At 69.4% G+C, this 114,906-nt stretch carries 103 protein-coding genes (1 of these 103 running past the window's edge); 75 read left to right on the forward strand and 28 right to left on the reverse strand.

From position 1 onward, the window contains the following. The first annotated feature begins 746 nt into the window (after positions 1–746). The 6 genes from MK786_RS08815 (at position 747) to MK786_RS08840 (ending at position 6,200) form a co-directional block, all read left to right on the forward strand. Positions 747–1,202, forward strand: a complete 456-nt coding sequence (locus tag MK786_RS08815) for a DUF4440 domain-containing protein (protein WP_241111852.1) — start codon at positions 747–749, stop codon at positions 1,200–1,202. Positions 1,203–1,232: 30 nt separating this feature from the next. Next, complete coding sequence (locus tag MK786_RS08820; protein WP_241111853.1) at positions 1,233–2,441, forward strand: M24 family metallopeptidase; 1,209 nt, start codon at positions 1,233–1,235, stop codon at positions 2,439–2,441. A 221-nt stretch (positions 2,442–2,662) separates the two neighbouring features. Continuing rightward, the gene (locus MK786_RS08825; RefSeq protein ID WP_241111854.1) at positions 2,663–3,601 is read left to right on the forward strand and encodes a transporter substrate-binding domain-containing protein; all 939 of its coding nucleotides are present in this window, start codon (positions 2,663–2,665) and stop codon (positions 3,599–3,601) included. Between the two features lie 22 nt (positions 3,602–3,623). After that, complete coding sequence (locus MK786_RS08830) at positions 3,624–4,418, forward strand: SDR family NAD(P)-dependent oxidoreductase (protein ID WP_241111855.1); 795 nt, start codon at positions 3,624–3,626, stop codon at positions 4,416–4,418. Further along, positions 4,399–5,406 carry an amino acid ABC transporter permease gene (locus tag MK786_RS08835; RefSeq protein WP_241111856.1) on the forward strand — a complete coding sequence of 336 codons (1,008 nt, stop codon included), beginning with the start codon at positions 4,399–4,401 and terminating at the stop codon, positions 5,404–5,406. Before MK786_RS08830 ends, MK786_RS08835 begins: the two co-directional genes overlap by 20 nt. Further along, positions 5,403–6,200: an amino acid ABC transporter ATP-binding protein gene (locus MK786_RS08840; protein WP_277397421.1), complete on the forward strand. Its 798-nt coding sequence runs from the start codon at positions 5,403–5,405 to the stop codon at positions 6,198–6,200. The genes MK786_RS08835 and MK786_RS08840 overlap by 4 nt, the downstream gene beginning before the upstream one ends. 186 nt (positions 6,201–6,386) lie before the next feature. Here MK786_RS08840 and MK786_RS08845 read toward each other — a convergent pair whose 3' ends face one another. Then, positions 6,387–7,184 carry an IclR family transcriptional regulator C-terminal domain-containing protein gene (locus MK786_RS08845; RefSeq protein WP_241111857.1) on the reverse strand — a complete coding sequence of 266 codons (798 nt, stop codon included), beginning with the start codon at positions 7,182–7,184 and terminating at the stop codon, positions 6,387–6,389. An 84-nt stretch (positions 7,185–7,268) separates the two neighbouring features. Beyond that, positions 7,269–8,075: an SDR family NAD(P)-dependent oxidoreductase gene (locus MK786_RS08850; protein WP_241111858.1), complete on the reverse strand. Its 807-nt coding sequence runs from the start codon at positions 8,073–8,075 to the stop codon at positions 7,269–7,271. Positions 8,076–8,188: 113 nt separating this feature from the next. Between MK786_RS08850 and MK786_RS08855 the strand changes: the two genes are divergently transcribed. Further along, positions 8,189–9,901, forward strand: a complete 1,713-nt coding sequence (locus MK786_RS08855) for an FAD-dependent oxidoreductase (RefSeq protein ID WP_241111859.1) — start codon at positions 8,189–8,191, stop codon at positions 9,899–9,901. A gap of 9 nt (positions 9,902–9,910) precedes the next feature. On the opposite strand, the gene MK786_RS08860 is transcribed toward MK786_RS08855, so the two are convergent. Further along, positions 9,911–11,068: an FAD-binding oxidoreductase gene (locus MK786_RS08860; RefSeq protein ID WP_241111860.1), complete on the reverse strand. Its 1,158-nt coding sequence runs from the start codon at positions 11,066–11,068 to the stop codon at positions 9,911–9,913. A 56-nt stretch (positions 11,069–11,124) separates the two neighbouring features. Here MK786_RS08860 and MK786_RS08865 point away from each other — a divergent pair, with 56 nt between their 5' ends. The 24 genes from MK786_RS08865 to MK786_RS08980 all read left to right on the forward strand — a co-directional run bounded on the left by MK786_RS08865 (position 11,125) and on the right by MK786_RS08980 (position 40,492). Then, on the forward strand, positions 11,125–12,057 hold the full coding sequence (locus tag MK786_RS08865; protein WP_241111861.1) for a dihydrodipicolinate synthase family protein: 933 nt from the start codon (positions 11,125–11,127) through the stop codon (positions 12,055–12,057). A 154-nt stretch (positions 12,058–12,211) separates the two neighbouring features. Beyond that, a complete protein-coding gene (locus MK786_RS08870; RefSeq protein WP_241111862.1) occupies positions 12,212–12,619 on the forward strand; it encodes a DUF4440 domain-containing protein in 408 nt (135 codons plus the stop codon). Between the two features lie 56 nt (positions 12,620–12,675). Then, positions 12,676–14,262, forward strand: coding sequence for an ABC transporter substrate-binding protein (locus MK786_RS08875; RefSeq protein WP_241111863.1), 1,587 nt, complete (start codon positions 12,676–12,678; stop codon positions 14,260–14,262). Between the two features lie 94 nt (positions 14,263–14,356). After that, positions 14,357–15,370 (forward strand): ABC transporter permease, encoded by a 1,014-nt coding sequence (locus MK786_RS08880; protein ID WP_241111864.1) that lies wholly within the window; start codon positions 14,357–14,359, stop codon positions 15,368–15,370. Then, entirely contained in the window at positions 15,367–16,281 is a 915-nt protein-coding gene (locus MK786_RS08885) for an ABC transporter permease (protein ID WP_241111865.1), read from the forward strand. Before MK786_RS08880 ends, MK786_RS08885 begins: the two co-directional genes overlap by 4 nt. After that, on the forward strand, positions 16,281–17,063 hold the full coding sequence (locus MK786_RS08890) for an ABC transporter ATP-binding protein (protein WP_241111866.1): 783 nt from the start codon (positions 16,281–16,283) through the stop codon (positions 17,061–17,063). The genes MK786_RS08885 and MK786_RS08890 overlap by 1 nt, the downstream gene beginning before the upstream one ends. Continuing rightward, positions 17,060–17,932, forward strand: coding sequence for an ATP-binding cassette domain-containing protein (locus MK786_RS08895; RefSeq protein WP_241111867.1), 873 nt, complete (start codon positions 17,060–17,062; stop codon positions 17,930–17,932). The genes MK786_RS08890 and MK786_RS08895 overlap by 4 nt, the downstream gene beginning before the upstream one ends. A gap of 33 nt (positions 17,933–17,965) precedes the next feature. Next, positions 17,966–19,213 carry an amidohydrolase family protein gene (locus tag MK786_RS08900; RefSeq protein WP_241111868.1) on the forward strand — a complete coding sequence of 416 codons (1,248 nt, stop codon included), beginning with the start codon at positions 17,966–17,968 and terminating at the stop codon, positions 19,211–19,213. Then, on the forward strand, positions 19,210–19,536 hold the full coding sequence (locus MK786_RS08905) for a TIGR04076 family protein (protein ID WP_241111869.1): 327 nt from the start codon (positions 19,210–19,212) through the stop codon (positions 19,534–19,536). Before MK786_RS08900 ends, MK786_RS08905 begins: the two co-directional genes overlap by 4 nt. Next, on the forward strand, positions 19,533–20,558 hold the full coding sequence (locus MK786_RS08910; RefSeq protein WP_241111870.1) for an LLM class flavin-dependent oxidoreductase: 1,026 nt from the start codon (positions 19,533–19,535) through the stop codon (positions 20,556–20,558). The genes MK786_RS08905 and MK786_RS08910 overlap by 4 nt, the downstream gene beginning before the upstream one ends. Before the next feature lie 26 nt (positions 20,559–20,584). After that, the gene (locus MK786_RS08915; RefSeq protein ID WP_241111871.1) at positions 20,585–22,585 is read left to right on the forward strand and encodes a S9 family peptidase; all 2,001 of its coding nucleotides are present in this window, start codon (positions 20,585–20,587) and stop codon (positions 22,583–22,585) included. A 102-nt stretch (positions 22,586–22,687) separates the two neighbouring features. After that, positions 22,688–23,293 carry an Lrp/AsnC family transcriptional regulator gene (locus MK786_RS08920; RefSeq protein WP_241111872.1) on the forward strand — a complete coding sequence of 202 codons (606 nt, stop codon included), beginning with the start codon at positions 22,688–22,690 and terminating at the stop codon, positions 23,291–23,293. A gap of 175 nt (positions 23,294–23,468) precedes the next feature. Continuing rightward, positions 23,469–24,647, forward strand: coding sequence for a pyridoxal phosphate-dependent aminotransferase (locus MK786_RS08925; RefSeq protein WP_241111873.1), 1,179 nt, complete (start codon positions 23,469–23,471; stop codon positions 24,645–24,647). Then, positions 24,644–25,648, forward strand: coding sequence for an LLM class flavin-dependent oxidoreductase (locus MK786_RS08930; RefSeq protein WP_241111874.1), 1,005 nt, complete (start codon positions 24,644–24,646; stop codon positions 25,646–25,648). Before MK786_RS08925 ends, MK786_RS08930 begins: the two co-directional genes overlap by 4 nt. Further along, positions 25,645–27,291, forward strand: a complete 1,647-nt coding sequence (locus MK786_RS08935; protein ID WP_241111875.1) for a DUF885 family protein — start codon at positions 25,645–25,647, stop codon at positions 27,289–27,291. Before MK786_RS08930 ends, MK786_RS08935 begins: the two co-directional genes overlap by 4 nt. Positions 27,292–27,539: 248 nt before the next feature. Next, complete coding sequence (locus tag MK786_RS08940; protein ID WP_241111876.1) at positions 27,540–29,324, forward strand: ABC transporter substrate-binding protein; 1,785 nt, start codon at positions 27,540–27,542, stop codon at positions 29,322–29,324. Positions 29,325–29,393: 69 nt separating this feature from the next. Continuing rightward, positions 29,394–31,214: an ABC transporter ATP-binding protein gene (locus MK786_RS08945; RefSeq protein ID WP_241111965.1), complete on the forward strand. Its 1,821-nt coding sequence runs from the start codon at positions 29,394–29,396 to the stop codon at positions 31,212–31,214. After that, entirely contained in the window at positions 31,211–32,266 is a 1,056-nt protein-coding gene (locus tag MK786_RS08950) for an ABC transporter permease (RefSeq protein ID WP_241111877.1), read from the forward strand. The genes MK786_RS08945 and MK786_RS08950 overlap by 4 nt, the downstream gene beginning before the upstream one ends. Continuing rightward, positions 32,263–33,222 (forward strand): ABC transporter permease, encoded by a 960-nt coding sequence (locus MK786_RS08955; RefSeq protein ID WP_191765402.1) that lies wholly within the window; start codon positions 32,263–32,265, stop codon positions 33,220–33,222. Before MK786_RS08950 ends, MK786_RS08955 begins: the two co-directional genes overlap by 4 nt. A 38-nt stretch (positions 33,223–33,260) precedes the next feature. Next, on the forward strand, positions 33,261–33,656 hold the full coding sequence (locus MK786_RS08960) for a PPOX class F420-dependent oxidoreductase (RefSeq protein ID WP_241111878.1): 396 nt from the start codon (positions 33,261–33,263) through the stop codon (positions 33,654–33,656). After that, positions 33,653–36,826 carry a hypothetical protein gene (locus MK786_RS08965; RefSeq protein ID WP_241111879.1) on the forward strand — a complete coding sequence of 1,058 codons (3,174 nt, stop codon included), beginning with the start codon at positions 33,653–33,655 and terminating at the stop codon, positions 36,824–36,826. Before MK786_RS08960 ends, MK786_RS08965 begins: the two co-directional genes overlap by 4 nt. Before the next feature lie 12 nt (positions 36,827–36,838). Continuing rightward, positions 36,839–37,882 carry an extracellular solute-binding protein gene (locus tag MK786_RS08970; protein ID WP_241111880.1) on the forward strand — a complete coding sequence of 348 codons (1,044 nt, stop codon included), beginning with the start codon at positions 36,839–36,841 and terminating at the stop codon, positions 37,880–37,882. 25 nt (positions 37,883–37,907) lie between these two features. After that, positions 37,908–39,473: an iron ABC transporter permease gene (locus MK786_RS08975; protein ID WP_241111881.1), complete on the forward strand. Its 1,566-nt coding sequence runs from the start codon at positions 37,908–37,910 to the stop codon at positions 39,471–39,473. Further along, positions 39,470–40,492 (forward strand): ABC transporter ATP-binding protein, encoded by a 1,023-nt coding sequence (locus MK786_RS08980; protein ID WP_241111882.1) that lies wholly within the window; start codon positions 39,470–39,472, stop codon positions 40,490–40,492. The genes MK786_RS08975 and MK786_RS08980 overlap by 4 nt, the downstream gene beginning before the upstream one ends. 171 nt (positions 40,493–40,663) lie before the next feature. On the opposite strand, the gene MK786_RS08985 is transcribed toward MK786_RS08980, so the two are convergent. The 5 genes from MK786_RS08985 to MK786_RS09005 all read right to left on the reverse strand — a co-directional run bounded on the left by MK786_RS08985 (position 40,664) and on the right by MK786_RS09005 (position 45,949). Beyond that, complete coding sequence (locus tag MK786_RS08985) at positions 40,664–42,337, reverse strand: DUF885 domain-containing protein (RefSeq protein ID WP_241111883.1); 1,674 nt, start codon at positions 42,335–42,337, stop codon at positions 40,664–40,666. Beyond that, positions 42,334–43,095 (reverse strand): HpcH/HpaI aldolase/citrate lyase family protein, encoded by a 762-nt coding sequence (locus MK786_RS08990; RefSeq protein WP_241111884.1) that lies wholly within the window; start codon positions 43,093–43,095, stop codon positions 42,334–42,336. Before MK786_RS08990 ends, MK786_RS08985 begins: the two co-directional genes overlap by 4 nt. A gap of 221 nt (positions 43,096–43,316) precedes the next feature. Next, positions 43,317–44,333 carry a 3-hydroxyacyl-CoA dehydrogenase gene (locus MK786_RS08995; protein WP_241111885.1) on the reverse strand — a complete coding sequence of 339 codons (1,017 nt, stop codon included), beginning with the start codon at positions 44,331–44,333 and terminating at the stop codon, positions 43,317–43,319. 48 nt (positions 44,334–44,381) lie between these two features. Continuing rightward, positions 44,382–45,140: an SDR family NAD(P)-dependent oxidoreductase gene (locus MK786_RS09000; RefSeq protein ID WP_241111886.1), complete on the reverse strand. Its 759-nt coding sequence runs from the start codon at positions 45,138–45,140 to the stop codon at positions 44,382–44,384. Between the two features lie 11 nt (positions 45,141–45,151). Next, entirely contained in the window at positions 45,152–45,949 is a 798-nt protein-coding gene (locus tag MK786_RS09005; RefSeq protein ID WP_241111887.1) for an SDR family NAD(P)-dependent oxidoreductase, read from the reverse strand. Positions 45,950–46,127: 178 nt separating this feature from the next. On the opposite strand from MK786_RS09005, the gene MK786_RS09010 reads away from it, so the two are divergent. From MK786_RS09010 to MK786_RS09050, 9 genes are all read left to right on the forward strand, one after another. After that, complete coding sequence (locus tag MK786_RS09010) at positions 46,128–47,090, forward strand: VOC family protein (protein WP_241111888.1); 963 nt, start codon at positions 46,128–46,130, stop codon at positions 47,088–47,090. Then, a complete protein-coding gene (locus tag MK786_RS09015) occupies positions 47,087–47,887 on the forward strand; it encodes an amino acid ABC transporter ATP-binding protein (protein ID WP_277397422.1) in 801 nt (266 codons plus the stop codon). The genes MK786_RS09010 and MK786_RS09015 overlap by 4 nt, the downstream gene beginning before the upstream one ends. After that, positions 47,887–48,663, forward strand: coding sequence for an amino acid ABC transporter permease (locus MK786_RS09020; protein WP_241111889.1), 777 nt, complete (start codon positions 47,887–47,889; stop codon positions 48,661–48,663). The genes MK786_RS09015 and MK786_RS09020 overlap by 1 nt, the downstream gene beginning before the upstream one ends. An 81-nt stretch (positions 48,664–48,744) precedes the next feature. Next, positions 48,745–49,587, forward strand: a complete 843-nt coding sequence (locus MK786_RS09025) for a transporter substrate-binding domain-containing protein (protein ID WP_241111890.1) — start codon at positions 48,745–48,747, stop codon at positions 49,585–49,587. A gap of 3 nt (positions 49,588–49,590) precedes the next feature. After that, positions 49,591–52,287: an FAD-dependent oxidoreductase gene (locus tag MK786_RS09030; protein WP_241111891.1), complete on the forward strand. Its 2,697-nt coding sequence runs from the start codon at positions 49,591–49,593 to the stop codon at positions 52,285–52,287. Positions 52,288–52,336: 49 nt separating this feature from the next. Then, a complete protein-coding gene (locus MK786_RS09035) occupies positions 52,337–53,281 on the forward strand; it encodes a dihydrodipicolinate synthase family protein (RefSeq protein ID WP_241111892.1) in 945 nt (314 codons plus the stop codon). Further along, a complete protein-coding gene (locus MK786_RS09040; RefSeq protein ID WP_241111893.1) occupies positions 53,278–53,604 on the forward strand; it encodes a (2Fe-2S)-binding protein in 327 nt (108 codons plus the stop codon). Before MK786_RS09035 ends, MK786_RS09040 begins: the two co-directional genes overlap by 4 nt. Before the next feature lie 494 nt (positions 53,605–54,098). Continuing rightward, the gene (locus MK786_RS09045; RefSeq protein ID WP_241111894.1) at positions 54,099–54,404 is read left to right on the forward strand and encodes a hypothetical protein; all 306 of its coding nucleotides are present in this window, start codon (positions 54,099–54,101) and stop codon (positions 54,402–54,404) included. Positions 54,405–54,601: 197 nt separating this feature from the next. Next, positions 54,602–55,174, forward strand: coding sequence for a YdeI family protein (locus MK786_RS09050; protein ID WP_241111895.1), 573 nt, complete (start codon positions 54,602–54,604; stop codon positions 55,172–55,174). A gap of 384 nt (positions 55,175–55,558) precedes the next feature. Here MK786_RS09050 and MK786_RS09055 read toward each other — a convergent pair whose 3' ends face one another. The 3 genes from MK786_RS09055 to MK786_RS09065 are packed head-to-tail and all read right to left on the reverse strand — an operon-like array spanning position 55,559 to position 59,008. Next, positions 55,559–56,641 carry an NADH:flavin oxidoreductase/NADH oxidase gene (locus MK786_RS09055; protein ID WP_241111896.1) on the reverse strand — a complete coding sequence of 361 codons (1,083 nt, stop codon included), beginning with the start codon at positions 56,639–56,641 and terminating at the stop codon, positions 55,559–55,561. Between the two features lie 52 nt (positions 56,642–56,693). Further along, a complete protein-coding gene (locus MK786_RS09060) occupies positions 56,694–57,497 on the reverse strand; it encodes an IclR family transcriptional regulator C-terminal domain-containing protein (RefSeq protein WP_241111897.1) in 804 nt (267 codons plus the stop codon). A gap of 41 nt (positions 57,498–57,538) precedes the next feature. Then, positions 57,539–59,008, reverse strand: coding sequence for an NAD-dependent succinate-semialdehyde dehydrogenase (locus tag MK786_RS09065; protein WP_241111898.1), 1,470 nt, complete (start codon positions 59,006–59,008; stop codon positions 57,539–57,541). Positions 59,009–59,127: 119 nt separating this feature from the next. Between MK786_RS09065 and MK786_RS09070 the strand changes: the two genes are divergently transcribed. Genes MK786_RS09070 through MK786_RS09090 form a run of 5 tightly spaced genes read left to right on the forward strand, consistent with a single transcriptional unit; the run spans position 59,128 to position 65,039 of the window. Next, positions 59,128–60,498: an aminotransferase gene (locus MK786_RS09070; protein WP_241111899.1), complete on the forward strand. Its 1,371-nt coding sequence runs from the start codon at positions 59,128–59,130 to the stop codon at positions 60,496–60,498. Between the two features lie 28 nt (positions 60,499–60,526). After that, positions 60,527–61,621, forward strand: coding sequence for an ATP-NAD kinase family protein (locus MK786_RS09075; protein ID WP_241111900.1), 1,095 nt, complete (start codon positions 60,527–60,529; stop codon positions 61,619–61,621). 34 nt (positions 61,622–61,655) lie between these two features. Continuing rightward, positions 61,656–63,053 (forward strand): aminomethyl-transferring glycine dehydrogenase subunit GcvPA, encoded by a 1,398-nt coding sequence (gene gcvPA, locus MK786_RS09080; protein ID WP_241111901.1) that lies wholly within the window; start codon positions 61,656–61,658, stop codon positions 63,051–63,053. Beyond that, entirely contained in the window at positions 63,050–64,576 is a 1,527-nt protein-coding gene (gene gcvPB, locus MK786_RS09085) for an aminomethyl-transferring glycine dehydrogenase subunit GcvPB (RefSeq protein WP_241111902.1), read from the forward strand. Before gcvPA ends, gcvPB begins: the two co-directional genes overlap by 4 nt. A 7-nt stretch (positions 64,577–64,583) precedes the next feature. Next, complete coding sequence (locus MK786_RS09090) at positions 64,584–65,039, forward strand: nuclear transport factor 2 family protein (RefSeq protein ID WP_241111903.1); 456 nt, start codon at positions 64,584–64,586, stop codon at positions 65,037–65,039. Positions 65,040–65,096: 57 nt separating this feature from the next. Here MK786_RS09090 and MK786_RS09095 read toward each other — a convergent pair whose 3' ends face one another. The 4 genes from MK786_RS09095 to MK786_RS09110 form a co-directional block, all read right to left on the reverse strand. Continuing rightward, positions 65,097–66,272, reverse strand: a complete 1,176-nt coding sequence (locus MK786_RS09095; protein WP_241111904.1) for a thiolase family protein — start codon at positions 66,270–66,272, stop codon at positions 65,097–65,099. A 1-nt stretch (position 66,273) separates the two neighbouring features. After that, the gene (locus tag MK786_RS09100) at positions 66,274–66,930 is read right to left on the reverse strand and encodes a 3-oxoacid CoA-transferase subunit B (RefSeq protein ID WP_308220035.1); all 657 of its coding nucleotides are present in this window, start codon (positions 66,928–66,930) and stop codon (positions 66,274–66,276) included. After that, positions 66,927–67,694, reverse strand: coding sequence for a 3-oxoacid CoA-transferase subunit A (locus tag MK786_RS09105; RefSeq protein ID WP_241111905.1), 768 nt, complete (start codon positions 67,692–67,694; stop codon positions 66,927–66,929). Before MK786_RS09105 ends, MK786_RS09100 begins: the two co-directional genes overlap by 4 nt. A 66-nt stretch (positions 67,695–67,760) precedes the next feature. Further along, positions 67,761–68,231, reverse strand: coding sequence for an Lrp/AsnC family transcriptional regulator (locus tag MK786_RS09110; protein ID WP_241111906.1), 471 nt, complete (start codon positions 68,229–68,231; stop codon positions 67,761–67,763). A 175-nt stretch (positions 68,232–68,406) separates the two neighbouring features. Here MK786_RS09110 and ald point away from each other — a divergent pair, with 175 nt between their 5' ends. Together ald and MK786_RS09120 are read left to right on the forward strand one after the other, a co-directional pair. Next, a complete protein-coding gene (gene ald / locus MK786_RS09115) occupies positions 68,407–69,489 on the forward strand; it encodes an alanine dehydrogenase (protein ID WP_241111907.1) in 1,083 nt (360 codons plus the stop codon). 35 nt (positions 69,490–69,524) lie between these two features. After that, positions 69,525–69,845 (forward strand): LysR family transcriptional regulator, encoded by a 321-nt coding sequence (locus tag MK786_RS09120; RefSeq protein ID WP_241111908.1) that lies wholly within the window; start codon positions 69,525–69,527, stop codon positions 69,843–69,845. Between the two features lie 141 nt (positions 69,846–69,986). Here MK786_RS09120 and MK786_RS09125 read toward each other — a convergent pair whose 3' ends face one another. From MK786_RS09125 to MK786_RS09140, 4 genes are all read right to left on the reverse strand, one after another. Continuing rightward, positions 69,987–71,291 (reverse strand): ABC transporter permease, encoded by a 1,305-nt coding sequence (locus tag MK786_RS09125; protein ID WP_241111909.1) that lies wholly within the window; start codon positions 71,289–71,291, stop codon positions 69,987–69,989. Further along, the gene (locus tag MK786_RS09130; RefSeq protein WP_241111910.1) at positions 71,288–71,986 is read right to left on the reverse strand and encodes an ABC transporter ATP-binding protein; all 699 of its coding nucleotides are present in this window, start codon (positions 71,984–71,986) and stop codon (positions 71,288–71,290) included. Before MK786_RS09130 ends, MK786_RS09125 begins: the two co-directional genes overlap by 4 nt. Positions 71,987–72,097: 111 nt before the next feature. Continuing rightward, entirely contained in the window at positions 72,098–73,285 is a 1,188-nt protein-coding gene (locus tag MK786_RS09135) for a 4-hydroxybenzoate 3-monooxygenase (RefSeq protein WP_241111911.1), read from the reverse strand. Between the two features lie 85 nt (positions 73,286–73,370). Then, a complete protein-coding gene (locus tag MK786_RS09140; protein WP_241111912.1) occupies positions 73,371–74,123 on the reverse strand; it encodes an IclR family transcriptional regulator in 753 nt (250 codons plus the stop codon). A 115-nt stretch (positions 74,124–74,238) separates the two neighbouring features. Between MK786_RS09140 and pcaH the strand changes: the two genes are divergently transcribed. Genes pcaH through MK786_RS09180 form a run of 8 tightly spaced genes read left to right on the forward strand, consistent with a single transcriptional unit; the run spans position 74,239 to position 80,726 of the window. Beyond that, a complete protein-coding gene (pcaH, locus tag MK786_RS09145; protein ID WP_241111913.1) occupies positions 74,239–75,048 on the forward strand; it encodes a protocatechuate 3,4-dioxygenase subunit beta in 810 nt (269 codons plus the stop codon). A gap of 5 nt (positions 75,049–75,053) precedes the next feature. Continuing rightward, positions 75,054–75,614: a protocatechuate 3,4-dioxygenase subunit alpha gene (gene pcaG, locus MK786_RS09150; RefSeq protein WP_241111968.1), complete on the forward strand. Its 561-nt coding sequence runs from the start codon at positions 75,054–75,056 to the stop codon at positions 75,612–75,614. Then, positions 75,604–76,956 carry a lyase family protein gene (locus tag MK786_RS09155; protein WP_241111914.1) on the forward strand — a complete coding sequence of 451 codons (1,353 nt, stop codon included), beginning with the start codon at positions 75,604–75,606 and terminating at the stop codon, positions 76,954–76,956. The genes pcaG and MK786_RS09155 overlap by 11 nt, the downstream gene beginning before the upstream one ends. Continuing rightward, positions 76,953–77,747: an alpha/beta fold hydrolase gene (locus MK786_RS09160; RefSeq protein WP_241111915.1), complete on the forward strand. Its 795-nt coding sequence runs from the start codon at positions 76,953–76,955 to the stop codon at positions 77,745–77,747. The genes MK786_RS09155 and MK786_RS09160 overlap by 4 nt, the downstream gene beginning before the upstream one ends. Continuing rightward, the gene (gene pcaC, locus MK786_RS09165; protein WP_241111916.1) at positions 77,728–78,132 is read left to right on the forward strand and encodes a 4-carboxymuconolactone decarboxylase; all 405 of its coding nucleotides are present in this window, start codon (positions 77,728–77,730) and stop codon (positions 78,130–78,132) included. The genes MK786_RS09160 and pcaC overlap by 20 nt, the downstream gene beginning before the upstream one ends. Then, a complete protein-coding gene (locus tag MK786_RS09170; RefSeq protein ID WP_241111917.1) occupies positions 78,129–78,887 on the forward strand; it encodes a 3-oxoacid CoA-transferase subunit A in 759 nt (252 codons plus the stop codon). Before pcaC ends, MK786_RS09170 begins: the two co-directional genes overlap by 4 nt. Beyond that, positions 78,884–79,555, forward strand: a complete 672-nt coding sequence (locus tag MK786_RS09175) for a 3-oxoacid CoA-transferase subunit B (RefSeq protein WP_241111918.1) — start codon at positions 78,884–78,886, stop codon at positions 79,553–79,555. Before MK786_RS09170 ends, MK786_RS09175 begins: the two co-directional genes overlap by 4 nt. A 1-nt stretch (position 79,556) precedes the next feature. Further along, entirely contained in the window at positions 79,557–80,726 is a 1,170-nt protein-coding gene (locus tag MK786_RS09180) for a thiolase family protein (protein ID WP_241111919.1), read from the forward strand. Here MK786_RS09180 and MK786_RS09185 read toward each other — a convergent pair. Together MK786_RS09185 and MK786_RS09190 are read right to left on the reverse strand one after the other, a co-directional pair. Next, the gene (locus tag MK786_RS09185) at positions 80,696–81,508 is read right to left on the reverse strand and encodes an SDR family NAD(P)-dependent oxidoreductase (protein WP_241111920.1); all 813 of its coding nucleotides are present in this window, start codon (positions 81,506–81,508) and stop codon (positions 80,696–80,698) included. The genes MK786_RS09180 and MK786_RS09185 overlap by 31 nt on opposite strands. Then, positions 81,505–82,458 (reverse strand): LysR family transcriptional regulator, encoded by a 954-nt coding sequence (locus MK786_RS09190; RefSeq protein ID WP_241111921.1) that lies wholly within the window; start codon positions 82,456–82,458, stop codon positions 81,505–81,507. The genes MK786_RS09185 and MK786_RS09190 overlap by 4 nt, the downstream gene beginning before the upstream one ends. 188 nt (positions 82,459–82,646) lie before the next feature. On the opposite strand from MK786_RS09190, the gene MK786_RS09195 reads away from it, so the two are divergent. From MK786_RS09195 to MK786_RS09210, 4 genes are all read left to right on the forward strand, one after another. Beyond that, positions 82,647–83,951, forward strand: a complete 1,305-nt coding sequence (locus tag MK786_RS09195) for a DUF6379 domain-containing protein (RefSeq protein WP_241111922.1) — start codon at positions 82,647–82,649, stop codon at positions 83,949–83,951. A gap of 35 nt (positions 83,952–83,986) precedes the next feature. Further along, positions 83,987–85,513, forward strand: a complete 1,527-nt coding sequence (locus tag MK786_RS09200; RefSeq protein ID WP_241111923.1) for a DUF6379 domain-containing protein — start codon at positions 83,987–83,989, stop codon at positions 85,511–85,513. A 72-nt stretch (positions 85,514–85,585) separates the two neighbouring features. Continuing rightward, entirely contained in the window at positions 85,586–86,773 is a 1,188-nt protein-coding gene (locus tag MK786_RS09205; protein WP_241111924.1) for a GDSL-type esterase/lipase family protein, read from the forward strand. Then, the gene (locus MK786_RS09210; RefSeq protein WP_241111925.1) at positions 86,770–88,242 is read left to right on the forward strand and encodes a family 43 glycosylhydrolase; all 1,473 of its coding nucleotides are present in this window, start codon (positions 86,770–86,772) and stop codon (positions 88,240–88,242) included. Before MK786_RS09205 ends, MK786_RS09210 begins: the two co-directional genes overlap by 4 nt. Here the strand turns inward: MK786_RS09210 and MK786_RS09215 are convergent. From MK786_RS09215 to MK786_RS09225, 3 genes are all read right to left on the reverse strand, one after another. After that, complete coding sequence (locus tag MK786_RS09215) at positions 88,235–90,400, reverse strand: glycoside hydrolase family 3 N-terminal domain-containing protein (protein WP_241111926.1); 2,166 nt, start codon at positions 90,398–90,400, stop codon at positions 88,235–88,237. The two genes, MK786_RS09210 and MK786_RS09215, sit on opposite strands and share 8 nt — an antisense overlap. Positions 90,401–90,490: 90 nt before the next feature. Continuing rightward, positions 90,491–91,792 carry an ABC transporter substrate-binding protein gene (locus MK786_RS09220; RefSeq protein ID WP_241111927.1) on the reverse strand — a complete coding sequence of 434 codons (1,302 nt, stop codon included), beginning with the start codon at positions 91,790–91,792 and terminating at the stop codon, positions 90,491–90,493. A gap of 149 nt (positions 91,793–91,941) precedes the next feature. Continuing rightward, positions 91,942–95,163 carry a glycosyl hydrolase gene (locus MK786_RS09225; RefSeq protein WP_241111928.1) on the reverse strand — a complete coding sequence of 1,074 codons (3,222 nt, stop codon included), beginning with the start codon at positions 95,161–95,163 and terminating at the stop codon, positions 91,942–91,944. A gap of 147 nt (positions 95,164–95,310) precedes the next feature. Here MK786_RS09225 and MK786_RS09230 point away from each other — a divergent pair, with 147 nt between their 5' ends. The 12 genes from MK786_RS09230 (at position 95,311) to MK786_RS09285 (ending at position 106,547) form a co-directional block, all read left to right on the forward strand. Further along, positions 95,311–96,273, forward strand: coding sequence for a carbohydrate ABC transporter permease (locus MK786_RS09230; RefSeq protein WP_241111929.1), 963 nt, complete (start codon positions 95,311–95,313; stop codon positions 96,271–96,273). Position 96,274: 1 nt separating this feature from the next. Continuing rightward, the gene (locus MK786_RS09235; RefSeq protein WP_241111930.1) at positions 96,275–97,111 is read left to right on the forward strand and encodes a carbohydrate ABC transporter permease; all 837 of its coding nucleotides are present in this window, start codon (positions 96,275–96,277) and stop codon (positions 97,109–97,111) included. Positions 97,112–97,211: 100 nt separating this feature from the next. Then, entirely contained in the window at positions 97,212–98,006 is a 795-nt protein-coding gene (locus MK786_RS09240) for a TIM barrel protein (RefSeq protein WP_241111969.1), read from the forward strand. Continuing rightward, complete coding sequence (locus MK786_RS09245; protein ID WP_241111931.1) at positions 98,003–99,529, forward strand: GMC oxidoreductase; 1,527 nt, start codon at positions 98,003–98,005, stop codon at positions 99,527–99,529. The genes MK786_RS09240 and MK786_RS09245 overlap by 4 nt, the downstream gene beginning before the upstream one ends. Positions 99,530–99,597: 68 nt before the next feature. Then, positions 99,598–100,002, forward strand: a complete 405-nt coding sequence (locus tag MK786_RS09250; protein WP_241111932.1) for a DUF6379 domain-containing protein — start codon at positions 99,598–99,600, stop codon at positions 100,000–100,002. Beyond that, a complete protein-coding gene (locus MK786_RS09255; protein ID WP_241111933.1) occupies positions 99,999–101,105 on the forward strand; it encodes a sugar phosphate isomerase/epimerase in 1,107 nt (368 codons plus the stop codon). Before MK786_RS09250 ends, MK786_RS09255 begins: the two co-directional genes overlap by 4 nt. Continuing rightward, positions 101,102–102,151 carry a sugar phosphate isomerase/epimerase gene (locus tag MK786_RS09260; protein ID WP_241111934.1) on the forward strand — a complete coding sequence of 350 codons (1,050 nt, stop codon included), beginning with the start codon at positions 101,102–101,104 and terminating at the stop codon, positions 102,149–102,151. The genes MK786_RS09255 and MK786_RS09260 overlap by 4 nt, the downstream gene beginning before the upstream one ends. After that, positions 102,144–102,926 carry a nuclear transport factor 2 family protein gene (locus MK786_RS09265; RefSeq protein WP_241111935.1) on the forward strand — a complete coding sequence of 261 codons (783 nt, stop codon included), beginning with the start codon at positions 102,144–102,146 and terminating at the stop codon, positions 102,924–102,926. Before MK786_RS09260 ends, MK786_RS09265 begins: the two co-directional genes overlap by 8 nt. Before the next feature lie 9 nt (positions 102,927–102,935). After that, a complete protein-coding gene (locus MK786_RS09270; protein ID WP_241111936.1) occupies positions 102,936–103,352 on the forward strand; it encodes a DUF6379 domain-containing protein in 417 nt (138 codons plus the stop codon). Continuing rightward, positions 103,349–104,530 carry a Gfo/Idh/MocA family protein gene (locus MK786_RS09275; protein ID WP_241111937.1) on the forward strand — a complete coding sequence of 394 codons (1,182 nt, stop codon included), beginning with the start codon at positions 103,349–103,351 and terminating at the stop codon, positions 104,528–104,530. Before MK786_RS09270 ends, MK786_RS09275 begins: the two co-directional genes overlap by 4 nt. A gap of 23 nt (positions 104,531–104,553) precedes the next feature. Beyond that, positions 104,554–105,558, forward strand: a complete 1,005-nt coding sequence (locus MK786_RS09280) for a sugar phosphate isomerase/epimerase (protein ID WP_241111938.1) — start codon at positions 104,554–104,556, stop codon at positions 105,556–105,558. Next, positions 105,558–106,547 carry a Gfo/Idh/MocA family protein gene (locus MK786_RS09285; RefSeq protein ID WP_241111939.1) on the forward strand — a complete coding sequence of 330 codons (990 nt, stop codon included), beginning with the start codon at positions 105,558–105,560 and terminating at the stop codon, positions 106,545–106,547. Before MK786_RS09280 ends, MK786_RS09285 begins: the two co-directional genes overlap by 1 nt. A gap of 71 nt (positions 106,548–106,618) precedes the next feature. On the opposite strand, the gene MK786_RS09290 is transcribed toward MK786_RS09285, so the two are convergent. The 4 genes from MK786_RS09290 to MK786_RS09305 all read right to left on the reverse strand — a co-directional run bounded on the left by MK786_RS09290 (position 106,619) and on the right by MK786_RS09305 (position 111,740). Beyond that, positions 106,619–107,956 carry an HNH endonuclease signature motif containing protein gene (locus MK786_RS09290; RefSeq protein WP_241111940.1) on the reverse strand — a complete coding sequence of 446 codons (1,338 nt, stop codon included), beginning with the start codon at positions 107,954–107,956 and terminating at the stop codon, positions 106,619–106,621. Between the two features lie 115 nt (positions 107,957–108,071). Beyond that, positions 108,072–108,944 carry a ThuA domain-containing protein gene (locus tag MK786_RS09295; RefSeq protein ID WP_241111941.1) on the reverse strand — a complete coding sequence of 291 codons (873 nt, stop codon included), beginning with the start codon at positions 108,942–108,944 and terminating at the stop codon, positions 108,072–108,074. After that, positions 108,941–110,401, reverse strand: a complete 1,461-nt coding sequence (locus tag MK786_RS09300) for a sugar phosphate isomerase/epimerase (protein ID WP_241111942.1) — start codon at positions 110,399–110,401, stop codon at positions 108,941–108,943. Before MK786_RS09300 ends, MK786_RS09295 begins: the two co-directional genes overlap by 4 nt. Before the next feature lie 70 nt (positions 110,402–110,471). Next, positions 110,472–111,740 (reverse strand): ROK family protein, encoded by a 1,269-nt coding sequence (locus tag MK786_RS09305; RefSeq protein ID WP_241111943.1) that lies wholly within the window; start codon positions 111,738–111,740, stop codon positions 110,472–110,474. Positions 111,741–111,843: 103 nt separating this feature from the next. Here MK786_RS09305 and MK786_RS09310 point away from each other — a divergent pair, with 103 nt between their 5' ends. From MK786_RS09310 to MK786_RS09325, 4 genes are all read left to right on the forward strand, one after another. Continuing rightward, entirely contained in the window at positions 111,844–112,875 is a 1,032-nt protein-coding gene (locus MK786_RS09310) for a Gfo/Idh/MocA family protein (protein WP_241111944.1), read from the forward strand. Next, the gene (locus MK786_RS09315) at positions 112,872–113,636 is read left to right on the forward strand and encodes a hypothetical protein (protein WP_241111945.1); all 765 of its coding nucleotides are present in this window, start codon (positions 112,872–112,874) and stop codon (positions 113,634–113,636) included. Before MK786_RS09310 ends, MK786_RS09315 begins: the two co-directional genes overlap by 4 nt. Before the next feature lie 106 nt (positions 113,637–113,742). Continuing rightward, complete coding sequence (locus MK786_RS09320) at positions 113,743–114,762, forward strand: VOC family protein (protein WP_241111946.1); 1,020 nt, start codon at positions 113,743–113,745, stop codon at positions 114,760–114,762. Positions 114,763–114,847: 85 nt separating this feature from the next. Next, a protein-coding gene (locus MK786_RS09325; protein WP_374200457.1) for a fumarylacetoacetate hydrolase family protein crosses the window boundary here: on the forward strand, positions 114,848–114,906 show its beginning. It continues 904 nt past the right edge of the window; only the first 59 of its 963 coding nucleotides appear in the window; the start codon lies at positions 114,848–114,850; its stop codon lies off the right edge, out of view.

Consider the following 114,906-nt stretch of genomic DNA (forward strand, 5'->3'; position numbering starts at 1 on the left):
GCGTCGGGCCCCCAGGCTTGCAGGGCGGCAGGTCCGGCGGCGACGCGCGATCGCATGCCCGGGACTATACGTGCGCGACTTGTAGTACTTCTTGGGCGGAGGAGACGGACCGGCTGATGGATCCAGCTGGCTCCCGAAGCCGCCACCCATCCACTCGACGGCGAGCCGCGTTGTGCGACGGGATTCGTTCCCGGTCGAGGTGAGAACACTCGTGGGAACAATCTGTCGGCATTTGATGAGCATTCTGGATGCCTCTGAGAACTCGGACGGCCGTATTTCCGCGGTTCCGTCACTCAAGGATGGTCCTGTGATCTCCGCTCGATGGGTTCAAATCCCACCGTCACCGCCACGAAAGGGACCTCGAGATCCGCAATTTTCTGCGGAGAATCGAGGTCCTTCTCATTTGGCGGGGTCACGCTGCCAACGAGGTGCTGACACTCCGGGCTGCGCGAGCGTGATCGAGCGCCTCGGCAACGGCGTCTGGATCGTCACCGAAGAGATCGCCGAAGACTCGAGCGTCATCGCGGCGGACGCATGCCCGAGTATCCGTTGGGCCGCCTTCGGTCATGAGTTCCCGTCGGCTCGACGTCGCTGGCCTCGAGCGGAGTGAGTGAGCCGCGCCACCCGGGCGAGCGGGCGGGGCCAGGACATCATCGTGCACCACGGAATCCGAATTGCGAACAATCGTGCGACATGCGAACCTGGCTGTGAGCGGGGCATCGGAAGCCCATGAACAGGAGGCCTGCGTGGTCCAACCGGCGTTCCAGGTGATCGATGAATCGGACACCTCATCCTTCGGCGCCGATCAGCGTGCCATTTGGCACGAGCAGAAGGCCATCTACACGGCCTTCCTCGCCGGCGACCGGGCGCGCATCGATCGTCACATCCACCCCGACGCCACCATCTGGGACGCCGTCACCGAGCGCATCGCGCGAGGGCTCGGCGAACTCGATGCGATCCGCGCCACCCGCCCCGCCGGCGACGCGCAGCCGGTCACGACCCGAGTCGAGGTCGACGACCCGATCATCGACGTCTCGGGCGACCTCGCCGTCGGGCGGCATCTGCTGCGCGTCGAGGAGCACGGCCCCGAAGGCGGCGTGCGTCAGCTCATGCGCGTCAGCCAGGGCTGGCGCCGCATCGACGGCGTCTGGCACATCATCCACTCCCACGAAGACCTGTTCTCGGTCGAGCCGCTCGCCTGAGCGGCCGGCCCCCTCTAGAAAGGACCCCCCTTGGCCATCGACTACGTCTCGCGCCGCGCTCGTCTCGATGAGCGGCTGGATGCCGCGGGCATCGACGTGCTGTTCCTCCCGGCATCCCAGACCGACCTCGAGTACTTCACCGGTCTCGAGCGCGGCGTGCCGTCCTTCGGCAACATCGGCTACACGAACCACTGGATCTCGGGCGCGTTCTTCTCGCCCGGCAAGGAGCCGCTGTTCGTGCTCACCCGCCACCACCAGGAGTTCCACCTTCCGGGCGGTGTCGCGGGCGACATCGTCACGGCGACCGAGTCCGACGACGGCGCCGAGGTCTTCCGCCGCGCCTTCGACGCGTTCAAAGCCCGCCCGCGCCACGTCGCGGTCGCCGGTGCGCCGAGCGACGAGTCATGTGTGCACGAGTCGGGCGCGAAGGAGCGCATCGCGGTCAGCGGACGCACCTGGGCCGAGACGACCCTCCAGCTGCGTGAGCACCGCCCCGATGCCGAGTTCAGCGTGGCCGACGGTATCCTCAACGGCATCCGTCGCATCAAGGACGCCCACGAGATCGAGCTCATGACCGAGGCCTCGCGCATGGTCGACCAGGTGATGGCTGCGGTGAGCGACAAAGTGGTCGCGGGCATCACCGAACTCGAGCTGGCGTCCGAGATCGACCTGCGCATCCGTCAGCTGGGCTCGCCCTCCTCGTCGTTCGATACCGCGGTGTGGGCTATGGGCAAGGGGATCGAGCGCGACGCGAGCGAGCGGCTGTCGCGCAAGGCGCTGCCCGATCGTGCGGGCGTGAACTTCGACTTCGGTGCGATCGTCGAGGGGTACTGCTCGGACTTCGGGCGCACCGTGCACATCGGGCAGCCTGATGAGGAGTACGAGCGCGTGTACGACATCGTCATGGCGGCGCAGGAGGCCGGTCGCAAGGCGGCCGTTCCGGGCGCGACCGGCGGAGACGTCCACCGCGCCACGCGCGCCGTGATCGAGGAGGCGGGTTACGGGGACTGGTTCCGCCACCGCACGGGTCACAACATCGGCAAGGACGTGCACGAGCTGCCCTACATCTCAGAGGAGGACGAGACGCCTCTCGAGCCGGGGATGATGTTCACGATCGAGCCGAGCGTGTTCTGGCCGGGTCGCGTCGGAGTTCGAGTCGAGGATGTCTTCCTGCTGACCGACAGCGGCGAGACGGTGAAGATCAACGAGCTCGACAACGACATGCGGGTGAACGACTGACCGCAGCATCCGGCTGTTCGGCCTGGCCCCCTTCGCACGAGCGAGGGGGCCAGGTCTCGTTTGGGACTCGACTGGTGTTCGGGCGCGAGAAATGGTTGACAACGTTCGGACGCATAGTGAACACTCGTGCGTAGAACGAACACAGCAGGCGTGAAGAAGCGCGGGGGATGCCGCCCCCGAGGTCCCCTGATCACGCCCATCGACCCGAAGGAGCAGTCCCGATGAAAACCACTGCATCGAGCCGGATTCTCGTCGGCCTCGCGGCCTGCACTGCACTGGGCCTCGCGCTCGCCGGCTGCGCGGGCGACTCCGGAGGCGGCGACGACGCCGGCTCCGGTGGCAGCGTCGAAGTCGCCGGCGTCACCATCCAGAAGAACGACGAACTCGCCGCGATGGTTCCCGACGACGTCGCCGAGCGCGGCACGCTGACGGCCATCCAGTTCGACAACGCCCCCGCCGACACCTTCGTGGGCGAGGACGACCAGATCACCGGGTGGGGCCCCGACCTCGGCCGCGCCGTCGCCGGCCTCCTCGGACTCGAGTACACCGCGGAGGTCTCGGGCGCATTCGACACGTTCATCCCCGGCATCGAGAACGGCCGCTTCGACAGCTCGTGGGCATCGATCATCGTCACGCAGGAGCGCCTCGACGTCGTCGACATCGTCGCGGTCCACGAGAGCACCACCGGCGTCATCACCAAGGAGGACGCGGGGCTCGACATCAGCACCCCCGAAGACCTCTGCGGCCTCCGGGTCGGAGCGCTCGCGGGCTCGGCGTTCCTCATCCAGCTCGACGAGATCATCGCCACCTGCGAAGACGCCGGTGAGGATGCCCCGACCGTCGACTCGTTCCCCCAGCAGGGTGCTGCACTGCTCGCGGTGAGCTCCGACCGCATCGACGCCTTCATGACCGCGAAGGGTCAGCTCTCGTGGCTCGTCCGTGAGGACAGCAGCGCCGAGGGGCTCGAGATCCAGCCGCTCGACTACCAGCCCAACCTCGAGGGCGTCGCCGTCGGCAAGGACTCGGGTCTGACCGAGGTGATCGCCGCCGCCATGAACCAGCTCATCGAAGACGGCTCATACGAGCAGATCATGGGCTACTGGGACATCGACTTCGGTCTGCTCGACGAAGCCGTCGTGAACCCCGACGTCGCCCAGTGACCGTCCGATCCTGAACGGCGACATGCACACCGCACGCCCCGTACGGGCACGCAGCATCTGCCTCGACGGCCGCACCGCGCTCGTCCTGGGCGCGGTCGGGGAACTGGGCCGCGCCGCGGCGACGGCACTCGCGTCCCTCGGCGCCCGTGTGGTCGTCGCGGACGACGACCACACGGCGCTCGAGGGCGAATACGGCGGGGATGAGCGCTTCGATGTTCCCTCGGCGACCACCTCCTCCGCCGGGGGACTCGAAGCCCTCGCCGCCGAGCTCCCCGAGATCGACGTGCTTATCCATCGTCCGCTCGACGCTCACGGCGCATCGGAGACCGGGCAGGCGGAGTCCGGGTTGGAAGCGATCCGGCACTTCGTGCCCGCAATGACGAGGCGCCGGCGCGGATCGATCATCACCCTGACGTGCTCGACCACGACACGTCCGGCGGGTGCCCGCGGGCTCACGGCCTCGCCGGCGGGACGCGACCTCCACCAGGTGGTGCGCGGACTCGCGAGCGAGCTGCGGCCCTTCGGCGTGCGTGTGAACGCGGTCGAACCTCACGGGATCGAACCCACGGCGGCCGTCGCATTCCTGGCCTCGGACTCGTCCGCCCACGTCACCGGCGCGGTCCTGGCCGTGGAGAGCGGGTGGTCGGCGCTGAACAACCTCGACGAGCGGCGCGCCACCACCGCGTCGCTGCATCCGCTGGGCGCTCGGCTCGCCGTCGACGCGCGAGCACGGGGCGCGCGGCTGGCTGCTCTGCCGCTGCCGGAGTACGACACCGACACGATGAATGAGGAAGCCTATGAGCGACGGCGCGCCTGAGGATCGCCCGGGCCGCGGTCCGCTGACCACGACGCTGCAGATCGGCCGCGAACCAACGGGGCCGCGCGTGCGTCACAACAGCGGACGGCGTCTCGCGGCGAAGATCGGCGGCTGGGTCCTGCGGATCCTGGTCGTGCTTATCGTGCTCGAGATCGTCTCGAAGTTCCTCACCGCCGACGCGATGCGGTGGGATGTCGTCGCCGAGTACCTGTTCAGCCCCAAGGTGCTGCAGGGTGTCGGCCTGACGCTCATCCTCACCGTTGTCGCGATGATCCTCGGCTGCCTGATCGGCCTGGTGCTCGCCCTGATGAAGATCTCGAACAGCCTGCTGTTCAACGTCGCCGCCGATGGCTACATCTGGATCTTCCGCGGCACCCCGCTGCTGGTCCAGCTGCTCTTCTGGTACAACCTCGCGAGCTTCCTTCCCAAGCTGACCCTCGGCATCCCGTTCGGCCCGCAGTGGCTCGAGTTCGACACCAACACGGTGATCACGTCGCTCGTCGCGGCACTGCTCGGACTGGGCCTCAACGAGGGCGCCTACATGTCCGAGATCATCCGTGCCGGCATCCAGTCGGTCGATCAGGGGCAGAGCGAAGCGGCCGCCGCGCTCGGGATGTCGCGCCGCCGCGCGATGCGCCGGATCGTGCTGCCGCAGGCCATGCGCGTCATCGTGCCGCCGACCGGCAACCAGGTGATCTCGATGCTCAAGGGCACGAGCCTCGTCAGCATCGTCGCGATCAGCGAGCTCCTCTATACGGTGCAGGTGATCTACGCGCGCACGTTCGAGACGATCCCGCTGCTCGTGGTCGCCTGCATCTGGTATCTCGTCCTCACCACCGTGCTGTCGATCGGCCAGCACTACATCGAGCGCTATTACGCACGCGGTGCGACCCGGAGCGCACCTGACACGTACGCCACGAAGCTGCGCAAGCTGATGGGGCGCACCACGCCGATCACCTTCGAGGCGAAAGAGCAGGATCGCGTATGACCACGCTTGCCGAGCCCATCGTCCGCATCCAGTCGGTGAGCAAGAACTTCGGCCCGCTGGAGGTGCTCCACGGTGTCGACCTCGAGGTGTTCCGCGGCGAGGTCGTGTGCGTCATCGGCCCCTCGGGGTCGGGCAAGTCGACGCTCCTGCGCTGCATAAACCACCTCGAGGCCCCCAGTGCCGGCGTCGTCTGGCTGGACGGCGAGACCATCGGCGTGCGCGAGAGTCGTGGGCAGCTGGTCGAGGTGCCCCCGGCGGAACTCGCCCGGCAGCGCACCGAGATCGGGATGGTGTTCCAGAGCTTCAACCTGTTCGGTCACATGACGGTGCTGGAGAACATCATCGAGGCGCCCACCCAGGTGCTGGGCACGCCCAGGGCGGAGGCCGAGACCCACGCGAGGCAGCTGCTGGAGTGGGTGCGGCTCGAAGGCAAAGAGTCGACCTACCCCCGCCAGTTGTCGGGCGGTCAGCAGCAGCGAGCGGCGATCGCACGCGCGCTCGCGATGCGACCGCGGGTGATGCTGTTCGACGAGCCCACATCGGCCCTCGATCCCGAGACGGTGGGCGAGGTGCTCTCGGTCATGCGACGTCTCGCGTCCGAGGGGCTGACGATGATCGTCGTGACGCACGAGATCGAGTTCGCCCGCGAGGTCGCCGACCGTGTGGTGTTCATGGACGACGGCCGCATCGTCGAGATGGGCACGCCGGAACAGGTTCTCGACTCGCCGCGCGAGGATCGCACGCAGAGATTCCTCTCGCGCATCCTCAACACACGCGCCGACGTCGATGAGTGACCGGGCCGCCGCTCTGACCAGTCCTGTGCTCTGATCAGAGCGGCGCGCCCTTCTTCCGCCCACGCAGCGCGTCACGAGCGGAGAGCCGGTGCCGAGCGGAGGGCCAGAGCGGGCGAAAGGATCCTCCCCCCGCGAATCATCCTCCGCCCGTCACGCGGGGCGACGTCGGCAGACCCGTGCCGCGAGTCATCGCTGCGCGCTGAGAAGCGCGATGTCGGAGCTGATCTGCGCGGTGGTCTCGAGGAGCGGCGGCAGGCAGTTCTCGATGAGCTCCTCGACGCTGACTCGCGATGTCGAGACGGTGACGTTGACGGCGCTGATGTAGGCGCCGGTGCGGGTGTCGACGACAGGCGCGGCGATCGACCGGGCGCCGAGGTCGAGCTCCTGGTTGTTCAGCGCCCAACCCTGCTCGCGCACCTGAGCGATGCGTTCACGCAGCTCCTGCTCGTCGGTGACGGTCTGCGGGGTGAACTTCTCGCGCGGGTACTTGGCGAAGAATGCGTCGAGCTCGTCGGGGCTCATCGCCGACAGCAGCACGCGGCCCGTCGAGGTGCAGAAGGCGGGGATGCGGCGGCCGATGCTCACCCGCAGGGGCATGACGGACTCGGCGGCGGCGCGGGCGACGTAGACGATGTCGCCGTCGTCGTACTCGCATGCCGAGCACGACTCGCCCAGGCGGGTGGACAGTCTGCGCAGGTGGTCCTGGGTGGTGTCGACGCTCGATGACGACGAGAGGAACGCGTAGCCGAGATCGAGCACGCGCGGCCGCAGGTAGAAGCGGTTCTGCTGCATGCCGACGTAGCCGAGAGCCTCGAGGGTCAGCAGCGACCGCCGCGCCGAGGCGCGGCTGAGCCCGGCGATGCGCGCGACGTCGGCGAGGGTGAGCATGGTGCGCTCGTCGGAGAAAGCCCGGATGACCGCGAGTCCTCGCGAAAGCGACTGAACGAATTCGCCCGAGGGTTGCCGGGGTTCGTCGGCATTCATGTCGTGCTCCCTCGGCGAAGATGCGGCGTTGCGGGTCGTCTCACCTTACTGATGGGCGCGCGCAGGTCCACACATCGACACAGGTCAGCGGATGTAGGACGCCCCGTTCACGTCGATCGTCGCACCGGTGAGGTGCCGCGTCCGGCCGCTCGCGAGCAGGGCGACGAGCTCGGCGATCTCGCTCGGGGGAACCATCTCGCGCATGGTGAGCGTGTCGAGGAATGCCTGGCGCCCGCCGCGGTCCTCGCCCGCCGACGCCGACATCTGGGTGTCGACGACGCCCGGGGCGATGAGGTAGGCGAGCACGCCCTGGGTCGCGAAGGACCGGGCGACGGTCTTGATCGCGGCCGCGGTGGCCGCCTTCGACGCCGAGTAGCCGACGAGGTTGGCGTTGCCGGCGCCGCGCTGTGCGGCCCAGCTGCTGAGCCCGACGATCGATCCGCCGCCGTGATCGACGAAGTGCGCGACCGCACGGCGGATGAGGGTGAGCTGACTGCGCGTGTTCACCTGCAGGGCGAGGTCGAGCGCGGCATCCCATTCCTCGTCGGACGCGTCGAAGTCGACCTTGGGCATGACCGCGGCATTGAGCACCGCGACATCGATGCGCCCCGCCCAGGCCGTGGCGTCGGACCAGAGCGTCGATGCGCCGTCCGCCTGCGAGAGGTCGGCCCGCACAAGGTGGGCCGTGCCCTCGGGGTAGCTCGAGATCGCGGCGCGGGCGCCGTCGGCGTTCGAGTTGTGGTGAGCGACGACCCGTGCTCCCGTGTTCGCGAGGCGTTCGACGATGGCGCGGCCGATGCCGGCGGACGCTCCGGTCACGAGCACCGTCCGGCCCGAGAGCTCGCCTGACGAGGCAGCCGCTCCTGTGAGCGAGGCGGGTGCAGAATCCATGTGAGACCTCCGTCGGTCGTGGCGCGACAAAGCTGCGCGACGGTGACCAGCATACGGGGTAGTGTTCGTCATGCGACAAAAAGTTCGTACCGCGAACGCTTCGAGGAGTTTGCATGAGGGTGTCGTCCCCGGGTGTCGGATCGCCCGAAGAGTCCGGATCGCTGAACTACGAGGGTCGGGAGGTGCCGGTCGCGGCATCCGACACCATCGCCTCGGCGATGGTCGCCGCCGGCGAGCTCGGCAACCGCCGCGACGACCGCGGAGACCTGCGCGGCGTCTGGTGCGGCATGGGCGTATGCCATGAGTGCGCAGTCACCGCCGACCACCACGAGGGCACCCTCGCGTGCGTGACGCCCGCGCGCGCGGGCCAGGTCATCGAGACCCAGTCGGCCAAGCGCCGTGTGCCCACGGCGGCCGCAGCACCCCGGTCGGAGTCCGAACTGGCGCCGGACGTCCTCGTCATCGGCGCAGGCCCCGCCGGCCTCGCCGCAGCCCGCGACCTCGCCGCCGCCGGACTCGAAGTGGTCGTCACCGACGAGCGCAAGAAGCTCGGCGGCCAGTTCTACAAGCAGCCCGACCCCGCCTTCCCGCTCGACGAGGACCGCCTCGACGGCCAGTTCACGGACGGCCGCCGCCTCATCGAAGCGGTCCGGCGCTCGGGCGCCCGCCTGCTCCTCGGCGCGACCGTGTGGGCAGCCTTCGACGCCGACCGGCTGCTCGCGCGCTCCGATCACGAGCGCTGGATCATCACGCCCAAGCGGGTCGTCCTGGCCACCGGCGCCTACGAGCGGGGTGTGCCGATCCCGGGGTGGACCCTCCCCGGAGTCATGACGACCGGAGCGGGGCAGACGCTGCTGCGCTCGTACCAGGTGGCGCCGGGCCGGCGGGTCCTCATCGCCGGGAACGGCCCCCTCAACATTCAGCTGGCCGCCGAGCTCGCCAAGGCCGGAGTCGACGTCGTCGGTCTCGTCGAGGCCGCCGCGTTCCTGTCGCCCGCTCGCGGCGCCGCGGCGGTCCGGATGGGTCTCAATGCCCCGGGCCTCACCCGCGACGGGGTCTTCTACCTCGCCGCACTCGCCGCCCGCCGGGTGCCGATCATGGCCGGCTCGGTCGTGGAGTCGCTCGAGGGCGACCCGCAGCGGGGCGTCCGCCGCGCCACGGTCGCGCGCCTCGACCGCGAGGGCCGCGCCACCGGCAGGCGCCGGATGTTCGACGTCGACGCCGTGTGCCTCGGCTACGGCTTCCTCCCCAGCAACGACCTCGCCCGCAGCCTCGGTGCACGGCACGAGTTCGACCCGGCGCGCGGGGCGCTGCGCACGGTGACCGATGAGACCGGACGCACGTCCGTCGAGACGGTGTGGGCGATCGGGGACTCGGCCGGCGTGCGCGGAGCGAAGTACGCCCAGGCGCAGGGCGCAGTGGCAGCCGCGGCGATCATCGCCGATCTGAGCGGGCAGGCCATCGCACCGGACCCGCGCCTCGCGCGGACGGCGCGTCGGCATCTGTCGTTCCAGCAGGGGGTCAACGCCCTTTTCGCCGCCCCCATCCTCACCGATCAGCTCGCAGAGCCGACCACGGTCGTCTGCCGGTGCGAGGGCGTCACGCACGGCGACCTCGTCGAGGCGATGACCGACGGGGTCTCGTCGCCCGGGGCCGTCAAGCGCGTCACGCGCGCCGGGATGGGCAAGTGCCAGGGGCGCTACTGCGGGCCCGTCCTCACCGACATGGAGGCGCGGCGACGGGGCGAGCCGGTGTCGGAGCGCTCGGGCTTCGCGCCGCAGGCGCCCGTCAAGCCGGTGCCGCTGGGCGACGTCGCCGAGGGCTGACCGACCCGATCAGAAGCGGTCGGGTGCGAAAGGCGCCAGGTCACGCCCCGGATCGCGGCCGAGTACGAGATCGCTGAGCACCTTGCCCATGAGCGGCGACGCGGTGAAGCCCATATAGGGATAGAAACCGAGCCACACACCCGGATGCTTCGGCACCGCGCCGATGATCGGGCTGTGGTCGGGTGTGCCGTTGCCGATGCCGACCCACGTGCGCAGCAGCGACAGCTCGGCGATCGACGGGGCGATGCGGATCGCCATCGCGAGGTTCTTGCGCAGCGACTCGGGGTTGACGACCCATTCGCCCGCGGCGTTGCGGCGGGCCGGCCAGCCGCCGCCGATGAGAAGCGTGCCCGACTGCGCCTGCTTGAAGGTCAGCTTGCCCCCGGCGTAGTACACGAGGTGGTTCACCATCGGGTCGATCCGCTCGGTGACGCTCACCTGGACGGCGCCGCTGGAGATGGGGAGGTCGATGCCGACGAGTCGGCCGAGCGCCGGCATCCCGTCGCCGCCCGCGAGCACGACCTGACGCGCGCGCACCTCGCCGCGCGGGGTCTTGAGGATGTGGATGCCTCGTTCCTCGCGCAGGTCCTCCACCGGGGTGCGGGGCATCACCACGGTCCCGCGCTCGACGGCGCGGCGGGCGAAGGCGGGAGCGACGAGCAGGGGGTTGGCCTTGCCCTCGATCGGGCAGAGCTCGCCTCCGACGACGTCGTCGCTGATCCACGGCGCGAGCCGACGTACGTCGTCGGCCGACAGCATCCGGCTCTCGATGCCGATGCTGTTCTCGAAGGCGACCTTGCGCTCGATCGCGGGGAGCTGGCTGACATCGTCGGCGATGAGCAGGCCGCCCTTCTTGCCGACCTGCAGATCGGCGCCCAGCTCGTCGCTCAGGCCGTCCCACAGCTCGAGCGAGTCGGCGAGGAACCGCAGCGCCGGGAGCCATGCGGCCGCCCAGCCGTCGCCTTCCTCGAGGAAGGGCTCATGCTGGATCTGGCCGTGCAGACTGCCGGCGTTGCGACCGGATGCCTCGGTGTTCATGTCGTGCCGCTCGAGGAGCGCGACCGAGAGCCCTTCGCCGCTGAGATGGTACGCGGCGGCGGTGCCGCTGGCGCCACCGCCGACGATCGCGACGTCGAAGATTTCGACGTCGCCCTTTCGATCAGTCATGGTTACACCGTATCCTGATGTTCACAATACGTACATGTGTGCGCAGAGAGGTCATAATGGCATCCCAGTTCTCCGGTTCCTACACCGTCGCCGTCACCCCGTTCACCGATGACCTGAGTGCCGTCGATGTCGACCGTCTGAAGGCGTTCCTGGACTGGCAGCTCGAAGAGAACGTCCCCGGAATCATCATGCTGGGTACGACGGGGGAGTTCCTCTCTGTGACCCCCGAGGAGCGTCGACTCATCATCGACGAGACGGTGAAGCACATCGACGGCCGGATCCCGGTGCTCATCGGAACCGCCGATGCCTCCACCGCGAAGGCGGTCGCCCAGAGCGTAGAGGCCAAGGATCTCGGCGCCGACGGACTCATGATCATCTCGCCGTACTACTACACGCCGACCGACGACGAGATCTACCGCTACTTCGAGGCCATCGTCGGTGCGCAGGATCTGCCGATCATGCTCTACAACAACCCGGTGACCTCGAACGTCGACCTCAGCGCCGAGCTCGTCGCCCGTCTGGCGAAGGACTTCGAGACGATCTCCTACATCAAGGAGTCCTCGCAGGACATCGCCCGGGTGCGCGACGTGATCGACCTGGCCGGCGACGACATCACCGTCTACGCGGGCGAGCGGGTCGTCGACTCGTTCCTGCTCGGAGCCAAGGGGTACGTGAACCCGTACGGCAACTACATCCCCCGCGCCTCGGCCGGGATCTGGCACCTGCTCGAGGCCGGCCGCATCGACGACGCACGCCGTATCGACGGACTCATCAAGCGCTTCGACGCGATCATCGCGGCGGGCCACCCCACCTACGGTCACCAGTGCTACTCGAAGCGCCTCGCTGCCCGCGCCGGCTACCCGATGGGCACGGTCCGCCCGCCTCTCACGAGCTTCGCGCAGCTGGGCGCCGAGGGTGAGGAGCGTCTGGCGCGCATCGGTGCCGTCATCGACGAGCTCGACGGCGTCACTCGCGACCTCGGTCTCTGATCGTCGGCGACTTCGAACGCAATCGCCAGGACACGTAGCTGAAACACGAGCGAATGTAAATTCGATAACGAGTTAAGCTTCCCCATAGCGATCCAGACCCGCACGGTACTTTTCATGTGACAATAGCCCGCACCACCCGAAAGAGGCCGCCCCCATGCCCGAGGACGCCACCACCACGCAAGATGCCGAATGGCTCACGCGCGCCGTCTACGAGATGTACGACGCGTACCTGACCTCGGATCGTGCCCGCGCCGACAGCTACATCGCCGACGACGTCACGATCTGGGACACCGAGCACGAACCCCTCGTGCACGGGCTGTCGGGGCTCAACGAGCTGCGTGACTCGCGCCCCGCGGGCAGTGTCGCGGCGGTCGCGGGCATCGACGTGACCGACCCGGTCGTGGACGTGTGGGGGGACGTCGCGGTCGTGCGTCACACGTTCGTCGTGCGGTTCGTCGACCCGGCCGCGGCGCCCGAGCGCGTTCGCAACACGGCGGTGTGGCAGCGGCGCGACGGCCGCTGGCTCGTCGTCCACAACCACGAAGACGTCCTTCCCGCCTGACCCGAAGCCCATCACCGCAATACCAGAAGTCCCATCACCGAGAAAGAGGAACCACAGTGAAGCGCTCTGTGAAACTGGTGGGCGCGGCAGCCCTCATCGCCGCATCCGCCCTGATCGTCAGTGCATGTTCCGCTCCCGCTCAGAACGAGTCGGAGGAACCCGCTGTCGAGTCGCTCGTCATCGACAAGTCGTTCGACCTCGTGACGGCCGACCCCGCTCGCATGTACGAGACGACCGGCGGCATCGTGCTGCACGCGGTCTACGACAGCCTGCTGACCTTCGCCGACGGCAACGCGGACGAGCCGCTGCCCAGCGTCGCGTCCGAGTGGTCGGTCAACGATGACGCGACCGAGTACACGTTCACCATCCGTGACGACATCAGCTTCTCGGACGGCACCCCGCTGACCTCGGCCGACGTCGTCTTCTCGCTCAACCGCGTGAAGAACGTGCAGGGCAACGGCTCGTTCCTGATGGCGGGCCTGACCGTCGAGGCGCCCGACGAGACGACGGTCGTCATCACGTCGGAAGAGCCGAACACCGCCGTCCCGGCGATCGTGACGAGCCCCACGCTCGGCATCGTGAACAGCGCCCTGGTCAAGGAGAACGGCGGAACCGACGCCGAGGGCGCCGCCGACGCCGACACGGCGGAGGAGTTCCTCAACGAGACGTCGGCCGGCAGCGGTCCCTACACGATCGAGTCGTTCGACACGACGACCGAAACGGTGCTGGTCGCCAACCCCGAGTACTGGGGCGACGGACCGGTCTACGACCGTGTCGTGCTGCGCAACGCCACCGCCGAGGCCCAGCTCATGGACGTCCAGAGCGGAACGGCGCACGTCGCCCTCGACCTGGGCTCCGACCAGATCGCCGGGCTCGGCTCGGACGTCGTCGTCAGCACCTCGCAGTCGCCGACGATCTTCTTCATGTTCCTCAACGCCAACCCCGCGGTGTCGGAGATCACGTCGAACCCCGACTTCCGCGAGGCGGTCAAGTACGGGCTGGACTTCGACGGCATCCTCGAGCTCGCGGGCGAGGGAGCAGAGCGCGCATACGGCATCGTCCCGTCGTCGTACCTCGGCGCCATCGGCCCCGACGGCGCCGTGGAACGTGACGTGGATCGCGCCAAGGAGGCAGCCGCGCGCGTCGGCGGCGACCTGTCGGTCGACCTCGAGTACGCCAGCGACTTCTCGAGCAACGGCCTGTCGATGCAGCCCTTCGCCGAGCGCATCGCCTCGCAGTTGGCCGAGGTCGGCATCACGGTGAACCTGAAGCCCGGTCCCATCGCCACGACGCTCGAGAGCTACCGCGCGGGCAGCGAGCAGGTCGGCCTGTGGCTGTGGAACCCGGACTACCCGGACTCGGCCGACTACCTGGCCTTCGGCCCGGGTGAGGTCGTCGGGCTCCGCGCCGGCTGGGAGGCAGGCGCCGCGCCCGAGCTCGAAGCCGTCATGGCCGAGGTCTCGACCGAGACCGACGTCGACGCCCGCGAGGCGCTCTACCAGGAGTTCCAGCAGCTCCACAACGAAGCGGGCGTGATCATCCCGCTGTTCCAGCCGGCGGCTTCGGTCGTCGCAGCTTCGGCGATCGGGGAAGTGAAGTACGACCCGGTATTCTCGCTGGACATCGCGGCCATCGGTCGCTGATCCGACGCACACGCTCCGAGGGGGGAGTTCGTCTCCCTCCTCGGAGCTCGTGCCGCCTCACCCGTCCCCCCACTGCAGAAATCCGAGGTGACCCGTGGCGTTGTTCATCGCCAAGCGGTTGGGCGCCGCCGTGCTCCTGGTCATCGGCACGATCCTCGTCGCGTTCCTCCTCACCGCCGTGCTCCCCGGCGACGCCGCGACTGCGCGGCTCGGCGAGCGCGCCGCTGCCGACCCCGAGCTCGTCGCCGCCATGCGCGAGCGCCTGGGCCTGGACCGCCCCCTCTACGAGCAGTTCTTCCTCTACGTCGCAGGCGTCACGCGCGGCGACCTGGGCGACTCTGTCCAGACGGCTCGCCCGGTGCTCACCGATCTGCAGCTCTTCGGCCCCGCATCAGCCGAGCTGGCTCTGGCCGCGACCCTCATCGCCGTCATCGTCGGCGGCGGGCTGGGCATCGTCGCCGCCCTGCGTGCGAACGGCCACCTCGACAACGCGCTGCGGGCCCTCAGCCTCGGCGGCGTCTCGATCCCGATCTTCTGGTTCGCCCTCATCGCGACCGCAATCTTCTCCACCCAGCTGGGCTGGTTCCCCTCGTCGGGCCGGCTCGACGCGGGGGTGATCCCGCCCCCGCGGGTGACGGGCTTCTACACGATCGACTCGCTCCTCGCGGGCGACGTCCCGCTGTTCTTCCAGGCCGTCGAGCACCTGATCCTTCCCGCGATCGTGCTCTCGGCCGCGATGGTCGGACTGCTGATGCGCTTCACCCGCGCGTCGGTGCTCGACGTCCTCGGGCAGGAGTACATTCGCGCGGCCGAGGCCAAGGGACTGAGCAGCCGCCGCGTCGTCTTCGGGCACGTGCTGCGCGGCGCGCTGGTCCCCGTCATCACCGTGGTCGGGACGGCCTTCGCCTCGCTGCTGGCGGGCACCGTGCTCGTCGAGCAGATCTTCGCCTGGCCGGGCATCGGTTCGTACGCCTATCGTGCGGCGTCGACCCTCGACCTCTCCGCCATCGTGGGCGTCACGATCTTCGTCGCCCTGATCTACATCTTCGTCAACCTCGTGACAGACATCCTGTACGGGGTCATCGACCCGAGGATCCGACGCGCATGACTGTCACCGAGCAAGCTCTCGACACGGTGGACCCCATCAGCTCCGCCGACGGCCGGCGATGGGTCCCGCGGTGGCGGCTTCCCGCCGCCTGGAGGCGGCCGCTGGCCATCGCGGGCGTCGTGATCGTCGTGTTCTGGGTGATCGTGATGATCTTCGCTCCGCTCCTGGCCCCGTACGACCCGCTCGCGCAGGATTCGGCGCGGTTCCTCCCGCCCTCTCCCGAGCACTGGTTCGGCACCGACGGCGTCGGACGGGACGTCCTCTCACGCGTCATCTACGGGTCGAGGATCAGCATCCCGATCGCGGTGATGCTGGTCCTGCTCTCCCTGGTGATCGGCGCGACGATCGGAGCGCTCAGCGGCTACTTCGGCGGCGGTGTCGACGCGGTCGCGATGCGCGTCGTCGACCTGTTCTTCGCCTTCCCCGCGATCATCCTCGCGATGGCGGTGTCGGCGGCTCTCGGGCCCTCGCTCGTCAACGCGGTCCTCGCGATCGTGGTGGTGTCGTGGCCCGCCTACGCGCGAGTGACCCGATCGCTCGTGATCGGCCTGCGCGACAGCAACTTCGTCGCGGCCTCGCGGCTGATCGGCGCATCCCCTGCCCGCACCCTCGGGCGCGACATCGCCCCGAACATCCTGGGACCGATCGTCGTCATCTCGACACTCGAGCTCGGCAACGCGATCCTGCTCCTGGCGGGACTGAGCTACCTCGGCCTCGGCGCAGTGCCGCCTACCCCGGAGTGGGGGGCCATGGTCTCGGAAGGCTCGCGCGTGTTCTACAACTACTGGGTCGCCCTGTTCCCGGGTCTGGCGATCCTGAGCATCGTGCTCGCGTTCAACTTCATCGGCGACTCGCTCCGAGACGCCCTCGACCCCCGCACGTCGCGCGCCGTGCAGTCGATGGAGCTGTGATGGCCACCCTTCTCGACATCCGCGACCTCCACATCACCGTCGGCGGGCGCGCGCTCGTCGACGGCGTCGACATCACCGTCGATCCGGGCGAGGTCGTCGGCCTCGCCGGCGAGAGCGGCAGCGGCAAGACGCTCACCGCCCTCACCGCCCTCGGCTTCCTCCCCGACAACGCCACGACCTCGGGACAGGTGCTGCTCGACGGGCAGGACCTCCTCGCGCTCGACGCCAAGGCTCTGCGCCGCCTGCGCGGCGACCGGGTCGCGATGGTGTTCCAGGATCCGATGACCTCTCTGCATCCGATGCTCACGATCGAGACGCAGCTCACCGAGCATCAGCGCGTCCACCGAAGTCTCACCCGCAAGCAGGCCCGCGAGCGAGCGATCGAGCTTCTCGACCGCGTGCGCATCCCCGACCCGCACGTCGCGATCCGTTCCTACCCGCACCGCTTCTCGGGCGGCATGCGCCAGCGGATCTCGATCGCCTCGGCCCTCGCGTGCGAGCCCGAGCTGCTGATCGCCGACGAGGTGACGACGGCACTCGACGTCACCGTGCAGGCCGGGATCCTCAATCTGCTCCAGGGTCTTCGGGAGGAGCTCGGCATGGCGATGCTGTTCATCACCCACGACCTCGCGGTGATGAACGTGGTCTCGGACCGTCTCTACGTCATGCGATCGGGGAAGGTCGTCGAATCGGGTGTGACCCGTGACGTGCTGGCCGAACCGCAGCACGAGTACACCCGGGCGCTCGTCGACGCGCTCCCCGACACGGAGGTGGCACGGTGACCGCGCTGCAGGTCGAGGATGTCGTCGTCGAGTACAAGGTCGCGGGTCGCCCGACCGTCCGAGCCGTGGACGGCGTGTCGATCCATGTCGAGGCGGGCGAGGTGCTCGGGCTCGTCGGCGAGTCGGGGTGCGGCAAGTCATCGCTGGGGCGTGCCATCGTCGGCCTCAATCCGCTCGATTCGGGGAAGGTGCTCGTGGACGGCCGGTCCATCGCCCCGCTCGGGCGCCGCGCCCGGCCGGTCGCCGACCGGACGGTGCAGATGGTCTTCCAGGACCCGTACTCGTCGCTGAACCCCCGTCGCCGCGTGGGCCGCCAGATCCAGGATTCCGTGCCCGGCCGCGGAGGAGCCGCTCGGGTTCGCGAACTGCTCGAATCGGTCGGCCTGCCGGCATCGTCGGCAGCCCGGTTCCCGCACCAGTTCTCGGGCGGTCAGCGCCAGCGGATCGCGATCGCGCGGGCGCTCGCCTCGGAGCCGCGCGTGATCGTCGCCGACGAGCCGGTCTCGGCTCTGGACGCCTCGACCCGGCTGCAGGTGGCGGGGCTCCTCTCCGACACCGCGACAGCACAAGGGGTCGCGCTGCTCATGATCTCGCACGACCTGTCGGGGCTTCGAGTGATCGCCGACCGGATCGCCGTCATGCACTTCGGGCGCATCGTCGAGGTCGCCCCGACCGATGTGATCTGGGCGGAGCCGCGGCATCCGTACACCCGCGAGCTCATCGGCGCGATCCCGCGCCTGGGCCGTGACGCCCCGATGCCCTCCGTGCCCGAACGCCGGGGAGCCGTCGTCCGCACCGACGAGGAGGCGCGCCTGGTCGAGTGCGCACCGGGGCACTTCGTCGCGGCCGAGGCGCTCGTCGCGTCCTGACACGGATCCGCGCCGCCAATACAGAGAGGACCGATGCAGGTGGGTGTAGTCACCTCGTTCGACACCAGAGGACATGCCGAGCTTCGCAATCTGCGGCTCGTCGACGTGGAGGATGGGGTCGCGCGGTCGGGCCTCGCGATCCGCGTGCGCGACGGCGTGATCGAGGCGATCGTCGCCGATGACACCCCCGCGGCGGGCGACTTGCCCGTGCTCGACATGGGCGGGGCGTTCGTGGCACCCGGCCTCATCAACATGCACACCCACTTCTCGCTGTCGCTTCCCGGCCCGGTGGGGGAGCGACTGGAGTCGATGGATCCTGCCGGCATCGCCCTTTACATGGCGGACGGTGCTCGTCGCACGCTGCACAACGGCGTGACGACGGTGCGGTGCGTCGCCGAGAAGGGTCACGCAGACTTCGCGCTGCGAGAGGCGATCGGCAACGGCTGGGTGCAGGGTCCTCGCATCTACACCGCCGGTCGCGCGCTCGTATGCACGGGCGGGCATGGGCACTCCTCGGACGACACGATGGAGTGCGACGGTGCGGACGAGTTCGCCAGGGGGGTGCGCACGCAGATCCGCGCGGGGGCCGACCTCATCAAGATCATGATCTCTGGGGGCATCGCCGGCGAGCACGAGACGATCTCGACCCCTCAGCTCACAAACGAAGAGATGGCGGCCGCGATCTCGACCGCCCATGCGTGGGGCCGCAAGGTCACCGCGCACGCGGGGCCGGCCGCCGTGATCGCCGAGGCCGTGCGCCTGGGGCTGGACTGCGTGGAGCACGGGTACGAGCTGACCCCCGAGGTGTGTCGCGCGATGGTCGAGAACGGCACGGCGCTGGTGCCGACCCTCATCGTGACCCGCTCGGGCGCGTTCTTCGACGAGCTGGGAGTGCCGCAGTGGATGCAGCAGCGCTCGCTCGGTGCGGGGGAGCGGCACATCGACTCCTACCGCATGGCGCTGGAGGCCGGGGTGGAAGTGCTCCTCGGCAGCGACATGCCCCCGTTCTGGCCATTCGAGGGGACGTCCGCAGCCGTGCGCGAGCTCGAGCACATGCACGACTTCGGACTGGATGCCGCGGGCACGCTGCGCGCCGGAACCCTCGCACCCGCCCGGTGGCTGGGCATCGACGACCGCGCCGGCAGCATCGCCGAGGGGAAATGGGCGGACCTGATCGCGCTCCCCGAAGACCCGCTGGCCTCGCCGTCCGCGCTGCGGAGCCTGGACTTCGTGATGCAGGGCGGCGTCGTCGTCCGCGACGACGGGCGGGTTCGGCGATGACGCCCGGCGACGGCGACATGGAGCTGTACGACCTCGACGTGGTCGTCGACCGCATCGAGGGGCGCTCCGTCTGCGGCATGGCGGTGGGCGATCACTTCACCGTCACCGGCAGCAACGAGCTGCGCATCCCCGACGGCAAGCACTTCTGTCTGTACGCGCTCAGCGCCGCGCTTCCGCTGATCCCGGCGAAGCAGCGGCCGCTCCCGCCGTGCGACTGGCTCGAACGCGACAGCGAGGTCGCGTGCCCCGATCCCGAGGAGCGTCTGGTGATGCGCGTCGAGCGAAGGGCCCTTCGCCGCATGGACTCGAGCGAGCTCACGTGAACGAATCAGGCGTGCCGATCACCCTCGGCCTTCAGACCGACAAAGCGCGGGGCTCGTACGCCCGGCTCGCGGTGCTCGCCGAGGAGCTGGACTTCTCGGGCGTCAGCGTCTTCTCCGATCTGCTCTACCAGTCCTCGATCGTGCCGCTCATCGAGATGGCCTGGGCGACCGAGCGCATCCGTCTGGGGTGCGCGTGCTGGAACCCGTTCACCCTGCATCCCTACGAGATCGCGAACCAGGCGGCTCTGCTGGATGCTCACAGCGGGGGTCGTGCGTACGTCGGCCTGGCCCGAGGATCGTGGCTCGGCGCGATCGGACTTCAGCCGACGCGGCCGGTCGAGCACCTGCGCGATGCCGTCGGGTTCATCGACGCCCTGCTCGAGGGCGGTGGGCGCGGCTACGAGGGAAAGACCTTCCGGCTCGACGAAGGTGTGCGTCTCGTCTCGCCGTCTCGCCGGCTGCCGATCCTGATCGGCTCGTGGGGGCCGCGGGGAGCGGCGCTCGCCGGGGAGCACGCCGACGAGATCAAGATCGGCGGATGCGCCAACCCCGACATGATCCCCGTCACCCGGGAGCGGCTGCGGGTCGGAGCCGCCCGCGCGGGCCGTTCCGCCGAAGACGTCGGCATCGTGCTGGGTGCGGTCACGGTGATCGACCGGGATCGCGCGACCGCTCGACGCGCAGCACGGCGCGAGGTCGCGATGTACCTCGACGTCGTCGCTGAACTCGATCCGACCGTGGAGCTGCCCGACGACCTGCTCCCGGCTCTGAGGCAGCGGCTCGCCGAGGACCGCGATCACGCGGGGGCGCTCATCCCCGACGACATCCTCGACCGGTTCGCTTTCGCCGGGGATCCCGACGACATCGCGGCGCAGGCGCAGGGCCTCATCGACGCCGGGGTCGACCGCATCGAGTTCGGCACGCCCCACGGCATCGACGAGGCCGAGGGCATCGGCCTGCTCGGTCGCGAGGTGCTGCCCCGACTGAGACCGCCGGCGCCCCGGCCCACGCCCGGCCGATAGTTCTCGCCGACCCAGAGGAAAGCTGCATGACGACGCTGCACCAGACCGACCGCCCGAAGACCGGCGCGGCGCGACTGCCCGTGCTCCCCCACGACCTCGAGCAGATCTGGACCCCCTCGATCGTGCGCCTGCAGCCCGGCGGCGGTCGCGTGCTGGTCATGGAGACGCGGCCCGACTCCGGCCCGAATGCCTATGTCGGCCGTCTCACGCTGCATGACCCGGCGGCGGATGGCGCGGCTCCCGCGGTCGTCGACCACGGCCCGGGCATCCGTCTTCCGGCATTCGCGCCTGACGGCCGAACGCTCGCGTGGGTCGCCACGCGGGACGGTCGCAGTGTGATCCGTGAAGCTTCGATCCCTGCTTCGGGCGGCTCGCCCGACAGCGTGCGCGACATCGCCGAGCTCGCCGATGCGGTCGAGGAGCTGGCCTGGGCGCCGTCGGGCTCGCAGCTCGCCGTCGTGGCGCGCGTGCCCGTCGACCGTGCGTGGTTCGAGGCATCGGAAGACCGCAGGCCGCCGCTGCGCCTCACGACCCTCCGGTTCTCGGCCGACGGCGTGGGCTGGACGGTGAACAACCGCCGGCAGATCTTCATCGTGGATGCCGTCGCCCGCGAAGTGCGGCTCGTGAGCGACGGGACCGCCGATGACCACGACGTCGCGTGGACGGCGGCCGGCGGGAGCATCCTGTTCACCTCGCAGCGACAGCCCGACTGGGACCTGACCGAGGCGAACGCCCTCCACCGGCTCGATCTCGCCACGGGTTCGATCGACACCGTCACCGACGCGACGCGCGAGATCGTGCGCCCGGTCCCGTCGCCCGACGGCACACGGGCGGCGGTGGTCGCCGTCGACATCGCGCGGTACCCCAGCACTGCGTTCCCCGCGCTCGTCGACCTGACGACCGGCGCCGTCGACGATCTTCGAGACGTGCTCGACCGTGACGTCCTGCCGGGCTCGATCGCGTGGGTGTCGCCCGATGCGTTCGTGGCACTCGTGGGCTCGGAAGGCCGGGTCGAAGCCGTCGAGATCTCCTGCGCGCCGGGCGCCCGCCCGTCGGTGCGCGCGCTGCTGACCGGACCACGACAGATCACCTCGTTCGACGTCCAAGGCGACCGCTGGGTCGCCGTCGAGTCCGCCCCGGCGAGCCCGCCCCGGGTGATCACCGGCACCGGTTTCGACGCGGCCGAGACGCTGCTGCACGATCCGAATGCGGATTACCGCTCGACCCACCGACTCGGCGATGCCGAGCATGTGCCGGTGGACGTCGAGGGCACGACGATCGACTCCTGGATCGCCACTCCCGTAGGGGAGGGGCCGCACCCGATGATCCTGTGGCTGCAGGGCGGCGGAACGCAGTACGGGTACCAGTGGTCGCACGAAGTGCAGACCCTCGTGAGTGCGGGATACGCCGTCGCGTGGCTCAACCCCCGCGGATCCGCCGGGTACGGCACCGCGTGGATGAAGGTCAATGCGGCTCCGGGGGCCGCCGAGCCCGGCGAGGGCTGGGGCAACCGCGACGTCGCCGACATCGTCGCCGTCGTCGAGCACCTTCGCGCGACGCACGGCGTCGACCCGGCACGCATCGGGGTCATGGGCGGGTCGTACGGCGGGATGATGACGGCCTTCCTGCTCGCCAAGACCGACCTGTTCGCCGCGGGCTGGGCAGAGCGCGGGGTGTACAACCTCTACAGCGACGCCGCCACGAAGGACGAGGCGCCATGGTTCTTCGAGAGCTACCTCGGCGTCTCGCACCTGGATGACGCGGCGCCGTACTGGGACGCCTCTCCTCTGAAGTACGTCGCCGGGATCACCTCGCCGCTCGCGATCGTGCACTCCGAGAACGACCGGCGCTGCGCGATCCAGCAGGCGGAGGAGCTGTTCTTCGCGCTGCGGCGGCTCGGCCGGCCCGTCGAGTTCGTGCGGTTCCCGGGCGAGGGGCACTCGCTCACGCGGGAGGGCACCCCCGTTCACCGGCGGCAGCGCGGCGAGCTGCTCCTGGAGTGGTTCGGCGGCACGTTGTCGGGGTGAGATGCCTGTGGACGCCGCACGAGCGGCGTGACGGGCGCGACCGTATAGTTCTTCCAGCGCTGGCCGATCCAGCGGATATCTTCTCACCAGACAGGAAACGGCATGGCAGCATCCGAAAACGAGGGGCACTCGCACGAGGCGCGCTCGCAGCGTTCGCCCATGTCCAACATGACGCGAGAGGTCGAGAAGCCCCGCCCCGTCGTCGAACTCGACGACATCGACCGCAAGCTGCTGTTCCTGCTCGCCGACGACCCGCGTGTCTCGCAGCGCCAGCTCGCGCGCGAGGTGGGGATGTCGCCGCCGGCTGTCGGGGAACGCATCGCCCGCCTCGAGAGGCAGCGGGTGATCCGCGGTTACACGACGATCGTCGACTGGTCGGCGCTGGGCTATCCGGGGCTCGTCTACATCCCGATGACCCTCGCGACCGACGCCGTCCTGTCCGACATCCTCACCGAACTGCGCGGCATCGCCGAGCTCACCGAACTGGTCGTCGTGACCGGCAGCTACGACATGATCGCCCGCTTCCGGATCCGCGACCACGCCCACCTCCAGGCGCTCCTGCTCGACCGCATCTGGCCCATCCGAGGCCTGCAGCGGATCGAGACGTTCCTCGGGCTGGGGGAGATCGTGCGCGAACGAGGGGTGCGAGAGCTCATGGAAGGCTCCGTCACCCTCGATGCGGCGCCGTTCGCCGACGACGACGAGTGAACGCCGTATTCGTCCTCTGACATGACAAACGAATAGTTCTTGCTAGAGAACTCCTTTCAAGACGCGCTTACTGGGTAGACTCCTGCTTACAGTCAGCTCGGCGATGGTACGGGCATCGACCGCCCGGACGCCCGCCGCCGAAAGGACTCCATTGCCCCACGCCACGATGACCGCGATGCGGCTGCCCCACTCGGGCATCCGTGAGATCGTCGATCTAGCGCTCGGCGCGACGACGCCCATCATCCGGCTCGAGATCGGCGAGCCCGATTTCTCGACCCCCGCGCACGTCACCGAGGCGGCCTTCGACGCCGCGCGGGTGCGGGTCTCGTACGTGCAGACGGCCGGGGTGCCGGCGCTGCGCGAGGCCGTCGGCGCCCGGCTCCACAACGCGTATGGCGTCGCGGCGCCTCTCGAGCGCGTCCTCATCACCCACGGGGCGGTGCAGGCGATCGATGCCATCCTGTCCGCCGTCGTCGGAGCGGGCGACGAGGTCCTGGTGCCCGATCCGGCCTGGCCCAACTACGAGATGCAGGCCACGCTCATCGGTGCGACCGCCGTGCACTACTCGCTCCGGCCCGAAGACGCGTTCCAGCCCGATCTCGACGAGATCCGCCGCCTCATCACGCCCCGCACCCGCGTCATCGTCCTCAACTCCCCGAACAACCCCACGGGGACGGTCATGGCTCCCGAACTCGTAGCCGGCATCGTCGCTCTCGCCGTCGAGAACGACCTGCTCGTCGTGAGCGACGAGGTCTACGACGAGATCGTGTTCGACGGCTCGCATGTCAACGCGGCGGCGCTCGCACCCGATCACGTGGCGTCCGTCTTCAGCTTCTCGAAGACCTACGCGATGACGGGGTGGCGCGTGGGCTACGCACTCGTGCCGGACTGGCTGGCCGACACGGTGACCCGGATCCTCGAACTCGAATCCTCGTGCGTCTCGAGCGTGACGCAGGCCGCGGCGCTCGCTGCGGTCACCGGCCCGCAGGAGGTCGTGGCACACATGCGCGACGCCTACCGTTCGCGCCGCGATGTCGCTGTCGGGATCCTCACCGGCGCGGGCGTCGACCTCGTGCGACCGGAGGGCGCGTTCTACCTGATGCTTCCGCTCCCGGCGGGCACCGACTCACGGCTGGCGGCGCTCGATCTGGTCTCGGCGGGCGTCTCGTTCGCCCCGGGGTCCGCGTTCGGACGGACCACCCCCCACCACCTGCGTGTGTCGCTCGCGACATCCGAGGAAGGCATCCGCGAGGGGCTGTCGCGCTTCCTCGCCTGGCGCGATGCCGGCGGCCTCGCCTCGGCGCCGTCCGCCGCACGAGACGCTGCGTCGCACGGTGTGGAGGCGGTGCGGTGACGGTGCGGTTCAGCCTCCGGGTCAACAACGACCTCGACCTCGCGGCGCTCACCGGTCTCGCCACTGCCGCCGAAGAGGCCGGCATCGACCAGCTCTGGGTGTCGAACGACCTCATGATGCGATCGGCGCCAGCCCTGCTGGGCGCTCTGTTCCAGAAGACCACGCGCCTGCAGCTGGGCATCGGAATCATGAATCCGTACTCGGTGCACCCCGCCGAGCTCGCGATGGTCGCCTCTACTCTTCAGGAGATGTCGGGCGGACGATTCCTCCTCGGTCTCGGTGCCGGATCCGCCGAGTTCCTGACCTGGGTCGGCATCCCGCAGGAGAAGCCGCTGACCGATACCCGGGCCGCGCTGCGCGCCATCCGGGCCCTCGTCGAAGGCGCCCGCCCCGCCGACGTCGACGGCGCCGGGTCGGGGTGGAACCGCGATGCGTACCTGCGCCTGCCCGCCACGAAGGTGCCGATCTACATCGGAGCGATGAGCCCGAAGATGCTCGCCTTCGCCGGCGCCGAGGCCGACGGCGTGCTCGCCCTGCTGTTCCCGCCGGAGCACTACACGACCGCGTCCGAGCTCGTCGCCGCCGGAGCGGAGCAGGCCGGACGCCGCCTCTCCGATCTCGACATGCCTGCCTGCGTGTGGCTCGCCCTCGATGAGGATCGCGAGAAGGCCGACCGTGCCCTCGCGCTGAAGCTCGCCTATTACGGAGCCGCGTTCTCGCCGTACCTGCTGTCGAGGGCCGGGCTCGTGCAGGAGGACTTCGCCCCCGCACTTGAAGCGCTCCGCGAGGGAGACGAGGACGCGGCCGTGCGCGCGATCACCCCGAAGATGCTCTCGCTCGGCATCTCGGGGGATCCCGATGCCGTCATCCAGCGGTGCCGCGAACTCCAGCGCCGCGGCGCCACCCATCTGTCGTTCGGCCCGCCGCTCGGGCCGGATCCCGTCGCCGCGATCGAGCTGCTCGGCCGGCGAGTACTTCCGGAATTGAGGAGAACAGCATGACCACCCAGAACCTGATCGCCCTGTCGGAAGACATCGAGCGCTGGGCTCAGGATGCCGCGTTCCGCTCGTCCGACGACATCCCACGGCTGCGCCGCTCGCCCGGATGGCTTCCGCAGTTCACCCCGCAGTCGGTCGCGCAGCGGCGTGAGCAGCTCGCGGCGTTCCGCGCGCGCCTGGCCGAGGCATCCGTCCCCGACGACGACGTCGCCGCGGCCGTCGACGCTCGCCTGCTGGGCTCGGTGCTCGACCGGGTCGAATGGGACCTCGATGTGCTTCGCAACTGGGAGCGCGACGCGGTCTTCCTCGTCGGGCAGATCATCGGCCCGTGGTTCGACCTGCTGCTTCCCCGGCCGCCCTTCTCGGCCGCGGTCGAGAGCGGACTGATCGCGATCGCGCGGTCGATCCCCGAGCGCGTCGCGCTCGCCCGCCAGAACCTGGAGCGCGCCGGTGTGGGCGATCTCGCCCGCGCGGCCGCGGTCGAGCTGGAAGCGATCGACGAGCGGTTCGCCGCCTCGGTCGAGGGCCTCGGCGGGGTCGTGAGCGACGACACGCTGACCCAGCTGCGGGCTCTCGCTCCGGCAGCGGGTGGGGCGCTCGCAGGTTTCGCCGCATGGCTGTCGGAGTCCGCGGCCGCCTTCGCGCCGTCGACCCCGGTCGGCCGCGATCGGTTCGTGTGGTTCCTGCGTCATGTCGCGCTCATCGCCGAGGAGCCCGAGGACCTGGTGCGTGCGGCGCTGCAGGACTACCGTCGCGCGGTCCTCGCCGAGATGGTGACGCGCAACCGGTATCGCGACGTCGAACCGGCGCCGATCGCCGAGAGCATCGAGGCTCAGGTCGCACGCCAGATCGAGCAGGAGGCCGAGGTGCGGGCGTTCTCCGAGTCGGAGGGCCTGCTGAGCCAGCCCGACACGCTCCAGCGGTACCACGTGGCGCCTATGCCGGCGTATCTCGAGCCGTTGCGCTTCCTCGGTGTGAGCGACGACCTGACCGACCAGGATCGCCTGGACGTCGACGGGGTGTCGTACATGCCTCACCCCGAGCCCGAGCTGCCGTACTTCTACGCGGCCAACGCGCGGGATCCGCGTCTGGGGATCATCCACGAGGGCGCCCACTACAAGCAGCTCGCGCTGTCGTGGGCGAACCCCGACCCGATCCGCCGCCGTTACATCGACTCGGTCGCCAACGAGGGAATCGCGTTCTACAACGAGGAGCTCATGCTCCTCGCCGGGCTCTTCGACGACGCTCCGCACTCGCAGGAGGTCGTGCACAACTTCAATCGTCTGCGCAGCCTGCGGGTGGTCGTCGACGTGAGCCTCGCGACCGGGGCGTTCACGCTCGAAGAGGCGATCGACTTCTTCGTGCGACTGGTGCCCATGGATGTCGAGACCGCTCGCGAGGAGTGCGCGATGTACCTGGCCACCCCGGGACTGGCGATGTCGTACCACGTGGGCAAGCAGCAGCTGCTGCGCCTGGTGACCGACGCCGCGGTGTCGCAGGGAGCCGCCTTCTCGCTCCGCGCCCTCCACGATCGCGTGTGGCAGAACGGCAACGTGCCGTTCTCGCTGCAGCGCTGGGAGATCCTCGGCGACCGCTCCGACCTCGACGCGATCGACGCGTACACGGGGTCGCTGCCCACCGCCTGACGCTGCTCGACGCCTCCGTCGGCGCGCCGTTCGCTTGCTGTCGTCACGGCTACCTGTGAAAACCAATTGACAGGTAAAAATGTGGTTAGACTTGGCAAAGCGAAACCTTGCGCAGTGTTGAGCAGGCGTTTTGGCGAATCTGTAACGTGAGTGACTTTTCACCGAAATCCGCACACGGAACAGTTGCAGCATGCCCGCCGGCGGCCCGCCCGGGGGGTGAACCGATCGGCTTCACGAGAGGAAGCACCATGCACCATCGATCACGGCTGGGGATGCTCGGCGCCGCCGTCGCGCTCTCGGCACTCGTCCTGACGGCGTGCTCCGGCACGCAGGGAGGCGGCGACGACGAGGGAGGTGACGCCGCCACCGGCGGCACCCTCAAGCTCGCCGGCAACTCGGACGTCCTCTACCTCGACCCGGCTGCCTCGTACTCGGCTCCGGACTACCAGATCCACCGCGCGCTGACCCGCACCCTGTTCGCACAGGTGCCCGGCGAGGGTGGCACGGACGGCTCGCAGATCGTCCCCGACCTCGCACTCGAGATCCCCACCGCCGAGAACGGCGGCATCTCCGAGGACGGCACCGTCTACACGGTCGACCTGCAGGAGGGTGTCGAGTTCGACGCTCCCGACGGTGCACGCGAGATCGTCGCCGAAGACGTCGTGCTCGCCGGGAAGCGCATCTGCAACCCGGTGTCCCCGTCGAACGCGCTGTCGTACTTCACCGACACCATCGTCGGTCTCGCCGAATACTGCGAGGGCTTCTCGACCGTCGAGCCGACCGTGGAGGCCATCCGCGAGTACGTCGAGGGCAACGACATCGAGGGCATCCAGGCCACGGGTGACCACACTGTGCAGTTCACCATCACGCAGCCGGCCGCCGACTTCATCGACATCATGGCGCTCGGCGTGTTCCTCGCACCGCAGCCCGTGGAGTACCTGGAGTACCTGCCGGACTCGCCCGAGCTCCGCCAGAACATCATCTCGAGCGGTCCCTACCGCATCGCGGAGTACGTGCCCGACGAGAGCTTCACGCTCGAGCGCAACCCCGTGTGGAAGGCCGACCTCGACCCGGTGCGCGAGGCCAACGTCGACGCGATCGAGATCGCGATGGGTCAGGATGCCGCAGCTGTGCAGCAGCAGCTCGAGGCCGGAACGGTCGACATGCAGTGGGCCGACACGGTCACCCCGACCGCCTCGGTCCCCGCGCTCATGGCAGCGAACGACGAGCGTCTCGTGATCGGTGGTGACGGAGCCATCCGTCCCTACGTCGTGATCAACACGCTGAGCCCGAACGCCGGTGGAGCCTTCGGCGACACCACGGTGCGCCAGGCGCTCAACTTCGCGATCGACCGCGCCGCGGTGCAGCAGATCCTCGGCGGACCCGGCCTGGCCGAGGTCGCGACGCAGATCCTGCCTCCCGAGGTCCTGGGCACCGAGCAGGCAAACGTGCTCGACGTCCCTGAGAACGGCGACGCCGAGCGTGCGCAGGAGCTGCTCTCCGAGGCAGGCTTCGGCGACAGCGTCCCCGTCCGCCTGCTCTACCGCGAGACCGAGCCCTACGCGTCGATCGCAGCGGCCATGCAGCAGGACCTCGAAGCCGCCGGCTTCCAGGTCGAGATGAAGGTCACCACGCAGAACGCGTTCTACAGCGAGTTCCTGCTCAACCAGGACATCACCGAAGCGGGCGAGTGGGACATCGCGATCGCGGCATGGAGCGCCGACTACTTCGGCGGTCGTCCGTACCTCGTGCCCATGCTCGATGGCCGCGGCTACGCCGCCGGTTCCCCGAACTTCGGTGGCTGGAACAGCGACGAGTTCAACTCGCTGGTCGACGAGGCGCTCGCCGCCGAGTCGCCCGAAGAGGCGAACGAGCTCTGGATCGCCGCGGACGCCGTGGCGACCGAGGATGCTGCCTGGGTGCCGATCACGTTCGCTCGCACGCCCGTCTTCCACTCCGACCGCGTCGGGGGCTTCGAGTACCTCTCGTGGACGAAGAACGGCGACGTGACGAACGTCTGGATCGAGGACTGACCCGCTCGCGGTCAGTCTGAATGAGGGAGAGGGAGGTGCCACGTGCTGCTCAGCGTTGAAGATCTCGATGTGTCGTTCGACACGGGCGATGGAAGGCTGCACGCTGTGCGTGGCATCTCCTTCGATCTCGACGAGGGTGAAACCCTCGGAGTGGTCGGGGAGTCCGGTTCAGGCAAGTCGGTCAGCACGCAGGCGATGGTCGGACTCTCGAGCGGTGCGATGGTCACCGGCCGGGCGCTCTTCCAGGGCCGCGATCTGCTGACGATGAGCGACGACGATCTGCGCTCGGTGCGAGGCCGGGGGATCGGCATGGTCTTCCAGGACCCGCTGTCATCGCTTCACCCGCAGTTCCGGGTCGGGGCGCAGATCGCCGAGGCGATCCGCGTCCACGAGAAGACGTCGCCGAAGCTCCTGCGATCACGGGTCATCGACGTGCTCGCAGAGGTCGGCATCCCCCACCCTGAGAAGCGGGTCGACGACTACCCCCACCAGTTCTCGGGCGGCATGCGCCAGCGCGTGATGATCGGTCTTGCGCTCGCGCTGCGCCCCGCTCTGCTCATCGCCGACGAGCCGACGACGGCCCTCGACGTAACCGTGCAGGCTCAGCTGCTCGACCTGATGAGCCGCCTCCAGCAGGAGCACGGCACGGCGATCCTCATGATCACGCACGACCTCGGCGTCGTCGCCCAGGTCGCCGACCGGGTCATCACCATGTACGGCGGCCGGATCGTCGAGCGCGGTGCGCGAGGCGAGGTCCTCGCGCGGCCGCACCACCCGTACACCCGCGGGCTGCTCGCCTCGGTTCCGCGCGTCGGCTCGGAGCGCACGGTGCTGCAGTCGATCCCCGGCAACCCGCCGAGCCTCCTCATCGAACAGCCCGGATGCCCCTTCGCCTCGCGGTGCGCGCTCGTGCACGACGCGTGCCTTCAGGGCTTCCCCGAAGAGAAGCACATCGCCGTCGGGCACCGATCGGCGTGCGTGCTGCCCGTCTCGCATGCGGGCCCGGTCGTCCTTCCGGTCCTTCCGGACGCGGCTCCGGTCGCCGCGGTCGAGCGCGACCTTCTGGCGCGCGTCGAAGACGTGCGCATCACCTTCCCCGGCGCCCGCAAGGGTGTGCTCGGCCTCAAGAGCGACACCGTGGTGGCCGTCGACGGCGTCAGCCTCGACATCCCCCGCGGCGGCACCCTCGGCATCGTCGGCGAGTCCGGCAGCGGCAAGTCCACGCTCGCCCGCGCCCTTACGGGCCTCATCCCGCTCACGAGCGGCCGCGTCGAGTTCGAGGGCCGTGACATCTCCACCCTGGGTCGTGCCGAGCGGCGCGCGCTCCGCCGCGACGTGCAGATGGTGTTCCAGGACCCGTACGGATCGCTCAACCAGCAGCGCCGGGTCGGTTCGATCATCGCCGATCCGCTCATCATCCACGGTCTGAAGACGGGCAAGGAGCTGCGCTCGCACGTGCAGGAGCTCATGGAGCTCGTGGGCCTCAACCCCGAGCACTACAACCGCTTCCCCGCTGAGTTCTCGGGTGGCCAGCGTCAGCGCATCGGCATCGCCCGCGCCCTGGCCCTGAACCCGAAGCTCGTGGTCTGCGACGAGCCCGTCTCAGCGCTCGACGTGTCGATCCAGGCGCAGATCCTCAATCTGCTGAGCTTGCTCCAGGACGAGCTCGGCCTCACTTACGTCTTCATCGCCCACGACCTGGCCGTGGTCGAGCACATCGCCGACACGGTCGCGGTCATGCACCGCGGCGTCGTCGTCGAGCAGGGTCCGGTCGAGCAGATCTACCGCGACCCGCAGGAGGAGTACACCCGCTCGCTCCTGGCCGCCGCGCCCCACGTCGATACCGTGCTCGATCAGTCCGACGACATCCTCAGGGAGGCACGCGGATGACCAGTCCGAACTCCCTCGACCCGCGCGTCGAGGCCGAACTCGACGAAGAGGCCGAGGAAATCCAGGCCGACGCCGTCTCGGGCCTCACTCGCCAGACGGCGGTCGCCGCTCGAAGCCCGATGCAGCTCGTATGGAGCCGCCTGCGCCGCGATCGGGTCGCGATCGTCTCGGTCGTCATCATCGTCCTGGTGATCCTCGCCGCACTGATGGCCCCGCTGGTGGCGGCGTGGACCGGTCACGGTCCGAACGAGCAGTTCCGGCAGGACGGCCTGACCGAGTTCGGCACGCCGGTCGCGCCGAACTCGCAGTTCCTCCTCGGCACCGACAACCTCGGTCGCGACGTGCTCGTGCGCCTCGTCTACGGTGCCCAGATCAGTCTGACGGTGGCGTTCTTCGCCACGCTCGGGGCGCTGGGCATCGGAACCCTCGTCGGCCTCGTCGCAGGATTCATGCGCGGCCCGGTCGACACCGTGCTCACCTGGCTGATGGACACCACGCTGAGCCTGCCGCAGCTGCTCTTCGCGATCTCGCTGGTCGCACTGGTCGGACCGTCGCTGACCACGACCATCATCGTCATCGTCCTGTTCTCGTGGGCGCCGATCGCTCGCGTGGTGCGCGGCCAGGTGCTCTCGCTCCGCGAACGCGAGTTCGTCGAGGCTGCCCGGTCTCTCGGCGCCTCGAACTGGCGGATCATGCGGGTCGACGTCATCCCGAACCTGCTCGTGCCGATCCTCGTGTACGGCACGCTGCTGATTCCGCAGGCCATCGTCTTCGAAGCCACCCTGTCGTTCCTGGGTCTCGGCGTGCTCCCGCCCACCGCCACCTGGGGCAACATGCTGTCGGTCGCCTCGCAGGGCTCGCTCTACACGATCGCACCCTGGCTCGTGATCTTCCCGTCGGCGGCGCTGCTGGCCGTCACCCTCGCGTTCAACCTGCTCGGCGACTCGATCCGGGATGCGCTCGACCCGCGACAGACCCTGTTCGCCGGCCGGCGCCGACTCGCCCGTCGTCGAGCCGCCCGCCGCGCGGCCAAGAAGGAGGCGCAGGCGTGATCCGCTTCCTCAGCCGCCGGGCCGTCTCGGCCATCCTCACGCTGCTCGCGATCAGCGCGATCATGTTCCTCCTCTTCTACGTCGCGCCCAACGACCCGGCTCGCACGATCGCCGGCGTTCAGGCCACGAACGCGCAGGTCGAGCTCGTGCGCGAGCGCCTGGGCCTGGACCTGCCCGTGATCGAGCGCTACTTCCTCTATATGGGCGGTCTGCTGCGGGGCGACCTGGGCTACTCGTTCTACAACCAGCAGCCGGTGCTCGACTCGATCCTGCAGCGTCTTCCCGCGACCGCGTCGCTCGCGATCGGCGGCCTCGCCATGGCCCTCATCATCGGCGTGCTCGTCGGCATCGGGGCGGCACGCCGGCCCGGGTCGTTCCGTGACCGCGTGAGCACCGTCTTCGTCCTGAGCGGCCTGAGCGTCCCCACCTTCGTGGTCGGCCTGCTCCTGCTGTACATCTTCTTCTTCCAGCTCACCGTCGCGGGGTTCCCGATCTTCCCTGCCGCCGGCTACGTGAAATTCACGGACGACCCGTGGGAGTGGTTCCGGCACCTGATCCTCCCGTGGGTCACGGTCGGGTTCGTCTCGGCGGCGACGTACGCCCGCCTCACCCGCAGTCAGCTGGCCGGCGTGCTCGGCGAGGACTACATCCGCACCGCCCGGGCCAAGGGTCTCTCGGACGGCTCGGTGGTCTACAAGCACGGCATGCGCAGCGCGCTGACGCCCGTGGTCACCCAGGTGAGCCTCGACATCGCCGTCCTCATGGGCGGGCTCGTCGTCACCGAGCGCATCTTCGGCATCAACGGCATCGGCAGCCTCGCGATCGAGTCCGTCAACCGCGGTGACCAGCCGGTCATCATCGGCACGATGCTCCTCGCATCGCTGTTCGTCGTGATCTCGTCGATCATCGTCGACATCGCCTACGCTCTGCTCGACTCGCGGGTCCGGGTCAAGTGAGCACCGTCCCCGACGACGACCCGCAGGAATACCGAACGATGCTTGATGAGCACACGCGCGCCCTCGCGAAGGGCGCGAACTTCGCCACGCTGACCACCCTCCGCAAGGACGGATCGCCCACCGCGCAGGTGATGTGGGTCGACTGCGACGACGAGCACATCCTCATCAACACCGAGGTGCACCGCGTCAAGTACCGCCACATGGTGCGCGATCCGCGGGTGGTCGTCGTGATCATCGACCGCGAGAATCCCTACTCCTACGCTGAGATCCGGGGCGAAGTGGTCGAGTTCGTGCACGGCGATGCGGCCCGGGCGCATATCGACGAGCTCTCGCAGCGATACTTCGGCCGGCCGTACATTCAAGAGCAGATCGAGAGCGAGCGGGTGATCTGCCGGATCCGGCCGACCTCGCGCGTGGGGGAGAGGGCGAAATGACGGGCACGAGCCAGGAGCTCGCCGAGGAGCTCGGCGCTGACGTCATCCGGTGGCGCAGCGTCGGTCCGTCTCGGGGCGGACGAGTGGTCGCGGTGTCGGGCGACCGGCACGACAGCTCGCGGTTCTGGATGGGCGCGTGCTCGGGCGGCGTCTGGATGACCGATGACGCGGGCCAGTACTGGCGGCCGATGTCGGACGGCTTCCTCGAGACCGCGTCCATCGGCGCCATCGCCGTGTCGGAGTCCGACTCGAACGTGGTGTGGGTGGGAACGGGCGAGTCCTTCGCGCGCAACAACGTCGTCCCCGGCGACGGGGTGTACCGCACGGTCGACGGCGGGCGCACCTGGCAGCACCGGGGCCTTGCCGCCACCAAGCACATCGCGAAGCTGCGTGTGCATCCGAAGGACCCCGACGTCGCGTTCGTGGCGGCGACCGGCGACGTCTTCGGCCCGAACCCGGAGCGCGGCGTCTTCCGCACGCGCGACGGCGGCGAGACCTGGGACCACGTGCTCCATGTCTCCGACAAGGCCGGCGGCGCCGATCTCGTCATCGACCCCTCGAACCCCCGCATCGTCTACGCGTCGATCTGGCAGATGGTGCGGCATCCGTGGAACATCATCTCGGGCGGCGAGGACTCGGGCCTCTGGCGCTCGACCGATGCCGGCGACACCTGGGAGAAGATCTCCGACAGCCCCGGGTTCGCGACCGGGCTGCTCGGTCGCATCGGCGTGGCCGCGAGTCCCGCCAAGCCCGGCAGGCTGTGGGCTCTCGTCGAGGCGATCGGCGAGGAGGGCGGCGTCTACCGCTCCGAGGACTCGGGTCAGACCTGGGAGCACGTGTCGCGGGAGCGCAGCGTGCAGGGCCGACCCTGGTACTACAGCCACATCATCGCCCACCCCACCGAGGCCGACACGGTGTGGAGCATGAACACGTGGGCGTGGCGATCGCGCGACGGCGGCCGCACCTTCCAGCAGGTGCAGACCCCGCACGGCGACAACCACGACCTGTGGATCGACCCCGACGACCCTCGCCGGATGATCAACGGCAACGACGGCGGCGCCTGCGTGAGCGTCAACGGCGGGATGACGTGGTCGTCGGTCTACAACCAGGCCACCGCCCAGTTCTACCGGTTCGACATCGACCACCGGTTCCCGTTCGACCTGTACGCGACGCAGCAGGACAACTCCGGCATCCGGGCGCCTTCCCGCTCGTGGAAGGGCGCCCTGCGCTGGCCGGACTGCGTCGAGCTCGGTGAAGCCGAGGCGGGAGATGTCGCGCTCGACCGCTCCGACCCGCGTTTCGTGATGCTCGGCGGTGCTGGGTTCGGGCATCCGGGTCCGCTGCTGCGCTTCGACCAGGTCACCGAGCAGGCGCGCGATGTCGCCGTGTGGCCCGAGTACTTCATGGGCATCGGCGCGAGCGAGATGACCCACCGGTTCGGGTGGACCTACCCGATCGAGTTCTCACCTCACGAGCCGGGTGTGCTGTACGTGGGAGGCGAGCGGGTGTTCCGCTCTCCCGACGGCGGGATCACGTGGACCACGATCAGCCCCGACCTGACGCGCGACGACAAGACGAAGCAGCAGCCGACGGGCGGCCCGATCTCGGGCGACTCCACCGGCGCCGAGGTGTACTGCACGATCTACGCCTTCGCCGAGTCGCCCCTCACCGCCGGTGAGCTATGGGTCGGAACCGACGACGGTCTCGTGCACGTGTCGCGCAACGGCGGCGAGTCGTGGACGCAGCTGACCGTCCCGGGGCTCCCCGACTGGGCGACCATCGCCCGCATCGAGCCGTCCGCGCACCGCGCAGGCACGGCGTACCTCGCGGCGCACGCGTACCGACTGCAGGATCCCCGGCCGCTCGTGTTCCGCACAGACGACTTCGGCGCGACGTGGGAGCCGATCTCGGCCGGCATCCCCGAGCAGGAGTGGGCTCGCAGCATCCGCGAAGATCCCTCATCGCCCGACCTGCTGTTCCTCGCCACCGAGCGACAGGTCTGGTTCTCGATCGATCGTGGTGCGACGTGGGCCAGCCTGCGCGGCAACATGCCGTCGGTGCCGGTCTACGACATCAAGGTGCGTGACCACGAGCTCGTCGCCGGCACGCACGGGCGGGCCTTCTGGATCCTCGACGACCTGGCGCCCCTGCGACAGATCGCCGAAACGCGTCTCGACGAGCCGGTCCTGTTCGCGCCGCCGCTCGCTTACAGGTATGCGACACCCGACGGGTTCGACATGCCCGGCGAGGGCTCGTGGGTCGGCGGGTTCCCCGGAGTTCCCCTCGGCGGAGCGACCTTCACGCGCCGCGCGCTGCCCGACGGCACCCGCGAGACCGTGTGGCTCGACGGGGGCAAGAACCCGCCGAACGGCGTGCAGCTCATCTATCGGCTGCCTGCCGACGCCGACGACGTGACGCTCACGATCCGGGATGCCGAGGGCACGGTGCTGCGGACCTTCGGGTCGACCAGCCCCGCCGACCGCGATCTGCCGGCCGACCAGCTGACCCCTCGCACGTCGGGCACGCACGCGTTCGTGTGGGATCTGCGGATCGAGCCTGCGCTCGCGGCGTCGACCGACGGCTCGCCTCGCGGCGTCGTCTACCCCGGCCCGCGCGTCGCGCCGGGGCAGTACACGGTGACGCTCGAGGCGCTCGGCACCACCGCCGAGCGGTCGATCGTGGTCGAACGCGACCCGCGCGGGATCGCCACCGACGACGACCTCGCCGAGCAGCACCGCCTGCTCGTGCGCATCCGCGACCTGCTTCAGCGGGTGGCCGACGGCATCGGATGGGCGACCTCGACACGAGGCTCGCTCGAAGCGCTGCGGATCCGGCTCGACGGGCGACCCCTCGCCGAGCGGATCGGAACGGTCGCCGACCGGATCGACGCGCTGCTGCGGGTGCTGACCAACCCCGACATGAAGGACCACAACGACGCGCTGAAGATGGCCGCAGGGCTCGAGCAGAAGATCGTGCTGCTCCCCGAGATCGTCGTCGAGCTGTCGGACACCCGTCCCGTTCAGGGCGTGTATGCGGTGCTCGACAGGTTCGAGGCCGAGGCCGACGACGCTCTCGCGGGTCTCGACGACATCCGCCGGGATGCGATCCCCGAGCTCGACTCCGCCCTGCGCGCCGACACCGACATCGCGCTCATCGCCCCCGCGTACTAGGACCCACACGCAATGCGCATCTCCCGCCTGGCCGTCCTCTCACTCGCCGCCGTCCTCGCCCTCACGGGGTGTGCGAGCGATGCTCCCGCCGGGGTCTCGCCCGGCGCGGGCGGCGACGCCACGGACGGAGCTGACCTCGTCGTGTACGTCGGGCGCAACGAGGACCACGTGCGTCCGCTCGTCGAGCTGTTCGAGGCGCAGACGGGTCTCGAGGTCGACGCGCGCTACGGCAGCACGGGCGAGCTGGCCACGACGATCGTCCAGGAGGGGGATGCCTCACCCGCCGACGTGTTCTTCACCCAGGACCCGGCGTACATGGGCGCAATCTCCGAGGCAGGGCTGCTCAGTCCGCTTCCCGACGACGTGCTCGACTCCGTTCCGGAGGGGATCACGGGCGCCGAGGACGACTGGGTGGGAGTCACCGCCCGCCGCCGGGTGCTGGCCTTCGACCCCGCGCAGACGCCGGCTGACCGTCTCCCGAACTCGGTGTTCGAGCTGACGGGGGAGCCGTGGCGCGGCAAGGTGGGGCTCGCCCCGACGCACAGCTCTTTCGTGTCGTTCGTCGCCGCCCTCGTCGCGATGCACGGTGAGGACGAGACCCTGGCGTGGCTGGAGGGCATGGCCGCGAACGACCCCCAGGTGTTCGACGGCAACGAGGAGCAGCTGCGGGCGATCGCGGCGGGCGACCTCGAGGTCGGGCTCGTCAACCACTACTACGTTCACCGTCTGCTCGCCGAGGACCCGGGCTTCGCGGTGCGGAACCACTCGTTCGATGCGGGCGACGCCGGCGATGTGCTCATGCCGACGACGATCGGGGTGCTCTCTTCGAGCACCCGCGGCGACACCGCGGTCGAGTTCGTGCGATTCATGCTGTCCGAGCAGGCACAGACCCACTTCCTGGAGGAGGTGGGCGAGTACCCGCTCCTTGCGGGTGTCGGCACACCCGAAGGAGAGCGGCAGCTCGACGAGGACCTCATCGAAGACATGAAGCTCGACGAGGTCGCCGGGAACCTCGACATCGCCACCGACCTCATCGCTCGATCCGGGCTGATCTAGGCTGTTCCGACCCCGAGGAGTCACCGTGCCGGCGACTGCGCAGCGGGCCGCGGGAGTCCTCGCGGTGCTCATCATCGCGTGCCTGTGCGTGCCGCCGCTCGTGGTGCTCGCCGTCCAGGGGTTCGAGGGGCGCGGGGCGCAGACCGTGACATCCGCGCGGCTCGTCGAGCTGCTCGGCAACACCCTGCTGCTCGCACTGCTCGTGGTGGCGGCATCCCTCGTCATCGGCACGGCGACGGCCGTCGTCACCGCCCGATCGCTCCTGCCGGGGCGTCGAGTATGGTCGACGCTGATCGGGGTGCCCCTGGTGCTCCCCGCGTACGTGTTCGCCGTCGCGCTCACCGGGATGCTCGGGGGTGCGGGCTCGCTGACCCGGTGGCTGGCGCCGCTCGGTGTCGAACGCCTGCTGCCGGCGACCGGGCTGTGGGCGGCGACGGTGTGCCTGACGATCGTGGGGATCCCGATCGTCCACACCCTGGTCGCCGCCGCGCTCTCGCGTCTCGACCCCGCCCTGGAAGAAAGCGCCCGGCTGCTCGGCGACCCGCCCGCACGGGTGTTCGTGCGGGTCGTGCTGCCGCACCTGCGCAGCACGCTCGCGCTCGGCGCCTGCGTCATCGCCCTGTATGCGATCTCGGACTTCGGCGCGGTGTCGATGCTGCGATACGACACCCTCACCCGCGCGATCTACGCGCAGTTCCGCGGTCGGGTCGACCTCGCGCCGGCGTTCGCGCTCTGCTCGATCCTGGTGCTCGTGGCGGCGGTGTTCATTGTGGGTCAGGTGGTCCTGCGGGGTCGGGAAGCGGCATCCGCTCCCCATGCGCGGCCCGCTCCCGCTCGTCGCTGGGGGACGACCGGGTCGATCGCGGCGATCGTGTTCCTGGGGATCGTGGTTCTGGCGTCGAGCCTGCTGCCCATCGCCACGCTCGCGACCTGGGCGCTGAACGGTCTCGCATCCGGAGCGCAGCCTGGGCCGGTGCTGGTCGAGGCGGGCAACGCCCTCCTCTATGCGCTGCTCGCGAGCGTCGTGACGACGCTCCTCGCGCTGCCGATCGCACTGGCGGCGCGGCGCAGGTCCCGATTCGGTCGTGTCGTCGAGGGCGTGCCCTGGGTCACCCACGCCCTCCCGCACCTCGCGGTGGGCCTCGCGATCCTGGTGCTGTCGCTCGCGCTGCCGGCGGCGCTGTACCAATCCACGACCACGCTCGTGCTCGCCTACGCGGTGCTGTTCCTGCCGTTGTCGGTCGGAGCGATGTCGACGGCGCTGCGCCGCGTCGACGGCAGGCTGCTCGACGCGTCGCGAACTCTGGGCAGATCGGATGCCTCGACCCTGGTGAGGGTCGTGCTCCCGCTCGTTCGGCCGGCGGCGCTGACTGGGGCGGTGCTCGTCTTCTTCGCCGCGTTCCACGAGCTTCCGGTGACACTGCTGCTCCGCCCGACCGGCACCGAGACGCTCGCCGTGAGACTGTGGGGAGCGATGGTCGAGGGTCAGTACACGACGGCGAGCATCGCGGCCCTGCTGATGGTCGCGATCAGCGTGCCGCTGCTCGCCCTGCACGCGCGGGTCGCGGCGAGGGCGGCGGTCGCCGCATGAGCGCGCTCGCCCTCGATGCGCAGGGACTCGTCCGCCGGTACGGCTCGGTCGTCGCGGTCGATCACGCAGACGTAGCCGTGCCGCGCGGTGAGGTCGTGGCTCTCCTCGGACCGTCGGGCTGCGGCAAGACCACCACCCTGCGCCTCATCGCCGGTCTCGATCGCGGCGAGGGGACGATCTCGATCGACGGAGTCACCGTCTCGGACGGGGCGAAGGCGGTTCCCCCCGAGCAACGCGGCGTCGGGCTGGTGTTCCAGGACAGCGTGCTGTTCCCGCACCTCGACGTGGCGGCGAATGTCGCGTACGGGATGAAGGGCAGGAATCGGGATGCCGCGACCCAGCGCATGCTCGAACTGCTCGGTATCGCGCATCTGTCACAGCGCATGCCGCACGAGATCAGCGGCGGCGAGCAGCAGCGCACCGCGCTGGCGCGCACCCTCGCCACCGAACCCGCGCTGGTGCTGCTGGACGAGCCCTTCGCGCACCTCGACGCCTCGCTGCGGGAGCGAGTGCGCGACGAGATGCTCGCCGCGCTCCGGCGCACGGGCACGTCGGCGCTGCTCGTCACCCACGATCAGTCCGAGGCTCTCGCGATCGCCGATCGGGTGATCGTGATGAACGCCGGTCGCATCCACCAGCAGGGCAGGCCCGAGGAGGTGTACCGGCGTCCCGTCGATCGCTTCACCGCCGAGTTCATCGGCCGCGGTGTGCTCGTGCCGGCACGGGTGACAGCGCCGGGGGTCGCGTCCACGGCGTTGGGTGAGGTGGCCGTCGGCCCGGGTGCGTCTGCCGGTGAGTGCCTCGTCGTGCTGCGGCCGGAGTCGGTCGAGTTGGCGCAGCCCGGTGCGGGGGTCACCGGGCGGGTCGTACGGTCGCTGTTCCGCGGCGGCGACCGGCTGGTGCGCGTCGAGCTCGCCGACGGAACGCAGGTGGAGGCATCCGACCCCGCCGGACACGCCGTCGGCGGGCGAGTCGCGGTTGTCGTGCGGCGTGAGGTTGCGACGGTGCCCTCGCGCTGACCCGCGCACTCTGGCGCCGCGAGCATCCCTTTCAGCGCGGGAGCGACGAGTGCGTCCGCCGGCGAACCCGGCCAGAAGGATCAGGCGTGCGACGCAGAGCAGCGGTACCGCGCCCGCGTGGGCAGAGCAGACGTTCACGGCCTGGGTCGGGACAGTTCGGGCGGGCCAGACTCAGCCGGCGAGCAGCTGCGCCCGCAGCGGCGCGAGACCCATCGGGCCGAGCGCCAGGGCCTCGCGGTGGAAGTCGGCGAGACGGGCATCCACTCCCCGGCTCTCACGCCACGCGGCACGGGCCTCCATCCACAGCTTCGCGCCGACCTTGAAGGCGAGCGCCTGGCCCGGGATGCCGAGGTAGCGGTCGACCTCGAAGCGGGCGAGGTCGGGCTCGACCATCGCGAAGTCCTCGAGGAACTTCCTCGCCAGCTCGGGCGTCCACTCCGTCTCAGTGGTGAGCGGGTTCGCCGGCAGCGGCCACTTCGTGTGCAGTCCGATGTCGGTCACGATCCGCACCGAGCGCCAGATCTGACCGAGCACCATACCCAGCCGCTCGGCAGGGTCGCGGATCAGGCCGAGCTCGTCCGACAGCGCCTCGGCGTAGTGCGCCCAGCCCTCCGCGTACCCGTGAACCTCGCACAGGTACCTCTGCCACGGGTGCAGGTCGGCGTTCGCGCGGTTGACGGTGTGCTCCAGGTGGTGGCCCGGCAGCCCCTCGTGGTGAACGCTCGTCACTTCCTGCCAGGTCGCAGCCATCGGCACGCCACTGGGGATCGTCCACACGATGCGGCTCGGCACCGACCCGTCGGGCGGGGCGGGCGTGTAGTAGACGACGCCGGCGGATGCCTGAGACACGACGCATTCCACATCGTCGATCGTCGGCGGCAGGACGAATGCCTCGGCGCCCAGCACTTCGGCGCTCTCCGCCACGCGCCGACGCAGCCACGCGACGATCGACTCGATCCCCTCGAGCCGGTAGCGGGGGTCGGCGTCGAGCAAGCGCGCCGCGGACCGCACGGGGTCGTCGCCCGTTCCGCCCAGCTGCTCCGCCAGCTCGCGCGAAAGTGCCACCAGACGTTCGAGCTCGCTCCAGCCGAATGCGTAGACCTCCTCCAGATCGACGGGGGTGCCGAGCATGCTGGCGACCATGGTCGGGTACACCTCGACGCCCATCGCGTCTTCGGCCGGGGCATCCGGTGTCAGGTCGTCGCGAAGGAAGCGCACCAGCTCACGGAGCGCCTCGGCCATCGCGGCGGCGGCGGCGTCGGCGCGGGCGGTGAGCTCGGGAGAGAGTCCCGGCACGCGATCGAGGGTGGCGAAGTAGTTCGCGTCGGCCCAGCCCTCGGCCTGGTCGGCCAGCAGCCCGATCTGGCGCACCGATGCGATTCCCTCACCCGTGAACCGACCCTCGCGGCCGAGTTCGCGCGCACGCACGAGGGAGCGGATGTACTCGCGCACCGCTGCCGGGGCAGCTTCAGTGCGCTCCAGTACGGCGATCCCGCCGGCGTCGTCCGAGATCGTCAGTCCCTCGACGCCCTCGAGGATGAGGTGCATGGGGCTCGCGAGTCCGGCGACCATCCGCATCGTGAACCCGGTGTCGAACATCGCTCGGTCGCCCGACAGTCGCTCGACCAGTGCCGCGCGCAGCACCGCGTCGGGTGCGTCGTCCGGTAGCGCCGCGAGCCGATCGAGCACCTCGCCCTGGAGCGCGTATCGCTCCTCGAGCCACTCGGGTGAGAGGTCGGCCAGCGCCCGCTCGGGCCGCTCGATCCCCAGGGCGAGGGCCGCCGCAGGTTCGCGGGCGGCCAGTGCGGCGGTGTACTCGTCGGCGATCTGGCGGACGGTGGTCATTCGTTCTCCTTCGGGGGGACGGGGATGCTGCGTGCGGCGTCGACGAGGTCCCTGCCGGCGGCCGTGATGAGCTGGGTGTCGACGGCGACGGCGACGGTGGTGAAGCCTCGGGCGATGAGGGCGGCGGCGGTCTCGAGGCTTCCCGCGAACGCACCGGCGCGGGTTCCTGCCCGTCGGCAGGCGGCGACGACGGCGTCGAGCGGGTTGCCGTCGGACCGGTCGCCCAGCAGCCCCGGCACGTCCATGCCGAGCGCGATCGCGAGATCGAAGGGCCCGACGAACACCATGTCCACGCCGGGTGCCGACGCGATGCCGTCGAGGTTCGCGATCGCGCGCGAGGTCTCGACCATCACCGCGCACGACACTCGCGCGTTCGCTTCGGCCGGCGGGGTGGTCGGCTCGCCCCGGTAGGCGGCCAGCGGCCCCCACGAGCGCTCGCCGAGCGGGGGATAGCGGGTGGCGGATGCTGCGGCCTCGGCCTCGGTGGCATCCTGCACCATCGGCACGATCACGCCCGCCGCGCCCGCATCGAGGGCGCGTCCGATGCCGGCGGCCGATCCGTCGGGCACCCGCACGTGCACGGGCACTGCTGAGACGGCCGGGACGGTGGCGATGAGCGCGGCGTCGTCGAAGAGGCCGTGCTGGGCATCGAGCACCAGCAGGTCTGCTCCGATGCGTGACATGAGGGATGCCGCGGCCGGCGTCCCGAGCATCGACCACGCGGCGATCTGAACGCTCGAGCTGGCATGAGTCTTCACATATGGATACTACTGCTCTGCGCCTGGCTGGCTAACGAAAAGCTAGAAGAGCGATTCGCCTTACATGCGAGTCGACGCCCACGGATGCCGTCGCAAGCGATGCCGACGCGGATCGGCGCTCGGCATCCGACGGAAGTTCGCATGGTCCACCGTCGCGCGCACCGTTGACCGGACTTCCTGCGAAGTTCGTCCGGAACTGCGAAGTGCGTCGTGCGCCGGCCCTACAGCGGGGAGGTGGATGCCGCGGCCGGCGCCTGGCTCAGAGGGTTCTCGAACTGCCGCAGCAGCGAGGCGAGCTTGATCATGGCGCGGTCGCGCTCGCGGACGTTCTCCTCCCAGGTCTCGTGCGGCAGGCGCTGCTCGATCTCGCTCGCGACGAGCTCGATCGTCTCGGGCGTCCACGGGTCGTCGGTGCCGCGCATGACCCCGATCCGGGCGTAGATGGGACCGATCACCTCGGCGTGCCGGCGGATGCCGCCGCGGGTGTTCAGCTCGCTCGTGGTGAAGGGGCCGATGACCGACCAGCGCAGGCCGAGCCCGTCCCGGACGAGCGTGTCGAGGTCGGACGCGGAGAGCACGCCATCGCGCACCAGGCAGTACGCCTCGCGCAGCACGGCCCCCTGGAGCCGGTTGAACGCGAAGCCCTCGATTTCTCGGTTGAGCACGACCGGTGTCATGTCGACCTGGGTGAGCAGTTCGCGAGCGCTCTCGATCGCCTCGGCCGACGTGAACGGGGCGGGGACGATCTCGGCGACGCGAAGGAAGTAGGGCGGGTTCGCGGGGTGCACCACGAGGCACCGGTCGCGGCCCGGAACCTCCGCCGCGAAGAGCGAGGCCATGATCGTCGACGTCGAGCTCGCGAGCACGACCCCCGGCGGGGTGATGCGGTCGAGTTCGGCGAACAGCTCCCGTTTGACGTCGATGTCTTCGATCACGCACTCCTGCACGAAGTCCGCCCCGGCGACCGCGGCGGCGAGGCTGTCGTGCATGCTCACGCGCGGAAGGACGTCGGCGACCGGCTCGGCGAGGAGATCGGCCTCGAACAGGGCCGTCAGGATCGAGTCGACCTCACCCAACGCGCCCCGGCGGACTGCGTCGTCGGTCTCGAAGAGGCGGACGGACACCCCGGCAGAGGCGAAGACCACCGCCCAGGCGATCCCGATGCTGCCCGCACCGACGACCGCGACAGTCCTGGGGGAGTGCGCGGCGCCCGATCCGAGCGGGGGAGGAGAAATCATGTGGAGCGTCCGATCCGATGTGTCTTGCTGATCAGGTGAGCCGGTGGGTCACCTGATGTACGAGGCCCCGTTGAGGTCGAGCGTTGACCCGGTGAGGCTCGGGCATCTGTCTGTTGCGAGGAAGGCGGCAAGCTCGGCGATCTCCGACACGGCGACGTGGCGGCCCATCACGAGTCCCTCCGCCACGGCGCGGACCTCATCGGGGTCGAGGTCTGCCGTGCCCATGCCGCCGTCGACGACGCCGGGCGCGATCGTGTACACGCGGACTCCCGTGCGCGCGTATGCGCGGGCGAGGGTCTGAGCGAAGTTGCGCAGTGCGGCCTTCGACGCCGCGTACGCGCCGACGTCGGGGATGCGGCTGCCCTGCTCGGCTGCCCAGCTCGAGATCGCGATGATCGACCCCGACCCGCGCTCGGCGAAGGTCTTCGCGGCTTCGCGCATGAGGGTGGATGCCGCGATCACGTTCACCTGCAGCGACTCGAGCCATCCGGCATCCCATGCCTCGTCGTCGCCCGACAGCGGCGTCGTGGCCATTGCCGCCGCATTGACCACGACAGTGTCGACGGGACCGCTCTCGCACGCGGAGCGCCAGAGTTCACGCGCGCTCTCACCGCCGCCGAATCCGGCCTGGATGAGAGTGCGGCGGGCAGCCGGCAGGCTCGCGAGAGCCTGCTCAGCGGCATCCTGACGGCTGCGGTAGGTGCCGATCACCTTCGCGCCCTCGCGCGCGAAGGTGCGGGCCAGCTCGCCGCCGATCGCCCCCGAGACCCCGGTGATGAGTGCCGTTCGATCTTCGAGTGTCGCCATGTCGATGCCTCTCAGAGGATTCCGCCGTCGACGGGCAGCAGCTGTCCGGAGATGGCGGCAGACAGGGGAGAGGAGAGGAAGAGCACGGCGTCGGCGATGTCCTGTTCGGTGGCGAGGCGGCCCAGCGCGGTCAGTCCGGCTGAGCGTGCGAGGGACGCGTCGCGGTCGAGACCTGTTGAAGAGGCACGGCTGTCGATGCGGGAGAGGAGGGCTTCGGTGGCGACGGGGCCGGGGGCGACGGCGTTCACGCGGATGCCTCGGCCGCCGAGGGCGAGGGCGGTGCTGCGAACGACACCGAGCACGGCGTGCTTGCTCGCGACGTACGACACGATGTTCGGGTCGCCCTTCCACGAGTTCAGCGACCCGATCGCGACGATCGTGGACCCGGCGGGCAGGATCGCGGCGACGCTCTTGACGGTGACGACCGTGCCGCGGACGTTGACGGCCATCGTGCGATCGAAGTCGGCGAGGTCGAGCTCTTCCGGCGACTGCCAGGAGGGCACGATGCCGGCGGCGGCCACGACGCCGTCGAACGGGCCATGCTCGGAGGCGTACGCCTCGGTCACTTCGCGCATCGCGCCTTCGTCCGTCACGTCGGCAGCGGCGAACGGCCAGGGAAGCTCAGCGCCTTCTGGGACCCGCAGGTCGACGATCAGGCCGGTCGCGCCGTGGGCGGCGAGGGTGCGGACGATCGCGGCGCCGAGGCCGCGCGCGCCACCGGTCACCAGGAAGCGGCGACCCTGCAGCATCCCGGATGCCGCCGCCGTGGCGATGTGCGCCTCAGCGGCGCGCGGACCGTCCTGTGCCAAGGTCGTGACCCTTCCTGTCGGATTGAACGCCAATGTACGGTATGCGCACGGATCTCCGCAATCCGAACGAAGTTGTTCGTATTGCGGACAAGTGTGCGTTGTGCAAACATCGCTACAACACCCGACCGTTCGCGATTGTTCCGCGGTGCGCGAGGGAGCCGATGGGAAGGACCCGGACTTGAACACAGCAGACTTCCGATTCGGGACCCTTTTGGGTCTCGACCACATCGGCGTCGGCGTGTCCGACATGGATGCATCGCTCCGCTTCTATGGCGGGCTCGGGTTCGTCGACGTCGCCTTCGACTACACCGGGCCTCTCCCCGGCATCGACGCCGTCACCGGACACGACGCCACCGAGGCTCGCGTGGTCTACCTGCGCAGCTCGCAGCCGACGGTGCTGGGCCGCTCGGGAATCAAGCTCGTGCAGATCATCAACCGGCCGCAGCCGCCGTTGCCCGACGGCTTCGCGTACGGCGAGCCCGGCATCTGCGAGGTCTGCATCCACGTGCAGTCATACGAGGATTTCCACGAGTCGCTGGTCGCCGCCGGGCACAAGGTGCTCATGGACCCCAACGACCAGATCCTCGAGCCGTACGACACCCACTGCGGTCTCTCTTACGTAGAAGACCCCGACGGGGCCAAGATCGAGTTCATCGAGTGGCGGTCGCTCGAATCGGGATGGCCCTACCCCGACGGTCCGCAGGGAGTGAACCACGTCGCCTTCGGCGTGGGCAGCTCCGACCGCACCGAGGCGTTCTACCGCAAGCTCGGCTTCACGGCGAAGCTCTTCGACATGGCCGGCATCAACGAGCCGATGAACCAGTGGTTCCTCGACGTCGGCCGCCAGCCCCCCAGCCAGCGGATGATGCTCCTGATGAGCCCGCACGGCGGATCGCTCGAGCCCGTCGAGCAGACCCCGGCCGGACCCGACATGCGCGGCGAGTGGGGCCATCTCGGCACGTTCGAGTTCTCCATCGGCGCTCGCAACCTCGACCTCGCGATCGCGTACCTCGCGTCGATCGGCGTCGACCTCGTCGGCGAGCCCGCCGAGATCCAGATGCCCGACGGCCAGAGCTGGCGCTACGCCTACTTCCGCGATCCCGACGGCCTGTACGTGAGCGTCTCGGAGGTTCGCGCATGAGCGGCCGCGCACGGGCTGTCGCCGGATCGTCTGCGGATGCCTCGGCCCGCCTGCCGATCATCGAGCTGCGCGGCATCAACAAGTCGTTCGGCAAGACGCAGGTCCTCTTCGACATCGACCTGACGGTGGAACGGGGTCAGCACGTCGTGCTGTTCGGCCCGTCCGGCTCGGGCAAGTCGACGGTGCTCCGCAGCATGAACATGCTCGCCGAGCCCGACTCCGGATCCCTCAGGGTCGACGGCATCGAGTTCGGCCCGGGACTTCCCGGCGAGTCCGGCAAGCGGGGCGGACGCCTCGCGCTCCGGCGCCGGGTGGGCATGGTCTTCCAGCAGTTCAACCTGTTCCCGCACCTGTGCGCGCTCGACAATGTGGCCCTGCCGCTGCGCAAGGTGCACGGGATGAGCCGGGGCAAGGCCCGCGAGAAGGCGGCGATCGCACTGCGGCGGGTGGGTCTGATCGACCGTGCCGCCAACTACCCTGCCGAGCTCAGCGGCGGCCAGCAGCAGCGCGTCGCGATCGCACGCGCACTCGCGCTCGACCCCGAGGTGATCCTCTTCGACGAGCCCACCTCTGCCCTCGACCCCGAACTGGTGGGCGAGGTGCTCAAGACGATGCGCGAAGTCGCCGAGACGGGGATGACGATGGTCGTCGTCACCCACGAACTCGGCTTCGCCAAAGAGATCGGCGATCTCAACGTGTTCATGGAGGACGGCCGCATCGTCGAGTCCGGTCCTCGCGGCTTCTACGAGAACTGCAAGAGCGAGCGCGCCAAGCAGTTCCTCCAGGCGGTGATGTGATGTCGATCTTCGATTACAACTGGGGGCTCGTCTGGGAGTACCGCGAGGCGCTGCTCGCGGGCCTGTGGACCGCCGCCGCGGTCGCCATCGTCGGCCTCGTGATCTCGCTCGTCTTCGGACTGCTCCTCGCCGTCCTGCGTTCGGCGCCCAAGCCGTTCAACTGGATCGCGGTCGCGTACATCAACATCTTCCGGGGCGTCCCGGCGCTCGTGAGCGTCATCTGGGTGTACTTCGGTCTGGCGCTGGTCCTCGGCATCCGGTTCACCGTCTTCCAGGCCGGTGTCATCGCGCTCTCGCTGCTCTACAGCGCGTTCTTCGCCGAGATCTTCCGCTCGGCCCTGCAGGCGGTCCCCTCAGGCCACACCGAGGCGGGACTCGCGCTCGGCATGCGGCCGCACCAGATCTTCTTCTCGGTCACCCTCCCGCAGGCGGTGAAGATCGCGCTTCCCAACATCGGCAGCATGTTCATCGGCATGGTCAAGGACACCTCGACCTTCACCGTCATCGGCCTGCTCGAAGTCGTGCGCGTCACCCAGAACCTCGTCGCGACCACCTTCCAGCCGTTCGTGCTCTACACGGCCGCCGCGATCATCTACGTGCTCGCCGCGTTCGCGATCGACTTCGTCTTCCGGATGATCGAGAACGCGTACGTTCGCCCGCCGATGGGGATCGTCGGCCGGGGACTGCGTGCGCACCAGCGTCGCGAGATCGTCGCGCTCGCCGCCCGCGTGAAGGCGGTCACCCCCGCCACCGGCACCGTCTACACGCCCAAGTAGGCGGTCACTCAAGCCCAGCACCACATCCGCACCAAACCCGAATCACATCGATAGGAGAATCTCGTGAACGCACGATTCAGTATGAAAGGCCTCCGCCTGCCACTGGTCGCCGCCGCAGCGGCTGCAGCACTGGCGCTGACGGCTTGCGCCGGCGGAGGCGGCTCGGCCGCTCCCGAGGAGTCCGACGGCGGCAGCGCCGAAGACATCGGCCTCATGACGCCGGGCACCCTCGTCGTCGGCATGAACCTGCAGTACAAGCCGCAGATGTTCCTCGAGGGCGACACGCCCAGCGGCTACGACGTCGACCTCCTGAACGCGCTAGCCGAAGAACTCGGTGTCGAGCTCGACATCCAGAACCTCGACTTCAACGGGCTGATCCCGGGCCTCCAGGCCGCGCAGTTCGACATGGTGTCGGTCGGCCTCGGCGCCACCGACGAGCGCAAGGAAGTCATCGACTTCAGCCGCGGCTACGTGCCCTACGCCACCATCCTCGGTGTCGCTCCGGGCTCCGAGCTGGGCTCGACGATCGAGGACTACAACAAGGAAGGCGTAGTCATCACGGCTCTCCAGGGCTCGACGGGCGAGCAGCTGGTGCGCGACACCTTCCCCAACGCGACGGTGGCAGGCTTCCCCGACCAGAACGCCGCGCTGCTCGAGGTCGCCACCGGCCGCGCCGACGCTGTCGTCGTCGAGGACTACATCCTCGCCGAGTTCGATCGCTCGAACCCCGACCAGTTGACCGCCCTTGACCTGGATGAGCCGCTGAGCCTCTACTACGGAGCGTGGGGCGTCCAGAAGGACAACTCCGCGCTCGTGGAGGCGCTCGACGCGTTCCTCTGCAAGGCGCAGAACGATGGGACGCTGGAGGAGTACTACACCAAGTGGATGGCTCCGACCATGCCCGAGATGCCCGGAGGCTGCTGACCTATGCCCGTCGATGAGCACGAGTACGACGTCCTGATCGTCGGAGGAGGCCCCGCAGGAATGGCGGCGGCGTCGACGGCGGCGGATGCGGGACTTCGTACCGTGCTCATCGACGAGCGTCCCACCCTCGGCGGACAGGTCTACAAGCAGCCCGGACCGGGGATGCGCGTGACCGACGCCAAGGCGATGGGCAAGCAGTACCTCGCCGGACGCGAGCTGATCGACGAGGCCGAGGCATCCGATGCGACCGTGCTGCTGCGCACGAGCGTGGTCGACCTCGAGCCCGACCCTGACGGCTGGGTCGCCATGGCGCACACCGATGGCGATCCGGTCGCGTCGATCCGCGCGCGTCGCGTGATCGTCGCCGCCGGTGCGCACGATCGTCCCGTCGTCTTCCCCGGCTGGACGCTTCCCGGCGTCATCACCGCCGGCGGACTCCAGACCCTCGCCAAGACCCAGTCGTTCATCCCCGGCCAGCGGACCGTCTTCGCCGGCTCGGGCCCCGTCGCACTCGCCTTCCCGGCGCAGCTCGCCGGGTTCGGGGCGAACATCGTCACCGCGCTCGAAGCGGGCCCCGCGCCGTCGCCGGTCGATCTCGCGAAGATCGCCGCCGTCGCGCCCGGCAACGTCGGGCTGCTGATGGATGCCGCGAAGTACCAGTCCTCGCTCATCGCGCACCGCATCCCGCTTCGCTACCGCCGCATGGTGGTCCGCGCCGAGGGCGACGGGCGCGTCGAGCGGGTCGTGCACGCGCGCGTCGACTCGCAGTGGCGCGTCATCCCCGGCACCGAGGAGTCGGTCGACGCCGACGTCCTCTGCGTCGGCTACGGATTCACCCCGAGCGGAGAGCTGCTGCGCCTCGCCGGCGCGAGCTTCGACACCGTCGAAGACCTGGGCGGCCCCGTCGTCCGCAAAGACGAATGGTGCCGCACCGAGGTCGCCGGCGTGTACGCGGCCGGTGACGGCGCCGGCGTCGAGGGCTCGGCGGTCGCCGCCGACGAAGGGCGCATCGCCGCCTACGCCGTCGCACAGGACGCCGGCCTGCTGACTGCCGGGGCGGCGTCCGCCGCGGCCCGCCCGCTCCTGCGCCGGCTGGCCCGCCGCCGGGCGCTCACCCGCGCCACGCAGCGCATGTACGGCGTCGGCGACGGAGTCTTCGCTCTCGCGGATGCCGACACCACCGTCTGCCGCTGCGAGGGCGTCGTGCAGGCCGAGGTTCAGGCTGCGGTCGACACGGCCCCCGAGATCAGCGCCGTCAAGGCGCTCACCCGCGCCGGCATGGGACCCTGCCAGGGCCGGATGTGCGGCCGGCACATCGCCGCCATGATCGCCGAGAAGAGCGGCGTGCCCATGGCCGAGGTGGCCCCCGCCACCCCCCGCATGCCCGTGCGGCCGGTCGGCATCGGCGCGATCGCCGACGCGAACGTGGTCGATCCGGGTCTCTTCCAGCGCAAGGACGACGCGCCCCTCGAACCGGAGCGCACCGACGTCGTCCTCTCCGAGATCGTCGGGCGGACCGGCGGCCCGGTCACCGACACCGACGTGCTGGTGATCGGCGGCGGCATCGCCGGCACCGCGGTCGCCTACTACCTCGCCAAGGGCGGAGTGGAGGTCGAACTCGTCGATCGCGGACAGCTCAACCGCGAAGCATCCGGAACCAACGCCGGAAGCTTCCACTTCCAGCTCGCCATCCACCAGCTGTCGGGCGCCGGCACCGACGCCGACCGTGCACGCCTGCTGAGCGACGCGCGGGCGAGCGTCGAGGCGTACGACCTATGGAAGACGCTGAGCGACGAGCTCGCCGCCGACGTCGGCCTGCACCAGACCGGCGGTTGGATGGTCGCAGAGACCCCCGAGCAGCTCACGCTCCTGCACGAGAAGCACCTGCTCGAAGAAGAGGCCGGCATCCACACCGAGGTCCTCACCGGGGCCGAGCTGCGCAATCGCGCGCCATACTTCTCCGACCGGGTGATCGGCGCGACGTACTGCGACCTCGAAGGGCACGCCAACCCCCTGATCGTGGCGCCGCTGTATGCGCGCCGAGCGGTCGAGCACGGGGCGCGCGTGCGCACCCGCGCCGAGGTCTTCTCGATCGACATCGACGAGTCCTCGGCTGCGCACCGCTTCATCGTGCGCACGAACTCGGGCACGATCCGCGCCCGTCGTGTCGTCAACTGCGGCGGCGGCTGGGCGGGCGACCTGGGCGAGATGGTCGGCCTCAAGTTCCCGATCCGTCGCGAGGGTCTGCACGTCAACGTCACCGAGGCGCGCACCCCGCTGCTGCCGTCGATGGTGCAGCACATCGGCCGCCGGCTGACCCTCAAGCAGACGCACCACGGCTCGTTCATCATCGGAGGCGGCTGGCCCACCCCGTACACCGGCTACCCCCGCCGCTACCCGACGACGTGGAACAGCGCCGCCGGCAACCTGCGCGTCGCCCTCGACGTGGTGCCGCAGCTCGAAGACGTCCGCGTCGTGCGCACGTGGTCGGGAGTGATCGCGTTCACCGACGACTACTCTCCGATCGTCGGGGAGTCTGTTCAGGTGCCCGGCTACTTCGCCTGCGTCGCCTCGACCGGCTTCACCTTCTCTCCCATCTACGCTCGGCAGATCGCCGAGATGATCCTCGACCCGGCCGAGGCATCCCCGTTCGACGAGCGATTCTCGCTCGATCGCACGGTGGAGCGCGCTCGCGCCTGACCCAGACCAGAACTACGAAGACCAGAACTACGAACAGGAGCAGCTGCTGATGGATCGCAACGACGTCGACTGGGCGGGGTACTTCCCCGCCGTCGTCACCCCGTTCACCGAGTCGGGCGCACTCGACACCGACACGCTGCACGCGCTCATCGAGCAGTATGCCGAACGTGGCATGCACGGCGTCGTCGTGAACGGCACGTGCGGCGAGTGGTTCTCGCAGAGCGTCGACGAGCGCAAGGCCGTGGCAGAGACCGCGGTCGCCGCCGCGGCGGGACGCATGCGTGTTCTCATCGGCTGCACCTCGAACACCGCCGAGAACGTGCAGGGGCTCGCCTCGCACGCCCTCGGCGCCGGTGCCGACGGGGTTCTGGCATCGCCACCGCCGTACATCAAGCTGTTCCCGAACGAGGTCGTCGCCTGGTACGAAGACATCAGCGAGCGCGTGGGCGGACCGCTCGTGGTCTACAACTGGCCGCATGGAACGGGAATCGACATCGACAGCGACCTGGCCGACCGGCTCGCCGACATCGACGCGGTCGTCGCGATCAAGGACAGCACCCCGAACGCCGAACAGTTCTTCGAGACGTCCCGCCGCGTGCGCGACCGGGTGCGCGTGTTCGGCCCGTACATGTCGGCGCGCGGCGTCGAGGTTCTCCGCAACGAAGGCGGCGACGGCTTCGTCGGCGGCGGATCGCTGAACGGCCGTCCCGACCCCGAGTTCTGGGAGAACTACTGGGAGGGCGACTTCGCCCCGATGGAGGAGTACGCCCGGCGTGCCGACCGCCTCTTCCCGAAGCTGTGGCTGCCGGGCGGCTGGGCGGGGCTGTACGGGTCCTACCAGGCGCAGCTGAAGGCGCTCATGCACATGCTCGGCCAGCCCGCCGGGCACGTCCGCCGGCCGCGTCTGCCCGTCACCGACGAGGCCGACCTCGCCACCATGCGGGCCGTGCTCGTCGAGGAGGGCCTGCTGCAGCCGGAGACGAGCCGGGCATGAGCTCGGGAAGGGTCGCCGGACACGGCCTCGAGCGCGGACGCCGCGTCGAGATCCTCATCGACGGCGAACCGGCAGAGGCGTACGAGGGTGAGAGCGTCGCGGCGGCCGTCATGGCCGGCCGCGGCCTCGGCCTGCGCCAGACCGGCGACGCCGACCCCCGCGGGTACTACTGCGGCATGGGCGTGTGCTTCGACTGCGTGATGGTGGTCGACGGCGTGCCTCAGACACGGACCTGCGTCACCTGGGTGCGCGACGGCATGACGGTGGAGCACCAGGTCGGGTCGGGCACGGCCGCCGACGCCGAGGCCGCGCACGGCCACTGACGGGTCTCGCCAGGCAGCGGCATCCGGATTCCCTCGTGCGGCTGCTCACCTCTTTCGCAGAATCGCGCCGCTTTCGCAGACTATCGCCCGAATACTGCGAAGACCGCGCGTAGGTCGTGTACTGGGTCTTGGCGCCGGTGACTTTCACGGTGATGGTCGAACCACGGTGCGCCGCGGAAAGCAGGAGTCTCGCTGTTGTCGCACCGGCGATGGGTTTTCCGTTCGCGAACCACTGATAGCGCAGCACGGTACCGGGCATCCATTCGCCGGGCACAGCCGTCAGAACACTGCCGACCACTGCCGTGCCGGTGATGGCGGGATAGCTGATCTTGGCGATAAGCGTCGTGGCCGTGGACGGGCGGGTGACGGTTGCGTAGCCGGTCTTGCGCCCCTGGGCGCGGACGGTGATGCGGGCATCCCGGTCAGCGGCGACGAGCTGGTACGTCTGTCCCGTCGCACCGGTGATAGCAACCGAGTTGCGGTACCACTGGTACGTGAATGTGGTGCCTGTCGTCCACGATCCGGGCGATGCAGTGAGTGTGCGGCCGACGGTTGCAGAACCGGTGATCTTCGGCGACGCGCTGCACATCCAGCCGTACGACACCTTCGAACTGGTCGATCGGCTGATCGTGCCGACGCATCCCGACCGCGACACTCAGCCGCACATCCCTGCGGACGGGGAGGCGAGCGTTCCCGAGATCGAGGTCGACGAGAACGTCGCCCCGCGACCCGAAGAGGAAATCGCCGACGTCGCCCGCGCGGAGCCCGACACGACCGACCACAGTCACCCCGTCGACTGAGCAAGCCGCGTGACAACGAAGCCCCGCGCGACAGGGTCGGGCGGGGGCTCGCTTGGGTATCTCAGTTATCGCGGCTCATGATCTGTGTCCTTCCCTCGGGATGGCGACCCTAGCCAGCGACGCGGGCTTCCACAATGGCCGTTGCTGCGTTGGCCAGCTGAGGGGAGCGTGTCGGTGTGAGGGATTACGGTTCGAAGATGGTCGCCGTTTCTGCCAAGCCCGAGTTGCGCGTCGACACCGTCGAGGAATGGGAGCAGTGGCTGGAGTCCGATCCAGATCCCGACGGAGTGAGGCTGCGCGTCCGCAAGGTCGCGTCGAACAAGCCGGGCATCACCTACGCCGAAGCGTTGGACGTCGCGTTGTGCTTCGGGTGGATCGACGGGCAGAAGCAGTCGTTGGATGCCGACTACTTCCTGCAGGTCTTCACGCCGCGGCGGCCTCGCGGGGTGTGGTCGAAGGTCAACGTCGAGCACGCCGCCAGACTGATCGAGGCGGGCCGGATGCGACCCGGCGGTCACCGTGAGATCGAACGGGCGAAGGCAGATGGGCGGTGGGATGCCGCCTACCGGCAGAGCGACGGGGAGGTGCCGGCCGAACTCCAGGCGGCGCTCGACGCCGACCCCGCGATCGCCGCTGCGTTCGCGGCGCAGTCCGCGCAGAACCGCTTCGCGATGGCGTTCCGCGTGGCCAGTCTCAAACGGCCGGAGTCCCGTACTGCCCGCGTCGCTCAGTACGTCGCGATGCTCGCGCGGGGCGAGACGCTCCACTGAGTCACACGGGAGGCAAGATCGTCCGGGGATTACACACCGGGTCCTGGATGCTGGCTAGTCCCGGTGTTCCTCGTGGCTACATGGCGGCCCGCGCACCAACCTGTCCCACGCCCGTCGGTCACACGGGCTCGGTCGCAGAACTGGGCGTCGCGATCACCCGAGGCCGATTCTGGCCGCCATGGCCGCTGGTAGTGCACCGCCTTGACGCTCAGGCTCAGTTGGCACCTTGACGTCGCGCGGCGCCGCTTGAGTAGCGGCATCTGGTCTGCGTCCGTGCACAACGTCGGCGATCCGACCGGATTCGACAGTGTCGGATGCCGTGGCACGGCGCGTCGCCCGAGAACTCCGAGGTTGTGCACAACCTCACCGCGGCGAATGCCCGCCTCAGGGGATGGACTCGATGTACTTGGCGCGGTTGTACTGCCACGGCCAAGCCAGCTCGCCGCCCAGCGCAGCGGCGGCGCGGAGCGGGAACGTCGGCTCGCGCAGGAACTGCCGGGCGACGTAGACGACGTCCGCGTCGCCGGCTCCGAGCGCGGCCTCCGCCTGCTCCGGCGTCGTGATGAGACCGGCCACGCCGACGGGGAGGTCGATCGCGTCTCGCACCTCGCGCGAGAGCGGCTGCTGGTATCCGGGACCGGCGGGGATCTGCTGGTCGGGGCTGTTCCCCCCCGACGAGACGCTCACCAGGTCGACGCCCTCGATGCCCCGGAGGGTCTCGATCGTGTCGGCGACGGTGACGCCGCCCGGCACCCACTCGGTCGCCGAGATCCGCAGCACGAGCGGCATGTCTGCGGGGATGCGATCACGCACGGCGGCGATGACCTCGCGCAGCAGGCGGTCGCGACGGCGGGCGTCGCCGCCGTACTCGTCCGTGCGCTGGTTCGACGTCGGCGACAGGAACTGTCCCAGGAGGTACCCGTGCGCGGCGTGGATCTCCACCAGGTCGAAGCCGGCCTCAACGGCACGCGTCGCCGCGTCGGCGTAGTCCGAGACGACCTTGGCGATCCCTTCGGCGTCGAGCTCGATCGGGGTGGTGAACGGGCCGTATGCGACCGGTGACGGTCCGACCGTCGTCCAGCCGCCCTCATCCTCGGGAACGGACCCGCGACCGCGCGTGGGAGGATACGTCGCGGCCTTGCGGCCGGCATGCGAGAGCTGGATGCCGATCCGGCTGTCCATCCCATGGACGAAGTCGACGACCCGGCGCCACGCGGCCGTGTGCTCGTCGCTCCAGATGCCGGCGTCGTCCGGGCTGATCCGTCCTTCGGGAGAGACCGCGGTCGCCTCGGTCATGATGAGCCCGGCGCGGCCGATGGCGAACGACCCCAGATGCACGAGGTGCCAGTCGCTCGGCATCCCGTCGACCGAGGAGTACATGCACATGGGCGCGACCCACAGCCGGTGCGGGAGGGTGAGCCCGTTGATCGTGATGGGCTCGAACAGGCGGGGCTTCAGGCGGGGCACTCGGGTTCCTTCGGTCGTGCGGTGGTTCGGTCGTGCAGGGGGCGGCGCCGGCTCACTCGTAGGTGCGGCGGCGGCGGAGAAGGGAGAGGTCGGCGCTGATCATCGAGGTCGACTCCAGCAGCTGCGGGAGGTACTCCTCGACGAGCTGCTCGACCGACATCCGAGACGTCGACACCGAGATGTTCACGGCGCTGACGTAGCGGCCGTCGGCGCCGACGACCGGGGCGGCGATGGAGCGCGCCCCCAGGTCGACCTCTTGGTTGTTGAGCGACCAGCCCTGCGCGCGGACCTCGGCGATCTTGTCGCGCAGCTCGTGCTCGTCGACGATCGTGGCCGGCGAGAGCTTCTCGCGGGGATAGGTGCGCAGGTATTCATCGAGCCGGGCGTCGTCGAACTCCGACAGCAGCACGCGGCCCGTTGAGGTGCAGAAGGCAGGCAAGCGCCGACCGATGCCGAGCCGGATCGGCATGATCGTCTCGGCCGCGGCGCGCGCCACGTACACGACGTCGCCGTCGTCGTACTCGCACGCCGAGACCGACTCGCCGATCCGCGCCGACAGGCGACGCAGGTGGTCCTGGGTGATGTCGATGCTCGACGACGACGACAGGAAGGCGTAGCCGAGATCGAGCACGCGCGGTCGCAGATAGAAGCGGTTCTGGCGGCTTCCGACGTAGCCGAGCGTCTCAAGCGTCAGGAGAGCCCGGCGCACCGACGCCCGGCTGAGGCCCGTGGCTTTCGAGACGTCCGCGAGCGACAGCAGGTCGCGCTCGTTCGAGAACGCCCGGATGACGGCGAGCCCACGGTCGAGGGACTGGATGAACTCACCCGACTTGCGGTCGCTCTCGGTGTCGAACATGTCGGCGGCCCTTCGTCAGTCTGCAGACGGCCGGCCGGCCGTCACAGGACGCCTTCGATGCAGATGTACTTGAGTTCGGTGTACTCCTCGATGCCGTGGAGCGAGCCTTCGCGGCCGATGCCGGACTGCTTGACCCCGCCGAAGGGCGCGCCCTCGTACGAGATCAGGCCCGTGTTCACGCCGACCACGCCGACCTCGAGCGCCTCGGCGACGCGCGTGATGCGGCCGATGTCGCGGCTGAAAAAGTAGCCGGCGAGACCGAACTCGGTGTCGTTGGCGAGCGCGATCGCCTCGTCCTCGGTCGAGAACTTGAAGACCGGCGCCAGGGGCCCGAACGTCTCCTCCTTGGCGACGACCATGTCGGGCGTCGCGCCGACGAGCAGCGTCGGGGAGAAGAAGGTGCCGCCCAGCTCGCTGATGCCGCCGCCGTTGAGCACCTGGGCGCCCTTGGCCGTGGCATCCGCGATGTGCGACTCGACCTTCTCGACCGCTGCGCGCGAGATCAGCGGACCCTGCGTGACGCCGGGCTCGCGGCCGTCGCCGACACGCAGCTTCGCGACCTCTTGAGAGAGGCGCGCGACGAACTCGTCGTGGATGCCTTCCTGCACGTAGATGCGGTTGGCGCAGACGCACGTCTGACCGGCGTTGCGGAACTTGGAGTCCATCGCGCCCTTGACGGCGTTCTCGAGGTCGGCGTCGTCGAAGACGATGAGGGGCGCGTTGCCGCCGAGCTCGAGGGCGAGGCGCTTGATCGTGCCCGCCGACTGCGCCATCAGGGTGCGGCCGACCTCGGTGGAGCCGGTGAAACTGATCGTGCGCACGAGGTCGTGGCTGGTGAGCACCCCTCCGATGACCGAGCCGGAGCCGTTGACGACGCTGAGCACGCCCGCGGGGATGCCCGCCTCTTCGGCCAGTGCCACGAGGGCGAACGCCGACAGCGGAGTCTCGCTGGCCGGCTTGATGATCATGGTGCACCCGGCGGCGAGCGCGGGTGAGGCCTTGCGGAGGATCATCGCGGCGGGGAAGTTCCACGGCGTGATGGCCGCGGTAACCCCGACGGCGCTGCGCGTGGTGAGCATGCGGCGGTTGGGGCTGTTGGTGGGGATGACCTCGCCGTAGAGGCGCTTGGACTCCTCGGCGAACCACTCGATGAACCCGGCCCCGTACAGCACCTCTGCCTTGGCCTCGGCGAGCGGCTTGCCCTGCTCGGCCGTGAGGATCGCGGCCAGGTCGTCGGCACGCTCGACCACGAGGTCGTACCAGCGGCGCAGCAGCTTCGCGCGCTGCGGGGCGGGCACCTTCGACCAGGTCTTGAAAGCCTCGTGGGAGGCCAGCACGGCGGCCTCGACGTCTTCCGCGGTGGCGACGGCGACCTGGGCGATCTCTTCGCCGGTAGCGGGGTCGGTGACCGGGCGTCGTTCGCCCGTTGACCCGTCTCGCCACTGTCCGCCGTAATAGAGCTGAGTGCGCAGCAGTTCGCCCTCAAGGAGCTCGTGACGAGTTGTAGTCATAGGTCGCCCTCAACTTTCTGACGCGGATCCCGAGATCGGGTTTGAACCAACTCCAGCATAGGGGGTAATGTGCGAAGTGCGACCATAAGTGCGTAATGCGAACGAACGAAGGTGTCTGAATGCACGTCGAGGAGTTGGACCGCAACTACCTGTTCCACCCGATGACCAATCTGGCGGCGCACGCTGAGAACGGCCCCCATATGACGATCGTCGAGGGTCACGGCGCCACGGTCACCGATCGGACGGGCCGCGACTACCTCGACGCCATGGCCGGGCTCTGGTGCGTCAACGTCGGGTACTCGCACCCCGAGATGGCCGAGGCCCTGCGCGAGCAGGCCCTGAAGCTTCCTTACTTCCATGCCTTCTCTTCTATGGGCACCGATCTTCCCGCTCGCCTCTCGGAGCGCCTGATCAACATGGCGCCGGTGCCGATGAGCAAGGTCTTCTACGGCAACTCCGGTTCCGACGCGAACGACACCCAGGCCAAGCTCGTCTGGTACTACAACAACGTCCTCGGACGCCCCCTGAAGAAGAAGATCATCGCGCGCCGCCGCGGCTACCACGGCGTCACCGTTCTCTCGGGCGGCCTGACGGGCCTGAAGAACCTGCACGACGGATTCGACCTGCCGCTGCCGATGATCCGCCACATCCGCCCGCCGCACCGGCTGTGGGAGCGCGAGCCGGGTCAGACCGACGACGAGTTCGCCACCACCCTCGCGATCGAGCTCGACCGCTTCATCGTCAACGAGGGGCCCGAGACCGTCGCCGCGCTGATCGCCGAGCCCGTCATGGCCGCCGGCGGCGTGATCGTGCCGCCCGACACCTACTTCCCGAAGATCCAGGAAGTGCTCGACAAGTACGACGTGCTTCTCATCGCCGACGAGGTCGTCAACGGCTTCGGCCGCCTCGGGGTCTCGTTCGGGAGCGTCTCGACGAACATGAAGCCCGACCTCATGACCGTCGCCAAGGGCATCACCTCGGCATACGTGCCGCTGTCGGCGGTGCTCGTCAGCGACAAGGTGTGGCAGGTGCTGCTCGACGGCTCGGCCAAGTACGGCAGCTTCGGCCACGGCTACACCTACTCGGCCCACCCGCTGGCCGCCGCCGCCGCGATGACCAACCTCGACATCATCGAGCGCGAGGGCCTCGTCGACCGCGTCGCCGAGAACGGCGAGCTTCTCCACGAGCTGCTGCACAACGCCTTCGCCGATCACCCCAACGTTGGCGAGATCCGGGGCCGGGGCCTCATGGCCGCCGTCGAGTTCGTCGAGTCGCGTGACCCGCTGCGCCCCTTCGCCCAGCAGGGCGCCTTCGCCGGCGCGGTCACGAGGGCGGCGCTCGAGAACGGCGTGATCACGCGGGCTCTGCCCGCCGCCGACACGGTGTCGTTCTCTCCGCCGTTCGTGACCACCCCCGATGAGCTCGAGCGCATGGTCGCGGGTGTGCGTGCAGGACTCGACCACGCCGTCGGCGAGCTGCGGAGCAAGTAGCGTCGTCGTGGTGCGCGTAGGTGTGCTTATGAACCCGATCGAGGGCTTCGGTGGCATGCTCGCGCTCCACGGCACCGACACGCTTGATCCGGCGCGCTACGGCGAAGCCGTGAGCGCGGGTCACGCCGCGCGCCGGCTGGTACGGGCGCTCGAGAGGTTCGCCGCGGGGGGAGGGGATGCCTCGCTCGTCGCGGCGCCCGGAGTCCTGGGCGCCGAGGCGCTGGCCGCGGCATCCGTCCCGCACTCGGTGCTCGCGGGATTCGCGCCGGCGTCGCCCACGACCCGCGACGACACGATCGCCGTGGCGCGACGTCTCGCAACCCAGGGCGTGGACGTGATCCTCTTCGCGGGTGGCGACGGGACGGCCACCGACCTCGCCGAGGCGCTGGGCGAGACGGCTTCCGTCATCGGGGTGCCCTCGGGAGTGAAGATGCACTCCGAGGTCTTCTCGCGTTCGCCCGAGGCGGCCGGACGGCTGCTCGCCGACTTCGTCGCCGGTCGGGCTTCCGTCTCAGCCGCCGAGGTGCTCGACGTGGGCGCCGAGGGCGAGACGGGGGTGGTCGGCGTGCTCCGCGTGCCCCGCTCCCGCGAAGCGCTCCAGGGCGCGAAGACCGTGTCGCGGCCGCAGGCCGCAGAGGTCGTCGGCCACGCCATCGCGCACAACCTCGTCCGCGCCGCGGATCCGGCCACGACGTGGATCGTCGGCCCCGGCACGACCACGGGCACCGTCGGCGAGGCCCTCGGCTTCGCCCCGACCCTCCGCGGCGTCGACGTCCGCCACCCCGACGGCACGGTGGAGCTCGATGTGACCGAGCAGCGCCTGTACGAGATCGTCGTGTCCGCGGCTGAACCGCTCCTCGCCCTCGGGGTCGTCGGCGGCCAAGGATTCCTTCTCGGACGAGGAAACCAAGAGCTGAGCGCGCGGGTCATCGCGGCGATCGGCGCCGACCGCGTCCGCATCCTCGCCACCGAAGAGAAGGTCGGCGCGCTCTTCCCGCCCGTGCTGCTCGTCGATTCCGACCCGGCAGGCCACGGGGAGCAGCATCCGCTCCTCGGCTACCGGAGAGTCCACACCGGTCCGCGGCAGAGCACTGTGCTGAAGGTCGTCGACGCGGCGGCATGAACGAGTCCAACCAGAACGAGAGCAGGAGAGGCACATGAGTCAGTCGCACCCGTACATGGCGAACTCTGCGGAGGGCAGCAGACAGGCGCTGCTCGACGGGATCGGCATCACGGACGCAGAAGAGCTCTTCGCTCAGATCCCCGCCGACCACCGGGCCGACGACAAGGTTCAGCCGGTCCCGGGCATCAAGTCGGAGTTCGAACTGCGCCGCCTCATCGAGGGCCGGCTGCGCGGCGGCATCTCGACCGACTCGCACATCTCGTTCCTGGGCGGCGGGTACTGGAAGCACCACATCCCCGCCCTGTGCGATGAGATCGTGAACCGCCCCGAGATCTCCACGTCGGTGTGGGGCACGCCGAGCTCAGACCACGGCCGAAACCAGGCGTGGTTCGAGTTCGCCTCCGAACTCGGCGCCCTCCTCGACCTCGAGTTCGTCGGGCTCCCCGTGTACAGCTGGGGCTGCGCTGCCGGTCACGCGCTGCGGATGGCCGCACGGATGACCGGCCGCTCGGTCGTCGTGCTCCCCGACAACATCGACCGCGAGCGCCGCCTCGTGATCGAGACGTACGCCGGGTACCGCGAACTCGGCGGGTCGCTCGAGATCCGCGAGGTCGCGATCGACCCCGAGTCGGGCACGGTCTCGCTGGCCTCGCTCGAAGAGGCCCTCGGCGACGACGTCGCCGCCGTCTACCTCGAGACGCCGAACTCGTGGGGTGTCATCGAGCACGACGTCGCCCGGATCATCGACGCCGCGCACGAGGCGGGCGCCGAGGCGATCGTCGGGGTCGACCCGATCTCGCTCGGCGGCCTGGCGTCGCCCGCCGCGTTCGGCGCCGACATCGTGGTCGGCTCGATCCAGCCGCTCGGCATCCACCTGAACGCGGGCGGCGGCGTGGGCGGCTTCATCGCCACCCGCGACGAGGAGCGCTACGCCCGACAGTTCCCGACTCTGCAGGTCAGCATCGCACCCACCACCCGCGAGGGTGAGCGCGCATTCGGAATGACGCTGTTCGGGCAGAGCTCTTACGGCGCACGCGAGCTCGGCAACGACTGGACGGGCAACTCCGTGTACCTGTGGGCCGTGCGTGCGGCGATCTACCTCGCCCTCCTCGGGCCCGCCGGCATGCGCGAGCTCGCCGAGACGGTGGCCGCCAACGCGCGCCGCACCGCCGAGCTGATCGACGCCCTGCCGGGGGTGTCGGTGCGCTACAGCGACCGCATCTTCAAGGAGTTCATCGTCGACTTCTCCGGCACCGGCCGCACGGTCTCCGACATCAACGCAGCGCTCCTGGAGCGGGGCATCCTGGGCGGTCACGACCTGACCGGCAGCCACGACGGACTCGATCAGTGCGCGCTCTACTGCGTGACCGAGGTGATCTCGGAAGACGACGTCCGACAACTGATCTCGGCGATCGAGGAGGTGGTGGCATGAGCACCGTCCGCAACTACCACGCCGCATCGTGGGACGAAGAGATCGTGTACGAGCTCGGAGCGCCCGGCCGCCGAGGGGTCGTGCCCCCGCAGTCGTGGGCACCGCAGGCCGGCTCGTCGCTCTTCCCCGAGGGACTCCGCCGCGACCGCGATGCCGACCTGCCCGAGCTCGCCGAGTACGAGGTGCGCCGCCACTTCACGCACCTGTCGCAGCAGACGATGGGCATGATGGGCATCAGCCTCTTCGGCACGTGCACAATGAAGCACAACCCGACCGTGAACGAGCAGATCACCGCGCGTTCCGAGGTCGCCGCGGTGCACCCCCGCCAGGACCCCTCGACGTACCAGGGCCTCCTCGGGATCGTGCACTCGCTCGAGGACGAGCTGCGCAACCTGTCGGGCATGGATGCGTTCAGCTTCCAGCCCGGAGGAGGGGCGGATGCCGCATACCTCCACGCCGTCGTCACCCGGGCCTATCACGCCTCACGTGGCGAGCTGGCGCAGCGGACGCACATCGTCACCACGGCTCAGGCGCACCCCTGCAACCCGGCGACCGCCAAGGCGGCGGGATTCGAGGTCATCACGCTGCCCATCGAAGAGGACGGCTACCCGTCGGTCGAGGCGCTGAAGGCGGTCATCGGGCCGAACACGGCCGCGCTGATGCTGAACAATCCCGACGACATGGGCATCTACAACCCGCACATCAAGGAGTTCATCGACGCGGTGCACGAGGTCGGCGGGCTCGCGTTCTACGACAACGCGAACTTCAACGGCGTGATGACCCGCCTGCGCGCCCGCGACCTCGGCTTCGACGCGTGCATGTACATGCTGCACAAGACGTTCGGTGTGCCCAAGGGCGGCAACGGGCCGTCGGTGGGGGCGTACGGATGCTCCGAAGAGCTCGCCCGGTTCCTCCCCGGTCCGCGAATCGTGAAGAACGGCGACGTCTACGACCTGATCGAGCCCGAGGACAGCGTCGGACGCGTGCGGGAGTTCCTCGGGAACGTGCAGCAGCTGGTGAAGGCCTACTCGTGGACCCGGGCGATGGGCACGGACGGGCTGCGCGAGGCATCCGATCTCTCCCTCCTCGCCAACAACTACATGGAGAAGCAGCTGATGGCGCTGAAGGGCGTCACCATGTCGTTCCCCGGCAAGGCGCTGCCGCGCATGGAGATGACGCGATACTCGCTCGAGGAGTACACCGCCGAGACCGGCCTGTCGACCGTGGACGTGCAGAACCGGATGACGGACTTCGGCATCGACGCGTACTGGCTGGCCCACGAGCCGTGGATCGTGCCCGAGCCGTTCACGCCCGAGGCGGGCGAGATGTGGTCGAAGGAAGACCTCGACGAGTGGATCGCCGTGCTGGCTCACGTGCTCGAAGAGGGTCGCCGCGACCCCGAGCTCGTTCGCACCGCCCCGCACAATCAGGTGGTGGCGCAGATCGACGGGTCGGGTCTCGACAACCCCGACACGTGGGCCGTCACGTGGGCTGCGTATCGCCGCAAGCACCTGCAGGGATGACCTGACCGTGAGCGAGTTGTCGGACCTCCTCGACGAGCTGGCGATCAAGAACCTGTCGCACCGGTACGCGATCGCGCTCGACCGGGATGACAGGAACGAGTGGGCATCGCTGTTCTCGGATGACATCGCGTTCGAGAGTGGCAGCTCGTCGCGCGGACTCGAGGACGTGCTCCGGATCCCGCGAGAGCAGCTCGCGCGCTACAAGAAGACCCTCCACTCGGTGACGACGCAGAAGATCTCTCTCGACGGCGACCGCGCCTCGGGGGAGGTCTACTGCGTCGCACACCACCTCTATGAGGACTTCCACCAGAACAAGCGGCTCCCGTTCGACCTGAGCCACAACTTCCTCATCCGCTACGAGGACGAGTACGCCCGCATCGACGGTCGCTGGGTCTTCACTCGCCGCCGGGTGAACACCGAGGCGCGGTTCGTGGATCAGATCATCCCCGCCGCCCAGGGCTGACCGGGCGCGTGTCACGCGTGCTCGGCGTGACGAAGGGAGGGCCGGCGACGAGGTGGCTCAGCGCTCCAGCACCACCGCGAGACCCTGACCCACGCCGATGCAGATCGCCGCGACGGCGACACCGCCGCCCCGGCGGGCGAGCTCGTGCGCGGCGTGTCCGATGATGCGTCCGCCGGATGCACCCAGCGGGTGGCCGATCGCGATCGCGCCGCCGTGGATGTTGATCCGCTCGGGGTCCAAGTCGGGCCAGCCCTTAGCGCAGGCGAGGGACTGGGAGGCGAACGCCTCGTTGAGTTCGACGAAGTCGACGTCGGCCCACGTCCGGCTGGCGCGGGCGAGCGCCTTGTTCGCCGCCTCGATGGGGGCGATCGGGAAGACGTCGGGATCCACGCCGTGCGCCGCCCGCCCCGCGATGCGAGCGAGCGGTTCTCCCGGCAGCACGCCCTCACCCGCGAGGAGGACCGCCGACGCCCCGTCGTTGATGGGGGAGGAGTTGCCCGCCGTCACCGTGCCCGAGCCGTCGGATGCGAACAGCGCCTTCAACCCCGCGAGCTTCTCCGCCGACGTGTCGTCGCGGATGCCCTCGTCGCGCGAGAGGTCGGCGCCCGCCACGGGCACCGACTCGGCGTCGTACATCCCGTCGGCCCACGCCTGTGCGGCCAGACGGTGGGAACGGACCGAGAACTCGTCCTGCTGCTCGCGGGTGATGCCCCACTCGCGCGCGATCTTCTCGGCCGACTGGCCGTTCGAGATCGTCCAGTGCGTCGGCAGCGCAGGGTTGGTCATCCGCCAGCCGATGGATGTGTTCCACAGTGTCTGGTTGCCCACTGCCGGCCACGGCCTGGGTGACTTCTCAACCACGTAGGGCGCCCGGCTCATCGACTCGACCCCGCCGGCCAGGATGATCTCGGCATCCCCAGACTCGATCGCCCGCGCGCCCTGGATGACCGCCTCGACGCCTGACGCGCACAGGCGATTGACGGTGGTGCCGGTCACGGGCGTGGGCAGCCCGGCGAGCAGCGCTCCCATGCGGGCGACGTTGCGGTTGTCTTCCCCCGCCTGGTTGGCGTCGCCGAAGATCACGTCGGCGATGCGTGCAGGGTCGAAGTCCTGGCGTTCGACGACAGCCCGCATCACGTGCGCGGCGAGGTCGTCGGGTCGGATGTGCGAGAGCGCTCCGCCGGCTCGACCGAACGGAGTTCGGACCGCGTCGTAGATGTGCGTCTGAGTCATGTCACATTCCGGAGGGGTGGGGGCCGGCGATGTCGAGGCCGATGAGCTCGGCCAGCGAGGCCGGGGTGTTGTCGCCGAACGCCTCGCGGAGGCGGAAGCGGCCGTCGACGACGTCGAAGACGGCGTGGTCGGTGTAGACGCGGGTGACGCAGCCGACGCCGGTCAGCGGGTACGTGCACTCGGCGACGAGTTTCGGCTCGCCCGCCTTCGTCAGCAGGTCGGTCATGACGTACACGGACTTGGCGCCGATCGCGAGGTCCATCGCGCCGCCGACGGCCGGGATCGCGCCGGGGGCGCCCGTCGACCAGTTGGCCAGGTCGCCGGACTGCGACACCTGGAACGCGCCGAGCACGCAGACGTCGAGGTGCCCGCCGCGCATCATGCCGAACGAGTCGGCGTGATGGAAGTACGCCGCACCGGCCAGAGCGGTCACGGGCTGCTTGCCCGCGTTGATGAGGTCCGGGTCCACCGAGCCCGTCACGGGAGTCGGTCCCATCCCGAGGAGCCCGTTCTCGGTGTGGAGGATGATCTCCTGGTCGTCGGGAAGATAGTCGGCTACGAGGGTGGGAGCACCGATCCCGAGGTTGACGTACGAGCCCTCGGGGATGTCGACGGCGATGCGGGCTGCGAGCTCCAGTCGCGTGATGCGGGTCGTCACGATCCGTCCCCTTCTGCGGACGCCTCGGCCAGCGGACGCCCTTCGATGTCGACGCCGCCGACGAAGGCGCCGTCGTGCAGCCAAGCCCGCGCGCCCACGGCGACCACGCGGTCGACGAAGATGCCGGGTGTGACGACCGACTCGGGGTCGAGCGACCCCAGCGGCACGATCTGGTCGACCTGCACGACGGTCGTCGCCGCCGCGGTGGCCATGATCGGACCGAAGTTGCGGGCGGTCTCGCGGTAGACGAGGTTGCCCCAGCGGTCGCCCTTGAGCGCACTGACGAGCGCGACGTCGGCATGGATCGGGTACTCGAGCGCGTACTCGCGCCCGTCGATCGTTCGTGTCTCCTTGCCTGCGGCGAGCTCGGTGCCGACGCCGGTGGGGGTGAAGAAGGCCCCGATCCCCGCCCCGGCGGCGCGGATGCGTTCGGCGAGATTCCCCTGCGGAACGACCTCGAGCTCGATCTCGCCCGACCGATAGAGGGCGTCGAACACCCACGAGTCGTGCTGGCGGGGGAAGGAGCACACCACGCGGCGCACCCGACCGAGTGCGAGCAGCCGGGCGAGGCCGATGTCGCCGTTGCCGGCGTTGTTGCTCACGATCGTGAGGCCCGACGCGCCCTGGTCGATGAGGGCGTCGATCAGCTCTACGGGCTGACCGGCCCGCCCGAACCCGCCGATCATCACCGTCGAACCGTCAGCGATGCCGGCGACGGCGGCCGCGGCATCCGGCACCGTCTTGTCGATCACACCGGCCTCCATGTGTTCGGCTTACGTACACCTGTTCGTTCTGCGCCCACTCTACTGCACAATGCGGCGAACGACGAGTCAATCGAAGTCGGCCGCCAGGCCGTTGCGGTGGTACTCGAAGATGATGCTCGTGCGCGTCGAGGCGACACTGGGGTGCGCCGACATCCGCTCGACGACGAACTGCCGCACCGCCGAGGAATCGGCGACGGCGATGTGGACCAGGAAGTCGTCGGACCCGCCGACGAAGAACACCTGCAGCACCTCGGGCAGTCGGCGCACGTGGTGGGTGAACGCGCGGATGCTCTCGTGCCGCGCGCCGGGCCTCAGCGTCACGCCGATGACCGCCTGGAGTCCGCGGCCGAGCGCCGTCTGGTCGGCGGCGGCATGGAACCCCGTGATCACGCCTCGTTCCATGAGGGAGCGCATCCGCGCATGCGCGGTCGACGGCGCGACGCCGAGGATGTCGGCCAGCGCGGCGTTCGTCATGCGTCCCTCGGTCGACAACAGGGCGAGGATCTGCTCGTCCACGGCATCAAGAGCACCTGGCATGGTGAAGAGTATTCCGTAGATCCCGGTATCACCGAACAATCACCAGCGTATATCGCTGAATTACCGCATCCAGTCTCGTGAACATTCGACGAGTAGTGCTTTTCGCGGAAGCTTTTGCGAACCTCTAACCGACTTGGCGGTCGCGGGACCGTCACCAGAGCGGGAGGAGACCCTGATGCACATCGGTGTGCCGAAAGAGATCAAGAACAACGAGCGTCGGGTCGCGATGACCCCCGCGGCCGTCGACGCCCTCGTGCGCCGCGGCCACACCGTGACCGTGCAGAGCGGCGCTGGACTGGGCAGCGCGTTCTCGGACGACGCCTACCGGATCGCCGGCGCTCGCCTGGTCGACAGCGCGGCCGAGACCTGGGGATCGGCCGAGATGGTCGTCAAGGTCAAGGAGCCGATCGCCGCCGAGTACGGCCACCTGCGCGATGACCTCACCCTCTTCACCTTCCTGCACCTCGCCGCCGACCGGCCGCTGACCGACGCGCTCGTGAAGTCGGGCACGACCGCGATCGCCTACGAGACCGTGCAGACACCCGACCGGGCACTTCCTCTTCTTGCCCCGATGAGCGAGGTCGCCGGCCGGCTGTCGATCGCCGTCGGCGCGAACGCGCTGGTCAGTCCCGCAGGCCGCGGCATGCTGCTGGGCGGTGTGCCCGGCGCCCCGAAGGCGAAGGTCGTCGTCATCGGCGGCGGCGTCGCGGGTGAGCACGCCACGGCGAACGCGCTCGGCCTCGGAGCCGACGTCACCGTCATCGACATCTCCCTGCCGAAGCTGCGTTACCTCGAGGCGCGATATCAGGGCGCCATCCAGACGCGCTACTCGACCCGTTACGAGATCGCCGAGCAGCTCGCCGAGGCCGACCTCGTCATCGGTTCGGTGCTCATCCCCGGCGCCGCAGCGCCGAAGCTGGTCACGGACGACATGGTCGCCGGGATGAAGAAGGGCTCGGTTCTCGTCGACATCGCGATCGACCAGGGTGGATGCTTCGAAGGCTCGCGCCCGACAACCCACGACGAGCCCACCTTCCCGGTGCACGATTCGCTCTACTACTGCGTCGCCAACATGCCCGGCGCCGCCCCGCACACCTCGACGCGTGCGCTGGTCAACGCCACTCTCCCCTACGTCACGTCTGTGGCCGACGAGGGCTGGGATGCCGCGGCCGGGGCCGATGAGGCGCTGGCACTCGGACTGAACGTGCGCAGAGGCGAGGTCACCAACGCGGCGGTCCGCGCAGCGTTCTCGCTCTGAGTGCCGGTCGGATACCGCCACGTGACACGGACGTCATGATCACCGATCTCCACACGCTGCGCAGCTTCGTCGCGGTCGTCGAGTGCGGCTCGGTCGTGGCAGCTGCTCGCTGCAGGGGATACAGTGCGGCGGCGGTGTCGCGGCACCTCGGTCGGTTGCAGCGGCGGCTGGGGGTTGCTCTGTTCGAACCGGACGGCCGCGGTATCCGCCCGACTCAGCACGGACTGCAGCTCGCCGAGCAGGCCCGAGAGCTCATCGCCGAGGTGCGGCGGTTCGACGCCGCCGTCGCCGCCGTCGCCGCCGCGGCGCGGGCCGGTGGCTGTTCACCGACCTCGAGTCGGGTGCTCGAGGGCTGAGTCTGCCCTGTGTGAGCGCGGCGGGGTCGTCGAGCCGGCACAGCCGTGGGCGAACCACGCTGTCGACACCAACCTCATCACCGGCCAGATCCCGCCGTCACCGCCACGTCGAAGCCCCGCGAACCCTTTCCGCGCGCCTTGCTACTCGTAGCGGAGCGACTCCACCGGATCGGCGCGTGCGGCCCGGGCCGCCGGGAGGGTGCCGGCGAGAAAGGCGATCGCCATGACGACGACGATGATGCCGGCGATGGCGACAGGGTCGAAAGCGATGAGGGTGAGGCCCGGCAGGTCTGCCAGCAGCGTTGTGGAGAGCGACGAGCTCAGCGCGCTGCCCGCGATGATGGCGACGGCCACTCCGATCGCGCTGCCGAGGAATCCGATGAATGCGGCCTCGAGGCTGAACAGGCTGAAGACCCGCCCGTTGCCCATGCCCATCGCCTTCATGAGGCCGATCTCGCGCGTGCGTTCCTGCACCGACATGAAGAGCGTGTTCACGATGCCGAAGCTCGCGGCGAGCAGGGCGATGATGGCGAACGCGTTCAGCACGAGCACGATCCCGTCGATCACGGTCTTGAACAGCCCGAGCTGATCGGCGACGGTGGATCCGGTGTAGCCGGCATCGTTGAGACGCTTCTTCAGCGCGGTGACGTCGTCGTCGGTGGCTGCCGGGTCGAAGAAGACGCTCGCTTGCGCGTAGCGTTCCACCTCGTCGTCGGGGACGCCGATGTTCTGGGCGTCGAAGAGCGCGTCGCTGAGTGCGGTGTTCGGCACGATGGTCGCGCCTGCGGGGGACGCGAGGCCTTCCTCGGCGACACCGACCACGGTCGCCTCGACGAAGTGCTGGGTGCGTTCGGCGTCGGTGATCGCGAGCGTCACTGTCTCACCGATGGCCCGCTCCGGATCGCCCAGGCCCATCGGCTCGACGAAGGCGACGGGGAGGACGAGCTGCAGGGCGGAGGCGGCGTCGTCGGGCACGACTCCCGATTCGAGCGGGATCGTCTGTCCCGCGATGAGGATCCCGACTCCGATGACGTACTTCGTGCCGTCGCCTGCCTGGATGTAGTCGGGCGAGATCGCCCGGGTGGGCTGCACGTCGAGCACGCCGTCTATCCGCGCGATGGCCTCGAGATCTTCGGGGGTGAGCGCCACCACCGTCGACCCGGGAGGGCCGGGCTGACCGCTCGCGATGGCATCCGGGTTGTACTTCACCGGGTCCGTGGCGTCGACGCCCGTCGCCCCTTCGGGGGTCGTCGTGACCGTCATCACATCGGAGGCGCCGATGGACGTGACGGTGTCGTCGATGAAGGCGTTGATCCCGGTGCCGAGCCCACTCGTCAGCGTGAGCGTGAAGGCGCCGACGAAGATCGCCAGGATCGTGAGGATGGTCCGCGTCTTCGAGCGGAACGTGTTCGCGACCGCGGAGGCGATCAGATCGATGGTCCTCATGCGTGCACCGCCGCGGAGTCCGCGACGAGGAGCCCGTCGCGGATGAGCAGGCGTCGATCGCAGCGACTGGCCAGATCCTCGTCGTGGGTGACGACGATCAGGGTGATCCCGTGGTCGCGATGCAGCCCGAAGAGGATGTCTTCGACGATCGCGCCCGTGGTCGAGTCGAGGTTGCCCGTCGGTTCATCGGCGAAGATGATGCGCGGATCGTTCACCAGCGCGCGCGCGATGGCGGTGCGCTGCTTCTGCCCGCCCGACAGATCGACCGCCTTGTTCCTGGCCTTGTCGTCGAGCTCGAGCTGCTCGAGCGCCGCGTGGCCGCGGCGGAGCCGCTCGGAGCGACCGACGCCCGCGATCTTCAGCGGCAGGATCACGTTCTCGAGCACGGAGGAGTTGCCCGTGAGGAAGAACTGCTGGAAGACGAAGCCGAACGTCTTGTTTCGTGTCCGGTTCAGTCGCCTGCCGCGCAGGGTGGAGGTGTCTATCCCCTCGAGTTCGACGGTGCCCGAGGTGGGGGCGTCCAGGAGCGCGAGCACGTGCATCAAGGTGGACTTCCCCGAGCCGCTCTTGCCGACGATCGCGACGCTCTCACCCTCGTGGACGTCGAAGCTGACGCCTCTCAGGGCATCGAAGCGGTTCTGTCTCCGGCCGTAGGACTTGTGCACGTCCCGAACCGAGATGATCGGCGTCCTCATGGCACTCCCTCGCTCTGAAGGCAACATCCCTAGTTAACCTAGCGATCTCGCCGAGGTGCGGGCGCGTTACGGAGCAATCCCTCGCGACATCTGAAAGTGCGACCGCGGTGATCAGCGCGTCGCGTCGAGCGGCCAGCCGGTGTAGGCCTCGGCGAGGTAGGTGCTGCCGGCCTCGGATTCGACGACGGAGCGCAGCTCCCCGAGCTGGCGCAGCCGGTCGAAGTCGGAGGCATCCGGCGCCACGTGCAGCATGCTCGTCATCCACCAGGAGAAGTGCTGCGCCTTCCAGATGCGGCGCAGTGCGGTCTCAGGGAATGCGGCCAGCAGCCGGTCGTCGCGGTCGAGCAGCAAGGCGCGCAGTGCGCGTTCGAGGATGAGCACATCGGCGACCGCCAGATTCATGCCCTTCGCGCCGGTCGGCGGGACGGTGTGCGCGGCATCGCCGACGAGAGCGACGCGTCCGTTCAGCAGCTGATGCGCGACGAAGCTGCGGAAGCGGAGCACATCGCGCTGGAAGATCGGGCCCTCGTTGAGCGTCGTCCCGGGTACCCGGCGCTGGAGCGCATCCCACAGTTCGGCCTCGGAGTACCCGGTCGGGTCGGTCTCGGGATCGCACTGGAAGTACATCCGCTGCACGGTGGCGCTGCGCTGGCTGACGAGGGCGAATCCGTCGGGGGAGTTGCTGTAGATCAGCTCCGCCGCCGAGGGCGGCGCTTCGCACAGGATGCCGAACCAGGCGAAGGGGTACTCCCGGAAGTAACCGCCGGTGGATGAGCCGGTCACCGCCTCACGTGCCACACTGCGTGATCCGTCGGCGCCGACCACGAAGTCGGCTTCGATCACGAGAGGCGAACCGCCGGCATCGGTGGCGATCACGCGCGGGCGGTCGGATGCTGCATCCTCCACCCGTTCGGCGGTGACGCCGAACCGCAGGTCCTGGCCGTCGGCGAGGCGGGTGGCGATGAGGTCCTTCAGCACCTCGTGCTGCGGGTAGAGCCAGACCGACCGGCCGACGAGGGCGTCGAAGTCGATGCGATGGCCTTCGCCCGCGAACCGCAGTTCGATGCCGTCGTGGCGGCTCCCCGCGGTGCGGACCCGCGACGAAGCGCCGGTGGACTCGAGGATCTCGACCGTGCCCTGCTCCAGGATCCCGGCGCGGATCGTGCTCTCGATCTCCTCGCGCGAGCGCTGGTCGATGACGATCGACTCGATGCCGGCGTCGGCGAGCAGATGCGAGAGCAGGAGGCCTGCGGGGCCGGCGCCGATGATCGCCACTCGGGTTCGGACGGTCGTGGTCATGTCGTCTCCTTCGACGGGGAACCGGATCATTCTGCGGTGCCCGGGGGCCCAGCATCCGAGCGATTCCCGATCAACGGGAGGCGAGTCAGTGGCGGTAGCCGAGCGATCGTTCGATGTCGCGGGCCGCCCGGTGCAGCTCGACGAGGGCGAACTCGACCTCCGCGTCCCGCGGGAGGACGACCGAGAGCGCCGCGATCACGGCGCCCGTCTCGTCGCGTACCGGGACGGCGACACCCGTGGAGACCTCCTCGATGTACCCCGGAGCAATCGCATGCCCGACGGTGCGGATCTCCGACAGCTTGCGTCGCAGCTGCGCCGGGTCGACGAGCGTCGACGGAGTCAGCCGGACGAGCGGCCCCGACATCACCCTGTCCTGGAGCGCCCGGTCGCCGAAAGCGAGCAGCACGAGGCCCGAGGACGAGGCGTGGACCGGCAGTCTTCCCGCGATTCGGGTGACGTTGGAGCCGGATGCTGGGGCGCTGAGCCGTTCGAGGAACAGGGCCTCGTCGTGCTCGAGGATCGCGAGCTGGGTGTGCTCGCGCACGCGCTGCTGAACGCGCTCCATGTAGGGCAGGGCCGCCTGACGCAGGCGCAGCGCCGAGGACGATCGCGTGGCGAGCTCCCACAGGCGGATCCCGATCCGCACTCGCCGCTCGTCATCGCGCTCCAGCAGTCCTGCCTCGACGAGCTCGCTCACGATCCGGTGGGCGGTCGAGCTCGGCAGCCCGCTGCGACGGCCGATCTCCGCCGCGGTCTGAGCCGTCCGGGTGGGGGTGAACGTCTCGAGCACGCGCACCAGGCGGTCGGTGACCGATTCTCCGGACGGTGAGTTCGCCATGTGCTCAGCATGACACTTCCTCGACGCGATTCCCATTGAGTGGGATCCTCGGCCCACGCTTCGCGCTGCCATCGCACCATGGATGCCAGCATCCTCACCGCGTCGAAGGAGACCCGTGTCGTACCGCACCGCAGCCGCGCCAGAGACTCTGCTCGCCTCGCCGGATCAGGCGTCGCAGTCGGCGATCACCGGCGAGATCACCGAGTTGCACGACCTCTACGCTCGCCGCGAGGCAGGCGGGGAGTCGTTGCCGGCCACGATGCACGACTTCCCCCCGTACCGGTCGAGCATCCTCCGCCACCCGACGAAGAACCCGAAGCTGGTCGACCCCGAGACGATCGAGCTGCTCTCCCCCGCGTTCGGCCAGCGCGACGTGGCGGCGATCGAGTCCGACCTCACACTCCAGCACGCCGGTGAGCCGCTCGGCGAGCGCCTGACCGTCCGAGGGCGTCTGCTCGACTCGTGGGGCCGCCCCCTGGCGAACCAGTTGATCGAGATCTGGCAGGCCAACTCGGCCGGTCGCTACATCCATCAGCGCGATCAGCATCCGGCACCGCTCGACCCGAACTTCACGGGGGCGGGCCGCGCCGTGACGAACGACGCCGGGGAGTACCTCTTCACGACGATCAAGCCCGGGCCCTATCCGTGGAAGAACCACGTCAACGCGTGGCGCCCCGCGCACATCCACTTCTCGATCTTCGGCTCGTCGTTCACGCAGCGGCTGGTCACCCAGATGTACTTCCCCGGCGACCCGCTCTTCGCGCTCGACCCGATCTACAACACGATCTGGCGGCAGAAGGATCGCGACAGCCTCGTCGGCGTCTACGACCACGACCTGACCTCGCCCGAGTGGTCCACCGGTTACCGCTTCGACATCGTCGTGGACGGCCCGGACTCCACCTGGTTCGAGCAGGAAGGCGAGTGACCCCGATGACCGTCCCCGCCAAGACGCACCGCCCGACCCCCGGCCAGACGGCCGGCCCTTTCTTCGCGTACGGAGTCGAGTTTCCGAAGATGCACCAGGTCGCCTTCCCGCACTCGCCGGGTGCCATCGTGCTCGCGGGCACCGTGCTCGACGGCGCCGGGGCGCCGATCCCCGACGCGTTCGTCGAGATCTTCAGCGCTGACGCAGACGGGACGATCCCGCGTGCGCGCGGCTCGTTCCACCGCGACGACCACACCTTCACGGGCTTCGGCCGCGCCTTCACGAGCGATGAGGGTCGCTTCGAGTTCTGGACCCGCAATCCGGGTGCGGTCGCGGGGCGCGCGCCCTTCTTCGCGGCCATCGTCTACGCCCGCGGGCTTCCCGACAAGCTCCACACGCGCATCTACCTTCCCGATGACGCCGACGCCCTCGCCGCGGATCCGCTCCTCGCATCGCTCGAACCTGAAGACCGCGCGACCCTGATCGCGACCCGCACTCCCGACGGTCACCTGCACCACGACATCCGCCTGCAGGGCGAGAACGAAACGGTGTTCCTTGCCTTCTGACGCGAGATCCTTCGACAGCGGGCTGCTGACTCCGGTGGCGGCCGGACACGACGAACTCGTCGGCGACGGCGCCGTCCTCGACGCACTGGTGACCGCCGAAGTCGCTCTCCTGCGCGCGCTCGCCGCCGAGGGCCTGGTCTCCGGCGACGTGGCGGAGCGGGTCTCGCACGCGCTCGGCTGGCAGGGCAGCGAGATCGGATGCCGCGGCCACGGCGTGACGGCGGAAGAACTCGCCACCGCTGCCGTCGGCGGCGGCAACCCGGTCATCCCCCTGGTCGTGCGGCTTCGCACGGCGGTCGCCGATGACGACGCGCCGTGGATCCACCGCGGAGCGACCAGCCAGGACATCCTCGATACGGCACTCATGGCGATCGCGCGGTCCGCCGTCGCGCGGATCATCGGCGACCTCGACCGCACGGCGGACACCCTCGGCGCCCTGGCTCGAGCCCATGCCGCCGAGGCCGCTGCGGCGAGGACCCTCACCCAGCACGCGGTGCCGACGACCGTCGGCGCCCGGATCGCCGGCTGGGAACGCGGCATCCGTCGTGCCATCGAACGCCTCGGTGGCGTGCACGGCGAACTGCCCGCGCAGCTCGGCGGAGCCGCAGGCACCCTCGCGTCGTACGTCGACGAGTTCGGCGCCGACGCCGCCTCCCGTCTCCCGCGCGCCTTCGCCGTCGAGCTCGGTCTGCGGGCTCCCGACGCGCCGTGGCACTCCGAGCGCTCGCCCGTCACAGAGCTCGGCGACACGCTGGTGCAGGTGCTCGACGCGCTCGGCAAGATGGCATCCGACATCGCGACGCTCGGTCGCACCGAGATCGGTGAGCTCGCCGAGGGCGCCGGCGGAGGCTCGAGCGCGATGCCGCAGAAGCAGAACCCGGTCGCCTCCGTCCTGATCCGCTCGGCCGCCCTGCGCGCTCCACAGCTCGGGGCGACCCTTCACCTGACGTCTGCGCTCGCCGTCGACGAGCGTCCCGACGGCGCCTGGCACGCGGAGTGGCCGACGCTGCGCGAACTGCTGAGGCTCACGCTCGGGGCAGCGGCGCATGCGGCCGGGCTCGCAGCCGGGCTGCGAGTCCAGAAGGGCCCCGTCGCGCGCAACCTCGCGCTGACGGGCGGTCTCATCGTGAGCGAGCGCCTGCGTCATGCGCTGCAGCCTCTCATCGGCGTGGACCGTTTCGCGGCGCTGCTCGCGGGGCCCGGTGATGGCCTCGCCGCGCGCGTGCGCGCCCTCCCCGAAGCGGCGGCGTTCGACCTCGACGACCTGCTCGACCCCGCACGGTATACCGGGCTGGCCGAGGAGTTCGCGACCGGCGGCGGCGACACGGAGCGCGACTCATGACCGTGCCGGTCGTCACGCTCACGTCGCCGATCGGCCCCGCGGACGCTCCGCTGCTCGTGCTCGGCCCGTCTCTCGGGACGTCGACGATCCTGTGGGAGACGGTCGCGCCGCTGCTCGCCGACCGGTTCCGGATCGTCGCGTGGGACCTGCCCGGACACGGCTCGTCCCCGGCCGCCGTCGCCGGCTTCAGCGTCGGCGAACTTTCCGACGCCGTCGCGGAGTCCGTTCCTGCCGGCCCCTTCTTCTACGCGGGTGTCTCACTGGGCGGTGCGGCCGGCCTCGAGCTGATGCTGCGCCACCCCGACCGGGTGCGCGCCGCCGCGATCGTCGCCTCCGGGGCGCAGCTCGGCGAGCCCGAGGCCTGGCACGAACGGGCGGCGCAGGTGCGCGCGCAGAGCACGTCGAGTGTGATCATCGCGTCGGCGCAGCGCTGGTTCGCCGACGGGTCCGTGGCGAGGCATCCCGAGCTCACCGGGCGTCTGCTGCACGCACTGCAGGACGCCGACGACCAGAGCTACGCCCTGTGCTGCGAAGCGCTGGCTCGGTACGACGTGCGCGACCGGCTCGCTGAGATCGAGGCGCCCGTCCTCGCGCTGTGGGGGGAGCACGACGGCGTCGCCCCACGCGAGAAGGCCGCAGAGATCGCCTCGGGTACGAAGCGCGGAGGCATCGAGATGGTGCCGGATGCTGCGCATCTGCCGCCCGCCGAACAGCCAGAGGCAGTCGCCGCGATGCTCAGAGACTTCTTCGCCCGAGTGGAAGGAACGGCCGATGACACGACCGGACGGTGAGGGACTCACCGACGAGGAGCGCTACGACCAGGGCATGGTCGTTCGCCGCGAGGTGCTCTCCGACGCTCACGTCGACCGGGCGATCGCAGGGACGACCGAGCTGACAGCGGATTTCCAGGACTTCATCACCCGTGTCGCGTGGGGGGACGTCTGGTCGCGCCCGGGGCTCGATCGCCGGTCGCGCTCGATCGCCGTGCTGACGTCGCTGATCGCGCACGGTCACCACGAGGAACTCGCCATGCACGTGCGGGCGGCGTTGCGCAATGGGCTCACCGTCGACGAGATCCGCGAGGTGATTCTGCAGTCCGCCGTGTACTCGGGGGTCCCCGCCGCCAACACGGCCTTCCGCGTGGCGAACGAGGTCCTGGCGGAGGAGACCTCGTGATCGACAAGACGGTGACGGATGCCGCAGCCGCGGTCTCGGGCATCCAGGACGGCGCGACGGTGATGATCGGGGGGTTCGGCCGCGCCGGGCAGCCGGTCGAGCTCATCGACGCCCTGATCGAGCAGGGGGCTTCCGACCTCACGATCGTGAACAACAACGCCGGAAACGGCGACACCGGTCTGGCGGCGCTGCTCGCGAAGGGACGGGTGCGCAGGGTCGTCTGCTCGTTCCCGCGTCAGCATGACTCGTGGGTGTTCGACAGGCTCTACCGTGCCGGCGAGATCGAACTCGAGCTGGTCCCGCAGGGCAACCTGGCTGAGCGGATCCGGGCGGCCGGTGCCGGCATCGGGGCGTTCTTCTCCCCCACCGGCGTGGGAACCGAGCTCGCCGAGGGAAAGGAGCTGCGCGAGATCGACGGCCGGATGTTCGTGCTGGAGCATCCGATCAAAGCCGACTACGCCCTGATCTCGGCGCTGCGCGCCGACCGGTGGGGCAATCTCGTCTACCGCGAGACGGCCCGCAACTTCGGACCCATCATGGCCACCGCCGCGACGACGACGATCGTCCAGGTGGATGAGCTCGTCCCGCTCGGCTGGATCGACCCCGAGACGGTCGTGACGCCGGGCATCTTCGTGGACCGTGTCGTCGCTGTGGGCGAGCGCTCGTGGCTGCGCGACGGCACCTTCGTCGGAGGCGTGGACATCGAAGGACGCCCGGCGCATCCGGTTGAGGCACCTGCGGAGGTGGACCAATGAGCAGCCGGATCAGCCGGGATGCGCTCGCCGCCCGGATCGCCGCCGACATCCCCGAGGGCTCGTACGTGAACCTCGGGATCGGTGCTCCGACGCTCGTGGCCAACTACCTGCCCGATGATCTGGAGATCATCCTGCACACCGAGAACGGCTTGCTGGGGATGGGGTCGGCGCCGGAGTCGGGCTCGATCGACCCCGACCTCATCAACGCCGGCAAGCAGCCGGTGACGGCACTCGCCGGCGCCGCGTACTTCCACCACGCCGACTCCTTCGCGATGATGCGCGGTGGCCACCTCGACGTGTGCGTGCTCGGCGCGTTCCAGGTCTCGCAGAGCGGTGACCTCGCCAACTGGTCGACCGGCGCACCGGGCGCGATCCCCGCCGTCGGAGGAGCGATGGACCTCGCCATCGGCGCCAAGGAGGTCTTCGTGATGACCGACCTCCTCACGAAGGCGGGCGAGTCCAAGCTCGTCGCCGCATGCACCTACCCGCTCACTGGCGTCGGATGCGTCACGCGCGTGTACACGGACCACGCCGTCTTCGACGTGGTCGACGGCCGGTTCGTGGTCCGCGAGGCATTCGGCGACAACACGGTCGCGTCGCTCGCCGAGCTCACGGGCCTCGAGCTGGCATCGATGGCGGATGCCGCGGCATCCGTCGAGGGCACCTGACATGCTCGCCGCATATGTCTACGACGCCGTCCGCACGCCGTTCGGCCGCGCCGGCGGCGCACTGGCGGGGGTCCGGCCCGACGATCTCGCCGCGGTGGTGATGCGGGCCGTCGTCGACCGGACGGGCCTGGATCCGGCGCGCATCGACGATGTGATCTTCGGCGACGCCAACCAGGCCGGGGAGGACAACCGCAACGTCGCCCGTTTCGGCGCCCTCCTCGCGGGCTTCCCCACATCGGTGTCGGGGGTGACGGTGAACCGGCTCTGCGGATCCTCGGTGGAGGCGGTCATCCAGGGGTCACGGGCGATCGAGGCCGGTGATGTCTCGGTCGTGCTCGCCGGGGGCGTCGAGTCGATGAGCCGCGCCCCGTTCGTCGTCGAGAAGTCGCCGAAGCCATGGCCGGCGGTGGGGAATCAGACGCTGTGGAACACCGCGATCGGCTGGCGGATGACGAACCCGAGGCTGCCGCAGGAGTGGACGATCTCGAACGGGCAGTCGGCGGAGAAGCTGGCCGGCATCTACGGGATCCCCCGCGATGCGCAGGACGCGTTCGCCCTGCGCAGCCATCGGCTCGCCGCCGAGGCCTGGGCAGCAGGCGCCTACGACGCCGAGATCGTGCAGGTTCCCGGTGCTGCGCTCACGCGCGATGAGGGGATTCGCGACGACACCTCGCTGGAGAAGCTGGGGTCGCTCAGGGCCCTGTTCGCGGCTGACGGAACGGTGACAGCGGGCAACTCGTCGCCGATCAACGACGGAGCCTCGGCCGTTCTCCTGGGCGCCGAAGGCGCCCTCGACTCGGATCCGCTCGCGCGGATCACGGGTCGAGGGGTGTTCGGAAACGATCCCGACGTTTTCGGCGTCGCACCTGTCGAAGCCGCGAACCGGGCATTGGCGCGGGCCGGGCGCACATGGGCGGACGTGGATCTGGTCGAGCTCAACGAGGCCTTCGCGTCGCAGTCGCTCGCATGTCTCGCCGGGTGGCCGGACCTCGATCCCGCGAAGGTCAACGTCCACGGCGGGGCGATCGCGATCGGACACCCCCTCGGCGCGTCCGGGGGACGGATCATCGGGCATGCCGCCCATGAGCTGCGTCGCCGGGGCGGCGGGGTCGCCGTCGCGGCCCTCTGCATCGGCGTCGGTCAGGGGCTGGCGGTCGTGCTGGAGCGCTGAGCCCGGTCGGACGGACGGCCGGCGATGCGGTCCGCGATGAGCTTCGCACCGCCGGACGATGTGAAGCCGCCATCGACGGGCAGCTCGGCGCCGGTCACGTACGAGGCGGCGTCGGACAGCAGGAAGGCGACCGTCCGGGCGACTTCGTCGGCGTCCGCCGTGCGTTCGAGCGGCGTGAGCTCGAGCTGTGCGGTGCGCATCGAGCCGGGAGCCGACGACGTCATCGGAGTCTCGACGAACCCGGGATGGACGATGTTCACCCGGATGCCGCGCGGTCCGAGCTCGGTCGCGGCGGCGTGAGTGAGTCCGCGCAGTCCCCACTTGCTCGCGGTGTAGGCCGCGGGGTAATGGCCCGTCAGCGCAGCGGACGATCCGACGTTGACGATGGACGAGCCTGCGTGCAGGACAGGCAGCACGCTCTGGATGCCGAGCATGGCGCCCGTGAGGTTGACCGAGAGCACTCGATCCCAGTCCGCGCGCTCGAGATGGCCGAGGCGAGCCCGGTGCGTGATGCCGGCGTTGTTGACCAGACCGTGCAGCGGCCGGCCGCCGAGCTCGCCGCGCAGCCATTCGGCGTATTCGGCCCAGTCGGCTTCGTCGGCCACGTCGAGCCGGCGGTAGGCCGCCCCCGCCTCGCGCAGCGAAGCGGGGATCTTCTCGCCGAGGTCCGACGCGAAGACCACCGCACCGGCGTCCGCGAGCAACCGGACCTCGGCAAGACCCTGTCCTGCAGCAGCGCCGGTGACGACGACGGTTGCACCGTCCAGGCCGGGGAAGGTCATCGCTGGGTCTGGACTGTGAGTTCGTGGCCGCCGGCGGCGACTTCCTCGGCCGCGCGCGCGAAGATGCCGCGCATCCAGGTGTGCTCGGGGTCGCGCGCATGGACCGGATGCCACCATAGGGCGTTGACGACGGGTGTCGCGTCGAAGGGCACCTCGAGCACGCGGATGCCGTCCACCCTGCTCGCCGTCGATGCCAGGCCAGCCTGGATGAGCCCCAGACGGTTGGTCCCGGCGATGAAGTGCGGCAGCGCGAGGAAGCTCTCGACGACGGCTTCGACGCGTGGCTCGACGCCGAGCTGCTGGAGCTGCCGCGCCGCGGAGGTGAAGGCGGTCCGGGTCTGGAACGTGAAGACCCAGGGAAGCCGGCCGAGCACCTCCATGGTCAGTGCGTCGCCGATCTCGTCGTTGTCGTCGGAGGCGAGGACGACCCAGCCGTCGCGCCAGAGGTCGGCGTAGGGCAGCTCAGTGAGGTGGCCGTGCGGGATCACCATGCCGTCCACGGACCGCAGGCGCACGGCGGCGTCCTCGACGATCGAGGGGTTGTGGAGCATGAACCGCAGACGCACGCCCGGCGCCTCCTCTGCGGCGAGCCGCGACACAGCAGCTCCGATCGTGGCGAACCCGTAGTCGGAGCCGTAGATGGAGAACTCGCGCGAGGAGTCGTGCGGCGTCCAGATGGCCTGGCTCTCGAACACCCGCCGCGCGGCATCCAGTGCCGTCGTCGTGTGCTCGGTCAGCCGCAGGGCGAGGGGGGTGAGTTCGTAGGTGTTGCCCCGCCGGGCGAGGATCGGGTCATTGAAGTGGGTGCGAAGCCGGGCGAGCGATGCGCTGAGGGCCGGCTGGCTGAGATGAAGGCGCTCCGCAGCCCGCGTCACGCTGCGCTCCGTCAGGAGCGCGTCCAGGGCGACCAGCAGGTTGAGATCGAGACGAGAGAGCAGGGGATCGGACACGGCGTTGTGTTCCTTCGGACTAAGTTCGCTGAGCACAGTGTATCCGTGTGATCTATATGGTGCCGAGGGGCCATCGCCCGTGGCGATGGGCTCCGTCTTAGTTATGCGCGTATAGATCTTACTTATGCATGAATACAGCTAAACAGAGTAGGCTCGCGAGGAATCGCCCCTGCAGAGAGTGAGCATCGATGCTTCTCGAACGAGACCTGATCCAGTCCGTCGGCTTCCGCAACGTCCGCGAGGGGAGCGAGGTCATCGGCTTCCAGCTGCGCCTGCGCATGCAGTCGTACCGCGGGATGGCGGCATCCCTCATCGACGGCGTCTCGGTGCGCGTCGGCGACGTCGTCGACGTCGGACCGGAGGTGCCGCTGTGGACGCTGCAGGGGCGCACATACTCGCTGGCGGAGCTGTGGGACTCGGACGACGTGCGGTGGCCGCTCGAGGATCCCGCGATCATCACGGTTCCGTTCGCCGGAGGCCTGCCCGAGGGCATCCACGAGGTGAGCGTCGAACTGCGGCTGCGGATGTCGTACATCCCTCTCGAGCATCAGCCGTCGACCTACCGCCAGACCAAGCGCATCACCTTGACCTCGGATCTCGACGGCGGCCCGTTCCGCTACGGCGTGAGCCTCTACAGCTTCATGCACGACTTCGGGACGGTGCTCGACCTCGAGACCGCACTCGCCCACGTCGCCGATGTCGGTGCGACGGGCGTCGAGATCCTCGGCGAGGGCCACGTCGCCGGTTATCCCGAGCCGTCCACCCAGTGGATCGACACGTGGTTCACCCTGCTCGACCGATACGGGCTGGAGCCGACGAACTACGGCTCGTGGATCGACACCAGACTGCATTCGAGCGGACCGAACGCACGGGATCTCACCGCTCGGGAAGGTGCCGCGCTGCTGCAGCGCGACCTCAGGCTCGCGAAGCGCCTCGGGTTCTCTTTCGTGCGCCCGAAGATCGGCGTGATCACGAGCGACCTGGTGCCTCACCCGAGCTGGACTGAAGCCGTCGAGCGCAGCCTCGACCTCGCCGCCGAGCTCGACGTCGTCATCGCTCCCGAGATCCACTCGCCGACCCCGATCAAGCACGAGGTCGTCGACGACTACGTCGACCTCATCCAGCGCACCGGCACCCAGCACTTCGGCCTGCTGATCGACACCGGCATCTTCCAGGACCGGCCGATCCCGCTGCGACCGGGCGAGCTGCCCGGTCAGCGCCCGGCCTTCCTCGACGGCATCGGCGTCGACCCTGCGGACCTGATCGACATCGGTGAGTACGTCGTGTTCGTGCAGGCCAAGTTCCACGACATCGACGACGACCTCGTCGACCAGCAGATCCGGTGGGAGCCGGTGCTGCAGGGGCTCAAGGACGCCGGCTACGCCGGCTGGCTGTCCAGCGAGTACGAGGGCGACCGTGCCCCATGGCGCTCGATCGAGCAGGTGCGCCGCCAGCACGCGCTGATGCGCCGTGTCGCCTCCCGGCTGCGCTAGCGCCGGCATCCCATCTGATCCGACAGGAGACCCGCATGCCCAATGGGCTGATTCACGACGACAGCCTGCGGCCTCACCGCGAAGGACTGGCCCTGAGGCTGACCCTGCCGTGGTACCGCAGCCTCTGGCTCTCGTCGGTCTCGACGCTCGAGCTCACCGTAGACGGGCAGCGCGTGCCCGCAGTCGATCTCGTGCTCGAGCACGCAGGCAGGCGGTATTCCCTCGATGAACTGCCCGCGCAGAGCGAGGCCCTGTGGTTTCTGCAGGAGCATCCGCTGCTGATCGCAAGGCGTTCGGCGCCCCTCGCCGTCGGCGAGCAGCACGACATCGTCTTGCACGGCGAGTTGCGTCTGCCGTACATGCAGATCACGCCCGGGGAGGACGGCGGTCCCGGGCTCTACGTGCCGAACATCGTGCACGACGCGAAGCGCCTGACGGTGACGGAGACGGATGCCCCGGCCCCGGCGCTCATGCCGGATGTGGCGCCCCCACCGCCGGCGAGCGAGTCCGATCCGTTCCGACTGGGCCTGACGCTCTACTCGGCGAGCGCCGAGTTCCGCGCCGGATGGTTTGATTTCGCCGGGCTGCTCGACCGGGTCGCCGAGCTCGGCATCGGGCCGGGCATCGAGATCGTCGCCTCTCAGGTGCTGCCCACCTACCCCGTCGTCTCCGACGACTTCGTGCGGGCGTGGCGCGACGCGTTCGACCGACACGGTTTCGTCGCCAGCTCGTTCGGCGCGAACCTCGACATGGGCCGCCGGCGTGACCGCGACATGACGGCGGACGAGGAGTTCGAGTTCTCGGAAGTCATGCTGGACGGCGCCAAGAAGCTCGGGTTCCCGCTCGTGCGCATCCAGTCCGCCAAGCCCGCACTGCTGCGCCGCCTGCTGCCTGTCGCCGAGCGGCTCGAGCTGCAGCTGGCCTATGAGATCCACGCTCCGCTGGGGCCGAACGCGGAGCCGATCCTGCGTGTCCGCGAGACGTACGCAGACCTGGAGTCGCCGCTTCTCGGCTTCGTGGCGGACTTCTCCTCCACGATGCATGCCATGTCGCCCACGCTGCTGCGCGCAGTGCGGCGTGCCGGACTGGACGATGAAGCAGTCGCCACCCTCCAGCGGGTCTGGGCCACGGACGCTCCGATCCGCGAGCGCCAGCAGGAGTTCATCGGGTACCTGCAGGGTCGTGACTTCGATCCGGGCCGGCTCGGGGCGTTCGCTCACCTCGCCTTCAACATGCACGGGCACGTCGACCCGCACGAGTGGGCCGACATCATGCCGCAGATCCTGCACGTGCACGCCAAGTTCTACGACATCGACGAGTCCGGTCAGGAGCCCGCCATCGACTACCCCGAGCTCGTGCGCGTGTTCGTCGAGAGGGGCTATCGCGGATTCTGGTCGAGCGAATGGGAGGGGCACGCCTTCGCTGAGCTCGGGGAGGTCGACCCCCTGCTGCTCGTGCGCCGCCAGCACGATCTCATCCGCCGCTCGATGCGCAACCTCCAGCCCCCGACACCGGCGCCGATCACGGCCACATCGACCCTGCCGACCCCGCCGCGCGTCTGACGATCGACGCCATCGCGCAGTGGCTGGCAGGCTGAAGCAGGGCAGCGTGCGTCAGCACCATGAAGGAGCGAAGTGAACCAGGAGAGCGCCGAACTCATCCGGGCGAGCATGCGGGGGAATGTCGACGTCGAGGCAACCGCGACCGGCCTGAAGCCGGTGCGGTTGCCGCTGAGAGCGCGCGCTCAGTCCGACTCGGACTGGATGTGGTTCGCGGCGGAGAACGCGTCAGGCGTGCGCTGCGAGTTCCGGACGGCGGCGACCTGGATCGAGCTCACGGTGGAGACGACCGGTCTGCGTCTGCCGTGGGTTCCCGTTCAGGAATGGTGGGCCGTATTCTCGGCGACGGTGGACGGCCGGCCGGTCGGTGATGCGCGTGTCACGGGTGGATCGGAACTGCACCTGGGGTGGCCGGGCGGACCGCGACTCGTCCAGGGCGAGCCGGTCGTCGTGCGATTCGATCTGGGTGGGACGGGAGCTGAGGACCGCCGCATCGTCGTCTGGCTTCCTCAGACCGAGGCCGTCGAGATCCGCGACATACGGGCCGATGCACTGCTTCGATCTGCCGAACGCCTGGACCAGCTGCGGTGGTGGCACCACGGCAGCTCCATCAGCCACTGCATCGAAGCGGCGACTCCCCTCGGCGTATGGCCCGTCGCGGCAGCCGACGAGCTGGATCTCGACGTGACCAACCTCGGCTTCGCCGCGAACGCTCACCTGGATCCCTTCACCGCGCGGGCGATGCGCGACTCCGGTGCCGACCTCCTCAGCCTGAAGATCGGCATCAACATCGTGGGTGGTGACACCATGAAGCGGCGGACGTTCGTCCCCGCCGTGCACGGGTTCCTCGACACGATCCGCGAGGGCGCCCCGACGACGCCGATCCTGCTGGTCTCGCCGATTCTCTGCCCCATGCACGAGGACGCACCCGGCCCGACCGTCACCGACCCCGAGACGGGCGAGCGTCGCGGAACGCCCGTCGGCACGCCCGACCCGTTCAATCCGCCCCTCACGCTGCGCTCGGTGCGCGAGATCCTGCAAGACGTCGTCCGGACGCGCGCGGTCGCCGACCGCGCGCTCTTCTACCTCGACGGTCTGGACCTCTTCGGTGCGGGCGACATCGCCGAGCTGCCTGATGGCCTTCACCCGAGCGCCGCCGGATATCTGATGATTGCGGAGCGCTTCGCCGCAGCTCCCGTCGTCGCCGAGTGGATGGCCGCGGCGGGGCCGGGCGCCGGGCTTCGACAGGACGCCGAGCAATGACCGGCCAGAACACCTTCCGGAACCCGGTGCTCGGGGGCGACCGTCCTGATCCCGCCGTCATCCGGGTCGGCGATGAGTACTGGATGACGTACTCGTCGTTCGAGTCGGCACCCGGCCTGCTGCTCTACCGATCTTCGGACCTCGTGAACTGGACCTACGCCGGATCAGCGCTCGCCGAACCGGTCGGCAGCACCTTCGCGGTCGACATCGCGGAGGTGGGCGGACGTTTCTTCATCTACATCCCGTTCATCCCCGCGCCGTGGTCGACCCTCACTGCTCCCGCGATCTTCGTGATCCACGCCGATTCGATGGAGGGTCCGTGGTCGGACCCGATCGACCTCGGCATCCGCGGCGCGATCGACCCGGGCCACGTCGTCGGCGAGGACGGCAAGCGGTACCTGTTCGTCAACGGCATCCGTCGCATCCAGCTCACCGACGACGGGCTGGCGACGGTCGGCGACCTCGAGCAGGTCTACGACGGGTGGCGCTATCCCGACGAATGGATCACCGAGGCGTACGCGCTCGAGGGTCCGAAGCTCTTCTGGCGCGACGGATGGCTCTATCTCGTGAGCGCGGTCGGAGGCACCGGCGGTCCGCCGACGGGTCACATGGTGATCGTCGCGCGATCCCGGTCAGTGGACGGTCCGTGGGAGAACAGCCCGCACAACCCGGTGACGCGGACGAAGGATGCTGCCGAGAAGTGGTGGTCGCGCGGACACGCGACGATCCTCGCCGGACCCGCGGGCGACGGATGGTGGATGCTGTCCCACGGCTACGAGAACGGCTACCGCACGCTCGGACGGCAGATCCTCCTCGAGCCGGTGACCTGGTCCGATGACGGATGGCCTGTGGGCGCGACGGACATCAGTGAGCTCGCAGCCCCCGCGGGGGCGGCGCCCCAGCGGACCGCTGCCGGGTTCCACGACGACTTCCAGACCCTCCGGCTGGGGGAGCGCTGGACCTTTCACGCGCCGTCGCCCGGCGAGCTCGGTCGGGTCCGCGCCGCTGGTGACGGTCTTGTGCTCGCGGGCAAGGGCGCGTCCGTGGGCGATACATCGCCGCTCACGGTCGTCGTCGATCAGCACGCCTACGAGATCGAGGTCGACGTCGAACTCACCGACGGCGGCACGGAGGCAGGTCTTCTCCTCTACTTCAACGACCGGCTGTTCTGCGGCATGGGCGTCGACGGCGAACGGATGCTGAGCTACATGGGCGGACATGTCTCGCACTGGCGTGAACCGGCGCCCGTCACCCGCCGGCTGCAGCTCCGGCTGCAGAACGATCGCCACATCGTCACCGGGTGGTATCGCGCGCCAGGCGGTGAGTGGACGCGGCACCAGATCCGGTACGAGACCTCGGGTTACCACGCCAACACGATGGGCGACCTGCTGAGTCTGCGCCCCGCCCTCTTCGCGGTCGGCACGGGCTCTGCGCGGTTCCGGGGCTTCCGGTACCGCCCGCTCAGCTGACGAGAAGTTCGACCGACTGCATCGATGCGAGCGTCGATCCGACGTGCAGGCGGAAGACGCCCGGTTCGACGACGAAACGGGGTTGCGCGGCATCCGTCATCCAGAATCCCAGCTGGTCCCGCCCGATCTCGAACGTGAATGACGCAGTCTCCCCTGGAGTGAGGGTGCGGCGCTCGAAGGCGACGAGCCGGCGCACGGGCGGGGCGACGCTGGCGACCACGTCTTCGACGTAGACCTGCACCACGTCGTCGCCGGACCGGGCCGACGTATTCGTGACGTCGAGAGACACGGTCACGGCGGCTCCGGCATCCAAGGCGGAGCACTCTACGTGCTCGCGGGAGACCGTGGGCGAGCCACACGCGAACGTGGCGTAGCTCGAACCGTGGCCGAAGGAGAACTGCGGCCCGAGCTCGAGGTCAAGGTACTTCGACGTGAACTTGTCCTGCAGGTTGTCGGGTCCGTGAAGACCGACATCGGTCTCGTCGGCGCTGAGGGTTCCCCCCGTCGTGGCAGGGCGGCCGGTGTTCTCGTGGGCGTAGTGGATGGGGATCTGCCCGACGGACCGCGGCCACGACATCGGCAGGCGACCGGCCGGATCCTCGTCGCCGAGGAGCACGTCGACGATCGCAGCAGGGGCCTCGGTTCCTCCGTGCCACGCGGCGACGACCGTAGGGGCGTGCTCGATCCAGTCCGCCACGACCAACGGACGGCCCGACTCGAGCACGACGACGAACGGAGTCCCGGTGCCGGCAACGGCGCGGATGAGGTCCTCCTGGCGCCCGGGAAGGCGCAGGTCGCTGCGTGAGGCGGCTTCACCCGACAGTGCGCTCGGCTCTCCGGCGCAGATCACGACCACGTCGGCGGAGTGGGCGGCCGCGACGACGGCGGGAATCCCGGACCCGTCTTCGTCGAGGAATCCCACCCCGGGGAGGATCTCGAGGACTGCGTCGGGCAGGCGATCGCGGAGTCGGTCGGCGATCGTTCCGGCGCGCGCTCCGAAGTACTGCGTCCACGCGCCGAGATGGTCCGTCGAGTCTGCGTAGGGGCCGGTGACCACGACGCGCCGGGGCGAGCCGAGAGGAAGCGTCCCGTCGTTGCGGAGCAGCACACACGCACGTGCGGCCGCGCGGCGCACGAGTCGGCGGCTGCGCGCTGACGGCTCGGTGATCTCCGCATCCTCGTCGACGTACGGGTCGTCGAACAGGCCGAGCCGCTCCTTGAGTGCGAGCACGCGCGCGACGGCGTCGTCCAGCCGGCGACCGTCGATGCGGGTCAGTGCCTCGTCCGTGAGGTCGGCGGGTGCCCCGCCCATCTCGACGTCGAGTCCCGCCTCGAACGCGAGCACGACGGCGGCCGCCTCGTCGCCGGCCACCCGATGCGCGACGAGGTTGCGCACGCCCTCGGCGTCGCCGACGACCACCCCGTCGAAGCCCCACTCGTCCTTCAGCACTCCTGTCAGCAGGCGCCGATTGGCGTGCATCGGCACGCCTGCCACGGTGTTGAACGCCGCCATGACGCCGGCAGCACCCTCCTCCACCGCGGCGCGGAAGGGCTCGAGGTGCACGTTGCGCAGCTGGTGGTCCGAGGCATCCACACCGTTGTAGTCTCGTCCGCCCTCGGGCGCGCCATACGCGACGAAGTGCTTGGCGGTCGCAGCAAGGGAAGTGCGCGACGTGAGGTCGCCCCCCTGGTAGCCCCGCACCATCGCGCGCACCATCGTGCTCGTCAGGTGCACGTCCTCGCCGAAGCCCTCCACGACCCGGCCCCATCGAGGATCCCGCGAGATGTCCGCCATGGGCGAGAAGGTCCAGGTGACCCCGCCCGATCGCGCCTCGGCCGCAGCGAGCGCGGCCAGCTCCGTTACGAGAGCAGGATCGAACCCGGCAGCCTGTGCGAGCGGGACCGGCGCGATCGTCCGCTGCCCGTGGATCACGTCGAGCCCGACGAGGACCGGGATGCCGAGCCGGGACTCCTCGACGGCGACGCGCTGCAGCGAGTTCGTGGCCGCAGCCGACGGCGGCCAGAACACTGACCCGAGGCCGGCGCGCACGAGCTCGGCGGCGTCTTCGAGCTTCGGCCGGAAGACGATCTGCAGCTGACCGAGCTTCTCGCGCAGCGTCATGCGGTCGATCAGTTCACGGATGCGGTCCATCGACATCGGGTTCCTCCTCGGCGATCATCGGGGTGAAACGGCAGGTGCCGCCCGGGACCGAAATCCCGGGCGGCACCGCCGTGCGCTGTCAGCCGATCAGCTGTCCCACGCCGCGTCCATGTCCTCGAGGACCTGGTCGACCGTCTTCTGACCGGTCAGCAGACCCTGGACGCCGGTGCCGAGCGCGTCATAGACGGCGGGGTTCGGCCAGGTGGCGTTCGGGAGTCCGGCGTAGGAGCCGCTGGCGAGCAGGTCGCCGATGGGCTCGTACTGCGGAAGCAGGGTGGCCGGGTCGATGCCCGTGATCGGAACGCTTCCGGAGAGCTCGGCGTACGCCTGTGCGTTCTCGGGCTGGGCGACCCAGTCGAGGAAGGCCTGTGCCGACGCCTTGACGTCGTCGTCGGACGAGGCGTTGATGCCCCACGCGTAGTTCGCGCCGGTGACCGTGAAGGGCTCCTGGCCATCGGCCGGCGGGAACGCCTGCACGTTGAGCTCCGCACCGGTGGCTCCGCTGATCGAGGCGGCGGCGCTGCCCGGGACTGCGGCCGTCAGCGACGTGCCGCCGCCGAGCCCCTGCGTGATGTTGTCGAAGGTGCCGCCGGCGGCGCCGTCCTGGAAGCAGCCCGAGTCGTTCATCTCGACGATGTCCTCGAGCACATCGCGCCAGCCGCTGTCCGCGAAGGTGACGTCACCTGCGGCGCGCTGCTCGTTCCAGTCGGGGTCGGCTGCGTAGACGCGGGTCGCCGAGACGAGCATCGAGAACAGGCCCGTGTTGAACGGGATGCCGCCGGCGAGGACCGTGAATGTCTTGCCGCCGTCGCGGGCGGTCGTGCACGCGTCGAGCAGCTCCTCGTAGGTCGCCGGGTACTCCGAGACGCCGGCCTCGTCGGCAGCGGTGACGTTGTAGACCATTCCGACCGGCGTCAGCGCCGTCGGCTGGGCGTACGTGTCGCCGTCGATCTGGAACTCGGCCTCGGCTCCTGCGGGGATGATGCCGGCGGATGTCTCGTCCAGAGGCTCCAGGAAGTCCGCTTCGGCGAGGGTGATCACCGAGATCGGCTGACCAGTGCCGGGCGCGAGGATCATCACGTCGGCGGCATTGCCCGCCTGCAGCTGCGTGGTGACCTGGTTGTTGTACGCGTCGGAGGGGTAGGGGATGACCTCGACTTCGACGCCCGTCTCGTCCGTATACTGCTGGATGATCTGTGCGTAGAAGTCGTCCTGGTCGTTCGCCTGAGCGACCATGACGCTGAAGGGGGCGGTAGCGTCGCCGCCGTCATCTCCGCTGTTGTCGCCGCCGTTGTCGCCGCCGCCGGAGCAGCCGGCGAGGATGAGGACTCCCGTGAGCGGCGCCGCCAGGAGCGTCCACCGGAGCCGGGAAGCTGTGTGCTGTGGCATTTCGACCCTTTCGTGACTTCGTTGTCGCCAGCGTCGGGTTGCTGGCTCGGCCGCTGGCCGCGCAATCACTCTGACACACATTCGCCGGTTTCTGACATTAGTATCGTTTATGTGGTGCAATAGCCCCAGTGATTCGCGTATTCGGCCGATCACACCGGGTTTTCGCGAAGCAGGACCACAGGCCCCGCGAGTCCTGCCGGCAGTGGTTCCGCGAACGGCTCGAACACCGTCGTCATCGGGGGGAAGATCTGCCCCGTCGGTCGGTCGGCCCCCGCGATCAGTCGATTGCGCCAGGGCGTCGCCACCTCGACCTGGATCACGTTCGCACCCTCGCGCAGCGCGGAAGTGACATCCACGCGGAAGGGCGCCGTCCACGCGACCCCGCAGTCGACGCCGTTGACGACGACGCGCGCGACATCGTGCACCCGCCCGAGGTCGACCCACACCCGCGCGTCGTCGAGAGGGAGACTCTGCTCGAATCGCGACCGGTAGATCGCCGTACCTGAGAACCCGCGCGCCTCGTCGTCCAGCTCCGTCCATAGTGCCGGTCGCGGCAGCGCGATCTCGTCCCGACCGGGCAGGCTCAGCGCCCACTGGTCGCCGCGGAGCGGAACGACGCGGCACGCTGCCAGTCCGTCGCTCGCGGGCTCTTCCTGGGCTGCCCACCCGGCCGGCACCACGAACACGGATCCGAATGGCGGCAGAACGAGCTCGACCACCGTCCGCCCGTCCTGGGTGAGTTCGCCGGACAGCGGCGTCGCCCGCAGCTCGATGGGATCCCACGCACTGAGGGCCCCGACGCGCTGCGGCACCGAGAAACGGACCCGCGCATCCTCGTGCGAGGGGTTGGCCAGAAACGTGACCCGCTGACCGTCGACGATGCGGGCGATGGTGCGGACGGGCGCCCCTGTGAGCTCGAAGTCCGACCGCAGTCCGAGGGAAGCGAACGCCCCCGCCAGGTCCGACGTCGAGATGACGTGCCCGGGCTGGCGGGCACCGGCCCAGATGGCGTCCCGGAGGCGTCGGAAGGCGACCTCGTCATCAGCGAGCGATGGCGTCGACTGCGGGGGCAGCCCCACGACCGTCGCCCCCGCGTCGGCGAGCCGCTCGAGGTGGCGCAGCGCCGAAACGGTGAGGCGGCGGCTCGACCCGCCGAGGACGAGCAGTCGGTACCGGGCGCCCGCAGATCGCAGGGTGCCGTCCACGTCGACGCGCAGGAGCGCCAGCCCCTCGGCATCCACATAGTCGAAGTCGAATCCGTCCGGCACGGTCGTATCGAACTCGTCTCCGAACAGGGCGGTGACCGGAGCCTCCTCGCCGACGAAGACTGCCACGTCGACCGCGGGCTCGCCGGCGGAGAGCACCGCGGAGCAGCGGGCCAGGTAGTCGATCCACGGTCCCGCCATGCCGGCCCACGTCTCCGTCGCCGTGAACGCCTGACCCAGGAACGGCGCCAGGGCCACGCCAGGCGGCGGCGCCGCGAGCGGCTGATGCGGCGAGGTGTGGATGCAGAAGCGCGTCACGCCGAGGGCCAGCTGCAGGTCGGCGACGTGCTTGAGAGTGCGGGGCGACGACGCCCACGGCCGGTCGAAACTGGTGAACGCCTCGGAGCCCGTCCACCTCTTTCCGTGCACATGAGCGACGGATGCCGCACCCTTGAGGTCTGCGACGTACGTCGGCCGCGGCCCCGCCTCCGGATCGAACGTCCACATGGCACCCATCGGCACATCCGCGTGCGACCGCATCGCGAGGTCGTCCCCGAGCTGCGGGCGACGGTCCTCGAGGGCCTCTGCGTAGTAGCGCATGCCGCGACGGTGGGCCTCGGCGGCGAGAGTGGCGTAGTACTCGCCGGAGAGCAGTTCGGCGAGGGTGCGTCGGTAGTCGTACAGGAACCGGTCCGAACAGTCCCCGTCGTCCACGAGGTAGCCGGCGAGCGTCGGCAGCCAGGGCGTGGGGTCGTAGCCGCGCCGGTTCTGGAACCTCTCCGTGATGCGGTCGGTCCAGTTCTGGCTGCCGGCCTCGATGCTGTCGCTGAGCAGCGCGTCGAAGCCTTCCGCCTCGAACCGCGTCAGATGGCGCTGCAGGAACATCTCGACCCGGGCGCCGTCCAGCTTGTCGACTTCGAGGCCGGTCGCGTCCACGAGTGCGGGGCCGTTGGTCTGGCCGGTCAGGGACGCTCCCAGCCGCAGGACGCGCCACCGTCCCGGGGGAGCGTCCCAGTCCAGGCGTCCGTCTCTCACGAGCGCCGTGAGATCGTGCACATCCGATGCTCTGACCGCGGCGGCATCCGCTCGTGCGTCCGTGTCGACGGCGTAGTAGTCCCGCACGACGCCGAAGCCGGCCTTCGTCTCGGCGTGGTGGATGCGGCCGCCCTCGCGGAGTGCGAACTCGGAGACGAGGAAGGCGTCGCTGCGGCGCAGAACCGGCGGCATGCGCACGCCGTCGGCGACGGGCGGGAGAGCCTCGGCAGCACTCGCCCCCGACAGGATCAGCCGGAACCGGCGTGCGGTGACGGGCGCGAACGCGACAGTGCGCGCGGGAACGGAAGTGGCTTCGAGGTGCGCGATGGTCCGAAAGCCGGTGGCGTCGTCGTCGGCCTCGAGCACGGCATCGGGCGGTGGCGCCGCACCGAAGCCGCGCGGACCCGGGAGCCCCACCGTCACGGCGCGGACAGTCACAGGCTCGTCGAACTGGAGTTCGAGCCACGCCGACGACCACCGGTCGGGATCCCGCGGCAGCTCGAGCGCGGCCTCGAAAGAGCCGTCCGTGAGGCAGGCGACGTCGGCCAGTGGAGCCGAGCCGCCGACGCGGTCGGGTCGGAGCACGTCGTGGGCGTCGTCCGCGGGGAAGCCGACGACGCGCCAGTCCGTAGCCCACGGCTCCCGCGGAGCGGCGCCCCAGCGGCGGGCGTCCTGGAAGAGGCCGGCAGCATCCGGAAGCGGGGGCAGCGTCACGGTGCGCCTGCCGCCTCCCTCGACGATCGCCTCCGACCACACGATCTTCTTCATCGCATCGCGCGGCTCCACCCATGGGCCTCCGGCGGCACTCCAGCCCGCCGAGGTGGCGACCGCCAGCTCGAGGCCGAGGTCGGAAGCCGTGCGCATGGCGGTCTGGATCGCCTCGCTCCATGCCGCAGATCCCGGACGTACGGGCTCTGGCACGACGAGTGGAACGCCCATGCCGCCGTCGAACAGCTGAACGCCCCGCACCCCGACGGAGTGGAGCCAGGTGAGGTCGCGGACGATGCCCTCAGGATCGACGTTCCCGTCCATCCAGTGCCACCACGCCCGAGGTCGCGCGTCGTCCGGCGGGCGGAGGAACCTGTTCCAGAGCGCCGCCGGGGTCGGCTTCGAGGGGAGGATCTCCGGCATGCTCTCATCCTCTCCGCCGCACGGCCCTCGACGTGGACCGCGCCACTTATATCCGATATCGCTAGGACTAATGTGTGCTTTCGACGCAAGTGTGTGAAAGTGGCATCAGCGCCACTGACGGCGTGTGACGACGAGGTCAGAGAGCAGATGACAGTGACGATTGAGCGCGATGCCACTCGCACCCTCACGGTGCCTCCCGAAGCCCGCCGGACCCCCCGGCCCCGCGGCCGGCGACCGCTGATCAGCTACGGGCACTGGTGGTGGGCGCTGCCCGCGATCATCCTCGTGATCGCGGTGCACTACGTCGCCAACCTGACCGGCGGGTTCTTCGCCTTCACCAACTGGACCGGCCTGGGCGACTGGGAGTTCATCGGCCTCGACAACTTCGTCCGCATCTTCCAGGACCCGCTGCTCGTCGGGGCGGTGGTCAACACGCTGTTCCTGGCGTTCGGCGCAGTGATCCTGACGAACATCCTCGGACTGGGATTCGCTCTCGCGATCAACCGCACCCTGAAGACGCGCTACATCCTGCGCACGCTGCTCTTCATCCCCGTCGTCCTCAGCCCGCTCGCCGTCGCCTACATCTGGAAGTTCATCTTCCAGTTCAACGGACCGCTCAACGGCTTCCTCGGGGCGATCGGCCTGGAGTCATGGCAGAAGGTGTGGCTGGCCGATCCCACCTGGTCGATCTGGGCCATCCTCCTCACCGTGGTGTGGCAGCAGACCGGCTTCGTCATGGTCATCTACCTCGCCGGCCTCGCTTCGGTGCCGGTCGAGATCGAAGAGGCGGCCGCGCTGGACGGCGCCAACATCTGGCAGCGCTTCTGGCACGTGACGGTCCCGGCCATCCGCCCGTCGATCGCCATCGCCACGACCCTCGGCATCATCCAGGGGCTGCGCATCTTCGACCAGATCTTCGCGCTCACCGGCGGTGGTCCTGCCGGCGCGACCGAGACGCTCGCAACGCAGGTCTACAAGCAGGCGTTCTCCCTCGGTCAGTTCGGGTTCGGCTCGGCGCTGGCGCTCGTCCTCACGCTCATCATCCTGGTCTTCGCCATCCTCCAGCAGTACGCCACCCGCGACCGCAACGCCGTCGGAAGGGCCGCCTGACATGTTCCGCTACACCAAACTCACCGCGGTCCGCGAGGTCGCGATCTGGATCGTCACGCTCATCGGGCTGCTGCCGTTCTACTTCCTCGTCGCCACCGCGTTCAAGACCGACGAGGAGACCCTCACCACGAGCGCGATGACCCCGCCGTCGTCGCTGGACTTCACCGCGTTCGTGGAGGTGCTCACCACGGGTGGCCGCAACAGCATCCCGATGAGCATCCTGAACAGCGTGGTCATCACTGCCGGAGCGATCGCCGGACTCGTGCTGTTCGGCTCCGTAGCGGCCTACGTGATCACCCGCCGTACGAGGACCTGGACGAATCTCACCTTCTACCTCGTGCTGATCGCCATCATCCTCCCCGCGCAGCTGGGCACGGTGCCCCTCTACATCGGTGCGCGAACCGTCGGCCTCACCGGCAACGCGATCGGCATGATCCTGCTCTGGATCGGCATCCTGCTCCCGCTGTCGGTCTTCCTGTACGCGAGCTTCTTCCGCGGGCTGACCACGGAATACGAGGAGGCGGCGGTCATCGATGGCGCCTCACCGACCCAGGCGTTCTTCCGCGTGGTGCTCCCGCTGATGGCACCGGCGACGGGAACCGTCGCGATCCTCGCGGGGCTGATCGTGTGGAATGACTTCTTCAATTCCCTGATCTTCCTCGGGGGATCGACCACGCAGACGCTGCCCGTGGCGATGTACACCTACGTCGGCGGCCTGGTGTCGGCATGGAACAAGATCTTCTCCGTCGTGATCATCTCCATGATCCCGATCCTGCTGTTCTACATGTTCGCGCAGAAGAAGTTCATCCAGGGCTTCGGCGGAGGCCTCAAGGGCTGACGCCGGGCACCGATTCGGGGGCGGCCGGATCGTCGAGCGGACCGCGGGGTCACCCGTGCCGCACGTCGCCCACTCATTCGACACACTGACCGGAGACCCCATGTACCAGCTCGCACCCAACATCGAACTGCTCTTCACCGAGGCCGGCGACTACCACGACAGGGTCCGCGCGGCCGCCGCGGCGGGTTTCGACGCCGTGGAGATGTGGGGCCCGACAGGGGCGGACGCCCCGGCTCAGCCGAAGGACCTGCCGGCGCTGAAGGCCGCACTCGAAGAGACCGGCACGCAGCTCACCGCTCAGCTTGCGGAGCCCCGCACGCAGTTCATGATCCCGCCGTGGGACCACTCGGAGTTCTTCCGCAGGCTCGACGAGGGAGTCGCCATCGCGCAGGACCTCGGCTGCTCGCGGATCGTCGTGGGCAGCGGCACCGGCTTCGGCGGCTGGAAGCGTCAGGTGCAGCTCGACAAGCTCATCGAGATCTACCAGAAGGCGATCGCGCAGATCGGCGGGTCGGGGATCACCCTCGCGCTCGAGCCGGTCAACGTACGCGTCGACCACCCCGGCTCACTGCTGGACCGCACAGCGGAAGCCGTCTATGTCGCCCGCGGCGTGGACTCGTCCTTCTTCGGCGTGCTGTACGACATCTACCACTCGGCCGTCGAGGGCGAGGACATGGCGGCGGAGCTCGAGAACGCGGGTGACCTCATCGCCTACGTGCAGCTCGCCGACGCCCCCGGCCGCGGCGAGCCGGGCAGCGGCTCGCTGGACTGGGCCGAGCGGCTCGGCATCCTGCGGTCGTCGGGCTACGACGGGCCCATCGGCCTGGAGTACTACCCGACGCAGGAGTCCGCGGCATCCGTCGCACTCATTCGAGAAGTGGCGGCGTCGGCATGAGCCGGTACCCCGAGTCCGTCGACGTCGCGATCGTCGGGAGCGGACCCGCGGGGGCCACGTACGCCCGCATCCTGAGCGAGCGCGCTCCCGGCGCCACGGTCGCCCTCTTCGAAGTGGGCCCCACGATCACGGATCCGCCCGGTGCCCACGTGAAGAACATCGCCGACCCGTCCGAGCGGGCCCGCGCGCAGACCCGGTCGGAGGGTCCGCACGCCAGGGCGAGCGAGGACCGGACGGGCGGGATCGTCAAGACCACGCAGCGCCGGGCGCGACCGGGGACCTTTCTGCTCGAGAGCGGCTATCAGGTCGAGGGCGAAGACGGTCTGCCCGTCGCTGCCATGTCGAGCAACGTCGGCGGGATGGCCGCGCACTGGACCGGCGCCTGCCCTCGACCCAATGACAGCGAGCGGATCGCGGTCCTCGACGCGGACGCGACCTTCGACGAGCTGCTCGCCGAGGGGGAGCGACTGCTCGGGGTGACGACGGACGCGTTCGACAGCTCGCCGTATGCCGGACTCGTGCGCGAGCGGCTCTCCGCAGCCGAGGATGCAGGACGCACCGCCACGACACGCGTACAGAGGATGCCGCTGGCGGTGCACCGCAGAGGCGACGGGAATCTCGTGTGGTCGGGCTCGGACGTCGTGTTCGGCGACGTCACGCGTGGGAACGCGCAGTTCACTCTGTACGACGAGTCCCTCGTCACACGTGTGCTGGTCGAAGACGGCCGCGCGGCGGGAGTCGCCGTCGCGGACAGGCGGACGGGCGAGACCTCCGAGATCCGCGCGCGGTTCGTGGTCGTGGCCGCCGACGCCCTGCGCACCCCGCAGCTTCTCTGGGCTTCCGGCGTCCGTCCCGAGGCCCTCGGCCGCTACCTCAACGACCAGGCGCAGATCGTGTTCGCCGTGCGCATCCGCGACCTCGAACCGGCGGAGGGCGAGGACAAAGCGGGTGCCACAGGCCTGAGCGAGTACAGCGGCGTCACGTGGGTGCCCTTCACCGACGATATGCCGTTCCACGGTCAGGTGATGCAGCTGGATGCCTCGCCCGTGAAGCTCGCGGACGACGACCCCGCCGCACCCGGCTCCATCGTCGGGCTCGGGCTGTTCTGCGCGAAGGACCTGCAGGCCTCGGATCGCGTGGAGTTCTCCGACGAGGAGGTGGACGGATACGGGATGCCGGCGATGACCGTGCACTACCGTCTCACCCCGCTCGACGAGGCGGTGATCGCGCGCGGCAAGGAGGAGATCGTCCGCCTCGGGAAGGCCGTAGGGGAACCGCTCGACGACCGGCCGTTCATGATGCCGCTGGGAGCCTCGCTCCACTATCAGGGCACGACGCGACTCGGTGCGGTCGACGACGGCACGAGCGTCTGCTCGGTCGAGAGTGAGGTCTGGGGCGTCGCAGGGCTGTTCGTCGCCGGCAACGGCGTCATTCCCACCGCGACGGCGTGCAACCCCACGCTCACCGGCGTCGCGCTCGCCGTGAACGGCGCTCGGACCATCGCCGCTCGTCTGGCCGAGTGACTCCGCTTGCTTATGTCGATATTCGACATTACACTGCATAAAGAACGACAAAGTAGTCAGGAGACCCCGTGATCCCCGATCGAATCATCGAGCAGGACACGCTCACGATCGACGGCGACCGCGCCTCGGTCGAGGTGCGCCTGCCCTGGTACCGGGCTCTGCCCGCCTCGTGCATCGCCGGCGCCACCCTCACCATCGACGGCGTGACGGCTCCCGCCGACTCGCTGCGCTGGGAGATGAACGGCCGCACCTTCACGTTCGCCGAGCTCAGGCGCAACATCGAGGAGTGGTGGTTCCCCACCGACTCCGCCGTCCTCTCGGGCGGCCTCGCGCTGGATGAGACCGCGGAGCACAAGGTCGAGGTCGGACTCATCCTGTACATCCCATACATCGTCATCGGCGCCGACGAGGTGCTCCACATCGAGGAGCACGACGCCAAGACCATGACCGCACGAAAGGCGGTGGCAGCATGAGTGCGCTGGGCACCCCCATCCAGGGCGTCACGCTCTACAGCTTCACGCGTGCCTTCCACGGACGCGAGTACGACCTCGAAGGCCTGATCCGCAAGGTCGCGGCCGACGGCTACGGCCCCGGACTCGAGATCATCGGCTTCTCGAGCTTCCGCGGCTTCCCCGCGATCGACGACCGGTTCGCCGGCCGGTTCCGCGACCTCGTCGCCGAGACCGGGCTGGTGACGACCTCGCTCGCCGTGAACGCTGACATCGGCATCCACCGCGACCGGCTCCTGACCCAGGATGAGCTCCTGGAGTACATGCGCCTCCAGATCCGGGCCGCAGCCAAGCTCGGATTCCCGATCGCCCGCGTGCAGATCTCGATCACGCCCGACTCCATGGAGGCGCTCGCGCCGATCGCCGAGGAGTACGGCGTGACGCTCGCCCTCGAGGTGCACGCCGACCAGTACGCGTCGCACCCGCGCATCCTCGCGCTCCGCGACCGCTACGAGAAGGTCGGTTCGCCGTTCCTCGGCTTCACGATGGACTGGGGCGCGACCGTCTCCGGCTTCGCTCCCTCCCTCATCGAGGCGTACCGCCGCCGCGGCGCGTCGGAGGACCTTCTCGCCAAGGTCGTCGCGCTGTGGGACGAGTTCTATGAGCAGGGTCCGCCGGCCGACCAGGCCGAGCACGGCCAGCGGTTCGGACGCTTCATCGGCCTCGCCGCCCAGAACGGCCGTCCCGACCTGGGCATCGACTTCGGCATCAACGGCACCGGGCTGTTCGGACCTGCCCGCGTGGACGACTGGCTCGAGATCTTCCCGTGGATCAAGCACGTCCACGGCAAGTTCTTCGGCATCGACGAGACCGGCGAAGAGCCGTCCGTCCCGGTGCGCGACCTCGTCCGTCTCCTCGTCGAGAACGGCTACTCCGGAGCGATCTCCAGCGAGTACGAGGGATGGCACTGGAACTACTGGCAGTCGCCATTCGACATCATCGCCGGCGAGCAGGCCGTGCAGCGCTCTGCTGCAGAGGCTGCCGGATCACACATGACCACGGATGCGGCCGCCGCACGTGCGCAGCTCGCGCAGTGGCTGCCCACCACGACGGGAGCAAGCGCATGACCTCTGATGGAATCGCCGGAACCGGCATCAAGCTCGGCACGACCCTGTACTCCATGACGAGCGAGTTCGCGGCAGGGCTCTACACGCCCGAGACGCTCATCGCCGCCGTGGCTGAGCACGGCATCGGGCCGGGCGTCGAGTTCAACATCGCCCAGCTGCTGCGGACCTACCCCGATGTCGACCAGGACTTCGTCAGGCTCTGGTTCGACTCGCTCGAGAAGTACGGCCTCGAGGCGAGCGCGGTCGGGACGAATCTCGACATGGGTCGCCGCAAGGACCGCGACATGACGCCCGATGAGGAGCACGACTTCCTCGCGCGCCAGCTCGAGACCGCCCACAGGCTCGGGTTCAAGAAGGTCGTCATCCGCTCGCACGGCAAGGAGCTGCTGCGCGGCCTTCTCCCGCTCGCCGAGAAGTACGACCAGTACCTCGGCTACGAGATCCACGCGCCGTCAGGACCGAACAACCCGCAGGTCCTGCAGATGCGTGAGATGTACGACGAGCTGCAGTCCGAGCGACTGGGTTTCACCGCCGACTTCTCGTCGACGATGCACAGCCTGTCCCCGACGCTGCTCGCGCAGCTGGGGAAGATGGGCATGGACGAGAAGCACTTCACGATCATGGATGAGATCTGGCACGAGCCGACTCCCATGCACGTGCGCAACCAGAAGTTCGAGGACTACCTCGTGAGCGAGGGCGTCGACCCGCTGACGTTCGGCCCGTTCACGCGCCTCGCCTTCAACATGCACGGTCTCGTACCGCCCGAGGAGTGGCTCGACATCATGCCGCAGATCTTCCACGTGCACGCGAAGTTCTACGACATCGGTGCCGACGGTGAAGAGCCGGCGATGGACATCCCGCGCATCGTCAGGCAGTTCGTCGTGGGTGGCTACCAGGGGTACCTCTCCAGCGAGTGGGAGGGACACGCCTTCCAGGACCTCGGCGAGGCCGATCCGATCGACCTCGTGAAGAAGCAGCACGCGCTGATGCGCAAAGCCATCGAAGACACCGTCGCCGAGCAGTCGAAGGAGACCGCGAATGTCTGACACCGCCACCGAGGTCTCGGTCACCGAGCTCGCTGCCGAGCTCGCCGCCCTCCGCCACGAAGTCGTCGCCGCGCGCGCTCTCGCGCAGCGGGCCGAGGACCGCGGCCAGGTCGAGAACCTCTTCAACCGCTACATGTACCTGCACAACGCGTTCGAGGACGAGCAGATCATTCCGCTGTGGGTCAGGGAAGGCACGGAGGGCATCCGCGCCCGCTACACGAACGCCGGGCAGTACACGACCTGGAAGAGCGTCACCGACTACCACCGTGGCCGCCCGCACCCCGAAGGCAAGCTCATCCTCCACGCGACGACAACGCCTGTCATCGAGGTCGCCGCCGACGGCAGGACCGCCAAGGGCGTGTGGATGATGGCCGGCACCGAGTCCGGACTCACCGACCCGAAGGTCGCCGAAGCGTTCCCCGACATGTACTCGCCCGAGGAGGTGCTCGGCAAGAAGGTCTGGGCGCACTGGGTGTGGTGCAAGTACGCCATCGACTTCCTCAAGCAGGACGGCGAGTGGAAGTTCTGGAAGTTCCGCTGCTACGAGCTCGCCCGCGCGCCGTTCGAGGAGAACTGGGTCAGCTTCGGCCTGAAGAACCAGGGCGCGTTCGATCTCGACCTCATGTACTTCGGCGACGACGGGAAGCCCGTCTTCATGCCGCCGGCCGACGAGCCGGTCCCCTCGACGAACCACCCCTACAGCCCCGAGACCGTGCAGAAGCTCGAGCCGGTCCCGCCGGTGGCGCACGAGTCCTTCACCGACACCTACGCCTGAGGATCAGCCATGGCCACCCACAACTCTCTCTTCTCCGAGAAGGACATCCGCCGCACCGACAGCGGCATCGCCGTCGCGGTCCAGCTGCCCTGGTACCGGAGCCTGTGGCTCTCGGCGGTCGACGATGTCGCGGCATCCGTCAACGGCGTCGAGATCGCGAAGGACTCGCTGCGCTTCGAGCTGCAGGGCACGAGCTACCGCATCGAGGAGCTGCCCGAGCAGTCCGAGACACTGTGGTTCGTCGCCGACAAGCCAGAGGTCGTCATCGATCTGGGTCGCGCACCCGAGCCCGGTGAGAAGCTGACCATCGAGGTCGTCCTCACGATGCGTCTGCTCTACATGCAGATCATGCCCGGTGTCGACGGCGGCCCGGGCCGATACGTCACCAACCGTGTCCCGGTCGAACGCGAGGTCGTCCTCGCATGACCCTCCGCGTGGCCATGATCGGCTACGGGTTCATGGGAGCCGCGCACTCCGTCGGATGGCGCCAGGCACCGCGCGTGTTCACCCTCCCCGAGGACGTCGAGATGTCGGTCGTCGTCGGTCGCAACGCAGACGCGGTGGCGGATGCCGCCACCCGGTGGGGCTGGCAGGAGTCGGCCACCGACTGGCGCGAGGTCATCGCGCGCGACGACATCGACATCGTCGACATCGTCACGCCGGGCGACTCTCACGCCGAGATCGCGATCGCCGCGCTCGAGGCCGGTAAGCACGTGCTGTGTGAGAAGCCTCTCGCGAACACGGTGGCGGAGGCGGAGGCGATGGCGGATGCCGCGTCCCGCGCCGCTGCGCGAGGCATCCGCTCGATGGTCGGCTTCACGTACCGACGCGTTCCCGCAGTGACGTTCCTGCGCGACCTCATCGCGCAGGGCGCGGTCGGGAAGATCGCGCAGGTGCGCGCGGCCTACCGACAGGACTGGCTCGTCGACCGCGGGATGCCGCTCGCGTGGCGCCTGCAGAAGGAGCACGCCGGCTCGGGGGCGCTGGGTGACATCGGCGCGCACATCATCGACATGACGCAGTTCGTGACCGGACTCGACGTCGTCGCCGTGTCGGGGACGGTCGAGACGCTCGTGAAGGAGCGGCCCCTGCTGGGGGGCGGCTCGGGACTCTCCGGCACCGCGGCCGAGGGCTTCGGGCAGGTGACCGTAGACGACATCGCGCTCTTCTCCGGAAGGCTGTCCACCGGGGCTCTCGTGTCGTTCGAGGCATCCCGCTTCGCGACCGGACGAAAGAACGACCTCTCGATCGAGGTCTCGGGCGACAGGGGCGCGCTGCGGTTCGACCTCGAGGATCTCAACACGCTCTGGTTCTACGACCGCACCGCGCCAGAGGTGACCCAGGGGTTCACACGCATCCTGGTCACCGAACCGCAGCATCCCTACGTCGCGGCGTGGTGGCCTGCCGGTCACACGCTCGGCTACGAGCACGGCTTCAGTCACCAGGTCGTGGACTTCGTGGCCGCGATCGCGGCGGGCACGGACCCGCGGCCCTCGTTCGCCGAGGGCCTGTCGGTGCAGCGCGTGCTCGAAGCGGTGGAGCGCTCGAGCGAGAACGAGTCCGCCTGGCTCCGCGTCGCCGCGGACGTCCCGGCATCCGCCTGAGAATCGATCCGAGGGAGAACCCGATGGCGCGTCCGATCACCCTGTTCACCGGCCAGTGGGCCGATCTGCCATTCGAAGAGGTTGCGCGCCTGGCGGGCGAGTGGGGCTATGACGGCCTCGAGATCGCCTGCTGGGGCGACCACCTCGATGTGTCCCGGTGGGACGACGCCGCGTACGTCCAGTCGCGGCTGGACATCCTCGAGCGCAACGGGCTCAAGGTCTGGGCGATCTCGAACCACCTCACCGGCCAGGCAGTGTGCGACGACCCGATCGATGAGCGGCACCGCGACATCCTGTCGGACCGCGTGTGGGGCGACGGCGACCCCGAGGGTGTGCGTCAGCGCGCCGCGGAGGACATGAAGAACACCGCCCGGTTCGCCGCGAAGCTCGGCGTGACCACGGTGAACGGGTTCACCGGTTCCTCGATCTGGAAGGCCGTCGCGATGTTCCCGCCCGCGTCGGAGGAATTCGTCGCCCGCGGCTACCAGGACTTCGCCGACAGGTGGAACCCGATCCTCGACGTGTTCGAAGAGGTCGGCGTGCGCTTCGCGCTCGAGGTGCACCCGTCCGAGATCGCGTACGACTACTGGACCGCGAAGGACACCCTCGACGCGATCGGGCAGCGCAAGAGCTTCGGGTTCAACTTCGACCCGTCGCACTTCGTCTGGCAGCAGCTGGACTATGTCGCGTTCGTGCTGGACTTCGCGCCGCACATCTTCCACGTGCACGTGAAGGAGTCGATCACCAACCTCGACGGCCGCAACGGCGTCATGAGCTCGCACCGCCCCTGGGCCGACCAGCGGCGCGGGTGGACCTTCGTCTCCACGGGCCACGGCGCGGTGCGATGGGAGCCGCTGTTCCGGGCGCTCAACGCGATCGGCTACACCGGACCGACCTCGGTCGAATGGGAGGACGCCGGCATGGACCGCCTCGTCGGCGCACCCGAGGCGCTCGCGATGGTCCGCGCGCTCAACGCGATCACCCCACCCGCCGCCGCTTTCGACGCCGCCTTCTCCACAAAGCCCTGATGCGTTCCATCGGCATCGGCATCCTGGGGGCGGCGGGCATCACCGAGCGCGCGATCGTCGAGCCGGCGCGCGAGCTCGATGGGGTGCGTGTCGTCGCGATCGGCGCGCGCGACGCCGAGCGCGCCCGGGAGACGGCCGACCGTCTCGGCGTGCCCGACGCGGGAGACTACGCCGCCGTGCTCGCGAACCCGGCCGTGGACCTCGTCTACATCCCGTTGCCGTCCACTGTGCAGGCGGAGTGGGCGGTGCGCGCGCTGGAGGCGGGCAAGCACGTGCTGTGCGAGAAGCCGTTGACGGCGAATGCGACATCGGCGGCCGCCGTCGCCGCGGCTGCCGCGCGGACCGGCCGGCGCGCGTTCGTCGGCTTCCACTACCGCCTGCATGGTTTCACGTGTCGGCTGCTCGAGGTGCTCCGCTCGGGGACGCTGGGAGACATCCGCCGCGTCGACATCGACTTCAGCATCCCCCACTTCGTCGTGAAGCCCGGCAACATCCGTCTCGACGCCGACCTCGGCGGCGGCTCGTTCATGGACGTCGGCTGCTACGCGGTCGACCTGGTGCGCGCGGCGTGGGGTGAGCCGACAGTCGTCTCGGCCGAGTCGGTGCTGTACAAGGCGGATCCGCGCGTCGATCTGCAGACGGATGCCGCGCTCGAACTCCCCGGCGGCATCTCGGTCAGCATCCGCTCGTCGTTCATCGGCGATGACCAGGGCAGCATGGCGCTGCGGGTCGAGGGATCGGCCGCTTCCCTCGTAGCGACGAGCGTGATCGTGCCGCAGTGGGGTGCTGTGCTGAGCGTGACGGCGGGGGAAGACGTGCTGCTTGAGGAGAAGGCCGTCGAGGGCGAGAACAGCTACGCCCGCCAGCTCGAGCAGGTGGTCGCCGCGCTGCGCACGGGTGAGCCGAGTGAGCTCGACGCCGCGCTCGGCGTCGGCACGATGGCCGTGGTCGATGCGGTCTACCGCGCCGCGGGCCTGCAGCCGCGCTGAGAGAGCGGTGTGCGGTCCAGGCCGTCCGGGAATCCAGCACCTGCCGGGTCATGTCGTCCCGCTGGGCGATCTCAGAACGGCGCGAGCTCGTGGTCGCACTCCGGGTCAGGTGCGAACGCCACGGTGCTGACCGGCCGGTCGGCATAGGTGGAGCCGGTCGGACTCGTCCATTCGAGCACGCCGCCGGAGCGCTGCACGACCGTCCACGCGGTCTGGTGTTTCAACGTGTGATGTCTTCGGCACAGGTTCGCCAGGTTCTCGATCGTCGTCTCACCGCCGAGTGCGAAGTCGATCGTATGGTCGGCGTCGCACCGCCTTGTGGGCATGCGACACCCGGGAAATCGGCAGTGCTGATCGCGCACACGCAGATGTCGGCGCATCTCTTCGCTCGGTCTGTACCGGTCGACGGCCACGACCGCTCCGGTGATCGGGTGGGTCAGGATACGGTCCCAACCCGGCGCGTCCGCGGTCAGCATTCGGGCGGTGTCGATGTCGACCGGGGCGTGCCCGTCGAGCATGATCGCCTCGAAAGGGTCACGGACGGCGGCGTCGATGAGCGCCAAGACCGGGACGGTGATGCTGACGGAGGCGCGGATCGCGCCGAGCTCCGTGTCGTGGCCGACCGGATCGGCGGCGAGGAGCAGGTCGAGCAGGATGTCGGCGCGCAGCTGATCGGCGTTACGGGCGTCGACAGGACTCTCCGCATCGTCAGCGGTGCCGTCCGCGATGTCGCCCGGTGCGGCATCCGCCGCCGGCTGGCCCTTGACGGCGTGTCCGAGTTGAGACAGGCGATCGTGTGCCGCGTGGACGAGGAACGCGGGCGCGACGACGTGCAGCTCGCCCATGCCGTCGTCCAGATCCTCCACCCAGACGCGTCGTCCGCTCCGCGCCAGACGGTGGCGCTCGTCGATCGTGACGTCGGCGAACCACTCCGCGCGTCGCCTGGCGATGGGCGTGAGCCGCGCCGCGGACTCGGACATCGCGTAGTCCAGCACGGACGCCTCGAACTCGGCCCTCAGCTCCGAGCGTTGGATGATCTGTCCGGTGGTGACGATGGCGCGTGCGTGAGCCGCCGTGATCGTGCCGGAAGCCAGCGCGGCGTGCGTCTCGGGATACTCGTCGACGAGCGTTGCCGCATCATTCATCTGGCGCTGCACGGTGCGGTCGCTGACCCGCCACGCGACCGCGATCTCGGCGGCGACCGATCGGTGCGGAAACTCTGCCGTACTCGTCGCGTCGAGGCCGGCATCCGTCGTCCAGTCGTCGGCGATCGAACGTGCCTGTGCGAGGAGTTCTGCTTCTTCGGCCTGCAGCCGGGACATCTCACGTCGCGTCTCGACGAGCCTCGGCACCAGGTGAGCCATCCGCGCCGCGGCCCGCTCTGCGGCGGCGACGGATGCGATGCTCATGCTTCGATTCTGCCGAGGGCCTCCGACATCGACGCAGGGACTTCGGCCCGGTCAGGAGGTGAATAAGCCCGTCGTGCAGGGTATCGGGGACCGACGCGCGGCGGCTCGCAGCAGCTCAGCCCTCGTGGTCGTAGTACGGCCAGGGGAGGAAGCGGCGATCCCCGCGCCGGTCCGGCCCAGTCAGCGTGACGGAGCCGGTCGCGGCCCACTCGACGCCGCGCGGGAACATGCGGATGAACTCGATGCGCCGGAACGTGTCGATGTCGTGCCCGATCGTGATCGTGAACGAGCGGCCGGCGCCGTACTCGTTGATCCACGCGATCGGCTGATCGGTGTTCATGCCGTTGAGTTCGGAGATGCCCGCCTCGGGGATCACGACCGGATAGTGCGACATGGGCCACACGGGGGCGTTCTCGTACGCGTCGAGGTCGTCGAAGGTCGTCAGGAGCACCTGAGCGCCCTCGTAGAGGTCGACGCCCGTGAGGATGTCGTCGCCCGTGACGGTCCAGGTCGGGCTGATGCCCTCGGTGATCGGGTGCCGCGGGTCCGCCGTCCGGAGGAGCGCCTCGCCCCACGGGCGGGGGCGCAGGCCGGTCTCGTAGGCGCTCAGCTTGGCGCCGCGCATGACGTTGTACTCCTCGGGGTAGCCCCACGAATCCTCCTGCGCGGCCGACCCATGGAACCACACGATGCCCTTGCCGTCGTCGTGGACGAAGCGCAGGATGACGGCATCCGTCTCGGCGCCGAAGCCGACGGCCCTGTCGAAGTAGCCGTCGCGCCCCTCGAAGACGACGATCAGCACGTCGTACTTGTCGATGATCTCGGTCCCCAGCCCTCGGGGATCCTCGACGACCCGAACACGGAAGCGCGCCGTATCCTCGAGCAGCGTGGTGATCCAGTGGTTGTGCTGGCGGAAGCTGCGGTGCTCGTTGTCGTGCTCGCGGGTCATGTGACCCGAGAGGATCAGCACATTCAGGACGTCGGTCATCGGTGATCCGTTCGGTGGGCGGTCGTCATCGGTGCGCGGTCGCCGAGTGCCGCGCGGGCGAGCGCGAGATGCGCGCGGGTCATCGCGACCGGGTCGTCGTCGAGCCACTCGTGCCCGCCCCACTCGCTGGTGAGGGTGCCGGTGAATCCGGCGCTGCGGAGCGCGCCGCCGATGTCGGCGATCGGACCCGACACCCGGGCGTCGGTGTCGTCCAGATCCCAGAACTTCAGGTGGACGCCCTCGGTCAGCGGCAGGAGGGGGGCGACGTCGTCGATCGTGGACCGTCCGAAGCGCACGAGGAGGTTCATGAAGAGCGTGTGCGCCACGCCCGGGACCTCGCCGCCCCGGAGGGCGCCGAGCACGGCGGCGTGGGTGTCAGGTGCGCGCCAGTCGCTCGCCAGGCGGTCGACGAGAGCACCGCACACTCCTGCGTCGCGAAGAGCGGCGAGGTAGCTCGTCGGCAGTGAGGGCATCAGCATGCTGATGTCGATCAGCACTCGGATGCGCGGGTCGTCGAGCTCCTCGAGCAGTTCGAGGTTGGCGGCGTTCGCTGCCACGTCGAGCGTCTGCTGACCCTGGATCTCTTCGTAGAGCACGATGTCCAGTTCCGCGAGGACCGGCTGGAGCAGACGCAGCAGCTCGGGGCCCGCCTGTCCGAACGGCACGCGCACGCCCCGAGCCCCGAGCTGTGCAGCCGCGCGCAGCTGGGGTGTGAGGAAGGCCAGCCGCTCCGCTTCGGTGCGGCGTCGGCCCGAGGACCCCCAATCGTCGATGCTCCCACCGAGGATCGTCACCGCTCCGCCGGCAAGCTCCAGTCGTTCGCGGAAGGCGAGCACGTCGAGCGAGGTCGGTTCCGGAAACGACCGCCACAGCTGACCGGGCTCGACTTCGATCGTCGGGGCGATCCCCGCTTCGACGATTCCCGCGACGATATCGAGGGCGTCGCGCTCGGCACGGATGATCTCGGGCGTCCAGTTGAACGCGCTCGCCGACAGCGCCCAGCTCCCGTCCGGCGCGGGCGCAGCCTCCGCCGGACGCGGATCGGGCGTCGTGCTCGCGGCGCCCGGCGACGCGGGCCGGGTACCGGGTGCAGGGTTCTCGAGCGCAGCGTCGGCACGGAAGGACAGCGTCAGCGGGCCCTCGGAACCCGCCTGGAGGTAGGGAACCACGAGCGCGAACGACACTGCGACGTCGTGGGCGCCCGGGCGCAGCATCCGTCGCCCCTCGAGCATGAGCCGGTCCTGGACGAACCACCATCCCGGTTCAGTCGAGAGGGCGCCGGGGGAGACGCGGCGCCGTCCGAGCCGTACCTCCACCTCGACGGGTTCGCCGTCGATCGTAACGGTGAGGTCGATGACGCCCGCGAGCGGGAGCGAGCGGATCCACGGGAGGCTCACCGCGAGGGTGAACCCTCCATCCGTCGCGTCGAGCGCATCGTCGAGCAGGACTGGGAGCATCGTCGCGCCTCACTTCGGTCGGGTTCAGACAGAAAGCTACACGCTTTAGTCGAAATCCCGAAGAAGTTCTTCAGGCGGCGTCGGTGAAGATGCCCTCGATCGTCGGTCGGCCCGCGGCGAACCACCGGGGGAACGTCACGTCGAAGAGCTGCTCGCGCACCATCTCCGCGCCACCTCGCAGCGGCTCCCGTGCGTCGTTGACGGACTGGGCGATCGTGAGGTCTCGCGTGGCGAGCGGCAGCGAGAGTTCGTACACCCGCTGGCGCACTTCGGCGAGGAAGATCTCGCCCGCAGACGGCACAGCGCCTCCGACGACGATCGTTGCCGGGTTGAACATGTTGACGAGCGCGGCGATCGACTCCCCGACCACGCGCGCCGACCGCTGCACCAGCGCGATGGCCACCGCGTCTCCGTCCTCGGCGGCGAGTGAGATCGCCTCGGGGCGCAGCGGCTCGCCGTCGTCGGACCACCGCGCGAGGTACCCCGTCGCGCCGTCGGCGATCGCCTTCTCGGCATCGCGGACGAGGGCCCAGCCCCCCGCGACGGCCTCCAGGCATCCGGTCTTCCCGCACCGGCAGGGCACATCGGCGTCCCGCACGCGCACGTGCCCGATGTCGCCCGCCGCGCCGTTCGCGCCGCGGTGGAGCCGGCCCTGCGAGAGCAGCCCGGCGCCGATGCCGGTGCCGACCTTGCAGTAGATCAGGTCGGCGTGCTCGTCCCGGCGCCGCGCCCGCTCGTTGAGGGCGAGCAGGTTGACGTCGTTGTCGACCCACACCGGCGCACCGTAGCGCTGCTCGAACTTCCGGCGCACGTCGAACCCGTTCCATCCCGGCATGATCGGTGGGGCCACAGGTCGGCCGGAGCCGAAGTCGACGGGGCCGGGAACTCCGACAGCCACTCCCCAGACCGGGACGTCCGGTGTGCGGGCGAGCAGCTGGTCGATCATCTCCATTGCGGTGTCGAGCGTCTCGGCGGGTCCTCGCGAGATGTCCCAGGGGCGGTGCTCGGCGTCGAGCACGTCACCGTCGAGCAGGGTGACGCCGACGTGGATGTGCAGAGCGCCGAGCGCGCAGATGACGATGCGGCCGCGATCACTGCGGAAGCGCAGCGTGCGCGGGGCTCTGCCGCCGGACGACGGACCGAACTCCCCGTCTGCGAGGAAGCCCATCTCGATCGCCTGGTCGACGCGCTGCGTGACGACTCCGCGGCCGAGCCCCGTGACGCGCCCGATCTCGGGCCGCGTGGTCGCCTCATGTGTGCGAACGAGGTTGACGACGCGGAGAAGGCTCGTGACCTCGTCTGTCTGGGCGCCGAAGCGCAGCGTGGACTGTTTGGCCATAGCTGATCTTGACACAACTTCTGTCGATCAGGGACTCTTTCCAGCGTCCTATAGTCACTTCGAAGAAGACTTATGTAGTCTTTATGCGAAAGAGGAGGTGAGGATGCCTCACGGAGTCGGCATCGTCGGCGCGGGCCCCGGGGTCTCGGCGCTCCATCTGCCCACCCTCGCGCGGATGCCCGAGCACTTCGCCGTCGTCCACGTCGCAGACGCGGGCAGTGGGCGTGCCGCCGACCTCGCGGCGCGCGTAGGCGCGCGATCCTCCCGCGGGACCGACGAGATCCTGGCCGATCCGCGGGTGGAGGTCCTCGCGATCTGCAGCCCGCCCGCCGAGCACGCCGCGCAGATCCTCGCCGCGGTATCCGCCGGGAAGCGCGCGATCTTCTGCGAGAAGCCGATCGGCACGACCGTCGCAGCGGCTGAGGCCGCCGTCGAGGCGTGCCGCGCGGCCGGCGTTGCGCTGATCGTCGGCACGAACCACTACTACGACCCCGCCTGGGGGAGGGCCAGGCACCATCTCCAGACATCAGGCGGACCCGTGGTCTCCATCTCGGTCACGCTCGCCCTGCCGCCGAACGGGCGCTATCACGACGTCGTGACCGAGTTGCCGCAGCCCCTCGCGGGCCGGCCTGCTCCCGACCTCTCCCGTGGCGACGTGGCGGCGGCTGTCGTGCGTCAGCTTCTCACCGGCCTCGCCATCCACGACCTTCCACTCGTCCGCGACCTCGCGCCGGTATTCGAGCGTGTGGTCTTCGCGCGGCCCGTCGCGCCGCTCGGCTACGCCGTCGGCTTCGTCGCGAGTGGCATCCCGGTGCAGCTCACCACCGTCATGCTTCCCGCGGGAGGCGACGCGCTCTGGCGCCTGACGGTGACGACGACGTCCGATCGGCTGGACGTCACCTTTCCGCCGGCGTTCGTGCACGTCGGGAGCGCGAGCGTGCGCGTCGTGAGTGCCGATGGACGCGACACGGCGTATGCGGGGCAGGCGGAGGACGGCTACCTCGCCGAGTGGCGCGCGCTCGCGCAGGTGATCGAGGACGGCGTGCCGGTCGAGTACGACGAACTCCTCGACGACGTGCGCTACAGCCTTCGGCTGGCAGAGGATGCCGCAGCACTCGTGGAGGCGACGGGATGAGCGCCGTCGGCGTGTGGGCCGAACTTCCCGCGTATCGTGCGGCGACCGCGGAGCTGCCGGTCAGCGCACGCGCCGTCGCGCACGCTGAGGGTGCTCTCGCCGTCGTCGACGGCTCGGGCCGGTGGTGGTCCGCGGCGCTCTCCGCGATCGCGGCCGGCGCTGTTGGCGTGGTGGTCGCTCGTCCCGAGCGCATGCCGGAACCGGGACTGGACGAGCTCGCCGCGTCGGGCGCGCCGATCGTCGTCGAGCGCCCGCTCGTGCGGGCGGACATGGCCGCCCGGGGGGCCCTCGAGGGCGTCCGGCCGGCGTTCGTGACCGTCGAGTGCCATGCTCCGGCGCTGACGACGGTGCTTCGCGATGCCCTCGGGTGGGGCCGGGCCATCGCAGACGCTCCGCTTGTGCTGCGACAGGCGGAGTCGTCCGCGCACGGGCGGAGTCTCGCACTTCTGGAGAGTCCGGCGGGGGTCGCGGTGTCGGTGGTCGCGACCGTCCAGGCGGGCGCGCCGGGTGGGGGGCGGATCCGCGTGACCGCCGTGGGAGATCGGCTGATCGAGGTCGACGGCGGCGTCGGCACGCTGCGCGTCACGACATCCGATGCCGACGGTCGCCGCGTCGCCCCGAGGCGCTGGGAGAGTTCCGAGCGACTCGCCCTCCGCCGCGCGATCGAGGCGGTGGCGACCGGATCCGCGCCGGAAGACCTCGAGGAGCTGCAGCACGACGAGCGCCTCGCCGGCGCCATCGCGGACCGCTCCCGTCCATAAACGCCGTCGATCCCTCAGATAGGCGATCGCTCGTTCCCTGATAAGCCGGTCTTCGACAAAAGTAGGTGACGGGATCACCCCGAAGACTCACCGAAAGGGATCGAAGATGATCAAGCTGCTCTCCCACCTCTCGTTCGTCGCGATCACGACGCCCGACCTCGAGGCATCCGTCGACTTCTACGTCAATCAGGTCGGCCTCATCGAAGTCGGGCGTGAGGACGATCGCGTCTACCTCCGCTGCTGGGGGGACTACTACAAGTACTCCGTCGTCGTTGTGAAGGGCGACGAGCCCTCGCTCGAGACGATGGCGTGGCGCACCTCCTCGGCCGAGGCCCTCCATGCGGCCGCCGAGAAGATCGAGGCAGCCGGCATCACCGGTGAGTGGTTCGAAGGCAACGGCATCGGCCGTGCGTATCGCTTCGTCGGTCCGTGGGGCCACTCGATGACCCTGCACTGGGACGTGACCCGCCACCACGACACCGAAGGCGATGCCGCCTCCATCTACCCTGACCGCCCGTCGCGGCGCAGCAAGGTCGCCGGTGCACCCCGTCAGCTCGACCACGTCACGGTCGCCACCAGCGACGTGGACGCTTTCGTTCAGTGGTACGTCGATGTCCTCGGCTTCCGCTTCATGGCGCGCACCCAGCTCGACGAAGCGCCGATCTCGGTCTTCTCGGTGCTCACCACCAACGAGAAATCGCATGACCTCGGCGTGGTGCTCGACGGTTCCACCCGCGCCGGCCGCGTCAACCACTACGCGTTCTGGGTCGACACCCGCGAAGAGCTCCTCATCGCGGCGGACATCCTCGGCGAGAACGGCTATCCCATCGAGTACGGACCCTCGATCCACGGCATCGGCGAGCAGAACTTCCTCTACTACCGCGAGCCCTCGAGCCTCCGCATCGAGCTCAACACGGGTGGCTACCGCAACTACGTCCCGGACTGGGAGGCCAACACCTGGAAGCCGTCCCAGGGCTCGAACAACTTCTACCGCAACAGCGCGATGCCGATGTCGATGACCGAATCCTTCCCGCCTGCCGACGGGCCCTCGGCCACCGAGGAGGGCGTGCCCGACGAGATCAAGGACGCGCTCCTGAACCCCTACGCCAAGCACGGTCAGGGCTGACAGCTTCGCGGGCGACCCGGTGCTCCCCATAGCCTGGGTCGCCCGCGACACCAGTTCGCACGATGATGAGCGAGAACGGATGACGATGACGATCGAACGCTTCGACGCCCCCTTTGCGCTGGTGCGCTACCGCACCGGCTCCGG

Source organism: Microbacterium sp. CFH 31415, assembly GCF_022538185.1.
GTDB lineage: Bacteria > Actinomycetota > Actinomycetes > Actinomycetales > Microbacteriaceae > Microbacterium.

What these genes read in the sequence shown, in the direction of transcription:
- MK786_RS08885 (WP_241111865.1), top strand. Translation starts at nt 15,367, where the DNA reads ATGACTGTCACCGAGCAAGCTCTCGACACGGTGGACCCCATCAGCTCC.
- MK786_RS09065 (WP_241111898.1), bottom strand. Translation starts at nt 59,008, where the DNA reads ATGACTACAACTCGTCACGAGCTCCTTGAGGGCGAACTGCTGCGCACT.
- MK786_RS09035 (WP_241111892.1), top strand. Translation starts at nt 52,337, where the DNA reads ATGGATCGCAACGACGTCGACTGGGCGGGGTACTTCCCCGCCGTCGTC.
- MK786_RS09255 (WP_241111933.1), top strand. Translation starts at nt 99,999, where the DNA reads ATGAGTGCGCTGGGCACCCCCATCCAGGGCGTCACGCTCTACAGCTTC.
- MK786_RS09320 (WP_241111946.1), top strand. Translation starts at nt 113,743, where the DNA reads ATGATCAAGCTGCTCTCCCACCTCTCGTTCGTCGCGATCACGACGCCC.
- MK786_RS09015 (WP_277397422.1), top strand. Translation starts at nt 47,087, where the DNA reads ATGAGCGGCCGCGCACGGGCTGTCGCCGGATCGTCTGCGGATGCCTCG.
- gcvPA (WP_241111901.1), top strand. Translation starts at nt 61,656, where the DNA reads ATGAGTCAGTCGCACCCGTACATGGCGAACTCTGCGGAGGGCAGCAGA.
- MK786_RS09265 (WP_241111935.1), top strand. Translation starts at nt 102,144, where the DNA reads ATGTCTGACACCGCCACCGAGGTCTCGGTCACCGAGCTCGCTGCCGAG.
- MK786_RS08960 (WP_241111878.1), top strand. Translation starts at nt 33,261, where the DNA reads ATGCTTGATGAGCACACGCGCGCCCTCGCGAAGGGCGCGAACTTCGCC.
- MK786_RS09050 (WP_241111895.1), top strand. Translation starts at nt 54,602, where the DNA reads ATGGTCGCCGTTTCTGCCAAGCCCGAGTTGCGCGTCGACACCGTCGAG.
- MK786_RS09215 (WP_241111926.1), bottom strand. Translation starts at nt 90,400, where the DNA reads ATGTCGATGGACCGCATCCGTGAACTGATCGACCGCATGACGCTGCGC.
- MK786_RS09225 (WP_241111928.1), bottom strand. Translation starts at nt 95,163, where the DNA reads ATGCCGGAGATCCTCCCCTCGAAGCCGACCCCGGCGGCGCTCTGGAAC.
- MK786_RS09230 (WP_241111929.1), top strand. Translation starts at nt 95,311, where the DNA reads ATGACAGTGACGATTGAGCGCGATGCCACTCGCACCCTCACGGTGCCT.
- MK786_RS08920 (WP_241111872.1), top strand. Translation starts at nt 22,688, where the DNA reads ATGGCAGCATCCGAAAACGAGGGGCACTCGCACGAGGCGCGCTCGCAG.
- MK786_RS09020 (WP_241111889.1), top strand. Translation starts at nt 47,887, where the DNA reads ATGTCGATCTTCGATTACAACTGGGGGCTCGTCTGGGAGTACCGCGAG.
- MK786_RS08940 (WP_241111876.1), top strand. Translation starts at nt 27,540, where the DNA reads ATGCACCATCGATCACGGCTGGGGATGCTCGGCGCCGCCGTCGCGCTC.
- MK786_RS08985 (WP_241111883.1), bottom strand. Translation starts at nt 42,337, where the DNA reads ATGACCACCGTCCGCCAGATCGCCGACGAGTACACCGCCGCACTGGCC.
- MK786_RS08995 (WP_241111885.1), bottom strand. Translation starts at nt 44,333, where the DNA reads ATGATTTCTCCTCCCCCGCTCGGATCGGGCGCCGCGCACTCCCCCAGG.
- MK786_RS09025 (WP_241111890.1), top strand. Translation starts at nt 48,745, where the DNA reads ATGAAAGGCCTCCGCCTGCCACTGGTCGCCGCCGCAGCGGCTGCAGCA.
- MK786_RS08890 (WP_241111866.1), top strand. Translation starts at nt 16,281, where the DNA reads ATGGCCACCCTTCTCGACATCCGCGACCTCCACATCACCGTCGGCGGG.
- MK786_RS09300 (WP_241111942.1), bottom strand. Translation starts at nt 110,401, where the DNA reads ATGCTCCCAGTCCTGCTCGACGATGCGCTCGACGCGACGGATGGAGGG.
- MK786_RS08935 (WP_241111875.1), top strand. Translation starts at nt 25,645, where the DNA reads ATGACCACCCAGAACCTGATCGCCCTGTCGGAAGACATCGAGCGCTGG.
- MK786_RS09130 (WP_241111910.1), bottom strand. Translation starts at nt 71,986, where the DNA reads ATGAGGACGCCGATCATCTCGGTTCGGGACGTGCACAAGTCCTACGGC.
- MK786_RS08830 (WP_241111855.1), top strand. Translation starts at nt 3,624, where the DNA reads ATGCACACCGCACGCCCCGTACGGGCACGCAGCATCTGCCTCGACGGC.
- MK786_RS08860 (WP_241111860.1), bottom strand. Translation starts at nt 11,068, where the DNA reads ATGACTGATCGAAAGGGCGACGTCGAAATCTTCGACGTCGCGATCGTC.
- MK786_RS08855 (WP_241111859.1), top strand. Translation starts at nt 8,189, where the DNA reads ATGAGGGTGTCGTCCCCGGGTGTCGGATCGCCCGAAGAGTCCGGATCG.
- MK786_RS09030 (WP_241111891.1), top strand. Translation starts at nt 49,591, where the DNA reads ATGCCCGTCGATGAGCACGAGTACGACGTCCTGATCGTCGGAGGAGGC.
- MK786_RS08965 (WP_241111879.1), top strand. Translation starts at nt 33,653, where the DNA reads ATGACGGGCACGAGCCAGGAGCTCGCCGAGGAGCTCGGCGCTGACGTC.
- MK786_RS08835 (WP_241111856.1), top strand. Translation starts at nt 4,399, where the DNA reads ATGAGCGACGGCGCGCCTGAGGATCGCCCGGGCCGCGGTCCGCTGACC.
- MK786_RS09175 (WP_241111918.1), top strand. Translation starts at nt 78,884, where the DNA reads ATGAGCAGCCGGATCAGCCGGGATGCGCTCGCCGCCCGGATCGCCGCC.
- pcaC (WP_241111916.1), top strand. Translation starts at nt 77,728, where the DNA reads ATGACACGACCGGACGGTGAGGGACTCACCGACGAGGAGCGCTACGAC.
- MK786_RS08905 (WP_241111869.1), top strand. Translation starts at nt 19,210, where the DNA reads ATGACGCCCGGCGACGGCGACATGGAGCTGTACGACCTCGACGTGGTC.
- MK786_RS09275 (WP_241111937.1), top strand. Translation starts at nt 103,349, where the DNA reads ATGACCCTCCGCGTGGCCATGATCGGCTACGGGTTCATGGGAGCCGCG.
- MK786_RS08980 (WP_241111882.1), top strand. Translation starts at nt 39,470, where the DNA reads ATGAGCGCGCTCGCCCTCGATGCGCAGGGACTCGTCCGCCGGTACGGC.
- MK786_RS09070 (WP_241111899.1), top strand. Translation starts at nt 59,128, where the DNA reads ATGCACGTCGAGGAGTTGGACCGCAACTACCTGTTCCACCCGATGACC.
- MK786_RS08970 (WP_241111880.1), top strand. Translation starts at nt 36,839, where the DNA reads ATGCGCATCTCCCGCCTGGCCGTCCTCTCACTCGCCGCCGTCCTCGCC.
- MK786_RS08825 (WP_241111854.1), top strand. Translation starts at nt 2,663, where the DNA reads ATGAAAACCACTGCATCGAGCCGGATTCTCGTCGGCCTCGCGGCCTGC.
- MK786_RS09180 (WP_241111919.1), top strand. Translation starts at nt 79,557, where the DNA reads ATGCTCGCCGCATATGTCTACGACGCCGTCCGCACGCCGTTCGGCCGC.
- MK786_RS09260 (WP_241111934.1), top strand. Translation starts at nt 101,102, where the DNA reads ATGACCTCTGATGGAATCGCCGGAACCGGCATCAAGCTCGGCACGACC.
- MK786_RS09110 (WP_241111906.1), bottom strand. Translation starts at nt 68,231, where the DNA reads ATGCCAGGTGCTCTTGATGCCGTGGACGAGCAGATCCTCGCCCTGTTG.
- MK786_RS08840 (WP_277397421.1), top strand. Translation starts at nt 5,403, where the DNA reads ATGACCACGCTTGCCGAGCCCATCGTCCGCATCCAGTCGGTGAGCAAG.
- MK786_RS09000 (WP_241111886.1), bottom strand. Translation starts at nt 45,140, where the DNA reads ATGGCGACACTCGAAGATCGAACGGCACTCATCACCGGGGTCTCGGGG.
- MK786_RS09210 (WP_241111925.1), top strand. Translation starts at nt 86,770, where the DNA reads ATGACCGGCCAGAACACCTTCCGGAACCCGGTGCTCGGGGGCGACCGT.
- MK786_RS09195 (WP_241111922.1), top strand. Translation starts at nt 82,647, where the DNA reads ATGCTTCTCGAACGAGACCTGATCCAGTCCGTCGGCTTCCGCAACGTC.
- pcaG (WP_241111968.1), top strand. Translation starts at nt 75,054, where the DNA reads ATGACCGTCCCCGCCAAGACGCACCGCCCGACCCCCGGCCAGACGGCC.
- MK786_RS08845 (WP_241111857.1), bottom strand. Translation starts at nt 7,184, where the DNA reads ATGAATGCCGACGAACCCCGGCAACCCTCGGGCGAATTCGTTCAGTCG.
- MK786_RS09120 (WP_241111908.1), top strand. Translation starts at nt 69,525, where the DNA reads ATGATCACCGATCTCCACACGCTGCGCAGCTTCGTCGCGGTCGTCGAG.
- MK786_RS08925 (WP_241111873.1), top strand. Translation starts at nt 23,469, where the DNA reads ATGCGGCTGCCCCACTCGGGCATCCGTGAGATCGTCGATCTAGCGCTC.
- MK786_RS09285 (WP_241111939.1), top strand. Translation starts at nt 105,558, where the DNA reads ATGCGTTCCATCGGCATCGGCATCCTGGGGGCGGCGGGCATCACCGAG.
- MK786_RS09240 (WP_241111969.1), top strand. Translation starts at nt 97,212, where the DNA reads ATGTACCAGCTCGCACCCAACATCGAACTGCTCTTCACCGAGGCCGGC.
- MK786_RS09135 (WP_241111911.1), bottom strand. Translation starts at nt 73,285, where the DNA reads ATGACCACGACCGTCCGAACCCGAGTGGCGATCATCGGCGCCGGCCCC.
- MK786_RS09310 (WP_241111944.1), top strand. Translation starts at nt 111,844, where the DNA reads ATGCCTCACGGAGTCGGCATCGTCGGCGCGGGCCCCGGGGTCTCGGCG.
- MK786_RS08870 (WP_241111862.1), top strand. Translation starts at nt 12,212, where the DNA reads ATGCCCGAGGACGCCACCACCACGCAAGATGCCGAATGGCTCACGCGC.
- MK786_RS09280 (WP_241111938.1), top strand. Translation starts at nt 104,554, where the DNA reads ATGGCGCGTCCGATCACCCTGTTCACCGGCCAGTGGGCCGATCTGCCA.
- MK786_RS09125 (WP_241111909.1), bottom strand. Translation starts at nt 71,291, where the DNA reads ATGAGGACCATCGATCTGATCGCCTCCGCGGTCGCGAACACGTTCCGC.
- MK786_RS09040 (WP_241111893.1), top strand. Translation starts at nt 53,278, where the DNA reads ATGAGCTCGGGAAGGGTCGCCGGACACGGCCTCGAGCGCGGACGCCGC.
- gcvPB (WP_241111902.1), top strand. Translation starts at nt 63,050, where the DNA reads ATGAGCACCGTCCGCAACTACCACGCCGCATCGTGGGACGAAGAGATC.
- MK786_RS09290 (WP_241111940.1), bottom strand. Translation starts at nt 107,956, where the DNA reads ATGAGCATCGCATCCGTCGCCGCCGCAGAGCGGGCCGCGGCGCGGATG.
- MK786_RS09140 (WP_241111912.1), bottom strand. Translation starts at nt 74,123, where the DNA reads ATGGCGAACTCACCGTCCGGAGAATCGGTCACCGACCGCCTGGTGCGC.
- MK786_RS09305 (WP_241111943.1), bottom strand. Translation starts at nt 111,740, where the DNA reads ATGGCCAAACAGTCCACGCTGCGCTTCGGCGCCCAGACAGACGAGGTC.
- MK786_RS08865 (WP_241111861.1), top strand. Translation starts at nt 11,125, where the DNA reads ATGGCATCCCAGTTCTCCGGTTCCTACACCGTCGCCGTCACCCCGTTC.
- MK786_RS09295 (WP_241111941.1), bottom strand. Translation starts at nt 108,944, where the DNA reads ATGACCGACGTCCTGAATGTGCTGATCCTCTCGGGTCACATGACCCGC.
- MK786_RS09060 (WP_241111897.1), bottom strand. Translation starts at nt 57,497, where the DNA reads ATGTTCGACACCGAGAGCGACCGCAAGTCGGGTGAGTTCATCCAGTCC.
- MK786_RS08850 (WP_241111858.1), bottom strand. Translation starts at nt 8,075, where the DNA reads ATGGATTCTGCACCCGCCTCGCTCACAGGAGCGGCTGCCTCGTCAGGC.
- MK786_RS09200 (WP_241111923.1), top strand. Translation starts at nt 83,987, where the DNA reads ATGCCCAATGGGCTGATTCACGACGACAGCCTGCGGCCTCACCGCGAA.
- MK786_RS09220 (WP_241111927.1), bottom strand. Translation starts at nt 91,792, where the DNA reads ATGCCACAGCACACAGCTTCCCGGCTCCGGTGGACGCTCCTGGCGGCG.
- MK786_RS09245 (WP_241111931.1), top strand. Translation starts at nt 98,003, where the DNA reads ATGAGCCGGTACCCCGAGTCCGTCGACGTCGCGATCGTCGGGAGCGGA.
- MK786_RS09185 (WP_241111920.1), bottom strand. Translation starts at nt 81,508, where the DNA reads ATGACCTTCCCCGGCCTGGACGGTGCAACCGTCGTCGTCACCGGCGCT.
- MK786_RS09095 (WP_241111904.1), bottom strand. Translation starts at nt 66,272, where the DNA reads ATGACTCAGACGCACATCTACGACGCGGTCCGAACTCCGTTCGGTCGA.
- MK786_RS08915 (WP_241111871.1), top strand. Translation starts at nt 20,585, where the DNA reads ATGACGACGCTGCACCAGACCGACCGCCCGAAGACCGGCGCGGCGCGA.
- MK786_RS08900 (WP_241111868.1), top strand. Translation starts at nt 17,966, where the DNA reads ATGCAGGTGGGTGTAGTCACCTCGTTCGACACCAGAGGACATGCCGAG.
- MK786_RS09075 (WP_241111900.1), top strand. Translation starts at nt 60,527, where the DNA reads ATGAACCCGATCGAGGGCTTCGGTGGCATGCTCGCGCTCCACGGCACC.
- MK786_RS09270 (WP_241111936.1), top strand. Translation starts at nt 102,936, where the DNA reads ATGGCCACCCACAACTCTCTCTTCTCCGAGAAGGACATCCGCCGCACC.
- MK786_RS08950 (WP_241111877.1), top strand. Translation starts at nt 31,211, where the DNA reads ATGACCAGTCCGAACTCCCTCGACCCGCGCGTCGAGGCCGAACTCGAC.
- MK786_RS09235 (WP_241111930.1), top strand. Translation starts at nt 96,275, where the DNA reads ATGTTCCGCTACACCAAACTCACCGCGGTCCGCGAGGTCGCGATCTGG.
- ald (WP_241111907.1), top strand. Translation starts at nt 68,407, where the DNA reads ATGCACATCGGTGTGCCGAAAGAGATCAAGAACAACGAGCGTCGGGTC.
- MK786_RS09160 (WP_241111915.1), top strand. Translation starts at nt 76,953, where the DNA reads ATGACCGTGCCGGTCGTCACGCTCACGTCGCCGATCGGCCCCGCGGAC.
- MK786_RS09315 (WP_241111945.1), top strand. Translation starts at nt 112,872, where the DNA reads ATGAGCGCCGTCGGCGTGTGGGCCGAACTTCCCGCGTATCGTGCGGCG.
- MK786_RS09105 (WP_241111905.1), bottom strand. Translation starts at nt 67,694, where the DNA reads ATGGAGGCCGGTGTGATCGACAAGACGGTGCCGGATGCCGCGGCCGCC.